The organism is Marinobacter sp., assembly GCF_033722735.1.
Taxonomy (GTDB): Bacteria; Pseudomonadota; Gammaproteobacteria; order Pseudomonadales; family Oleiphilaceae; genus Marinobacter.
This window is the reverse complement of sequence record NZ_JAWVYN010000017.1, coordinates 1-86605: the sequence shown is the minus strand read 5'-3', so window position 1 is coordinate 86605 and position 86605 is coordinate 1. Positions and strand designations below refer to the sequence as shown.

The window sequence follows — 86605 nt, the reverse complement described above, 5'->3', positions numbered from 1 at the left end:
TCCCTCGGAGCCGGTGGCCAGGGCCAGCAGGTCCATGCCACACACATCCAGGCCGTCGCTGCCCAGCACCACCCGCTCGCCCTCGACGGTGATCATCTCCACACTCAGCAGGTTGTGGACGGTCAGGCCGTATTTCAGACAGTGCACCCCGCCGGAATTCTCGGCCACGTTGCCACCGATGGTGCAGGCAATCTGGGAGGAGGGATCGGGGCCGTAATACAGGCCGTGCTCGGCCGCCGCCTCGCTGATGGCGAGGTTGCGTACCCCCGGCTGCAATCGGGCGGTGCGGGCCAGCGGATCGATATCCAGGATGCGGTTGAACTTGGCCAGCGACAGTACCACCCCTTCGGCGTGGGGCATGGCGCCGGCACTGAGTCCGGTGCCCGCGCCCCGGGCCACCACGGGCACCTTGTGGCGATGACAGATCCGCATCACCTCCTGCACCTGGGCCACCGTTTCCGGCAGCACCACCAGCAGGGGCATCTCGCAGTACATGGACATGCCATCACACTCATAGGGTTTCATGGTTTCTGCATCGGAAATCACGAAATCGGGATCGATGAATTTCCGAAAGAGCGCGGCCAGCTGCTGCGGGCTCACCTTTTGATGATCGGTCATAACGCGTGTCTCATCAGGTCGGTTGTTTTTGACGGTGCGGGTGCCGAAGTTTCACTGTCAACATAAACCACTCCGAAGGATCGTGCCCGGTGCCAGCACCAAAGCGGTTCAACTGATCTAGATGATCGGCGGCGCGGGATGGCAAAGTCCAGCAGAATCCTTACTGGTCAGACCAGTTTTTGGAAGGCCCAATGCTTGCCTGACACGCATCGCCTAGGCCATAGTGATGGCATCAGCAGGCCAGCACCCGCGGCCGTTCAGCGAAGAGAGACTGGTCTGACCAGCAAAACAACATGCCCAAAAACACCCCTTCCCTCGCCCAGGAAATCAGCGACCGAATTGAACGCCAGATCGTTGAAGGCAGCCTGTTGCCGGAAGAAAAGATCCCCTCCGAACGGCAGTTGTCAGAGCGGTTTGGCGCCTCCCGGGCAGTCATCCGGGAAGCTTTGCGGGAACTGCAGGGACGCGGACTCATCGAAACCCAACACGGACGCGGTTCGTTCGTTGCCCGGATGGTGCCGGAACCGGAGTCGGACAGCCGGCTACTGCAGCTGCTCGCCGGCCATCCCAGCACACTCTACGACCTGCTCGAGGTGCGGGAACAGCTCGAGGGCCAGGCCGCCTTCCTCGCGGCGGAACGGGCCAACCAGCGGGACCGCTATTTCATCACCAAAGCCTTCGAGCAGATGAATGCCGCCGACCCCATGTCCAACGCCCGACTTGATCATGCCTTCCACCTGGCCATTGTGGAGGCCTCCCACAACCCGGTGCTGGTACACGTACTTAGTAGCCTGAAAAACCTGATGCTGATGACGGTGAAGGCGTCGGTGGCCAACCTCAATCCCCGCGACTCGTTCCGCCAGCAGATCGCCAAACAGCACCAGCGGATCTACCGAACGGTATTGGCGGGCCAGCCCAAGGCCGCCAAACGGGCCGCCATGGCCCACGTTCGGTTTGTCGATGAATCGATCCGGCAACTCGAGGCCGAGGGCCAGGGCATCATCTGGATTGACCCCACCCCATCCCCCACCGACTGACCGCTCGCGCCATTCCTGCCAGGCAGGTTGTCCCCGATAGCCGCCCCCACGTCCCGTTACGCCAACCCCCGGATACCAGGCCGCTGGTACGCTGGTCTGATCTACTGACAACGTTGAATCAAAGACAAGCGTTAATTCATAGACAACAACATTCATTAAAAGACAACAACGGCGCGGGCCTGGCCACCACGGTATATGACCTGACGCCCGATGCACGCACTACGGAGTTCCTTCATGAAAAGAACCACCCCGGTTACCAACGGCAGCGTTCGCCTGAACGTGGTCACTTATGGCGATGCCAGGAAAGTCCCCATCGTCCTGGTCCACGGCTACCCGGATAATCACACCGTGTGGCAGGGTGTCGCCGAACGGCTGGCTCGCAAGCACTTTGTCGTCACCTACGATGTGCGCGGTGCTGGCGAATCCACTGCCCCGGACAAGCAGTCCGACTACCGCATATCCCTGCTGGCGTCCGACCTTCAGGCGGTGGTGGACGCGACCATTCCCGGCCAGGCCTTCCACCTGGCCGGGCACGACTGGGGTTCCATCCAGAGCTGGGAATCGGTCACCGTGGGGCCGCTGAAGGAACGCATCCTGTCCTATACCACCATTTCCGGCCCCTGCCTGGACCACATGGGCTACTGGCTGCGCAACAAGACCCTGAACCTGTCGCCGACGGCCAAGGCGAAGCTCATTCGCCAGGTGATCAGCTCCTGGTACGTGGGCTTTTTCCACCTGCCGATATTGGCCCCGAGCGCCTGGCAGAACGGTCTGGGCAAGCTGTGGCCACAATACCTCAAGCACCGTGAGCAGGTTACCGACCCGGAGTTCAACCCGAGCCAGAGCAAGGATGGCAAGTACGGGGTGCAGCTGTACCGCGCCAACTTCCGCAACAAGTTGTTCAACCCCGAGGCCCGGCCCGCCGACTGCCCGGTACAACTGATTGTGCCGACCCGGGACAACTACGTGGGCACCCAGCTGTTCGACGAGTTGCACGAATGGGTGCCAGAGCTGTACCGGCGCGACATCAATGCCAACCACTGGGTCCCCCTGAGTCATCCCGACCAGATCGCCAACTGGATTGGCGAGTTTGTTGCCGGCGTTGAGACCGGCACCATGAGTCCGGCGCTGCAACACGCCCGGGTCCGCCCGCAACGACTGGGATTACCGTTGACCGGCAAGACTGCGGTGATTACCGGGGCAGGTTCCGGCTTCGGTCGTGCCACCTCCCTGAAATTCGCTCAGGCGGGTGCGGATATCGTCTGCGTCGACATCAATGAGGAAGCCGCCGAGCAGACGGCGGAACAGGTTCGGCAACTGGGCGCCTCGGCCTGGGCCAGCAAGGTGGACGTGGGCTCTGCGTCGGCCATGCAGAAGCTGGCCAGGTGGGTGGGCAAGGAACTCGGCGGCGCCGACATCCTGGTTAACAACGCTGGTATCGGCATGGCTGGCGGCGTGCTGGAGACCTCCACCGCCGACTGGGATCGTATCCTCAAGGTCAATCTTTGGGGCGTGATTCACGGCAGCCGACTGTTCGGTCAGCAGATGGTGGACGCCCACCGTGGCGGCCACATCATCAACGTGGCCTCCGCCGCCTCCTTTGCCCCCAACCGCAAGCTGGCCGCCTATTCCACCACCAAGGCCGCGGTCTACATGCTCAGTGAGTGCCTGCGAGCGGAAATGGCGGAATACGATATCGGCGTTAGCACCGTTTGCCCCGGCTTCGTCGCCACCGGCATTGCCAAGAACACCGTCTACGCCGGCCTCAGTGCCGATGAGCAGGAACAGATGCGGGCCAAGGCAGACGCCCTGTACCAGCGCGCCAGTCTGGTGACCCCGGACGACGTGGCGGACCGCATCCTGGATGCGGTGCTCAATAACCCGGCCCTGTCCCTGGTGGGTCCGGAAGCCCGCGCCACCCGTTTCTTCAGTCGCTTTGCCCCCAGCGTTTCCCGCCTGGTGGCCCGTTTGGATATTACCCCCTGATCGGAGCGTGACCGTTATGACAACTACCGAACGTCACCAATTGAAAGCCCGTCGGGTTCAGTTCAATTTCGACGACACCCCGCTGTACTGGTTGCGGGACGACCCCTTCTCCACCCATATGATCAACGGCATCCACTTGTTGCTGCCGGAAGGCGAACTGTGGTTCTGCCGGGTCTACAACCAGGCCCTGCCGCTGATCACCGATGAGCAGTTGCGCGCCGACGTGGAGGGCTTCATCCGGCAGGAGGCGGTCCACTCCCGCGCCCACAGCAAGGCCCAGATTTACCTGCAGCGCCACGGCCTGGAACTGGACGAGTATCTGGACAAGGTGAACTGGCTGTTCAAGACGTTTCTGGGTGAGCAGCCGTTTGGCGTCAAGGCTCTGGAGCGTAAGGCCTTCAGGAAACAGTGGTTGGTCCTGCGGGTGGGACTGATTGCCGCCATCGAGCACTTCACCGGCGTCCTCGGCCAGTGGGCGATGGACAACACCAGTTGGGAAGAGACCGGCGACCCCGCCATGGTGGACCTGTTCAAATGGCACCTGGCAGAAGAAGTGGAACACCGTACGGTGGCGTATGATCTGTTCGAGCACCTGTGCCGGACCCAGCTCGGCTTCTACGCCGGCCGCCAGGCCCTGATGGCGATTGTGTTCCCGCTGTTCATCTATTTTCTGGCCGAGGGCGGACGCACCCTGTATCGCCAGGATGCGGACCCGGCCGTCCAGAAGCTGGCCAAGCTTCCCATGCCCCGCCTGTTGCAGGAGCTGGAGCGGGTGGGCAACACCACCCGGAACGTGCCGACCTTCACCTTCCTGGTCAAGGCCACCCTGCGTTGGCTGTCCCCGTCCTTCCATCCGATTGATGAGGGCGACACCCAGCAGGCGCTTGACTACCTGGCGCGATCTCCCGCCGCACGGGCGGCGTCCGTGCACTGAGCCTCGGCCGAGCTAGCGCGCGCCGGAATCTCGGCGCGCGGATCACACCCACTCAAGGCTGACAGGGTTCATCCAGCAAGCGACTCGGCGGGCAGAGTCACCCTGCGCGGAAACCGGCACGATCAGGCGTGATCGGAGGGGGAGACCATCTCCAGAAATTGCACGGCCTCGCCATAGGACACAAACGACTTCAGTACTTCCTGACCCGCAATGCAAACATCGTAGGCTCTATCGACATTCGCCAGAGTTGGCTCACCCGATCGTAACTTGCGGACAATAATCTGGAGCAAGCCTCGCTCCAACAGCACTTCACGGGACGTCATCTCGACTGCTCCCCCAATTTATTTTTATAAGAAACCCATAGCTGTCAGTTAGTGTACGTACCACATTGCTCGCATCCATACCGCCATTAACAAAGTGTGACCCAGTTCATGGCAACCTACAATTTTACAATATTGCACACTTTAACACTAAAGTAAGTAGAACCCCCTAGTTCTGAGCCGCTTCCAACAAATCGGTTGATTTCCACCGCGCCAGTCCGTAAAACATGCCCCTTTTTAGACTTGGGCCCCCTTCCCCGGGCAACACCGAGCCCTGCAACCACCGTTGCCAGATTCGGGCTCCAGGGATGGCACACTCATTGGATGACCAAATTCGTGTACTGGCCGATTTGCAACTATTCTTAATGGGTTAGCGAGAGCATAGCGGTGTGTTCGCCCCCAGTAAGCGGCCGTACACAACAGATTACCGACAGCATCAGGAGTCATTCATGGCGGAACAAGCGCCTCTGGTCTGCAAGGACATCCACAAGACGTTCGACCAGTTGGAAGTACTCAAGGGCATCTCCCTGGAAACCCGTAAGGGCGATGTGGTGTCGCTGATTGGCAGCTCCGGTTCCGGCAAGAGTACCTTCCTGCGCTGCATCAACCTGCTGGAAACGCCCACCTCCGGCGACATCATCGTGCACGGTGACCCGATCCGCTTCACCACCAATCGCAAAGGCGTCCGCAAACCGGCCGACAACCGCCAGGTGGAGCTCATTCGCGCCAAGCTGTCCATGGTGTTCCAGAGCTTCAACCTCTGGTCCCACATGACCGTGCTAGAGAACATCATCGAGGCGCCGGTGCACGTGCTCGGCATCCCCAAGAAGGAAGCCATCGAGCGGGCCGAAGCCTACCTGCAGAAAGTCGGTATCTACGAACGCAAGGATTACTACCCGGCACAGATGTCCGGCGGCCAACAGCAGCGGGCCGCCATCGCCCGGGCCCTGGCCATGGAGCCGGAGGTGATGCTGTTTGATGAACCCACCTCGGCGCTGGACCCGGAGTTGGTGGGGGAAGTGCTGAGAGTGATGCAGGGATTGGCCGAGGAGGGCCGTACCATGATTGTGGTGACTCATGAAATGAGCTTTGCCCGGGACGTCTCCAGCCAGGTGCTGTTCCTGCATCAGGGCGTGATCGAGGAGCAGGGCACCCCGGAAAAGGTGTTCGATCACCCGGACTCGGAACGGATGAAGCAGTTCCTGTCGCCCAAGTTCTAAACCGGGGTAGCATGGGCGACGGCTTTTGCAACCGGTGCTATCTTGAGTTCAGGTTCTGCCGGTCCGTGGCCTACCATCGGCCGCCATGATGGCCGGCAGGCTTCTAAAAAGAAGGCGACTCATCGCCAACAATAAAACCAAGCAGGCAACTCATTGGAGAAGTGAGACATGAAAAAACTGATTGTTGCAGCAAGCTGCGTCCTCGCCCTGGTGGCGGGCAGCGTTCAGGCCAAGGACTGGAAGGAGATCCGCATCGCCTTCGACGTGCCCTATGAGCCGTTCGAATACAAGACCCCGGATGGCGAGCTGACCGGCTTCGAAGTGGAACTGGCCGAAGCCATGTGTGAGGAGCTGAACGCCGAGTGCGAATTTGTCATCCAGGCCTGGGATGGCATGATTCCCGGCCTGCTGGCACGCAAGTTCGACGCCATCATGTCGTCCATGTCCATCACCCCGGAGCGGGCGGAGCGAGTACTGTTCTCCGAGCCGTACTACAACACCCCCGGCGGCTGGTTCGCCCGCAACGACTTCAGCGCCGATGTCACCGATATGAGCCAGATGGAGGGGCTGACCGTGGGGGTTCAGCGCGGCACCACCATGGACACCTACGTCACCAACGAGATGAGCGGCGTGGTCACCGTCAAGCGTTACACCACCGCCGACGACATGGTGCTGGACCTGGAAGGCCAGCGGCTGGACGTGGTCTTCGTGGACTACCCGGTGGGCGAGCAGACCATCCTGTCCAAGGAAGGCTTCAAGGAAGTGGGTGAGCCGGTGAAGCTGGGCGAGGGCGTCGGCGTGGCCATGCGTCAGCGCGACCGCGACCTGGCGGGCAAGATCAACGCCGCGCTGCGCAAGCTGAAGAACGACGGCACCTACGATGCCATCATGAACAAATACTTCACTTACGACATCAAGATGTAAAACCCGACGGGGTGGCTGTCATGCGGCCACCCCGCCAACCTGGACCCCCCGCATGATTGATCTGAAAGGTTACGGCCCTCAACTGATGGAGGGCGCCTTAGTCACCATCGAGCTGGCACTGATGTCGCTTACCCTGGCCGTGACCCTGGGGTTGCTGGGCGCCTCTGCCAAGCTGTCGAACAACCGCTTCCTGTATGGCGTCGCCGCCACCTACACCACGGTGATTCGCGGAGTACCGGACCTGGTGATGATGCTGCTGTTCTATTACGGTGGCCAGGTTCTGGTAAACAACCTTTCCGATTACCTTTACTACGCGTACGACGTCGACTGGTTTTTCCAGTTCGACCCGTTCATTTCCGGCGTGCTCACCATCGGACTGATTTTTGGCGCCTACATGACCGAGACCTTCCGCGGAGCCTTCCTGGCGGTCCCCATCGGCCAGATTGAGGCCGCCAAGGCCTACGGCTTTTCCCGCTGGCACACCTTCCGCCGGATCATGTTCCCGCAGATGCTGCGTCACGCCCTGCCCGGCATCGGCAACAATTGGCAGGTGCTGCTGAAAACCACGGCGCTGGTGTCCATCATCGGCCTCACCGACATGGTGCGGGTGGCCGAGGAAGCCTCCAAGGCGGAGCGAGCCCCCTTCCTGTTCTTCATCCCGGTGGCCTTTGTGTACCTGGCCCTCACCGCCGGCTCGGAAGGGTTTATCAAGTGGCTCGACAAACGCGCCAATGTGGGCGTCGCACACGGAGACTGAGCCATGCCTGAATTTCTTGCCGAATGGCTGAACCAGAACGAGATCTTTACCGCCACCACCGTCATCCATTACTGGGACGGCCTGGTGACCACCGTGCAACTGGTGTTCCTGTCCCTGTTGCTCGGGTTGATTCTGGCGGTTCCGCTGGCCATCATGCGCACCGCCAAACCACTCTGGATCTCCGGCCCGGTCTGGTTATACACCTACCTGTTCCGCGGCACCCCGCTGCTGATCCAGCTGTACATCATCTACTACGGCATTGCCCAGATCGAGGGCATCCAGGAAACCTTCTGGTGGACCATCTTCAAGGAGCCGTTCTACCCGGCCCTGCTGGCCTTCACCCTCAACACCGCCGCCTACACCACGGAGATTATCCGCGGTGCCATCGTGGCCACCCCCTACGGCGAAATCGAGGCGGCCAAGGCCTACGGCATGAGCTGGGCCCTCCGCCTACGGCGCATCGTGCTGCCCAGCGCCGCACGCCGGGCGGTACAGGCCTACTCCAACGAGGTGATCTTCATGCTGCACGCCAGTGCCATCGCCAGCGTGGTCACCATCGTCGATCTCACCGGCGCGGCCCGCAACATCTACTCGCGCTTCTATGCGCCGTTCGATGCGTTCATAGCGGTGGCCGTGCTCTACATGATTCTTACGTTTATACTGGTATATACATTCCGCAAACTGGAACAGCACCTGCTGCGACACCAGCGGCCCATAGGCAGTTGATCCGACAAGGGGCCGTTGAACCAAGCGGTAGCTGATCCGGGGGACAGACCCATGACGCCACGTCAGCAGTTGTTCGGCACGAGCAAAGACTGGCTGGCCCACACGCTGGACCACGCCACCGAGCGCACCGCCGAGGTGTCCGCCAACCTGCCCGACGGCGGCACCGCCACGCTACTGGACACCGGCATCCTCAGGCTGGTGCCCGCCGCCCCAGGCGATGACGAAACGACCCGCCTGATTGTCTCCGCTGGTATTCACGGCAATGAGACCGCCCCCATTGAGGTGCTCAACCAGCTGGTCAACGAACAACTGGACGGCCAGTGGGCGCCGGCCCTGCCCTGCCTGCTGATCTTCGGCAATCCGCCGGCCATGGCCCGGGGCGAACGGTACATCGACTTCAACCTCAACCGGCTGTTCGCCGGTGCCCACGCAAAGCGCCCCTATCACGACACCCCGGAAGCCCACCGGGCCTACGAACTGGAACGGTGCTGCCAGGCGTTCAAGGGCACCGGCCAGTCGCTGCTGCACTACGACCTGCATACCGCCATCCGCCCGTCCATGCGGGAGAAGTTCGCCCTCTATCCCTTCTTCCCGGAGCGCCAGGTTCCGGACGAACAGCGCGACTTCCTGCTGGAGGCGGGCGTGGACACCTTGCTGCACCAGCACAAGACCAGCACCACCTTCTCGTCCTATTCGTCGGTGGACCTGCGGGGGGAGAGCTTTACCATCGAGCTGGGCCAGGCGCAGCCGTTTGGCCAGAACGACCTGCAGCGGTTTGAGGGCATCCAGCAGGCCCTGCGTCGACTGATGAAAGGGGAGCCGCCCCCGCCCCCCTCAGGCCAGGCAATGACCGAGTTCGAAGTGGTGCATGAGATCATCAACACCGGGGACCTGTTCCGTTTCCATGTGCCGGATGACATTCCCAACTTCACCACCTACGAACCCGGCACCCTGATCTGGGAGGACGACCGCAACCGCTACAGCGTTGGCGACGTGGCGGAAGCGATCGTGTTTCCCAACCGCCAGGTACCGATCGGTCAACGGGTGGGCCTGATGGTCCGGCCCAAACCGACATCCTGACCCACACGCCCCCGATCAGGCGGGGGCGTTTTCCAGCTCCTTCACCGGCTCCCGGATCACCATGGCGCAAACCGAGGGAATCACCAGCAGGGTGAGCACGGTGGAGGCCAGCAGGCCCGAGATGATCGCCCAGGCCATGGGGGGCCACAGGGTGGAACTGGAGAAGGCCAGCGGCAGCAGGCCGGCCACGGTGGTCGCAGTGGTCAGCAGGATGGGGCGGGTGCGCTGTTCCACCGCCTGGCGCACCGCCTGGCGGATCTGCTGCCCCTGTTCCAGGCAGCGGTCCATCACGTCCAGCAGGACGATGGCGTTGTTCACCACCACCCCCACCAGGGCAATGATCCCCAGCAGCGACTGGAAGCCGAAGGGCGAGCCGGACAGCACCAGCCCCGGGAAGATGCCCACCGTAGCCAGGGGCACCGTCAACAGGATGATGCCCACCCGCCGGAACGAGTTGAACTGCAGGATCAGGAAGAACAGCAACAGCAGGATGCCGATGGGCGCGGTGGTCAGCAGGGCGTTGTTGGCCTTGCCGGAGCCTTCGGCATCGCCGCCGAATTCCATCCGGGTGCCGGCCGGCAGCGGCTGCTCGGCCAGCGATTGCTGCAATCCGTCCAGCGCCTGACTGAAACTGTAGCCCGGCAGCAGGTTGGCGGTCACCGTGCCCACCCGCACGCCGTTACGCTGGTAGCGGGCAGCCGGTTCCCAGGAGGTATCCACCGTGGCGATGGCAGACAACGGCACGGCGTGGCCCTGGGTGTTGTAGATGTTGGTGGACAACAACCGGGACAGGGGCAGCTGGGTGCCCTCCCGGGAACGCAGCACCAGGGGAATCGGGTCGTCCTCCTGGCGGTACTGTTCGGCCACCACCCCGAAACTCTGACCATAGAGGCTCTGGGCTACATCGGATCGATTCAGGCCATGGCGGGCGGCACTGGCATCGTCCACCTGAATGGCAATGCTGGGCACCCCCAGGTCCAGGTCATGGCGGACATCCACCGTACCCGGCGCCGACCGCAGAGCCTGGAAGACCCGCTTGACGGCCTGCTCCCGGGTACCGTCATCGGCATGGAACACCCGCACTTCCACCGGCGCCGCTCGCGGCGGCCCCTGTCCCAGCACACCCACGGTGACATCCAGCTCCGGCAGCTGCTCGGCCACGTGGGCCCGGATCCAGCGCATCAACGGCGCGGTATCCGCCAGGCTCGGGGTCTTGATGACCAGTCGCCCCCGGTTTGGCGCCTGGGGCGCCCGCAACAGGTTGTAGTAGAAACTCGGCCCGGAGAAGCCAACAAAGCGGTGCACCTGCAGCGCCTCCGGCTGGGCGCGGATGGCCTGCTCCAGGCGGGCGGCGACTTCGGCAGTACGGCCCTGGTCGGTGCCTTCGGGCATGAACATCTCCACCACCACCCGGGGTCGGTCGGCGTTGGGGAAGAACTGCAGTTTCATGAACGGCGTCATCGACAGGCTCACCACCACCAGCAGCGCGCCGGCACCGATCAACCGCAGCGGCCGCCGGGCCACCAGGTCACCGAGCACGCTCGCCAGACCGGCCAACGGATCCCGGCGCACCTGGGCGCGAGCCTTGAGGAAACGGGCGGCCAGCAGGGGCACGGCCGAGATGGCCAGCAGGTAGCTCACGGAGAGGGTGAGCATGATCATCACCGGAATCCCGCGGGTGAAGTCGGCGGTGCCGCCCTTGGACAGCAACAGCGGGGCGAAGGCGGCCAGGGTGGTACCGGTGGAGGCGCCCAACGGGCCAGCCAGCTCCCGCACCGACTGGGTCAGGGCTTCCATCCGGCGCAAGCCCTGGTCCAGGTTGGCCTGGATGTTCTCGACAATGACGATGGCGTTGTCGATCAGGATGCCCAGCGAGATCACCATGCCAATTACCGCAATCTGGTGCAGCACGCCGCCGCCCAGGTCGTACAGACCGATGCTGATCAGCGCCACCATGGGCAGGATTGACGCCACCAGCAGCCCCATCCGCAGGCCCATCCCGGTAAACACCACCGCCACGATGATCAGCACCGACAGCACCAGGCTCCAGGCCAGGTTGTCGAGGCGCTCCTCCACCTTGTCGGGCTGGAAGAACATTTCCCGGATGCTGTAGGGGGCAAATTCAGGCCGCAGCTGGGCCAGTCGCTGCCGCACATCCCGGCCGAAGCGGATGGCGTCGGTGCTCTCCTCTTCCATGTACAGCGCCAGCAGAACCACCCGCTCGCCGTCGAACCAGGTCTCCGGTTGCCTGGGCTCCTGCGGCCCCCGCCAGACCTCCGCCGCAGCCGCCAGTGGCACCTGGGAACCGTCCGGCAGCTGGATCGGCGTGGCCCGGATGGCCTCGATGTCGGCAAATTCGCTGTTGGGCAGTACCGACAGGCGCCGGCCATGGCTGACCACAAACCCACCGGGGATGGTCTGGTTACGCTGGGCCAGGGTGTCCATCACCCGGGCCGGCGAGATGCCCAGCCGGTACAGGGCGGCATCATCGAGCGCCAGGGTGATCTGCTCGTCCACCTCGCCGTCCATCGAGATGCGGGACAGGCCCGGCAGATCCAACAGGTTGTTCTTCAGCCGTTCGGCGACATCTGACAACTCGGTGACCGAGGGTGCTCCGCCGACGGCCAGGATCACCGTGGGGGTGCTGATGAGCCGGTCGTCCAGCGACATCCGGCCCACGTCTTTCGGGAAATCCTGACGCGCCCGGTCCATGGCCTGGCGTACCCGGTCCCAGGCGGCGTCGGTGTCGTAGATGGTCTGGTTCAGCCGAATGTTGACGATGGCCACGCCGGTTCGGGCGGTGCCCTTGGTGTAATCCACTTCCTCCACCTGGCGCAGCTCGTCGGACAGCGGCTGCAGGATCAACCGCTCCACAGCCTCCGCACTGGCGCCTGGGTAGGACACGGTCAGCAGGCCCGCCCGCGCCGGGAACGTCGGGTCTTCCTGTCGGGGCATGGTGCTGTAGGCGGCCAGTCCCAGCAGGCAGAGCATGGTCACCACCACGCCCAGCAGGCGCTGGCAGCGCAACAGCCGGGCGGTCATGGCAGCACCTCCACGACGTCGCCTTCGGTGAGTCGGGTAAGACCGGCGTAGACCACCTGGTCACCATCGGTGAGTTCATTCGATTCCACCACCACCTGCTCGCCAACGATCCGTTTGATGGCTACCGCGACCCGTTCGGCCTGGCCATCACGAATGCGGAACACACCGGCACCGTCGGCGCTTCGTGTGACCGACAGTAACGGGACGGTGGTGGCCGATGGCAGCTTTGGCGTGATGCCCACCTCCACCGGCTGGCCAGCATCCAGGGTGTCGTTGGGCAGGCGTACCAGCACGGGGTGCAGCTCACCCCGAACCGCCCCGGCCTGGGCGATTTCCAGCACACTGCCCTCGACGGCCGGCAGGTCACGGTTCTGCACCGACCACACCGGTAATGGCTGCCCCACCCCCAGGTGCCCCAGCAGGTAGGCCGGCACGCGAACTTCCACCTCCCGGCCCCGGGGTGAGGACAGCCGCATGACCGGTTGTCCCGCCGCCACAAATTCATCCTGCTCCACCAGTAAGGCTTCCACCTTGCCGTTGAAGGGGGCGACCAGCTGACTTTCCTGCAGCAGGCGGGCGGCCTCGGCCAATGCGGCCCGTGCAGTCCTTACACTGGCCTGCAGGCCATCACGGCGCGCTGCCAACTGTTCCAGGGTCTGTTCCGAGACCACCCCCCGCTCGAACAGTCGCCGGGAACGCTCCCACTCACGGTTGGCCTGCTCCAGCTGCGTTTCCAACTCCTCCAGCCGGGCGGCGGCAGAATCCCGTGCCGGCTCCAGTGCCGGGTTGTAGACCCGGGCCAGGACGTCACCTCGCGCCACTTCCTGCCCCAGCTCCACATGTTGGTTCTTCAGGGTACCGCTGACCTGGAACGTCAGGGTGGCCCGCTGGCTGGCCTGGACGATGCCAGAGAACCGCAGAGGATGGGCCACCTGTTCCGCCGCCTGCACGCTGGCCGTGCGGACCGAAACGGCCTGGGGTTGGTCAGCGGCCTGGGTGGAATCGACGGCCTTGCAGCCGACCAGAAGGGCAACCGGTAGCACCAGCGCCCACAACCGTCGTTGATTGCTTGTTGTCATTGGGTGTCTCCTTGTCGATCCGGCTTATTCGCTCCATCCCATGGAAAACAGCTTGTCACTTTCAGACATCATGTCATTCTTTGACAGTTTGTCAACGAGAAAGTATTGAGTGATAATCAAACAATCTGGAGAGCAATACCGGGCAACGATTTGAGTCATAACAGACCAACGCCGAGGGTATGACTTTCGAGTTCACGCTTGAGGCGTATACTCTGCGGCTCCACCATCCGCTGTAACACGGAACCATCCATGACCGACAAGCTAAAAACCCGCAGGGAACGCGAGAAGCAAGCCAGATACGACGCCATTCTGGATGCCGCCGAGAAGGTGTTTTCCGAGAAGGGTTACGAGCGCACGTCAATGGACGACATTGCCCGCCGGGCCAGTCTCAGCCGGGCCCTGCTGTATGTCTATTTCAAGGACAAGGCCGCCATTCAGCGCGGCATCGTGCTACGGGCGGGGGAAAGCCTGCGGCGGCGGTTCGAGGACGCCCGCAAAACCGCCGACACCGGGCTGGGCCAGCTCAGCGCCATTGGCCGGGCCTATTATCGCTTTTGCCAGGAAGAGCCGGACTACTTCGCGGCCCTGACCCAGGCCGCGTCGGGTCTGCAACATGCCGATGACAGCCAGGCCGAACAGATCCACTGCTCCGAGTCCGCCACCATGCAGTTGATGGTGGACACCATCGAGCTGGGCCTGCAAGACGGCACCCTGAGCCGCGAGCGCATCCGCACCCCCCTGGAAACCGCCTTGTACCTTCGTGGCGCCCTGCATGGCGTGATCATGGGCTGCCGGCAGGACATGGGCCAATCCGGGGCCTTTGCCGAGTACCCCCGGGACGCGTTGATCGAACACACCATGATGATGCTGATGTCCTCCATTGCCGCCGGGCCGCGGGCCTGATCCCCCCTTATTCGGCGCTCAGTGCTGAAAATCGTAGATCATCCCCAGCCCGAGGATGCCGGTCAGCTCGTCCAGGGCGTGACGGGTTTCCTGAACAAGCATGGGGTCGGCCAGATCCTCCTGGCTCAGCCGGTCCCGGTAGTGGCCCTGCACCCAGGCGGTCAGGTGGCCATAGAGCTCGTCGGTCAGCACCACGCCGTGGTTCATCGCCTTCAACTCATCGTCCCGCAGCACCACCCGTAGCCGCAGGCAGGCCGGCCCGCCGCCGTTACGCATGGACTGCTTGACATCGAACACCTCCACCGCGGTGATGGGTCCACCGGAGGCCAACAATTCATCCAGGTAGTGGCTCACCGAGGGGGTTTCGCGACATTCCGCCGGTACCGCCAGCAACATGCCATCCGGCGTATTGAGCAATTGGCTGTTGAACAGGTAGGACGCCACGGCATCGGCCAGAGGCACCTGCGACTCACGCACCCGGACCGGCTCCAGCTCCGCCCCCTTCAGGCGGCCGCTGATATCCGCCAACACCCGGTCCTCATTGAGGAAGGCCTGCTCGTGGTAAAACAGCACGTTGCCGTTGCCCACCGCAATAACGTCATTGTGGAACACGCCGGCGTCGATGGCGGCCGGGTTCTGCTGGGCGAACACCGCATGACGGTCATCCAGCCCATGGAGCCGGGCGATGGCCTGGGACGCCTCCAACGTCTGGCGGGCAGGGAAGGTCTTCGGCCCCGGAGCATCGTCATCAAACGCCACGGCACCGTAGACGAACAGCTCCACCCCGGGCTCACCATGGCTGGCGCACAATCGGGTGTGATTGGCCGCGCCTTCGTCGCCAAACTGACTCACCGGCGGCAGGGCAGGATGATGGGCGAAGTAGGCCTCGTCGGAGAAGATGGATCGCAACACCCGACCGGTCACCACGTGCTCGATGGAGCGGTGAAACTTGGCGTTCAGGTTGGCCGGGGTAAAGTGCACCCGATGATCGCGGGTATCGGCACTGGCGGAGACGGTCGCCGCGTTGGCGGTCCACATGCTGGAGGCCGAGGCCACCGCCGACAGCAACACCGGGTTGTCCCGCGCCACGGCGGCCAGGATCTGCTCATCGCTGCCACGGTACCCCAACGCCTTCAGCGTGGGGATGTGGGGACGCTCATGGGGCGGCAACACGCCCTGGACATAGCCCCGGTCCGCCAGGTGCTTCATCTTGGCCAGCCCCTGCAACGCCGCCTCCCTGGGATTGGCGACGGCGTTCACGTTCGCCTTCGACGCCACATTGCCCCAGGACAGGCCGGCGTAGTTGTGGGTTGGCCCCACCAGCCCGTCGAAATTTGCCTCGATTGCGTGTTTCGGCATGGTATAGGTCCCGCCCTGCTCAGTTGAAGTTCAGGCCCGGCGCCAGGTTTTCTGGCAGCTCACTCCGCTCAGCCTCCAGCGAGGCCATCGGCCAGGCGCAGTAATCCGCGGCGTAGTAGGCGCTGGGGCGATGGTTGCCACTGGCGCCCACGCCCCCGAACGGCGCCGCACTGCTGGCACCGGTCAATGGCCGGTTCCAGTTCACGATGCCGGCCCGGGCCTCCTCCAGGAGGCGCTCATACAGCGCCCGGTCATCGGTCAGGATGCCCGCCGACAGACCGTAGCGGGTGTCGTTGGCGATGCGCAGGGCCTCATCGAAGTCGTCGTAGCGGTAGACCGTCAGCAGGGGACCGAAGAACTCCTCGTCCACGGTGTCCACCCCGGTGACATCGAGGATGCCCGGCGACAACAGGGCGGTGCCCTCTTCCACCCGTTTCATTTCCAGCATTGGCGTCGCCCCCTTGCCCACCAGGCTGCGCTGGGCGTCCAGCAATTTGTCCGCCGCCGCCACCGAAATCACCGCCCCCATGAAGGGCTGCGGGTCGGCATCGAAGTCGCCGGGGACGATGCGTCCGGCCACCTCCGTCAGCCGGGCCAGGAAGGCATCGCCGGCGTCGCCCCGCGGCACCAGCAAGCGCCGGGAGCAGGTGCAGCGCTGGCCGGCGGACAGGAAGGCAGACTGCAGGGCATGATGGACGGCCCCGTCGAGATCGGAGATGTCCTGCACGATCAGCGGGTTGTTGCCGCCCATCTCCAGCGCCAGGATCTTCTCCGGCTGTCCGCCGAACTGCTGATGGAGGAGATGCCCCACGGTGGAACTGCCGGTGAAGAACAGCCCGTCAATGCCAGGATGCCCTGCCAGGGCCTTACCGGTGTCCGAGCCCCCCTGCAGCAGGTTGATCACGCCATCGGGCAGACCCGCCGCCTGCCACAACCGAACGGTCGCCTCCCCCACACCGGGGGTCAGTTCACTGGGTTTGAACACCACCGTGTTGCCGGCCAGCAGGGCGGGGACGATATGGCCATTGGGCAGGTGCCCCGGAAAGTTGTAGGGACCGAACACCGCCACCACCCCGTGGGGGCGATGACGCAGCACTGCATGGCCGGCCGGCGTGTCCGCCGCCTTCACGCCGGTGCGTTCGTCGTAGGCCTGGTTGGAGATGCCGATCTTGCCGATCATGGCGGCCACTTCGGTCCGGGATTCCCACAGCGGCTTGCCGGTTTCCAGGCCAATCTGCCGGGCCAGGTCCTCCTTGTGTTCCTCCAGCAGACGCCCGAACTCCGCCACAACCCGTTGCCGCTCTTCCCTGGTCATCCGCCGCCAGGCCGGGAACGCCTCGCGGGCCGCCCGTACCGCGGCGTCGACATCGTCCACGCTGGCGCCGTCGCCGTCCCAGACCGTATCACCGGTCACCGGCTGGGTAGACTGGAACGTCGAGCCATGGCCCTCCAGCCAGAGCCCGTTGATGTACAGTTCACCTGTCAGATTCGCCATCCTGACTACTCCTCCCAACGTTGCCGACCCCAGGATTCCCGACAGTGACAGGCCAGGGTCCGACGGTTCGTGTTATTGGCCGCCCGCACCGTGAATGGGGGCGGGCCCGGCATCCTTCAGCGGCGCCAGTCGCACCAGCTCGCCGGATTCCACCTCCAGGGCCTCTGCCACCGCCGGAGGCAGGCTGACGGTGTCGGCGCTGATACAGCGGGTGGGCACGGTGGCCACCCGAAAATCCCGGAATGACCGATTGGACACCATGACCCGCTCGGTGGCCGGCACTTTCATATCGAGCGGCTTGTGGCGAACCAGCACATGCCGGTCGACGCTCTCCCGCACCGTACGAATGTTATGGATGAACGCCTCCACCACCGGGCCGCCATCGAAGATGTCCACCAGCCCGTTAAAGTTGAACCCCTCGGCCTGCAGCATTTTCAGGGCCGGGGCAGTGTTGCGGTGGACCTTGCCAACCACCTCCCGGGCCGGCTCCGGCAGCAGGGACATGTAGATGGGATACTTGGGCATCAGCTCGGCAATGAACGACTTGCGACCGATTCCCGACAGGTAGTCGGCCTCACTGAAGGCCATGTCGAAGAACCGGCTGCCGAGGGCATCCCACAACGGACTGCGGCCCTGGTCGTCGGAGACGCCCCGCATCTCGGCAAACACTTTCTCGGAAAAGTGCCGCCGGAAGTCGTCGAGGAACATGAACCGGCAGCGGGACAGCAGCAGGCCGTTGCCGCCCTTGCGATGACTGTCCGACAACAGCAGCGAGCAGATTTCGGTGGTGTCGGTCATGTCGTTGGTCAGGTGCAGGGTGGGCGTTCGCACATGCACCCCCAGCTCCCGGGAGGCATTGACCGTGGTGCTGACCCGGTAGTTGTAGAACACCTCATCCAGTCCCACCCGGGCCTGGATGCCACTGATACCGACACAGCGGTCGAGCTGGAGGTCCTCGAGGGCAAACAGGAACAGCCCCGCCTCCGGCGCACAGCGCTGGTTAAAGCTGTCCCGGGACTGGTCGATCTTGCGCTGCAACAGCTCCCGGTCGGCGGGCAGCGTGGTCAGCCCCTTGCCAGCGGCTTCGGCCATGGTCATCAGGTCGTCCAGGTCGCGTTCCTGTAACGGTCGAATCACCAGCATGATGCACCTCCGCTCTCCTGCGCTGCCAACCTCATAACGGCGCCACCCTGACCGTATCACCGGACGAACACTCCAGCAGTTTGAGCGCCTTCAGCGGTGCCTTGACGCCCTCGTCGAGGGTTTCCGAGATACTGGTGACCGTGCAGCGAAAGGCTTCGCGTTCGCCACTGGCCAGCAGGCAGGTTTCGCCGGATTCGTCCTCGGTGGAGTGCAGCCGCTTGCAATGGCTGGTCACGATGGTCTTGAGCGTGCTGATTCGGGCTTCCAGCACCGGTCCGCCATCGAAGATATCCACGTAGCAGCCGGTATGAAAGCCTTCCCGCTTGAGCAACTCGACAGTATCGCGGGTGGCCGGATGAGGACGCCCCAGGGCCTGCTGGGCCGCCTCGGTCAATAGGGTGACGTAGATCGGATTGGGGGGCATCAGCTCGGCGATGAAGGTCTTGCTCAGCATGCCCGAATACCGGTCGGCGGTATCGAAATCCATGTTGAAAAAGTGTCGCCCGAGGCTGTCCCAGAAAGGAACCTCACCGGTGTCGGATTTTACCCCCTGGATTTCCACCACCATGTCCTTGGTAAACCAGTCCTGATGGCCCGCGATGAACATCAGCCGCGCCCGGGACAGCAGCTCCAAGGCGTCGCTGCCCCGAAGCCTGGGGGCGATCATAAAAGCGCCGAGCAAGGTCCGGTCGGTCAGGGCGTGGGAGGGATACAACACTTCGACGCGGCGGGAGATCCCCAACTCGTGCGAGGCATGGATCAGGGCATCACGGCGGTAATTGTAGAACGGCTGGCCGCTGCCGGAGCGTCCTTCAATGCCAGCCACGCCGACAATCTCGCCGCCGCTGCAGTCTTCCAGCACAAACAGGAAGCGCTGGTAGGCCTCTGGCCGTACCTGCCCGGAGAAGGAGCGCCCGGACAGCTCAATCGTGGCGGCGAGTCCTTCCTCGGTTCGGGGCAGGGTGGTCGACAACTGGCCCTCCAGGTTGGAGGCCAGGGCCTGAATCCCCTCCTGATCACTCGGTTGTGCAGGTCGAACAAGCCACATCAGTCAGGCTCCTGCGCCGCGATTGATGACTGGCAGGACTGGCATGGCGGAGCCAGCCTCCGGTTCAACTACATGGATTTCAATTCCCTGAATATTAACTACACAGGGTTTCAACAGCCTTCTCGAAGCGTGCCAGCGCCTCATCAATATCCGTTTCCGGAATGATCAGCGACGGCGCCAGGCGCACCGTATTCCCGCCGGCGATCAGCACCATGACCCCTTGCTCCAGGCCGGCGTTGAGGAAGTCCCTGGCCCGCCCCTGCCATTGTTTGGTCAGCGCGCAGCCCAACAGCAGCCCCTCGCCACGTACCTCACTGAAAACGCCAAAACGCTCACCGATGGCCGCCATCCCCTTTTTCAGGTGCTCAGAACGCGCCTTGACGCCCTTGAGGATCTCCGGCTGACTGACGGTGTCGATTACCTTCTGCGCCACGGCACAGGCCAACGGGTTGCCACCGTAGGTACTGCCGTGGGTACCGACACCCAGGCTGGCCGCAATCTTGGCGGTGGTCAGCATGGCCGCCACGGGGAAGCCACCGCCCAGGGACTTGGCGCTGGAGAGGATATCGGGGGTAACGCCATACATCTGGTAGGCGTACAAATGGCCGGTCCGCCCCACCCCGGTCTGCACTTCGTCAAACACCAACAGTGCTTCATGGTCGTCGCACAGTTCCCGTAGCCCCTGGAGGAATTCCGGGTCCGCCGGCTGCACGCCGCTTTCACCCTGGATCGGCTCTACCACCACCGCGCAGGTCTTCTCCCGGGAAATCAGTTTCTTCACCGACTCGAGATCGTTGAAGTCGGCGTGGTGAATCCCGCCAGGTGCCGGCTCGAAGCCCTCCAGATACTTGGCCTGGCCACCAACGCTGACGGTGAACAGGGTACGTCCGTGAAAGGCATTCTTGAACGAGATGATCTCATGTTTCTCCGGCCCATAGTGCTCCCAGGCATAACGCCGGGCCAGCTTGAACGCCGCCTCATTGGCCTCACCACCGGAGTTGGCGAAGAACACCCGCTCGGCAAAGGTCAGATCACACAGGGTCTTGGCCAGTCGGAGCGCCGGCTCGTTGGTCATCACGTTGGACAGGTGCCACAGTTTCTCGGCCTGCTCCATCAACGCCCCCACCAGGCCGGGATGGGCATGCCCCAAAGAGGTGACCGCAATGCCCCCTGCCAGGTCGACAAATTCCCGCCCTTCCTGGTCCCAGATGCGCGAGCCCTGGCCCTTCACAGGAATGACACTGCCGGGCGCATAGTTGGGCACCATCACTTCATCAAACAGTTCACGGCTGACTGGTTCTTTGTTCATCAAATCCTCGCAAGCGTTGGCAACTTAAGACCCCTTCCCGATGGCATTCCCGCCAGCGGTAACGCGTCATTTTATTACTGTTATCATACGCCCACTCAGGGCATTAGCACATCCGGCAGGCCAAGAGTGGGTAATTCGATCACCGGTTTTCGCTGTCCCGCCGGCCCCATCAGAGCCTTTACCACCAGCCGATAGGAGTCCAGGTCAAAGGCCACCGTCCCTGACAGGGCCAGGTCCGCCAGCTCCTCCTCCCGATGCACCGTTGCAACATGCATCCAGTTGTAGATCACCAGGATATCGGTGCGCTGGCCGTCGGGTCCGCGCTCCACAATCCCCACCGCTCCGGGCCAGGGCCAGGTGGCCAGACGCAGGTTGTGAAATCCGATCTGCATACGAAGATTGTAGCGAACCACGTCCTCTTCGCCATTGCAGGCGCCCTTGCATCGCCCCAACGCCCGCTGGAAACAGGGGCCGTCATCCCCGGCCTCCAGCCCCAGCAGCCGGTTGCACAGGCCGTTCTTGCTGGCAATGCCCTGTAACGCCCGCTCTGCCTCGCGCTTGCTGCGGAACAGGCCGTAGTGGTTACCCAGCTGGGCCGGATCAATATCCCGTACCAGCCGGGCCTGCAGGTAGCCCAGATGGTTTTTGGTCAGCTCAATGCTGACCAGCCGTTTGGCCGCGCGGGAGCGTCGGTTAAACAGCGGCTGAAGGGTCTTGATCTGTTTCAGCTCCAGCAACAAGGCGCCAAGTTCGCCGGCCGTCTCGGTCCACTCCACCCGCCGCAGGCTCTCCGACAGCCTCACCCCGCGGCTGCTGTTGTGGTCGCCGGAGAAATGCGCGGCCACCCGCTGCTGAAGGTTGGTGCTCTTGCCCACGTACAACAGCACGTCGTTCTCGCCGTAGAACCGGTAGACACCGGGCCTGGGTGGAATGTCCTGGAGAACGTCGGTGGGCAGGTGGGAAGGAATGCTGGGCCGCTGCAGCAGAGTCTGGATGGTGTCTCCAACGGCATCCTCGCCCTTTTCCGCCAGGGCATGCTGGAAGAACGCCAGCATGGCGGTCACGTCACCCATGGCCCGGTGCCGCTGGACCTTGGACAGGTTGTGGCGGGCGATCAGGGCGTCCATGTTATGGCGACGAAACTCCGGGTACAGCTTGCGGGACAGCTTGACCGTGCACAGCACCTTGGCCGAGAACGCCTGCCCCAACCGCCGGTATTCGGACTTGATGAAGCCATAATCGAAGCGGGCGTTGTGGGCCACGAAGATCGCCCCAGCCAGCTGCGCCCGCAAATCGTCGGCAATCTCCGCAAAGACCGGCGCGTCGGCCACCAGTGCGTTGTTGATACCGGTGAGCGATTCGATGAACGGTGAAATCCGGGTTTGGGGATTGACCAGGGTCTGCCACTCCCGCACCACGTCACCGGCCCGCCAGAGGCGGATACCCACCTCGGTAATGCGGTCAAAGGAAGCGTTGCCACCGGTGGTTTCGATATCGAGGAAAGCAAACGTGGCGGTATCGAGAATCGTTGTGTTCTTGGCCATAACCCATTCTACGCCAAAAGGCCCGGGGCGGGCTTAGACCCTTGGTCCCGGCACACCCGTCTAGACATTAGTCTAATTTTTGATCGTTTCTCTTTGAACTGTCTGGAATTTGTAACTACTTTGAAACAGACCCAACAACAAAAACGCTTGGAGACAACAATAATGCAAGGCAAAACACTGAGAATGGCAATTCGGGCAGCAGCATGCGCTTCAATCGTCGGGGTGGCAGGCCAGGCTGGTGCGGTCGAACTGAGTGCCGGCGACTACAGCGCCGAGCTCTATGGTTACGCGCGTTTAAACGCCGTGTATGACATCGACGAGGATATCTCGCTCTCCACCCGGTCCGGTTCGTTCGGCGCCATCAACGTTGGCTCAGCTGAAGACGACGAGGTCACCGGTCACTTCTCCGCCGATGCGGTCCAGACCCGCCTGGGGGTACGCACCACCACTCCGGAAGGCGTCAAGGTCGTTGTTGAAGGCGACTTCCGCCCGGGCACCCTGCGCCTGCGTCACGGTTATGGCGAGTACAAGGGCGTCCTGCTAGGCCAGACCTGGTCCAACTTCGGCAGCTTTGTCGGCAACACCACAGTGCTCGACTTCGACGCCCAGCCTGGCGTGGCCGGGCTTCAGGGTCGAATCAGTCAGGCACGTTATACCACCGGACCGTTGTCTGTGTCGTTGGAGGAGCCAATCACCAGCTTCATTGCCGGCGGCGCAACGGTTGACGGAAAGCAGTCACTGCCTACCTTCACCGCGCGAGTTGAAGACTCCGCCGGTGGCCTGTCCTACGCTGCCGCCGTATTGGCCCAGCAGGTCGAGTTTGACGACGGAACCGACGATGAAAGCACCGTTGGCTTCGCCACTTTCGTCGCCGGCCAGATGGCAGTGACCGACACCCTCACCATCCAGGGCACGGTATCTTATACCGATGGCGCCAATGCCTATCTGTATCGCTCCGGTGAGGATTTCGGCGCTGAGGACGCCTATGTGGATGCAAGCGGTGATCTGGAGAGCATCGCCGGTTACGGCGGCTCTCTGGGTGCCGGCTTCGACCTGGGCGGTGGCCGTAGCGTCAATGTGGCTTACGGCATTGTGACCGTTGACTGGGACGATGCCGAGGATGACGGTATCGCTGTGGCCGATAAGAGCGAAACCAACCAGGCCATCATGGCCAACTACCTTTGGACTCCGGTTAAGAACGTGATGATGGGCGTGGAATACGCCTACCTGGAGCGTGAAAACGTCAGTGGTGACGACGGCGATGCCAGCCGCATCATGTTCGCCGGCCAATACAATTTCTAATAACCCTCCGCAATAGCAACATCATGTGAGCGTGTTGCCCCGGTTCGTCAGAGCCGGGGCCTTTGTTTATTTAGCGAGCAAGCGCCCCATCCTGGGGCACCCCAAACCCGGTTGCGACGACTCCCCTCGCACACCGGACCCTGGGCAACATCAGAAATCTTTCAGCTTTTCAGACACCTGAGCTGGAGCAAGAGGATTGGCACAGCGAATGCAAAAAGCTTAATCAGTAGTGACGGAATCACCCGCCACTGTCTCAACGACAAGACACTATGAGGTGACACTATGAAAGAAGCCAAAAGCCACAGCCTGCTGTTCGAACTGACCCACCCCTTCGAAGCCACCGCGATGCAGGACCTGCACGACTATTTTGACTGGATGTACTTCGCCAACTAGGTATGGTCACTGACAGGCGCCGTTGACCTTCCGCACACCAACGGCCCCCTTCACTCCAAACAACCTTCGATCGATGCGGACGGGAGTTACTCTCCCGCCCGCAACCTGGTCCAGACACTGCGCCCGGTCATCACCGCCAGCACTTCCAGCAGCGACAGCACGCCGCGGTCGTGTTGCCGGGGCGCCTTGCCCTTGCCCATTCGGCCCAGTTGCCGGGTGTACCAGCTTACTTCCATCAACGCTAGATCGTCGACAAATCGGATACCGGTCTTGATCGGCTTGACGGCACTGACCACCGGCTCGCCAGCCAGGATACGCGCCGGCATTGCCGGCTCCACCGCGAGTGGTCGGGCAATGCCCACCAGGTCCGTGGCACCAGATTCGATGCCCTTCGCCATCCCTTCGCTGGTGCGGAACCCGCCAGTCACCATCAGCGGTACGTCCACCTGCTGCCGCACCTTCTCGGCGAACTCCAGGAAGTAGGCTTCCCGCGCCACGGTGCTGGCCTTGGTCCCTTTTGCCATGGCCGGGCTCTCATAACTGCCGCCGGAAATCTCCACCAGGTCGATGCCCAGCTCCGCCAGGCGCTCAATTACCGCCAGCGACTCCTCTTCGGTGAACCCTCCCCGCTGGAAGTCGGCAGAGTTGAGTTTGATGCCCACACAGAACCGCTCGGAGGTTGCCGCGCGGATGGCCTGGTACACCTCCACCACAAACCGCATCCGGTTCTCCGGGGTGCCGCCCCAGCGGTCATTGCGGCGGTTGTGGTGGGGCGACAGGAACTGGCTCACCAGATAACCGTGAGCACCGTGAATCTGCACACCCTGGAAGCCAGCCTGCTCTGCCAGGGCCGCGCTGCGGGCAAACCGATCGATGATGTCCTGGATCTCCGGCTCCGTCAGCGCCCGCGGCGTGGCGAACATGCCGCGCATGTCTTTGCGAAATGGCACCGCACTGGGAGACACCGGGTCTTTGTTGAGCATGCGCGGGCTCTGCTTGCCGGGATGGTTGAGCTGCATCCAGATGTGGTTGCCGTTGCGACTGCCGGCCTGGGCCCATTGCTTGAGGCGGTCCATGTCCCGATCATCCTCCAGCACCACATTCTGCGGTTCACCGATGTGGCGACGGTCGATCATCACATTGCCGGTGATCAGCAGGCCGGTACCACCATCCGACCAGGTGCCGTACAGCGTGGCCAGGTCCTTGGTCACCCGGTTGTCGACGGTACCCAGGGTCTCGCTCATGGCGGACTTGGCAAATCGGTTCGGCAGGACTGCGCCATTGGTTAGTTGCAGGGTCTGCCCCAGCAGTTGTGCTGCGCTCATATTGACTCCGTGGCTCACTTTCAGTTCGACAATCATCAAACTATTTCATGTTTCGATAGTTGTCAAACTTTAATACAATACCAGGAATATGGACACCAACAGACTGGGACACTTCATGGTCAAAGCACGCCAAGATGAGCGATTGAGCCGGGCCTTCAAGGCGCTATCCAACCCGACCCGTCTGCGCATCTATCAGCAGGTCAAGAACAAACCAGCGGATGAGCTGACCGACACCGGCTGCAAACTGGTGGATTTCATCAACTCGCTGAAAGTGGGGGCGCCGACGGTCTCTCACCACATCAAGGAGTTGGTGAATGCCGGTCTGATTCGGGTGGAGCGGCAGGGGAAGTTTATGACCTGCTATCTGGAAGAAGAGATGCGGGAGGAGTTGCGGCGGTTTTTGGAGTGACCAGGGACTTTCTGCATAAAGACTTGTAGCCTGTTAGAACGTGCCTGCGGTTGGCGAAGGGGCTTTTCCGCCGGCCTCTAAGGTACATCCATGTACCTGTCGGCCACCGCGACGTCCTGTCGCTGCTACAAAGCCCCTTCGCCAACCGCTCACGAACCATTACGATATATCCAACTGACTCGTTGTAATTCCTGCCCTGACTGCTCAATCAATGGCAGAAATCGCCCTGAGATATCACCGATGCCAAGTTGGGGCTGGTGGGGGGTGTTCTGGAGCAGCGGCATGGATGCCGCGGAGGCCGACAGGTACAGGACGCACCTTAGAGGCCGGCGGAAGAACACCCTCCACCAGCCCCCGGCACCACACAATCAGGCTACAACAGCCAGAAATCAAAGCAGCAAGTGCCGAATATCCCCCAACAACTCACTCAACCGAGTTGTAAACCGGGCCGCATCCGCCCCATTCACCGCCCGGTGATCGTAGGACAGGGACAGCGGCAGCATCAGCCGAGGCTGGAAGGCACTGCCATCCCACACTGGCTTCATCGCCGCCTTGGACACCCCAAGGATCGCCACCTCCGGCGAATTCACGATTGGCGTAAACGCCGTGCCGCCGATACCGCCCAGGCTGGTGATGGTAAAGCAGGCGCCCTGCATTTCCGCCGGCTTCAGCTGCTTGTCCCGGGCCTTCGCGGCCAGCTCCGCCGCCTCCTCGGCCAGCTCCCACAGGCCCTTCTTATCGACGTCCCGGATCACCGGCACCATCAACCCAGCCGGCGTGTCCACCGCAATCCCGATGTGGATGTACCGCTTGCGAACCAGCTCTTTCTTCTCCAGATCCAGTGACACATTGAACTGGGGCAGGTCCGCCAGCGCACGGGCACAGGCCTTGAGCATGAACGGCAACGGCGTCATCTTCACCCCGCGTTTCTCGCCTTCGGCCTTCAGCCCCTTGCGGTAGCTTTCCAGGTCGGTGATGTCGGCATCATCAAACTGGGTGACGTGGGGCACGTTCAACCAACTGCGCTGCATGTTGTTGGCGGTGGCCAGGTGCAGCCGGGACATCGGCTCCCGCTCAATCTCGCCAAACTGGCTGAAGTCCGGCAGCTTGATGCCGGGAATACCCGCGCCAGCGGAAACCGCGCCGCCTTCCTGCACCTGCTTGAGCTGCTGCTTGATGTAGGCTTCCACGTCTTCCTTGAGGATACGGCTCTTGGGCCCGCTACCCTTGACCCGGGTGAGGTCCGCGCCCAGTTCCCGGGCCAGCTTGCGCACCGCCGGTCCGGCGTGCACTCGGGTGCCCGGTGCCGGCAACTCGCTGCTGGTCTGCACCGGTGCTTCTGCCGACCCGGAGTCGGCGGCAGGCTTTGTTTCGGCCGGTGCGACCTTTTCTTCTTTCGCTGCCGGCGCTGGCTCGGTCTCAGGCTCTGCTTCGGTGTCACCCCCCTCAGAGACCGTCATTTCCGCCAGACTGTCTCCCTCAGAGAGCGTATCGCCTTCGCTCACCAGGACCTTGTCCACTTTGCCGGCAAACGGCGACGGGATTTCCATGGTGGCCTTGTCGGATTCCACCGTCACCAGCGGATCGTCCACCTCAACGGTGTCACCCTCACTGACGTTGATCTCGATCACCGGTACATTATCGAAACCGTCCAGGGCAGGCACCTTGACGGTTTCCGTGCGGGAGCCCCCGGCCTTGGGCGCCGGCTTGTTCTCCGCCTTGGGCGGTTCCGGTTCCGCCGCCTGCGGTTCGGGCTCCGCCTCGGCGGACTCGGACGCCGACTCGCCTGCGGCAGCCAGCGTGCCAATCACGTCACCCTCGCGGACCTTGTCGCCCACCTTGACCGAGATCCCGGTGATCTTGCCCGCCGCCGGTGACGGCAACTCCACGGTGGCCTTATCGGATTCCACCGTCAGGATCGGGTCCTCCTCCTCGACCGAGTCCCCGTTACTGACATTGATTTCGATCACCTCAACCTCATCCGCGCCGCCGAGGTCGGGCACCTTGATTTCCTGTTCACTCATGACGACCTCCTCAGCTCTGCACCGGATTCGATTTGTTGCGATCAATACCGTACTTGCGCATCGCTTCCAGCACGACGTCTCCTTTCACTTCGCCATCAGTGGCCAGGGCCGACAACGCGGCAACCACGACATGGTAACGGTCCACTTCGAAGAAACTCCGCAGCTTCTGGCGGGTGTCACTGCGCCCGAACCCGTCGGTGCCCAGGGTGACGTAGGTCTTTGGGATGTAAGCCCGCAGTTGCTCGGAGTGCAGCTTGATGTAGTCGGTGGAGGAGACCACCGGTCCCTGTTGCTTCTCCAGGCACTGGGTGATGTAGGGCTGCTTCGCGGTATCGTCCGGGTGGTAACGGTTCCAGCGATCAATGTGTTGGCCGTCCCGCGCCAGCTCGTTGTAGCTGGTGACACTCCAGACATCACTGGCCACGCCAAAGTCGTCCCGCAGCATTTCTGCCGCCGCCCGGACCTCGTTCAGGATGGCGCCGGAACCCAGCAGCTGTACCCTGGATGCCTTTTTCTTGCCCTTGAGCTCAACGGATTCGAGCAGATACATCCCCTTGATGATGCCATCTTCAACCCCCTCGGGCATGGCCGGCTGCTCGTAGTTCTCGTTCTCGATGGTGAGGTAGTAGAAGACGTTCCTGTTGTCCTCGAACATCTCCTTCATGCCGTGGTGCACCACCACCGCCATCTCGTAGCCATAGGCCGGATCGTAGGCCTTACAGGTGGGAATGGTGTTGGCCAGGATATGGCTGTGGCCGTCCTGGTGCTGGAGCCCCTCCCCGTTCAGGGTCGTGCGCCCGGCAGTACCGCCGATCAGGAACCCTCGGGCCTGGATGTCACCGGAGGCCCAGGCCAGATCGCCCACCCGCTGGAAGCCGAACATCGAATAGAAGATGTAGAAGGGGATCAGCGGGAAATCGTTGGTGCTGTAGGAGGTGGCGCAGGCCATCCAGGCGGCCATGGAGCCGTCCTCGTTGATGCCCTCCTCCAGGATCTGGCCCTTCTTGTCCTCCTTGTAGTACATGATCTGGTCCCGGTCCTGGGGCACGTACTTCTGGCCTTCGGAAGTGTAGATCCCCAGTTGCCGGAACATGCCTTCCATGCCGAAGGTCCGCGCCTCATCCGGCACGATGGGTACGACCCGCTTGCCGACGCGCTTGTCCTTGGTCAGCGCGGTGAGCAGGCGGACGAAGGTCATGGTGGTGGACACTTCGCGGCCACCGGAGCCTTCCAGCACGTTCTTGAAGATGTTCAGCTCGGGAATCTGCAACGGCTGGCTGTCCTTGCGACGCTTGGGATAGAAGCCCCCCAGGTCCTGCCGGCGCTTGCGCATGTAGACCATTTCCGGGCTGTCCGGCGCCGGGCGATAGTAGGGAACATCTTTCAGTTCCTCATCCTTCAGGGGCACGGCAAACCGGTCACGGAAGCTCTTCAGCGTATCGATGTCCAGCTTCTTCAGGGAATGGGTGGTGTTCTGGGCCTCCCCGGCGGCTCCAAAGCCATAACCCTTGATGGTGTGAGCCAGGATCACCGTCGGCCGGCCACCGTGGTTGTTCACCGCATGGTGATAGGCGGCGTAGACCTTGTAGGGGTCGTGACCACCGCGGTTCAGGCGTGCGATGTCGTCATCCGAGAGGCCTTCCACCAGCTTGGCCAGCTCCGGGTACTTGCCGAAGAAGTTCTTGCGGGTGTATGCGGCGCCGTTGCTCTTGTAGTTCTGCAAGTCGCCGTCGCAGACCTCATCCATGGCGCGCTGCATGACGCCGTCCTTGTCTTTCTCGAACAACGGGTCCCACATCCGGCCCCAGACCACCTTGAGCACGTTCCAGCCGGCACCGCGGAAGACCCCTTCCAGCTCCTGGATGATCTTGCCGTTGCCCCGCACCGGCCCGTCCAGACGCTGCAGATTGCAATTCACCACGAAAATCAGGTTGTCCAGCTTCTCGCGACCCGCCAGGGAAATGGAGCCCAGGGTCTCCGGTTCGTCGCACTCACCGTCGCCGATGAAGCACCAGACCTTGCGGTCCCCCATATCGATCAGCTCACGGCTGTGCAGGTACTTCATGACATGCGCCTGGTAGATGGCCTGGATCGGCCCCAGCCCCATGGAGACGGTGGGGAACTGCCAGTAGTCCGGCATCAGCCAGGGGTGGGGATAGGAGGAGAGGCCGTTGCCGTCCACCTCTTCACGGTACTTGTCCAGGTGCTCCTCGTCGAACCGCCCCTCCAGGTAAGACCGGGCGTAGATGCCTGGTGCCGAGTGGCCCTGAAAATACACCAGGTCGGATTCGCGTTTCTCGTCACCGCCGTGGAAGAAGTAATTGAAGCCAACGTCGTAGAGGGTGGCTGCGGAGGAGAACGAAGAGATATGACCACCGAGTTCACCCGGCCGCTGGTTGGCCCGCATCACCATGGCCATGGCGTTCCAGCGGATCAGCGACCGGATCCGCCGCTCCATGAACAGGTCACCGGGCATGCGGGCTTCCTGGGTGAGTGGAATGGTGTTACGGAACGGCGTGGTGATGGAATAAGGCAACTCGGTGCCATCACGACTGGCGCGCTCGGATAGTCTCTCGAGAATGTACTTGGCACGGTCTACGCCTTCCTGCTCAATCAGAGACTCCAGCGCATCCAGCCATTCGCCGGTTTCTACGGGATCTTCGTCCTGGTACATCCAACCCTCCCCTCGATAATTAGGAATACTGCGCACAACGGCGCTGAACATCAGTTGTTATTCACCTAAAGAGCATGACTGTGATTTTGCGGCCCTTGTGGGATGTGGCATGGGGCGACACCTGCATACAGCATAGATCAGTCTCCCCAGGTTGCCCCGCAGCGGCGGTATTGGGTGCGATGCGGGCGCTCGCAGGGCCAACCCGCAGATGTTGTTTTATTACTACCCAAGTCGCAGGATAGTTCCTGACATTTGTCATTGAGCGGCAATAAAACCGAGAAGTTCGCCATATTTTTTACGAGAATGACGTATTTTTATTAAACTCACAAGACCATTCAGACCAATGTCGTACCTCCTTCGCCCCCATTACTTAAAGCACTAAACGAATTTCCGGCCGCCCTACAGGAAGCCCGGGAACCCGGCGGCCCATCAGCCCAGCCACAAAGGGCCCATGTTCGCCAGACAGATCATCCACTTACCGAAAATCATTCATTAGACCTGAAAATATTTTGGGTTTTCTGTATACTCGTCTGCCCGTTTTTTAATCAGCGGCCTCGGTGGGCTCTCCACCAGCCTTTTCCATTTTCTTCTTCTTTTAATTCAGAGGGCGATCTATGAATTCCATCGTCACCTTTCCGAACCGCATTCCCACCGTCGAGTTCGAAGAGCGGCGCTTTCAGGTCTATACGGACCGCCAACTCGACAAGATCGAGGCCATCCAGCAACTGCCGGAGGAAACCCTGTTCGAGATGCGGGTTGTCGCCAGCGTGCTGCCATTCCGGGTCAACGAATACGTCATCAACGAACTGATCAACTGGGACAAGGTTCCCAACGACCCGATCTACCAACTGGTCTTCCCGCAAAAGGGCATGCTGAAGGATGAGCACTACGAGCGCATGGCCAAGCTGCACCGCGAGGGGGCTGACAAGAAGCTGATCCAGTCCGTCGCCAAGGAAATCCGTGACGAACTGAACCCGCACCCCGCCGGCCAGATGCAGATGAACATGCCGGAACTGGATGGCGAGGTACTGGATGGCGTCCAGCACAAGTATCGCGAGACGGTGCTGTTCTTCCCGGCCCAGGGGCAGACCTGCCATTCCTATTGCACCTTCTGTTTCCGCTGGGCGCAGTTCGTCGGTGACAAGGACCTGAAAATGGCCAGCACCGAGGCAGAAAAGCTGCACGGCTACCTGAAACAGCACACGGAAGTAACCGACCTGCTGGTTACCGGTGGCGACCCGATGGTGATGAAAACCAAGAACCTGGTTCAATACCTGGAGCCGCTGCTGGCGCCGGAGTTCGATCACATCCAGACCATCCGTATCGGCACCAAGGCGCTCACCTTCTGGCCGTACCGCTTCGTCACCGACAAAGACGCCGATGAGCTGATCGACCTGTTCGCCCGTTTGGTGGATGCCGGCAAGCACGTGGCCATCATGGCCCACTACAACCATTGGCAGGAGATCACCACCGACATAGCGGAAGAGGCAATCCGCCGCATCCGCTCCACCGGCGCCGAGATCCGCGCCCAGGGCCCGTTGATCAAGCATGTGAACGACAATGCCGACGACTGGGCCAAGATGTGGAAGAAGCAGGTCAAGCTGGGCATCATCCCCTACTACATGTTTGTGGAGCGGGACACCGGCGCCAAGGCCTACTTCGAGCTGCCGCTGGCGGAGGCCTACCAGATCTACCGTGAGGCCATGAAGCAGGTCTCCGGCCTGAGCCGCACCGCCCGCGGCCCGTCCATGAGCGCCGGCCCGGGCAAGGTGGAAGTCCAGGGCATCACCGAGATCAACGGCGAGAAGGTGTTCGTGCTGCGCTTCCTGCAGGGCCGCAACCCGGACTGGGTTCAGCGTCCGTTCTTCGCCAAGTACAGCGACACCGCCACCTGGCTGCACGAGCTGGAGCCGGCCTTCGGGGAAGAGAAGTTCTTCTTCGAGGACGAGTACGATGAGATGCGCAAGGGGAACGGCTAAGCCATAGCCACCTTCTGCACCCTAGAAAAACCGGGCTTTCGAGCCCGGTTTTTTTTGCTTTCAGGGGGCTGCCTTAAAATAGCGTTCAAGCAGGAAAGGGTCGTCAAAATGGCGGCGTCCGGTGAAGGCCACCGCATGGCGCCCCCACTGACGCATGGCACCGGCGGAGGGAATGCCCGCGGGCCACAGCAGCCAGCGCTCGGCACGCTCGGAACCCGGGACCATGCCACCGCTGTCGAACAACCTGCCTCCGGCGTAGCTTTGGCCGCGCAACGCCTGGTAAGGCTCCAGGCGGTAGGGCTCGCCGGCATCACGGCGATCATCGCCCCCCACGTCGACCAGGTGGTGCTCCCGGCTGCTCAGGTACAGGATGGGAAGCCCCTGCCGCCGGCCAGTGGTGCCGACCACCCACAGCGGCTCCCCATTGACGGGGTTTTTGGTGTCGCCCGCCCCCTTCACTTCCAGCCCCCCGTCCACCAGCAGCCACTGGTGGTAACAGCCGCAGGCGTGCATGTAGTCGTAAACCAGCGGCTGCCCTTCCGCCCCCAGCGTCACCCGCCAGACAAAGCCGTCCAGGGCCCCGGCGTAGATATCGAGACGGCCTTCTTTGGGACGGGCGGGAAACCAGACGGTATACACCAGCTGCGGCAGCACCTGACCGTGCCTGCGGGTGTAGGCCAGCAGGGTGTAGACCACGGGCTCGGACAACATCCTCAGCTCACCCGCCAACCCGCGGCCGGGACGACCGGGCAGGTCATTCAAGTCATGGGTTTCGACGGCAAACGTGGGGGCGAACCGCTGAAACAGCGCCCGCAATTCCTCGGCGGCAAAATCCGGAACCCCCAGGGCACTGCGCCGCCTTGCCGACGCGACCAGTGCACCAACGTCGATGCCCGGGGAACCGGCAGCAGGCCGGTAATACTGCCACGGCGCGCTGGACCGGTAGTTGCCGAAGGACTCCCGCAAGTCGCCCATAATGGCCGAGGCCCGCCAGTTCATTACTGGGGCTACCAGCGGATATAGCCCAAACACCCTGGCGGCGGTGCTGTAGCTGTCGGGAACGGCCTTGGCTGCCTCCAATTCAGGCCAAAGCCCCGGGCTGGCCTGTAACCGATCGATGGCTTGTTCGCCACAGGCCCTCAGCCCCTCGATTCGCTGCCGGATGGAATCTGCCTGCCCTTCCGCTTCCTGCTGCCAGGCTTCGACGGCCTTCTGGTGGGCGCGTTGCAGCCATTCCCGCTGCTGTTCCCGGGACAGTGCCGTAAACTCAAAACTGGCGAGGAAGCGGTCGACTCTCAGGTAGGGAAAGCCGGGGGGAGACCAGGCTTGGGCGTCGAAGGTGCCAGTCTGCTCGATATGGGCTTGCCACCCACGGAACTGAGCTTCGCATTCTGGCGTGGTTGCCTCGCTGGGAGCGGCGTCGTAGCGATAGGTCGCGCAGCCAGAAATAACCAGCAGGAGGCAGCATACCAGGATCAGGATAGCGGCTCGCCAGTTCATTGCGGTGCGTCCGTTGCTGGGGGCGTTTGCGGGTTAGAGCCTCGGGGGGTGCAGTTTGTTCCTTTGGCAGCCTGCTGAGTTCAGTGCAGAACCTCGATGGGCCACCGGGCTTCAGTGGTTATGGTGATATCGACGCTCGGCAACGATCTGCCGGACGCAATCAAGAACCAACCAATCAATATCTGGAGGCACCGTGAGAGGCTTGCAGGGAATTCGGGGAGTCGGGGTAGCGGGCCTTTCGGAACAGGGACAGGGAAGTCCCGATAGCGAAGCCGGCACAAGGACGTGCCGTCTTCGCGGTGGAGAAAGGCCCACCACCCCGGCGACCTTTCCCCAAACCAGAAATTCAGTGCATCAAGGTATAAAGTTTCCGTCGATAAGTCCGAACATCGGGATTCCCGTTCCCCAACTTATCGAACAACTCAATCAACGTGGTCTTGGCAACCCCATCCTTGTAGCCGGCATCCGCCTGCATCAGGCGAATCAACAATTCCATCGCCTGGGCATTCTCTTCCTTCAACACATGCTGCAACGCCAACTGGTGCAAGGCCGCCGGATCCTTGGGGTTCACCTCCAGGGTTTTCTCCAACTCCGCCACCGGCGGCAACTCCCCCGCTTGCTTGATGAACTTGATCCGCGCCGCCAGCTGTTTGGCCTGGGTTTGCATCTTCTCTTCCGGAGGCAGGCTTTCCAGCACCTGCTCTGCCGTCTCAATGTCCCCCAACTCGGCCTTCAACTGGGCGATATCGATAAGCACCTTCAGGTTATCCGGGTCCTTCTGGTTCATTTCGGAGAGGAGGGCCAGCGCGCCTTCCACATCGCCCTGCCCCCAGAGCCGATGCGCCTTCTCGTAGGGATCCTCCGCCGGCGCTTCCACGTGCTTGGCCAGCACCGCACGGATCTCACTTTCCGGCAGGGCACCGTTGAAGCCGTCCACGGCCTGGCCGTCCTTCACCAGAATCACCGTGGGCAGGCTGCGTACGCCCAGGCTGGCAGTCAGTTGCTGCTGCTCATCGGCGTTGACCTTGGCAAGCTGGAACTGCCCCTGGTATTCATCGGCCAGCTTTTCCAGAATCGGCATCAACTGCTTGCAGGGGGCACACCAATCCGCCCAGACATCGATCAGGATGGGCGTCTGGGATGAAGCCGTCATCACCTTGTCCTGGAAGTTTTCCATGGTGGCTTCAAAAATGTGGGGCGAATTGCTCATGGTCTGCACCTGATCCGTCTGACAAAGAAAAAAGATACCCCTAGAGTGATGGCATTGGCGGGAATTTCAAGGCCTCCAGGCCCCTGTCGTTGACAATTTCCCCAACCATTTCCTTGAAATACCTCCAGGAGACGTTACATAGCAAGGAAAGAGCCGCCAACGACACCTGGCTGCGGACTGTAACTCGTATTCAACGGACAGAAGCCAACACCTGATGAGTAACGACAACAGTAATGACGTTCTTGAGGATGTGACCGAATACATCGGCAAAGAAGAGAACAGCAAGGGCCTGGCCCTGCCCCAACAGCTGATGCCCCGGCGCATGTACATTCTCCCGGTCTCCAACCGTCCCTTCCTGCCGGCCCAGGTACAGCCGGTCATGGTCAACCGGGACCCGTGGGAAGAAACCCTCAAGCGAGTCGGCGAAACCGACCATCAAGTGCTGGGCATCTGCTACGTCGACAACCCCACCGCTGAGAATGCCATTCCCGACAGCGGCGAGTTGGAAACCATGGGTTGTGCGGTGCGGATTCACCACGTCCAACGGGAGGACCAGCGCATCCAGTTCATTGCCCAGGGTCTGCAGCGGGTTCGCATTGTCCAGTGGCTCCGTCGCAAGCCACCCTACCTGGTGGAGGTGGAGTACCCCGATCCTCCAGAGGAGGCACCCGACGAGCTCAAGGCCTACACCCTGGCCATCATCACTGCCATCAAGGAATTGCTGCGCACCAATCCGCTCTATGGCGAGGAGGTTAAGCAATACCTGTCCCGCTTCGGCCCGGACGACAGCTCGCCCCTGGCGGATTTTGGCGCCTCCATGACCGGCGCCCCCGGCTCGGAGCTGCAGGATGTGCTGAATACCGTGCCCCTGCTCCGGCGCATGGAGAAAGTGTTGCTACTGATGCGCAAGGAGCTGGAAGTCGCCCGGCTGCAGGCGGAAATCAGCGAAGAGGTGAACGACAAGGTGCAGAAGCACCAGCGGGAGTTCTTCCTCAAGGAACAGCTCAAGGTGATCCAGCGGGAGCTGGGCATTGCCAAGGATGACAAGACCGCCGATGCCGAGCGCTTCGAGCAGCGCATGGCCGAGCTGGATCCGCCGGAACATGTGCGCGGCCAGTTCGACGAGGAACTGCAGAAACTGCAGATGCTGGAGCAGGGCTCCCCGGAATACGGCGTCACCCGTAATTACCTGGACTGGCTGACCCAGGTTCCCTGGGGCAAGCATTCCCAGGACCACTTCGATCTGGCCCAGGCCCGGAAAATCCTCGACCGTGACCACGATGGGCTCGACGACATTAAGGAACGGATCGCCGAGTTCCTCGCCGAGGGGACCTTCAAGGGCGAGGTATCCGGTTCAATCTTGCTGCTGGTAGGCCCGCCGGGGGTGGGCAAGACCTCCATTGGCCATTCCATTGCCGATGCCCTGGGCCGGGAATTCTACCGCTTCAGTGTCGGCGGCATGCGGGATGAGGCCGAGATCAAGGGGCACCGACGCACCTACATTGGCGCCATGCCGGGCAAGTTTGTGCAGGCGCTGAAGGATACCAAGGTGTCCAACCCGGTGATCATGCTGGATGAGATCGACAAGATCGGCGCGTCCTACCAGGGCGATCCGGCCTCGGCGCTGCTGGAGACCCTGGACCCGGAGCAAAACCGGGAGTTCCTGGATCATTATCTGGATGTGCGAATGGACCTGTCCAAGGTGCTGTTCATCTGTACCGCCAACCAGCTGGACACCATACCCCGGCCGCTGCTGGACCGGATGGATGTGATCCGCCTGTCCGGTTACATCACGGAAGAGAAACTCGCCATTGCCAAGCACTACCTGTTGCCACGACGGCTCAAACAGGCCGGGTTGTTGAAGAAACAACTCAACATCACCGATGCCGCCCTGAAACAGGTGATCGATGGTTATGCCCGGGAAGCCGGGGTCCGCAACCTCGACAAACTGATTCACAAGATCATCCGCAAGGGCATCGTGAAACTGCTGGATGCCCCGGACACCCCGGTCAAGGTGGGCGTGTCTGACCTGGCCAGCTACCTGGGACAACCGTTGTTCAAGAAGGAACGGGGGCTGAAAGGTGTTGGCGTGGTCACTGGCCTGGCCTGGACCGCCATGGGCGGGGCCACCCTGAGTATCGAGGCCTCCCGCATCCACACCAACCACCGCGGCTTCAAGCTCACAGGCCAGCTGGGGGATGTGATGAAGGAGTCGGCGGAGATTGCCTACAGCTACATTGCCTCCAACCTCAAGCGTTACCGTGGCGATGCGGCGTTCTTCGACAAGTCCTTCGTGCACCTGCACGTTCCGGCCGGGGCCACGCCCAAGGACGGTCCCAGCGCTGGCATTACGATTGCCACGGCACTGCTGTCCATCGCCCGCAATGAGCCACCGCGTCAGAACGTGGCGATGACCGGCGAGCTGACCCTGACCGGTCAGGTGCTTCCCGTGGGCGGCATTCGCGAGAAGGTGATTGCCGCCCGGCGCCAGAAGATCAGCACCCTGGTGTTGCCAGAGGCCAACCGGGGGGACTACGACGAGCTACCGGATTACCTGAAGGAAGGGCTGGAAGTGCACTTTGCCAAAAACTTCGGGGAGGTGTTTCAGGTTTGTTTTGAGGACAAGCCTCGGAAGAGGGCCAGCGTTCATTAATGGACTTTGGTTGGGGGGAGGTCTTCGAGGAGGCGGGGCTTCTTCCACCGCTTAGACGGTACGTCCCTTTACCGGCTAAGCTACCGGGACATCCTTGTCCCTGTTACAGAACCCCCGCCTCCTCGAAGCCCCAGACACTGAGTTAACTGGAACCACTTGATGGCCACGCCAGGCTCTGGGCCTTCGGGGGCGGGTAGCCTTGCGAAACAGAGACAGCGGTGGAGCAAGGCCAGCCGCCCCGAAGGCTCTCTCCCAAGCAGTAGGCCCGATAAGAAAATCAGGGAGTTACTTCTTACCGTTCCCGGATTCCTTCCAGCCATCCTCCCGCAGCACCGATCCCACATCGAGCACCGGCGACGCGTCGATCTTGTCGGCATCCATCATGTTCGCCACCCGCTGCAGCGACGAGATGATCATGGTCTGCTCCCACTCCTGCAGGCTCTGGAACTTCTCGATGAACTCCTCCTGCAGGGGCTGGGGCGCACGCGCGAGAATGTCCGCGCCCTCCTCGGTCAAGTGAGCATGAACCTTGCGCTTATCCTGGGTACTGCGCACCCGGTACACCAGTTTGCGGTGCTCCAGCCGGTCCAGGATGGTGGTGACGGTGGCCTGGCTCAGGCTGACCTGTTCGGCAATGGTACCGATGGTCACCTCACCCAGGTCGCGGATGGTCCGCATGATCAGCAGCTGCGGGCCCGTCAGGCCGGCATGTTTGCTCAGCCGCTTGGAATGCAGATCCGTTGCCCGGATGACCCGTCTCAGGGCCACCAGGACCTGTTCGTAATTGTTCACGGTACTTCCCCAATCCGCCCCGTCAAAAGGGCTCGAATTATAGGCGTTGAACTTTTCCGAGTACAAAGCCTTTTGACCCGACACGTCGCTACACTCTCCTTCCAGCTCATCGGCAGCACGGCCCGCCAGAAACCCGCCTTTCTGGATCGGAAGCCATCTACGATGGAAGCTCCGGCTGCATTGTTTGCACAGCCAACAATATTTACACCACTAACTATTAGAGGTCTTTATTCCAGCGATTGCAAGCGATGAAATCACCGCCTGACGGGACACACTGCAGCCGCCATTTCGGCCGCGACTGTGCTAAGGTCTGCAGGCATCTGATCCCCAACCAATAAATGGAACGGCTCATGACAGAGAAAACACCCGCTGCCAACCTTCCGACCACCCCGATCACCGTGTTTGGCCTGCTGGTGTTTCTGCTGACGGTGTTGACGGTCCGTCCCGTACTGGCGCAAGACAGCGAACCTGAGAAAGCCGACGCCAGTGACGTGGCGGAGCGCATCGAGACCCTGGAAGAGCCCCTGTACAACCCGTTTGTCGAGCGCTACCTGCTGGATGAGGTGAAAAGCCTCCGCAGCGACCTGCAAAACACCCGGGCAGAGCTGATCGAGAAAGTGGTCGACAAGGAGCTGTCGGTGGCCGACAAGACCATGTCCTATGCCACTGACACCGTCACCTACTTCTTCTACCTCATTGCCGGCGCCACCTCGATCTTGGTGGTGATTGGCTGGAACTCCATCCGGGACATGCGACACCAGCTCACCACCCTGGCGGAAAAACGGGTCAACGAGCTGGTGATCGAATACGAGAAGCGGTTGAAAGCCATTGAAGAGCAACTGCAACAGAAATCCGACATCATTCAGCAGAACCAGGACGAGATTGAGCGCACAAACGAAGTGCACTCGCTCTGGCTTAAGGCCAGCCAGGAAACCTCCCAGCAGAACAAGATTGCCGCCTATGACCAGATTCTGGACCTGCGCCCGGACGACGTCGAAGCGCTCAGCTACAAGGCCGACGCGGTGCTGGAACTGCAGGAGCCACTGTGGGCCATCAGCCTCTGCCTGCGGGCCCTCAAACTGGCGCCGGACAATGGCCACGCTCACTACCAGCTGGCCTGCGCCTACGCCGAGATCGGGCGCTGGGAAGATGCCGTCAATACCCTGGCCCGCGCCATCGACATCTCCGAGGCCTACCGTGATGACGCCTCGGTGGACCCCAGCTTCTCGCGGTTACGGGATTACGAGAACTTCCGGGCCCTGGTATTCCCGGAGCAGGCAGACAGCGACTGACATCGTGGTACAGCCCGTGCGGCCGGCTTCCCTAGCCAGAGGTCGTGTTTTACCGAGGCCCGGACGTACTGACTTCCAACGCCCAAACCGCTCTCTGGCTGGCTTGACAACTCAGAGGCCGTAGTGTTTGTTTAAATCGTTGAGAACAAAAGGGAGTCTCCGAAAACGCCTGTATTGCCCCACCGGGCGCAGGAGCGTTTCGGTGAGGCCCGATAATAAACCTGACCCAACGTAGGACAGAACCAATGAGAACTCCTGTTAAAAAAATCGTAACCGCTGTGGGAACATCCATCGCGCTGATGGCAGCCGGTCACGCTTCGGCAGAGATCAAGATCGGGATTGCCGGCCCCATGACCGGTCCGGTTGCCCAATACGGTGACATGCAATTCTCTGGCGCCCGCATGGCCATTGAGCAAATCAACAGCAATGGCGGCGTGATGGGCGAAATGCTGGAAGCCGTGGAAGTGGACGACGTCTGCGACCCGAAACAGGCGGTGACCGTTGCGAACCGGCTGGTCAACGAAGGCGTTCGGTTCGTGATTGGCCACCTGTGTTCCAGCTCCACCCAGCCGGCTTCCGACATCTATGAGGATGAAGGCATCCTGATGGTTACCCCGGCCTCCACCAGCCCGGACATCACCGAGCGCGGCTACGAACTGGTCTTCCGCACCATCGGCCTGGACAGCATGCAAGGCCCGGTGGCCGCTCGCCACCTGATCAGCCAGAACCCGGAACGGGTCGCCATCGTCCACGACAAGCAGCAGTACGGTGAGGGCATCGCCAGTGCCGTCCGCGACACCTTGGAGGAAGCCGGCGTGGAAGTGGCGATGTTCGAAGGCATCACCGCCGGCGACAAGGACTTTTCCTCACTGATCACCAAACTCAAGCAGGCCGATGTGGACTATGTCTATTACGGCGGTTACCACCCGGAACTGGGCCTGATACTGCGCCAGGCACGCCAGGCTGACCTGGATGCCGTCTTCATGGGCCCCGAAGGGGTGGGCAACAAGGACATCAACACCATCGCCGGCGATGCCGCCGAGGGCCTGCTGGTGACCCTGCCGCCGAGCTTCGATGAGAAAGAGGAGAACCAGGCTCTGGTTCAGGCCTTTGCCGAAAAGGGTGAAGACCCCTCCGGTCCGTTCGTACTGACCTCCTACGCCGCCGTCCAACTGGTGGCCGAAGGCATCGAGCAGGCCGATTCCTCCGATCCATTCGACGTGGCCGAGGCCCTGCGTTCCGGCAGCTTCGACACCCCCATCGGTACCGTTCAGTATGACGACAAGGGGGACCTGCAGTCGTTCGAGTTCGTCGTCTACGAATGGCATTCAGATGGCAGCAAAACTCCGGTAAACTAAGCCGCTATCGTTAACAAACGGTAATGAAAATGAGAACACCTTCTCACCGCGATCCGGGAGAAGGTGTTTTTCTAGGGTCCTCACAAATTCCTGGGCACGGTTGCCGGCACCCTGGCAGGTTGTGCCCGGAATAGGTCGGGAGCGGGTAGTCGGAGTCCCTCTAACATGCAAGATCTCCTGTATTTCTTACAGCAGCTAATCAACGGGCTGACGATAGGAAGCGCTTACGCCCTCATCGCCATCGGCTACACGATGGTGTACGGCATCATTGGAATGATTAACTTCGCCCACGGCGAAATCTACATGATCGGCGCCTACACCGCCCTGATCACGATTACCGGCCTGGCCAGCCTGGGCATCGCCTGGCTGCCACTGGTGCTGTTGGTGGCGCTGATTTGTGCCATGCTGGTCTCCAGCTCCATGGGCTGGGCCGTCGAACGGGTTGCCTATCGCCCGGTACGGGGACGGCATCGCCTGATCCCACTGATCTCCGCCATCGGGATGTCGATTTTCCTGCAGAACTACGTTCACCTGGCCCAGGGCTCCCGCAACATCGGTTTTCCCGCACTCATCGATGGCGGCTTCACCTTCGGCGCGCCGGATTCCTTCCAGACCTCGATTTCCTACATGCAGATCACCATCTTCATCACCACCCTGATCTGCATGACCCTGCTGTCGTTGTTCATCTCCCGCTCCCGCATCGGCCGGGCCTGCCGGGCGGTGTCCCAGGACCTGGGCATGGCCAGCCTGCTGGGCATCGACACCAACCGCATCATCTCCGCCACCTTCGTGATCGGTGCCGCCCTGGCGGCGGTCGCCGGGCTGCTACTGGGCATGTACTACGGCTCCATTGACCCGCTGTTCGGCTTCATTGCGGGCCTGAAAGCGTTCACCGCGGCAGTGCTCGGCGGCATCGGCAGCATTCCCGGCGCCATGCTGGGCGGCCTGATTCTGGGCGTGTCGGAAAGCATGACCTCCGGCTACCTCAGCGGTGAGTACAAAGACGTGGTGTCCTTCGGACTGCTGATCCTCATCCTCCTGTTCAAGCCCACCGGGCTCCTGGGCAAACCGGAAGTGGAGAAGATCTGATGGCTGCGCATAACCTCAAACACGCGCTGTTTTGCGCCATGGTCACCCTTGTCATCGCCTACCCGATCCTCGGCCTGAACCTCGAAGCCGAGGGCACCCAAGTCATCCTGGAGGGCGCCGATACCCTCACCGTCGTCTCGGTATTGGTTGCCGCCCTGGCGGTCTTCCTGTTCCAACTGTTCCGTGACACGATCATGGGCTCCCTGGGCAAACTGCCCGCCATCAACCCGTTTGCCCATCGCGAGCCGATGGAGCAGAACAAGCGTCAGCGACTGGAAACCATCGCCCTGCTGATCCTGGTGGCGGTGGCCCTGGTCTGGCCCTTCTTCGTGTCCCGGGGGTCGGTCGACCTGGCCACCCTGGTACTGATCTACATCATGCTGGCCCTGGGCCTGAACGTGGTGGTGGGGCTCGCGGGCCTGCTCGACCTGGGTTACGTGGCCTTCTACGCGGTGGGCGCCTACACCTTTGCCCTGCTGCACCAGTATTTCGGGGTATCGTTCTGGGTCGCCCTGCCCATTGGCGCCCTGCTGGCGGCCACCTTTGGCTTCCTGCTGGGCTTCCCGGTGCTGCGGTTACGGGGCGACTACCTGGCCATCGTCACCCTGGGTTTCGGTGAGATCATCCGCATCCTGCTCAACAACATGACCTGGCTCACCGGCGGCCCCAACGGCATCGGCGGCATTCCCGACCCCACCGTGTTCGGCATGGAATTCGGCCGCCGGGTCAAGGAAGAGGGCAATGTCTCCTTCCATGAGATGTTCGATGTGGCCTACAGCGGCAGTCACAAGATCATCGTGCTGTACCTGATCGCCCTGGTGCTGGCGCTGTTTACCGCCCTGGTGATTCGCCGGTTCACCAAGATGCCGGTCGGGCGTTCCTGGGAAGCGCTGCGGGAAGACGAGATTGCCGCCCGCTCCCTCGGCCTGAGCCGGACCGCGGTCAAACTGTCCGCCTTCACCATCGGCGCCTTCTTTGCCGGCTTCGCCGGTACCGTGTTCGCGTCCAAGCAGGGCTTCATCAGCCCCGAGTCCTTCGTCTTCCTGGAGTCCGCCATCATCCTGGCGATTGTGGTTCTGGGGGGCATGGGGTCCCAGCTTGGCGTCATCCTGGCGGCCGTGGCCGTCATCATCCTGCCGGAACTGGCCCGTGAGTTCTCCGAATACCGGATGCTCATCTTCGGCGCCGCCATGGTCCTGATGATGGTCTGGCGTCCACAGGGGTTGCTGCCCATGCGCCGGATCCACATCGAACTCAACAAGCAGGAGTGACGCAGAATGCTTGAAGTACGCAATCTGTCCATGCGGTTCGGCGGACTCCTGGCGGTGGACCAGGTCTCGCTGGACGTCCAGGAACACGAAATCGTCTCCATCATCGGCCCCAACGGTGCCGGCAAGACCACGGTTTTCAACTGCATGAGCGGGTTCTACCGCCCCACCGGCGGGCAGATCCTGTTCGAAGGGCGGGAAATCCAGGGCAAGCCCGACTACAAGATCTCCCGCCTGGGCCTGGTCCGGACGTTCCAGCACGTGCGGCTGTTCAGCAAGATGACGGTGGTGGAGAACCTGCTGGTGGCCCAGCACCGTCACCTCAACACCAACCTGATTGCCGGCCTGATCAAGACCCCCAGCTACCGCCATCGGGAGCAGCAGTCCCTGGACCGGGCCGCCTACTGGCTGGACCGGGTCGGGCTGCTGGACATGGCCAACCGGGAAGCCGGCAACCTGGCCTACGGCCAGCAGCGGCGGCTGGAAATTGCCCGCTGCATGGTGACCGAACCCAAACTGCTGATGCTGGACGAACCGGCCGCCGGCCTGAACCCGGCGGAAACCCGGGATCTCAACCAGCTCATCATCAGCCTGAAGGAAGACTACAACGTCTCAGTGGTGCTGATTGAGCATGACATGAGCCTGGTGATGGAAATCTCCGACCGTATCAATGTCATCAACCAGGGCCGCCCCCTGGCCAGCGGCACGCCGGACGAAGTCCGCCAGAACGACGACGTTATCAAAGCCTATCTGGGTGAGGCCTGAACCATGTCCATGCTAGTACTCGAAGATGTCCATACCCACTACGGCAAGATTGAGGCCTTGCACGGCGTGTCCGTAGAGGTGAACAAGGGCGAGATCGTCTCGCTGATTGGCGCCAATGGCGCCGGCAAGACCACGCTGCTGATGACCATCTGCGGCAACCCCCGGGCCACCTCCGGCCGGGTCATCCTGGAAGGCCAGGACATTAGCCGGCAGGCCACCGCCAACACCATGCGATCGGGCATTGCCATCGTTCCGGAGGGCCGACGTATCTTCTCCGGCCTGACCGTTGAGGAGAACCTGCACATGGGCGGGTTCTTCAATACCAAGGCGGAGATCCGCAAGAGCCAGGAACATGTCTACGAGTTGTTTCCGCGGCTCAAGGAACGCCAGCATCAACGGGCCGGTACCATGTCCGGTGGCGAGCAGCAGATGCTTGCGATCGGGCGGGCCCTGATGAGCAAGCCCAAGATGATTCTGCTCGATGAACCCTCCCTGGGCCTGGCGCCCCTGGTCATCAAGCAGATCTTTGAGATTGTCGGGCAGTTGCGGGATGAAGGGATCACGGTCTTCCTGGTGGAGCAGAACGCCCACCAGGCGCTCAACCTGGCCGACCGGGGCTACGTGCTGGAAACCGGCCGCATTCGTCTGCACGATACCGGCGCCAATCTGCTGGCCAACCCTGATGTGCGCAACGCCTACCTCGGAGGCTGAAGCGGTTGGGCACAAAAAAACCGGGTGCCAGGACCCGGTTTTTCATTGGCCTGGTGGCAGCACCACCGGACGCCATCACTGCACGCTACGAACCGTGCCCTTGTAACCTTCCACGGTCACTTCGATGGTGCCATAGACCAGGTAGTCGTTCTTCTTGACGACGTAGCGTGGCGCCACGATGACGTCAGCACCGGACTCGGAAATGGCATTGTAAGCCGCAGCGGACTTGACCGCAGAGACCGGATCCAGGCCGCCCAGGCTCAGGGCGCTGCCGCCGCCGTTGCCGTAGGTCATGCCGTCGGCGTACTCGCTGTCGTCACTCATGGTGAAGAACAGGATCTTGGTGGCAGAGGAACTGCCGGTGATTTTCTCGCCAACTTCAATGTCAGCGGTCAGGTTGGTGTCAACGGAGCCGTTCAGGGGCACCGGTGACGAGCTCACGTTCATTGAGCTACAGCCGGACAGGGCACCGGCCAGCAGAAGGCTGGAAGCAATAAGCGCTTTTTTCACTGATAAATCTCCATGTGTTGTGGTCAGACCTTCATGGTCGTCGCGCACTATACACAAGGAGTCCCGCCGCCACAATAATGAACCGCGCTTTTTCTCTTTAAATACAATTATATACACGTGTTCACATTTAATCCGCCGCGTCATCATTCTATAGTACTTTTTGGCATAGCCGGTGTTGGTCTTTCGAATATCTCGACTATACTCTGGTGAACGGTCATCCTGGTCGAACGCAGGATGTCAGGGCCGTTAACGTACTGAATTTGAAATGAAGTACATTCGTAACGAATGCGACGACAGCTAAACCACAACAAGGAGTGGATAATGAAAAAACTGATCGTAGGCGCAATGCTTCTGGGTGCCTCCACCCTCACCTTCGCCCAGCCAGGCTGTGGCGTCGGAGCCATGATCTGGAAAGGACAGTCCGGTGCAGCGCCGCACATTCTGGCCGCGACCACCAACGGCACCTTCGGTAACCAGACGTTCGGGATGACCACCGGCACCCTGGGCTGTAACACCAACGAATCCGTGCAGTCCATGGCCATGTACATGAACAGCAACGCCGACAAGATTGCCCGCGACATGTCCCGCGGCAGCGGCGAAAACCTGGAAACCCTGGCGGTGCTGCTGGGCGTGGAACAGGCCGATCGAGACGCGTTTCGTTCCCTGCTCAAGGACAACTTCGCAGCCATTTTCCCGACATCCGATACCACCTCCGGTGAGGCGGTTGATGCCATCGTGGCCCTGCTGGAACAGCACGAAACCCTGAGCAAGTACGTCGCGGCCTGATCGCCGCCTCTCAAGGACACAGCCACAGACTGCGCCAGGGACGGCGCTATCCTGAACGCCCATTGGTAAACCATTATTCATGCGCGCACTTCCCTGTCTTGCGCTGGCCGCGCTCGGTCTGGCGATCCACACAACGGCCCCGGCGGCGCCCACTTCAAACACCGCACAACTGGCACTGGACCCCGGCTGGCTGACCCTCGGCCACTACCAGCCCGACCGGTTTGGCACCGGCCACACCAGCCAGGCGGACGACCCGGACTTCTTCCTCAGCCCCGAGGGCAAGCATTCCCCCCGGGCCGAACTGCAAGCCACCCTGGCCGCCATCCAGCAACCGGGCGCCGGCGATGGCCATGCCCGCTGCCGCTTCCCCGCCCGCGACCGCTGGCTCCGCAGCCGCCTGGACCTGCCGGAGACGCCGATAGAGTGCCCGGCCTTCGAACAGTGGCAACGCACCCTGAACACCGACACCGTGACCCTGGTCTTCGCGGCCTCCTACCTGAACAGTCCATCCTCCATGTTCGGTCACACCTTCCTGCGACTGGACCCGCCCAGTGACGATGAGACCACCGACCTGCTGCTGGCCAACACCATATCCTATGCCGCTGACGCGGCCGCCCATGACAGCGAGCTGCTGTTCGCCTACAAGGGCATATTCGGCGGCTACCCCGGCATCACCACGGTCCAGCCCTACTACGACAAGATTCGGCTCTATACCGACATCGAGAATCGCGACCTGTGGGAGTACACGCTGAACCTGGGGCCGGATGAAGTGGCGCAACTCCTGGCCCACGCCTGGGAGATCCGCGACCGCAATTTTGACTACTACTTCTTTGACGAGAACTGTGCCTACCGTCTGTTGGCCCTGATCGATGTCGCCCGGCCGGGGACGAACCTGCTCGGCGAGGTCTCCACCCACGCCATCCCTTCCGATACGGTTCGCTGGGTCGTCGACAAGGAGCTGGTGGCCGGCATCCACTACCGCCCCTCCGCCGCCACCTCGGTCAGCTACGCCCTCGATCGGTTGCCGGAGGCCCAGCGCGAGCTGGCCGCCGACCTGGCCAACGGCCGCGCCCCGGTCACTGCGCCAGTACTGGCCGAGCTGGATGATCGCAGCCGGGCTCGCCTGCTGGACGCCACCTACGATTATGTCCGTTACCAGAGCGAGGCCGAGGGTTGGCCCCGGGACTATGCCGCCCCGCTCTCCCACAACCTGCTGCGGGCCCGCAGCGAAATCGACGGCACCACTGAGCCCCTCCATCCCCCCACCCCCGGTATCCGGGACGACCAGGGGCACGACACCTTCCGGATCAGCCTGGCCGGCGGACGCTGGCACGACCGCAACTTCAGCCAACTGACCCTGCGCCCGGCCTACCACGACCTGCTCGATCCGCCGGCGGGCTACCGTGGCGGGGCGCAGCTCCAGTTTCTCCGGCTCGATGCCCGCCTCTACACCGACAACGACGAGCTGCAGCTGGAGCGCCTGGTCGGTGTGGAGATCCGCTCGCTCTCGCCTCGCAACGAGTTCTTTTCGCCGTTGTCCTGGCAGGTGGGCTTTGGCGGCCGCCGCACCGACTTGGGCGACGACCGGGTGTTCACCCCCTACCTGGAGGGCGGCGCAGGCGGCAGCTGGCGGCTCTCCCCGGCCAGCCAGGTCTTTGCCCTTGCCACCGCGGACCTGGAGATCGATGATGATATCCGTCGGGGCTACGACTTCGCACCGGGCGCAGATCTGGGCCTGCTGTACCAGAGTCACCGGACAAGCCTGCTGAGCGGAATACGCAGCAAGGCCTGGATCGTCAGCAACCAGCACCGGCAGGATCAGTGGTACCTCAAAGGCGGCCTCCACCTGGGCCGTCGGGCCAGCCTATTCGCTGAGTTCGCCCGTGACAAACACTACGATCGGTATCAAAATTTATGGCAACTGGGATTACACGGCTATTTCTGAACACCGCCGCCCTCGCCTGCAGCGTGCTTCTGTCCGGCTGCAGCGGGCTGTTTTTCTATCCGGACCGACAGGTCTACCTGACCCCCGACCGCCTCAACCTGGCCTATCGTGACGTCTACCTGAAGACAGGCGATGGTGAGACATTACACGGCTGGTGGTTACCCGCCGAAGCCCGGGCCAGCCAGGGCACCGTGTACTTCCTCCATGGCAATGCCCAGAACATCAGCAGCCACATCCTCAACGTGGCCTGGCTCCCGGACGCCGGCTACAACGTGTTCCTGATCGACTACCGGGGTTACGGCCAATCCACCGGTGAGCCGGACCTGGAAGGCGCCCTGCACGACGCCGAAACCGGACTACGGTGGCTGGCCAACCACCAGCTTGCACCGGAACAACCCCTGATCCTGCTGGGCCAGAGCCTGGGGGGCGCCCTCGGAATCGCCCTCGCCAGCGAGTGGAGCAAGCGCAACGAGCAGCCAGCACTGGCGGCGGTGGTACTGGATGCCAGCTTCACCGGTTTCCGCGCGATTGCCCGGGAAAAGCTGGGGGAGTTCTGGCTGACCTGGCCGTTGCAGGTGCCCCTGAGCTGGACCATTCCCGGCGAGTATGAGGGTATCGACCTCATTGCCGGGATTGCCCCCACCCCCGTCATGATCATCCACAGCCGCAGCGATGGCATCATCCCCTTTCACCATGGGCCGCAACTCTTCGAGGCCGCCGAACAACCAAAACGGTTCCTGGCCACCGACACGCCCCACGCCGCGACGTTTGTGGTGCCGGAGTATCGACGGGCGGTGACCGACTTCCTGGCGTCCGGGCTGCTCCAGGCCGCTCAGAACCAGCGCTGACCCCGGGCCCAGCGCCATCCCCGGTCGGACAACCCTGGCGGATCGCCCGACGCCGGACACAAAAAAACCCGCCGTCCATTACCGGAGGCGGGTTTTTCGTCCTTACTGGAAGCGTTGGGACTGGCTTAGAACTCGGTCGGTTGCTCGCCTTCCTTAACTTCCTTCATGGACAGCTTCACGCGGCCACGGTTGTCCACATCCAACACCTTGACCAGCACCTGCTGGCCTTCGCTCAGCTCGTCGGTGACGTTCTCGATGCGACGCTCGGAGATCTGGGAAATGTGCACCAGACCGTCCTTGCCCGGCAGGATGTTGACGAAGGCACCGAAGTCCACAATCCGCTCGACACGGCCACTGTAGATGGCGCCCACCTCGATTTCCGCGGTGATTTCCTGAACCCGCTTCATCGCCGCCTGGGCGGCGGCCTGGTCTTCGGCGTAGATCTTCACGTTGCCGTCGTCGTCCAGATCGATGGATGCGCCGGTTTCGTCGCAGATACCACGAATGGTGGCACCGCCCTTACCGATCACGTCACGGATCTTGTCCGGATGGATCTTCAGGGTGGTGATGCTCGGCGCACGGGCGGACAGCTCGGCACGGGGGGCAGAGATGACCTTGGCCATTTCACCCAGAATGTGCTGACGGGCGTCGTAGGCCTGCTGCAGGGCAATTTCCATGATCTCGTCGGTGATGCCGTTGATCTTGATATCCATCTGCAGGGCGGTGACGCCTTCGGCGGTCCCGGCCACCTTGAAGTCCATGTCGCCGAGGTGGTCCTCGTCACCCAGGATATCGGTCAGCACGGCGAACTTGTCGCCTTCCTTGACCAGCCCCATGGCGATACCGGCAACCGGCGCCTTGATGGGGACACCGGCGTCCATCAGCGCGAGGCTGGAGCCACAGACGGAGGCCATGGAACTGGAGCCGTTGGACTCGGTGATCTCGGACACCGCACGGATGGTGTACGGGAACTCTTCCACCGTCGGCATGACGGCGGCCACGCCCCGCTTGGCCAGGCGGCCGTGACCGATCTCACGACGGCCCGGGCTGCCCATGCGGCCAGCTTCGCCGACGGAGTACGGCGGGAAGTTGTAGTGGAACAGGAACGGGTCCTTGCGCTCGCCTTCCAGGGCATCGATGATCTGGGTATCTCGCGCCGTGCCCAGGGTGGTGGTTACGATGGCCTGGGTTTCACCACGGGTGAACAGGGCGGAACCGTGTGTGCTGGGCAGCACGCCTACCTCGATCTGGATCGGACGCACGGTCTTGGTGTCACGGCCGTCAATCCGCGGCTTGCCGTCGATGACGGACTGACGCACGATGGCCTTCTCCACCTTGCCGAAGTACTTCTTCACTTCCTCTTCGGACGGCTGGCCTTCCTCTTCACCGGCGAGCTTCTCGACGGCTTCGGTTTTCAGCTCACCCAAACGGGCATAGCGATCCATCTTGTCACGGATGGTGTAGGCTTCTTCGATACCGGTCGCGAAATCGGCGCGAATGGCCTCCAGCAGCTCGGTGTTCTCCGCTTCCGGGGTCCACTCCCAGCGAGGCTTGCCGTTTTCAGCCGCGAACTCCTTGATCGCCTGAATGGCAACCTGCATCTCCTGATGCGCGTACAGGACACCGCCCAGCATCTGGTCTTCGGTCAGCCCCTTGGCTTCGGACTCCACCATCAGCACCGCATCTTCGGTACCGGCGACCACCATGTCCAGCAGGGACGTTTCCAGCTCCTCAAACGTCGGGTTCAGGAAGTAGCCACGGTCGTTGGTGAAACCCACCCGGGAGGCGCCAATCGGGCCATCAAACGGGATACCGGAGATCGCCAGCGCGGCAGAGGCCGCCAGCATGGCCGCAATGTCCGGGTCCTGGGTCTTGTTGGCCGACATCACCGTCAGCACGACCTGGACCTCGTTCATGTAGCCATTCGGGAACAGCGGACGAATCGGCCGGTCGATCAGGCGGGAGGTCAGGGTTTCCTTCTCGGAGGGACGACCCTCACGCTTGAAGAAACCTCCGGGGATCTTGCCGACCGCGTAGGTCTTTTCCTGGTAGTTCACGGTCAGCGGGAAAAAGCCCTGACCCGGCTTGGGCTCCTTGGCACCGACCACGGTACCCAGAACGGATACGTCGTCGATGGAGACCAGCACGGCGCCGGTGGCCTGACGGGCAATACGACCGGTTTCGAGGGTGACGGTCTTGCCACCCAGTTCAAATGTCTTCTTTACCGGATTCACGGTAACTCCTTGTTCATCTTCAGTTCACAGTCCACCGATCGACGACCATCGTCGACCGGTCCAACGTGCCTTCAAGTCACGACCCGATGAACGAAGGGCAACCCGTCTGAAAGCTAACAGGCTGTTGTAAAACCCCGGCAAGGGCGCGGTCCGGGCCTTTCAACAACCTGCTATCAATTTCGGCTTTCGGTTACGACAGGGAGTCCTTCACAATCACCGGACTGGCCGGAAGGCAGCACTTCGTGCGGAGCACGTCCGGGCCAGGCTAGTGGCCAGTGACGATACCGCGGGAGAGAGGTACAAGGGCGGGTAAGCCCGCCACCTGCAGGCCGGAGCCCAAACGGCCCCAGCCGGCAATCGTCGAATCCAGACGGATTAGCGACGCAGACCCAGACGCTTGATCAGGTCGAGATAACGATCAGCGTTTTTGTTCTTCAGGTAGTCAAGCAGCTTACGACGCTGGTTAACCATCCGAATCAGGCCACGGCGGGAATGGTGATCCTGCTTGTTGGCCTTGAAGTGGCTCTGCAGCTTGTCGATGTTGGCGCTCAGCAGTGCCACCTGAACCTCAGGGGAACCGGTATCGCCTTCACCTTGCTGGAAATCCTTAACGATCTGTGCCTTCTCATTGGCAGAAAGTGCCATAACTCACCTCTTGGTTTGCGATGCTCAAAAATACAGCCGAACCGCGCATCTCTACAGCCCGGCTAGTTCAGCCAGCGCGTTCCCATGGGGACGCGTCAGCCGTTTTGCACCAGACGGCGGGGCACGATCTTGCAGCCCTCGCCCTCGGCAAAACTCTCACCCAAACCGACAAACCGGTCAGGCCCATACAGCCGTACCAGCCCGGACCTGGGGTGACCCGGTATTCTAACCGGTTGTCCGTTCAATATCGATACCAACTGACGCCCTTCCAGCGACAGTTTCGGAAACATGGTCAAGGCCGCATCCGGGGCCACCAACAGGCCGTCCAGGCTTTCGCCCTGTTCGCGCAGGGATTCGAGCCGCGCTACGGAATTGACGTCTGCCAGGGTGAAACCGGCGGCCAGGGTCCGACGAAGCGCTATCACATGGGCGCCACAGCCCAACGCCTCGCCAATATCCTCAACCAGGGAACGGATGTAGGTGCCTTTGGAGCACTTTACCGCCAGGTCGATTTCATCGTCACGCACGGCCAGCAACGTCAGCTCGTAGATGGTCACCGGGCGGGCGGGGCGTTCCACCTCGATGCCTTCGCGGGCGTACTCATAGAGTGGACGCCCCTTGTGCTTCAACGCCGAGTACATGGAGGGCACCTGCTCGATGTCGCCCCGAAACTGCGCCAGTACCGCCTCCACGGCAGCCTCGCCGAGGCCCTCTGGAAGCGGACGCTGATCCACCACGGCACCCTCGCTGTCACCGGTTTCCGTGCGTACCCCCAGGCGGGCGGTGGTGATGTAGGCCTTGTCACTGTCGAGCATGACCTGGGAGAACTTGGTGGCCTCGCCAAAGCACAGCGGCAGCACGCCGGTGGCCAGGGGGTCGAGCGCACCGGTGTGGCCGGCCTTGGCCGCCCCCATCAGACCCTTGACCTGCTGAAGGACACCGTTGGAGGTCAACCCCTGGGGCTTGTCGATAACCAGAATGCCGTTGACGTTACGGCCCTTGCGGCGTCGGCTCAATCCTCTGACTCCGAATCGTCGTCCCGGGACACCGCCGGCTTCTGGCCGACCGCCTGGTTGATCAGGGCATCCATGCGCCGGCTCTGGCCCAGCAGGGTATCGAAGTGGAATCGCAGGTGGGGCACCACCCGAAGCTTCATCGCCCGGCCCAGTTGGCCGCGCAGGAAACCGGCCGCCTTGTTCAGGATGGCCAGGGACTCCTTCACTTCAGGCGAGGTTGCGGTCAACTCCTCGGTGGTCAGCAGCGAGACAAAGATATCGGCATAACCGAGGTCCCGGCTCACCTTCACCGCATTCACCGTGACCATCCCCAGGCGCGGGTCCTTGATCTCCCGCTGGATCAGCTGGGCCAGCTCACGCTGAATCTGATCGCCGATGCGATCGAGACGGCTAAATTCTCTTGGCATGATTCCGCCTGTCAGTCACACAGCCAGTTAACGGGAAACGCCCCCTTCGGGGACGCTTCCACATCGCGTAGAAAGGGGGGGACGCGCCGGTTATCCGCCCTGGGATTCCAGCTGACGCTCCACCTTGACCCGATCGAACACCTCGATCTGGTCGCCCACTTTCACGTCGTAACCCTTAACGCCGATACCACATTCCATGCCGTTGCGGACGTCCTGAACGTCATCCTTGAAGCGGCGCAGGGATTCCAGCTCGCCCTCAAAGATCACCACGTTGTCGCGCAGGACGCGGATCGGCTTGTTCCGGTGTACGGTACCCTCGGTCACCATACAGCCGGCCACCTGGCCGAATTTGGGTGAGCGGAAGGTATCGCGAACCTCGGCGATGCCAATGATCTCTTCCCGGAACTCCGGCGCCAGCATGCCGGTCAGGGCGGCCTTCACATCGTCGATCAGGTTGTAGATGATGCTGTAATAGCGCAGGTCCAGGCCTTCCTGTTCCACCAGACGCTTGGCGGCGCCATCGGCCCGGACGTTGAAGCCGAAGATGACCGAGCCGGTGGCCAGGGCCAGGCTGACGTCGGTTTCGGCAATACCACCGACCCCGGAGGAGACGATCTTGACTTGCACCTCGTCGTTGCCCAGGTCCTGCAGGGCCTTGGTGATGGCCTCCAGCGAGCCGCGCACGTCGGTCTTGAGCACGACGTTGAGGGTTTTGACCTCGTCCTTGCCCATGTTCTCGAACATGTTCTCCAGCTTGGCGGCCTGCTGCCGCTGCAGACGCTGCTCCCGCTCGCGGGCCTGACGGAACTCAGCCAGCTCCTTGGCCTTGCGCTCGTCGGCCACGGCGTAGAACTCATCACCGGCATCCGGTGTACCGTTCAGGCCGAGGATTTCCACCGGGATTGACGGGCCGGCCTCGTTCACCTGGGAACCGGTCTCGTCCATCATCGCCCGCACCTTGCCGAAGAAGCCGCCGGCCACGACCATGTCGCCCTTCTTCAGGGTACCGTTCTGGACCAGCACGGTGGCGACGGAGCCACGCCCACGTTCAAGGCTGGACTCGACCACCACACCCTTGGCGGGTGCATCGGGGGCCGCTTCCAGCTCCAGGATTTCCGCCTGCAGCAGAACCGCTTCCAGCAGGTCGTCGATGCCCAGGCCGCTGTGCGCGGACACCGGCACAAACTGGACGTCGCCGCCCCAATCCTCGGGAATGACTTCCAGCGCGGACAACTCATTCTTGATACGGTCCGGGTCGGCTTCTTCCTTATCCATCTTGTTGATGGCCACCACCAGTGGTACCCCGGCGGACCGGGCGTGCTGTACCGCTTCCTTGGTCTGCGGCATCACGCCGTCGTCGGCCGCCACCACTAGGATAACGATGTCGGTGCACTGGGCACCCCGCGCCCGCATCGCAGTAAAGGCGGCGTGGCCCGGGGTATCCAGGAAGGACACCATGCCGTGATCGGTATCCACGTGGTAGGCCCCGATGTGCTGGGTAATGCCGCCGGACTCGCCGGACGCCACCTTGGTACGGCGGATGTAGTCCAGCAGGGAGGTCTTGCCGTGGTCCACGTGCCCCATGACACTGACCACCGGCGCCCGCTTCTGCTTTTCACCAGTGTCAGTCTGGATCTCGCTCAGGACTTCTTCCTCGAACGCATCCTCGCTGACGGTTTTCGCCTTGTGGCCCAGCTCTTCGGTGACCAGCACCGCAGTTTCCTGGTCCAGGGCCTGGTTGATGGTCGCCATCACGCCCATGCCCATCAGCGTCTTGATCACATCCGCCGCCTTGACCGCCATTCGCTGGGCAAGATCGCCCACGGAAATGGTCTCGGGGATTTCAACTTCTCTAACCATTGGCTTGGTTGGCCTCTCGAAGCCATGACGCTTCTCTTTGGGTTTCTTTTTGGCCCGCAGCGGCTTGCGCAGAGTGGTCTCTTCCTCGTCCTCGGACAGGACGACCGGCTCTTCGACAGGGCGACTCCGCGGACCGCGATGGCCGGCCGACTTCTTCTTGGGCTTGCCATCTTCGCTTTCATCGGCCCGTTCCCGCGCCTTGTCCTTTTTCTTCTTGGCCTTGCGCTTTTCGGACTCGGCATCCAAAGGCGGTACCGGCACCTCGTCCTGAGCCGGAACTTCCGCCTCGGCAGCCGCGGCTTCAACCTCCGGAGTCTCCGGAGCCGGCGCAGCCTCTTCGGCCGGTGTCGCGGTCTCGGCTTCCGGAGCCGGCGGCGGTGTCGGCTCGGCTTTCGGCGCCTCCTCGGCCTGAGCGGCTGTCGGCGACTGAACTTCCGGCTCTTCCGGTTTCTTGACTTCCGGCTCCGGCTGCAGTTCCGCCCGCTTGACATAGGTGCGACGCTTGCGGACTTCCACATTCACCGTTTTGGCGCGCCCTGCCGCCCCACCCGTTTTGAGCGTGGTGGTCGTTTTGCGTTTCAGGGTAATTTTGCGCGGCTCGGCATCCGACTCGCCATGCGTCTTTCGTAAAAAGGCCAACAGCTGCTGCTTCTCATCGCTGGACACTGAATCGTCTTCCGAACGGGCCTTCAGGCCCGCCTCAACGATCTGCCGCAGCAAACGATCCACGGGAGCGCCTACGTCCTCGGCCAGTTGTTTTACCGTTACTTCTGACATACTGGTCCTCCTCCCGATTAAGCCTGGTCCTGGAACCAGGGCGCACGTGCGGTCATGATCAACTGACCGGCACGCTCTTCATCCATACCGTCAATTTCGAGCAGGTCGTCCACGGACTGCTCGGCGAGATCTTCCATTGTGCGGACCCCTATGCCCGCCAACTTGAACGCCAGGGCACGATCCATACCGTCCATCGTAAGCAGGTCCTCCGCCGGTTCGGCCCCTTCCAGGGCCTCTTCGTCGGCCAGGGCCTGGTTCAACAGGACGTCCTTGGCCCGACGACGCAGCTCCGTCACCGTGTCTTCGTCGAAGCCTTCGATCGCCAGCATCTCTTCCATCGGCACATAGGCCACTTCCTCGATGGATGTGAAGCCTTCCTCGATCAGCACGCCGGCAAATTCATCGTCGACATCCAGGTTGGAGGTGAAGTGCTCCAGCAGGCGGTCGTATTCCTGCTGCTGACGCTCCCCCGCCTCTTCCTCAGTCATCACGTTGAGGGTCCAGCCGGTCAGGTCGCTGGCCAGCCGCACGTTCTGGCCATTACGGCCGATGGCCTGGGCCAGGTTGTCCTCGGCCACAGCCACCTCCATGGTGTTGCGGTCCTCGTCCATGACGATGGAGGCCACTTCCGCCGGCGCCATGGCATTGATCACCAACTGGGCGGGGTTGTCGTCCCAAAGCACAATGTCGACACGCTCGCCACCGAGCTCGTTGGACACCGCCTGAACACGGGAACCCCGCATCCCGACACAGGCACCCACCGGATCGATGCGACGGTCATTGGTCTTGACCGCAATCTTGGCCCGAGAGCCCGGGTCGCGGGCGGCGCCACGAATCTCAATCAGGTCTTCGGCAATCTCCGGCACCTCGATGCGGAACAGCTCCACCAGCATGGCGGGGTCGGTCCGACTGAGAATGAGCTGAGGGCCGCGGTGGTCGGTGCGGATGTCCTGGAGCAGGGACCGCACCCGGTCACCCATGCGGAAGGTCTCACGGGGAATCAGCTGATCCCGGGGCAACAGCGCCTCGGCGTTGCCGCCCAGGTCAACGATGACGTTATCACGGGTGACCTTCTTGACGGTGCCGGACACCAGTTCGCCGACCCGGTCACGGTAGCTGTCCACAATCTTGGAACGTTCCGCCTCCCGCACCTTCTGGAAAATGATCTGCTTGGCAGCCTGGGCCCCGATACGTCCGAAGGCGACGGATTCCACTTTCTCTTCGTGGGTATCCCCCGGTTTGAGCGCCGGATCGATTTCCTCGGCCTCTTCCAGGGTCAGTTCGGTACCGAGGGCAGGCACAGCGTCGTTATCCACCACCAGCCACCGGCGAAAGGTTTCATACTCCCCGGTACGACGATCGATGGCGACCCGAATGTCGGCCTCTTCATCTTCATAGCGCTTTTTAGCAGCGGTTGCGAGTGCCAGCTCAATTGCCTCAAAGATGACTTCCTTTTCAACACCCTTCTCGTTTGAGACGGTTTCAACAACCAGCAAGATCTCTTTACTCATTGAATTACCCTGCCCTTAACCTAATAGAGTCGCAGTCAGACGAAATTATTCGAATACCGGAACGATGTTGGCCCGCTCAATGGCATCAAACGGCAGCAGGTATTCGTGGTCGTCAACGATCACCACGACATCCTGCCCCTCAATCCCCTTGAGCAAACCCTGGAACTTACGGCGCCCCTCGAACGCCATGCGAAGCCGCAGCTGCACTTGATGGCCGGCAAACGCCTCATACTGCTCCAGGCGGAACAGTGGCCGGTCCATGCCCGGCGACGACACCTCGAGGGTATACTCGGTCTGGATGGGGTCCTCCACATCCAGCACACCACTGACCTGGCGACTGACTTTCTCGCAGTCGTCCACACTGATGCCGTGCTCGGAATCGATGAAGACCCTGAGCTTGGAATGGTGCCCCTGGGAGCGGAATTCCAACCCCCAGAACTCGTACCCCAACCCCTCAACCACCGGCTGGAGCATCTCCTCAAGTTTGTTTAGCTTCGCTGACAAGGTAATTACCTTCTCCGTTACCATTTTCCGTTGCCGGAAATAAAAAAAGGGCTGTCAGTCAGCCCTTTTTACGCACCAGGGCCCTAGCGCCAGGCCCCTAATCAAAAAGCCCCTATCAATGAGACTGCGTGAACCATTGCGCTCCGGGCGCCTTCACGCGGCCTCACAGGGGCCTTTTGTTGCAAGAACTTACGGGGAAAACCGCGTCTCAACGCTCCCCGTAGACAGACACCTGGCCTGTCACTCGGCCGGGACATCCACGGCAACACCAGCTACCACAGAAACCCGCCACGATAGTCGCCGGAGTATAAATATCCGGACGCAAGTGGTCAAGGACTGACCAAAAAAAACGGCTTGGAACCCCAAGCCGTTTTTTAATAATGGTGCCGAAGGCCGGACTTGAACCGGCACGGCTTACGCCACTACCCCCTCAAGATAGCGTGTCTACCAATTCCACCACTTCGGCAATAAAAACGTTACTCAAGTTCCGGCAGCGCATCGCCCGCCGGCTCATCCTGCTCCGCTGCGTCGCCTTCCAGCGCAGGCACCTGATCCGCTGACGCCGGGACTTCCTCAACCACCGGAATACCCGCATCGGCAGAAACATCCGCGCGCTGCTTGGCAAAAATCGCCAGAGAAAAACTGGTCACAAAGAAAACAATGGCCAGGAAGGTGGTGGCACGGGTCAGAAAGCTGCCACTGCCCTGACTGCCAAACACCGTCTGGGAGGCACCGCCACCAAACGCCGCGCCGGCATCAGCACCCTTGCCCTGCTGGATCAGCACCAGACCCACCAGCGCCACCGCGATCACCACGTGCACAACGACAACCAGTGTTTCCAACCAATCCATAACGACTCTCTGTAAACCTTGTATTCGTTTCCGGCGAAACCGGGCGCCCTAAACCGCGCCGCAAATCCGGACGAAGTCGTCCGCCTTCAGGGACGCTCCACCTATCAGCCCGCCATCGATATCCGGCTGCGCAAACAGCTCGGCCGCATTATCAGGCTTTACGCTGCCCCCGTAAAGCAGGGACACCTCGTCGGCAGGCGCACCGAGCTCCGCCAACAAACCACGCATGGCCGCGTGCATATCCTGAGCGTCCGCCGCGGTCGCGGTCTGCCCGGTGCCTATGGCCCAAACCGGCTCATAGGCGATCACAACCCGCTCCCACTGGGAACCGGACACACCGGCCAGCGCCGCTCGAATCTGCCGCGCCACCACAGCTTCCGCCTCTCCGGCTTCCCGCTGCGCCAGCGTTTCTCCCACACACAGCACCACGGTCAAGCCGGACTCGAGCCCCCGCTGGAGCTTGTCGGCAACGGCCGCATCGTCTTCTCCAAAGAGCTGACGGCGCTCGGAATGGCCGACCAGCACATACTGACAACCGATGTCGGCCAGCATATCGGCAGAAACTTCGCCGGTATAGGCGCCGGACTGCCAGCGGGCCACATTCTGACCACCCAACTTGACCCCGGCTCCATCCAACTGCTGCTGGACGTCGCGCAGATAGAGTGCGGGAGGAATAATAACAACCTCTGCACCTTTATCAAGCTCGGAAAGCCCTGATTTAACACCACCAATCAGCGAACCGACCATTTCGGTCGAACCGTTCATCTTCCAGTTGGCAGCTACAATGTTACGGCGCATATCAGCCCCCTGACACAAGGGAGGCCGCACTATACAGCAGTCCGGTGACACAGACAACCGCCAAAGTTCGCGCAGTTAGCCGCGAGATTGGCGCACCACCTCCGCCAACTGCTCCGCAATCCGGCCGATGCGGTCACCGTCCTGGCCTTCCGCCATGACCCGGATCAGCGGTTCCGTGCCCGAAGCGCGAAGCAGCACCCGCCCGGTCGCGCCCAGCTCGGCCTCGGCCTGGCCGACCGCCGCCGCGATATCCTGGCGGCTCAGCGGATCGAAGCGCTCGGCCACCGCGACATTGATCATCGTCTGGGGCAACTTGCTCATACCGGCGCGCAACTCGGACAACGGGCGGCCGGCCCGCCACGCCGCCACCAGTACCTGCAGCGCCGACACGATGCCGTCGCCGGTGGTGGTGCGATCACGGATAACCAGATGACCCGACCCTTCGCCGCCCAGCACCCAGTCGTTCCGGACCAGACGTTCCATCACGTACCGGTCGCCCACCTTGGCCCGCTCGAAGGGAATACCCTGCTCCTTCAGCGCCAGCTCGGCCCCCAGGTTGGTCATCAGGGTACCGACCACCCCGCCCTTCAGCTTGCCGGATTTCTGGCGCTCGGCTGCGATAATGTACAGCAGTTCGTCGCCATCCACCTCGGAGCCGTCCCGGTCTACCATCAGCACCCGGTCACCGTCACCGTCAAAGGCGATCCCCAGGTCAGCTGACCGCTCCACCACCGCTCGCTGCAGCGCCTCCAGGTGAGTCGACCCGACCCCCAGGTTGATATTCAGTCCATCGGGCTCGGTTCCGATCACCGAAACCCGAGCGCCCAGTTCACGGAACACCTTGGGAGCAACGTGGTAGGTGGCACCGTGGGCACAATCCAGCACGATATGCATCCCCTCCAGGGTGAACTCATTGGGCACGGTACTCTTGCAGAATTCCACGTATCGGCCCGGAGCGTCGTCAACGCGGCTCGCCTTGCCCAGCTCGCTGGAATCGGCCACTTCAAGCGGGCGTTCCAACCAGCGCTCAATCTCAGCTTCCAACCCATCGTCCAGCTTGGTGCCAGCGGCGGAGAAAAACTTGATACCGTTGTCATGATGGGGGTTGTGGGAGGCACTGATCACAATGCCCGCCGAGGCGCGGAAGGTCCGGGTCAGATAAGCGATGGCTGGCGTCGGCATGGGCCCGAGCAATTTGACATCGACCCCTGCGGCGGACAGTCCGGCCTCCAGTGCCGATTCAAACATGTAACCGGAGAGGCGGGTATCCTTGCCGATCAGCACGCTGTTGCGCTGCCCTTCTCGCTTGAACGCCTGGCCCGCAGCCCAACCAAGTCGCAACATGAACTCCGGGGTGATCGGGGCCTCCCCAACCCGCCCGCGAATGCCGTCCGTGCCAAAATACTTTCGGTCTGTCATTGACCCGCCTCCTCCATGGCCGACACCACCTTGACGGCATCGACCGTTTCTTTCACATCGTGCACCCGGATGATGGATGCGCCCTTCAGAGCGGATATTGTCGCCACTGCCAGACTTGCCGGCAACCTTTCCGAAACGTCACGGCCGGTGATCTGGCCCAACATGCTCTTCCGGGACAACCCCACCAACAAGGGATACCCCAACACCTGCAGCCGGTCCAGGGCATCGAGCAACTCCAGATTGTGCGCCAGGCTCTTGCCAAAGCCGAAGCCAGGGTCCAGCAGGATCTGATCCGCCCCGACCCCCGCCCGCTCGACTTCCCGCACCCGATCCATCAGGAATGCGCTCACCTCCCGTAGGACACTCTGGTAGCTGGGCCGCGCCTGCATATCCGCCGGCCGCCCCTGCATATGCATCAGGCACACCGGCAGCCCCGTCTCCCGGGCCGCCGCCACCGCACCTTCTCGCTGCAAGGCCCGCACATCATTGAGCAGCCCCGCTCCCAGGCGCGCGGTCTCCCGGAACACCTCCGGTGAGCTGCTGTCCACCGAGACCACCACATCCAGCTCGCGGGCAAGGGCCTCCACCACCGGGCAAACCCGATCCAGCTCCTCCTGCACGGAGACCGGCGCGGCGCCGGGGCGGGTGGACTCACCGCCGACATCGATGAACGCGGCGCCCTGCTCCACCATGCTCCTGGCCTGCTGCACCGCGGCCTCCCTCGAAGTGAATCGACCGCCATCGGAGAACGAGTCCGGCGTCACATTAAGAATCCCCATGACATGGCACCGGGCCATGTCCAGCTCTCGTCCAGCGAAGTTCATCAACATCACCATGCTCCTGCGATTGATTTGTCACTCAAGTTGGAGTCCCCCCAAAAAGAAACGCCGCCCATGGGGGCGGCGCCTTGTTCTGCCTTACTGGAGCGCGTTCCGGGAGGTCAGTGCTCGCCCGCCGGGCGCCCCACACCTCCGGGCTTGCGACCGTCGTCGCTGACCTTGTCGCCGGCCGGCTCTTCCACGGTGACACCGCCACTGGGTCCACTGTCCCCCCAGCCTTTCGGCGGCCGCGGCGTGCGCCCTTCCATGATGTCATCAATCTGGTGACGGTCGATGGTTTCGTACTTCATCAACGCGTCCGCCATCATGTCGAGCTTCTCCCGGTTGTCGATCAGCAGCTGCCGGGCCTTCTCGTAGCATTCATCGATGATATTACGCACTTCCTCGTCAATCCGCTGGGCGGTCTCCGGCGAGTATACCGTGTGGGTCTGACTGGCCGCCCGCCCCAGGAAGGGCTCCTCGCTGTCGGTGTCGTACTGCAGCGGCCCCAGCTTCTCGGAGAGCCCCCAACGGGTCACCATGTTTCGCGCCAGGCTGGTGGCCCGCTCGATGTCGTTGGACGCACCGGTAGTGACGCCCTCAAACCCCAGGGTCAGCTCCTCGGCAATGCGGCCACCGAACAGGCTGCAGATGGAGCTGATCAGGTAACGCTTGGAGTGGCTGTACTTGTCCTCTTCCGGCAGGAACATGGTCACCCCCAGTGCCCGTCCGCGGGGGATGATGCTGACCTTGTAAACCGGATCATGCTCGGGCATCAGACGCCCGACGATGGCGTGACCGGCCTCGTGATAGGCGGTATTCCGCTTCTCCTTCTCGCTCATCACCATGGACTTGCGCTCGGCCCCCATCATGATCTTGTCCTTGGCCAGCTCCAGCTCCTCCATGGACACCAGACGCTGGTTTCGGCGAGCCGCAAACAGCGCGGCCTCGTTGATCAGGTTGGCCAGGTCGGCGCCGGAGAAGCCCGGGGTACCGCGAGCGATGACCGCCGGGTCGATACCGTCCGCCAGCGGCACTTTCTTCATGTGCACCTTGAGGATCTGCTCACGGCCGATGATGTCGGGCAGGCTCACCACCACCTGACGATCGAACCGGCCGGGTCGCAGCAACGCCGGGTCGAGCACGTCCGGACGGTTGGTCGCGGCGATGACGATGACACCTTCATTGCCCTCGAAACCGTCCATTTCCACCAGCAACTGGTTCAGGGTCTGCTCGCGCTCGTCGTGACCGCCGCCCATGCCGGCGCCCCGGTGGCGACCGACCGCATCGATCTCGTCGATGAAGATGATGCAGGGGCTCTGTTTTTTGGCCTGTTCGAACAGGTCGCGGACCCGGGATGCCCCCACACCCACGAACATCTCGACGAAGTCGGAACCGGAGATGGAGAAGAACGGCACCTTTGCCTCCCCGGCAATGGCTTTGGCCAGCAGGGTCTTACCGGTGCCCGGCGGACCAACCATCAACACGCCCTTGGGAATTCGGCCACCCAGGCGCTGGAACTTGCTCGGATCCCGCAGGAAATCGACGATCTCCTTGACGTCTTCCTTGGCCTCATCGACCCCGGCGACGTCCGAGAAGGTGGTCTTGATCTGGTCCTCGCTCATCAGGCGGGCCTTGCTCTTGCCGAAGGACATGGGGCCCTTGCCGCCACCACCGCCCTGCATCTGCCGCATGAAGAACACGAACAGCGCGATGATGATGAGGATCGGGAACGCGGCCACCAGTAGCTGAGTCCAGAGACTCTGCTGCTCCGGTTCCTTGCCGACGATTTCAACCTGGTTCGCCAGCAGGTCATCCATCAGCTTGTTGTCGGGCACCTGCGGGCGGATCGTCTGGAAACGCGAGCCATCGCCCCGGGTACCCTGAATTTCCAGGCCATCAATCGTGACCTGACGCACCTGTCCCTGCTGCACCATCTGTACAAACTGGGAATAATTAACCTGCTGACCAGTGGTTGTTGGTGAGAAATTCTGAAACACCATCAACAGCACGGCGGCTATGATCAGCCAAAGAACCAGATTTTTTGCCATATCGTTCAAGGATCGTCACCTGTGAATTGAAAGACCACACCGCCAGCCTTACCGGAAGAACGGCCTCTATCGACACCTTACACCAATTCTACGTCCATCCACCATGTTCGGCCCATCCGTATCGACCGAGGAAGGGCAAGATTGGCGGACACTTTCGTTAACCTTTGTTCAGATCGGTCAGCCTTTGAAGCCTTTGCACACCTGATAGATTTCCCGTGAGCGCGCCCGTGATGAGTCCGGCTTTCGGCTCACCACGGAGGCGAACGACTGGCGCATATCGGCCAGCAGGGCATCGAAGCCCTCCCCCTGAAAGACCTTGGCGACAAACACGCCGCCGGGCTTCAACACCTGGCGGGCCATGTCCAGGGCCAGCTCGACCAGCCCCATGGCACTGGGAATATCCACCGCAGCCATACCACTCATATTGGGTGCCATATCGGAAATTACAATGTCTGCGCGCCGGTCACCGAGCTTTTCCATCAGTTCATCGAACACCGACTGCTCGGTAAAATCCCCCTGTACGAAGGTAACGCCGGCGATGGGGTCCATCGGCAGGATATCGCTGGCCAGCACCACCCCGCTGTCGCCCACTCGCTCCATGGCCACCTGGGACCAGCCCCCCGGCGCCGCGCCCAGATCAACCACCAACTGCCCCGGCCGGAACAGCCGATCTTTGCGGTCCAGCTCGATGAGCTTGTAGCTGGCGCGTGAGCGGTAGCCTTCGGCCTGGGACTTCTTGACCCAGGTGTCATCGAAATGTTCCTTGAGCCAGCGTCCGCTGGATTTTGAACGCGCCAACGTGTACCTCCCGGTGTGTCCAGGGTAGGTGGATTCGGCGATTTCACCACCTACCGGATCTGTTACAATCGCCCGATTATAAGGGTTTGGCGGCCAACATGCCGCTGACGATTTTCTATGATACCGATTAAAGGACTCCATCAATGAGCCTGTCGCCTGAACAGCGCCGCCAGTACCGGGCCATCGCCCACAACCTCAAGCCGGTGATCATCATCGGCGACAAGGGCCTGACCGAGGGTCTGCAGCAGGAGCTGGACCGCGCCCTCAACGACCATGAGCTGATCAAGGTCAAGGTGGCCCACCCGGACCGCGAGGCCCGCCGCGAGGCCATCGATGCCCTGTGCGCGGAATCCGGCGCCCAACTGGTGCAAACCATCGGCAAGATCGCCGTCATCCTGCGTCGGGCCAAGAAGCCCAACCCCAAGCTGTCCAACCTGTTGCGCAACCAGTCGTAGCAGCCGCGGCAACGACTCGGGCAGGCGTCAGCCCGCACAAAAAAACCGGCATCGGGGAAACCTGATGCCGGTTTTTTGTGCCCCGTCACCGGGACGGGGCGATTGGGCACATCAGATGTGCTCCACTTCCTCGATCTCATACTCCACGGTCCCGGACGGTACCCGGATGGCCACCACATCCCCTTCGTTCTTGCCGATCAGGGCCCGGGCGATGGGGGACGAGATGGAGATCTTGCCAGCCTTGATGTCGGCTTCGTCTTCACCGCAGATCTGGTACTTCACCTGCTCCTCGGTGTCGACGTTCAGCAGGTGTACGGTCACCCCGAACACCACCTTGCCGGTATTCTCCATGGTGGTGACATCGATCACCTGGGCCGAGGACAGCTTGCCCTCGATCTCCTGGATACGCCCCTCAATGAAGCTCTGCTGCTCACGGGCGGCGTGGTATTCGGCGTTCTCCTTAAGATCGCCATGCTCACGAGCCTCGGCGATGGCCTCAATGACCCGGGGCCGTTCGACGGATTTCAGCTGCTGGAGCTCCTCACGGAGGCGGACCTCACCAGCTTTGGTCATGGGTACACGAGTAGTCATAACTTACTTTCCTGCATGCAGGTCCTGAAGACGGCGAACTGTCCGCTCAGGGCCAAAATTAATGGCGCGACAGAGGGCGTCACCACCTGCCAGCGTCGTCGTATAGGTCACCTTGGACTGCAGGGCGGACTGGCGAATCTGCGCCGAATCCGAGATGGCCTTGCGCCCTTCGGTGGTATTGATGATCAGTTGGACCTGACCGTTCTTGATGGCATCGACGATGTGGGGCCGACCTTCGCGGACCTTGTTGACCCGCTCCACCTCTATGCCCGCCTCACGCAACGCCTTGGCGGTACCATTGGTGGCAATCAGCTTGAACCCGGCGGCAATCAGGTCGCGCGCCACCTCGGCGGCGCCCCCCTTGTCGACATCCCGTACCGAGATAAAGGCGGTGCCCTGCTCCGGCAACCGCTCACCCACCGCCAGGGCCGCCTTGGCGAAGGCCTCGTCGAAGGTGTCGCCGAGCCCCATGACCTCGCCGGTGGACTTCATCTCCGGCCCCAGGATCGGGTCGACCGCCGGGAACTTGTTGAACGGGAACACCGATTCCTTCACCGCGTAGTAGGACGGCACGATTTCCTGGGTGAACCCCTGGTCCACCAGGGACTTGCCCGCCATGCAACGCGCCGCGACCTTGGCCAGGGAGACACCGATCGCCTTGGACACGAACGGCACGGTACGCGAGGCCCGCGGATTCACCTCGATTACGTAGATCTGGTCATCCTGCCAGGCCAGCTGGACGTTCATCAGACCGACCACTTCCAGCTCCAGGGCCATCTTGCGCACGGCGTCGCGCATTTGGTCCTGGACGGCCTGGGGCAAGGTGTACGGCGGCAGGGAACAGGCGGAATCGCCGGAGTGAACGCCGGCCTGCTCGATGTGCTGCATGATGCCGCCAATCACCACGTCCCGGCCGTCGCAGATGGCGTCAATGTCCACCTCGATGGCGGCGTTGAGGAAGTGGTCCAGCAGCACCGGGCTGTCGTTGGACACCAGCACCGCGTTGCGCATGTAGCGCACCAGCTCTTCCTCGTTGTAGACGATCTCCATCGCCCGTCCGCCGAGCACGTAGGACGGCCGAACCACCAGCGGGTAGCCGATCTCCCGCGCCACCAGCACGCCTTCCTCGTGACTGCGGACGGTGGCGTTCTCGGGCTGCAGCAGTCCCAGGCGGGAAATCATCTGCTGGAAACGCTCGCGGTCCTCGGCGCGGTCGATGGCGTCGGGACTGGTGCCGATGATGGGCACGCCCGCCGCTTCCAGGCCCCGGGCCAGCTTCAGCGGCGTCTGACCGCCGTACTGGACGATCACGCCCTTGGGCCGCTCCACCCGGATAATCTCCAGCACATCCTCCAGGGTGATCGGCTCGAAATAGAGGCGGTCGGAGGTGTCGTAGTCGGTGGAGACAGTTTCCGGGTTGCAATTGATCATGATGGTCTCGTAACCATCTTCGCGCATCGCCAGGGCGGCGTGTACGCAGCAGTAGTCGAACTCGATACCCTGGCCGATCCGGTTGGGGCCACCGCCGATGACCACGATCTTCTCACGATCGGACGGGGCGGCCTCGCACTCCTCCTCGTAGGTGGAGTACATATAGGCGGTGCTGGAGGCAAACTCGGCGGCGCAGGTATCCACCCGCTTGTACACCGGGTGGACACCCAGGTCATCCCGCAGTTTGCGCACACTGTCCTCAGAGATCGACAGCAGCTTGGCCATACGGGCGTCGGAGAAGCCCTTGCGCTTGAGGCGGAACAGGGTGTCGCGGTCAATATCCGCCTTGCCCGCGGATTTCAGCGCCTGCTCTTCGCGGATGATGTCCTCGATTTGCACCAGGTACCAGGGGTCCACCTTGGTGTGCTGGAACACCTCGTCCACGGTCATGCCCTTGCGGAAGGCATCGCCGATGTACCAGATACGCTCGGCGCCCGGCTGGTTCAGCTCGCGGATCAGCGTTTCCACGCCATCCTCAGTGGTCAAGTCCACCTTCGGCTCGAACCCTTCGGAGCCAACTTCCAGGCCCCGCAGCGCCTTGTGCATGGATTCCTGGAAGGTCCGGCCAATGGCCATCACCTCACCCACGGATTTCATCTGGGTGGTCAGGCGGGCGTCGGCCTGGGGAAATTTCTCGAAAGTGAAGCGGGGAATCTTGGTGACCACGTAATCGATGCTGGGCTCGAAGGAGGCCGGGGTGACGCCGCCGGTAATCTCGTTGCGCAGCTCGTCAAGGGTGTAGCCGATGGCCAGTTTCGCCGCCACCTTGGCAATCGGGAAGCCGGTGGCCTTGGAAGCCAGCGCCGAGGAACGGGACACCCGCGGGTTCATCTCGATCACCACCATGCGCCCGGTGTCGGGATGGATGCCGAACTGGACGTTGGAGCCGCCGGTTTCCACACCAATCTCACGCAGCACCGCCAGCGAGGCGTTCCGCATGATCTGGTATTCCTTGTCGGTCAGCGTCTGGGCCGGGGCCACAGTGATGGAGTCACCGGTGTGCACACCCATGGCGTCGAAGTTCTCGATGGAACAGACGATGATGCAGTTGTCGTTCCGGTCGCGAACGACCTCCATCTCGTATTCCTTCCAGCCAATCAACGACTCGTCAATCAGCAGCTCATTGGTGGGCGAGAGGTCCAGCCCGCGCTGGCAGATCTCCTCGAACTCATCCTTGTTGTAGGCAATGCCACCGCCGGAGCCACCCATGGTGAACGAGGGCCGGATGATGCAGGGGAAGCCGATACGCTCAGCAACCTGCCAGGCCTCATCCATGCTGTGGGCGATCTCTGCCCGGGGACATTCCAGGCCGATGGCCTTCATCGCCTTATCGAAGCGGTCCCGGTCCTCGGCCTTGTCGATGGTATCGGCGTTGGCGCCGATCATCTCCACCCCGTGTTCGTCGAGGACGCCGTGTTTCTCCAGATCCAGCGCGCAGTTCAGCGCGGTCTGCCCCCCCATGGTGGGCAACAGTGCGTCCGGCTTCTCTTTCTCGATGATCTTGGCGACGGTCTTCCAGGTGATCGGCTCGATGTAGGTGGCGTCGGCCATGGCCGGGTCGGTCATGATGGTCGCCGGATTGGAGTTCACCAGGATGACCCGGTAACCCTCTTCGCGCAGCGCCTTGCAGGCCTGGGCGCCGGAGTAGTCGAACTCGCACGCCTGCCCGATCACGATGGGGCCCGCGCCCAGGATCAGAATGCTTTGTATGTCGGTACGTTTTGGCATGTCTTGGTAAACCTGTCAGCAACGTTTAATGTCTTGCAGCGCAAAACGCGGCGTTAATGTTTTCAATTCGGTCGTGGTACCCGGCTCAGGCCTTGGCGGCCTCCATCAACCGGATAAACTCGTCGAACAGTGGCGCCACGTCGTGAGGGCCCGGGCTTGCTTCCGGGTGCCCCTGGAAGCTGTAGGCCGGCTTGTCGGTACGGCGAATGCCCTGCAGGGTGCCGTCGAACAGCGACTTGTGGGTGGCCTCGATATTGCTTGGCAGAGACGCCTCATCCACCGCAAAGCCGTGGTTCTGACTGGTGATCATCACCGTGCCGTCCTTCAGGTCCTGCACCGGATGGTTGGCCCCGTGGTGACCGTGCCCCATCTTCAGGGTTCTGGCACCACTGGCCAGGGCCAGCAGCTGGTGCCCCAGACAGATACCAAACACCGGGGTGTCCGTTTCCAGCACCTCCCGGATGGCCTGGATCGCATAGTCGCAGGGCTCCGGATCACCGGGACCGTTGGACAGGAAGATGCCGTCCGGATTCATCGCCAGCACGTCGGAGGCCGGCGTGGTGGCCGGCACCACGGTGATGTCGCAACCACGGGCCGCCAGCATGCGCAGAATGTTCAGTTTGACGCCATAATCCCAGGCCACCACCTTGAAGCGGGCCTCGGAGCGCTCGCCGTAGCCATCCGCCAGGTCCCACTCGGTCTGGCTCCACTGCCAGGTTTTCTCGGACGTCACTTCCTTGGCCAGATCCATGCCCTTGAGACCCGGGAACGCCTTCGCCAGCTCCAGGGCGCGCTCCGGTGTGGCGCCGGCGCCGGCAACCACCGCGCCGTTCTGAGAGCCCTTGTCGCGCAGGATGCGGGTCAGGCGGCGGGTATCGATTCCGGCAATACCAACAATGTTGTTGGACGTCAGGTATTCATCCAGTGAGCCCTGGCTGCGCCAGTTGCTCGCCAGCAGCGGCAGGTCGCGGATGATCAAGCCCGCCGCCTGGACGCGATCGGATTCCACGTCTTCTTCGTTGACACCGGTATTGCCGATATGAGGATAGGTCAGGGTTACGATCTGGCGCGCATAGGACGGATCCGTCAGGATTTCCTGGTAACCGGTCATGGCGGTGTTGAACACCACCTCGCCGCTGGTTTCTCCATCGGCGCCGATGGCGTAACCGTGGAACAGGCTTCCGTCTGCGAGAGCCAGGATTGCTGGGGTTCTCATGGTGTGAGTACTCAAGGCTTGTATCCTCATCGAGTGGCGTATCGTCAGTTCCGAATCGGGCCGGGCCGCATCGCTTGTCGGCGCGATGACAAGAGCCGGCCCCAACGTCACGAACAGGAGCGCAAGCGCAAATTCAGGTCGCAAAAAAGCGAGAGGGAGCCCGTGGCCCCGTCCCGCTTTCTTGTTGCTAGCAATGTTCAGCTACGCTTGGTGCAGTTAAATCGCCCCATTATAAAAATTCAGGCGCAAACTGTCCACGACAAATGCCGCCGCCCTACTTCAATGACAGCACATCCTGCATGTCGTACAGCCCCGCGGACTTGCCCTGGAGCCACTTGGCCGCGCGTACCGCGCCCTTGGCGAAGGTCATGCGGCTGCTGGCCTTGTGGGTCACCTCGATGCGCTCACCGATGCCGGCAAACAGCACGGTGTGATCCCCCACCACGTCACCGGCACGGATGGTCTCGAAGCCAATCTCCTTCTGGGAGCGCTCACCGGTGAAGCCCTCGCGGCCGTAGACCGCGCATTCCTGCAGGTCCCGCCCCAGGGCCTCGGCAACCACTTCCCCCATTCGCAGCGCGGTACCGGAGGGCGCGTCCTTCTTGTGGCGGTGATGGGCCTCGATGATCTCCACGTCGTAGTCATCCCCCAACACCTCGGCGGCGGTGCGCAGCAGGTTGAGCACCACGTTGACCCCCACGCTCATGTTGGGCGCGAACATCACCGGAATGGCCTCCGCCGCCAGCGCCAACTGCTCCTTCTCGGCCGCCGTCATGCCCGTGGTGCCAATCACCATGGCCTTGCCGTGGGCCTTGCAGAACTCGGCGTTCTCCAGGGTCAGATCCGGAAAGGTGAAGTCGACGAGCACATCGAAGGCGTCCTTGACCGCCGACAGCGAGTCGGCCAGCCTGACCCCCACCCGACCGATGCCGGCGACCTCACCGGCGTCGCTACCGACCAGACTGCTGCCCGGCTCGACAATGGCGGCGCCCAGGTCCAGGCCCTCGGCGTCGTCCACCGCTTCGATCAACACCTTACCCATGCGCCCCGCGGCGCCGATGATTGCTACCCGCATCCGTTCTGCCCTCAGAATTTCATTTCGTCAAAAAAGCTCTTCACCCCTTCAAACCAGGAGGTCTTCTTCGGAGCATGATGGGTGCCGTTGCTGCCGTCCAGCGTTTGCTGGAACTCCTCAAGCAACTCCTTCTGGCGCTTGGTCAGGTTGACCGGCGTCTCCAGGATGACACGGCACAGCAGGTCCCCGGCAGGGCCACCGCGCACCGGACTGACGCCCTTGTTGCGCAACCGGAACAGCTTGCCGGTCTGGGTCTCGGGGGGAATCTTCAACTTGACCCGACCGTCCAGGGTCGGCACCTCCAACTCACCGCCGAGAGCGGCGTCCACGATGCTGATGGGCACCTCGCAGTAGAGGTTACGGCCATCGCGGGTAAAAATGGCGTGATCACGTACCGCAATCTGGACATACAGGTCGCCGGGAGGGCCGCCATCCACCCCCATCTCGCCCTCGCCGGAGAGACGGATGCGATCACCGGTATCCACGCCCGGCGGCACTTTCACCGACAGGGTCTTTTCTTCCTGGACCCGACCGGCACCGTGACAGACTTTGCAGGGATTCTTGATCACCTTGCCCGAGCCACGACAGATGGGGCAGGCCTGCTGCACGGTGAAGAAGCCCTGCTGCATGCGAACCTGCCCCATGCCCTGGCAGGTACCGCAGGTTTCCGGCGCAGAGCCTTTTTCGGCACCGGATCCGTCACAGGCGCCACACTCCACATGGCCCGGCACCCGAATCTTGACGGTCTTACCCTTAACCGCTTCTTCCAGATCCAGCTCCAGGGTATAACGCAGGTCGGCACCACGGGTGGTTCGACCGCCACGGCCACCGCCGCCAAAGATATCACCGAACACATCCCCGAAAATATCGGAGAAGCTGGCACCGCCACCGCCAAAGCCACCGGCTCCGGCCTGGCCATCCACACCGGCGTGGCCAAACTGATCGTAGGCGCTGCGCTTCTGGGGATCGGCAAGCACCTCGTAGGCTTCGCTGGCCTCCTTGAACTTGTTCTCAGCTTCCGCGTCGTCCGGGTTACGGTCGGGATGATACTTCATGGCGAGCTTTCGGTACGCCCGCTTGATTTCCTTCTCGTCCGCCTCTCGGGACACACCGAGAACTTCGTAGTAATCGCGTTTGGCCATGCTAACAACCCTAGTAATGCCCCGGACCAGCTGCCGGGGCCTTTGACTTCCAAATTCCGCTTGTACAGTCGGAGCCGCGCGGCATTCTAACGCAACCCCTTAAACGAGGAAAAACGCGGGAAGCACCCCCCCGCGTTTTCCAGACGTCAACGGCGCCGAAACTTAGCGCTTGTCGTCGTCCTTCACTTCCTCGAACTCGGCATCCACCGCATCGTCGGCGGCTTCGGACTGGGTGGCACCCGCGTCCTGCGCAGCGCCCTGCTGCGCTTGCTCGGCCTGCTCGGCGTACATCTTCTGGGCCAGCTCGGAGGATACCTCGGTCAGCTTCTGGGTCTTGGCCTCGATGTCCTCCTTATCGGAACCGGCCAGCGCCTCTTCCAACTCCTTGATGGCCGCCTCGATGGACTCCTTCTCGCCGTCGCTGACCTTATCGCCAGCGTCGTCCAGGGTCTTGCGCACGGTGTGCACCATGGCGTCGCCCTGGTTGCGGGCCTGCACCAGCTCTTCGAACTTGCGATCGTCCTCGGCATGGGCCTCGGCGTCGGAGACCATCTTCTCGATCTCATCCTCGCTCAGACCGGAGGAGGCCTTGATCACAATGGACTGTTCCTTGCCGGTGGCCTTGTCCTTGGCGGACACGTGCAGGATACCGTTGGCATCGATGTCGAAGGTCACCTCGATCTGCGGCACCCCGCGCGGCGCCGGCGGAATGTCCGCCAAATCGAACCGCCCCAGGGACTTGTTCTGGGCCGCCTGCTTACGCTCACCCTGGACCACGTGGATGGTCACGGCGGTCTGGTTGTCGTCCGCGGTGGAGAAGATCTGCGACTTCTTGGTCGGGATGGTGGTGTTCTTCTCGATCAGCGAGGTAGCCACACCGCCCATGGTCTCGATGCCCAGGGTCAGCGGGGTCACATCCAGCAGCAGCACGTCTTTGACGTCGCCGGACAGCACCGCGGCCTGAATCGCCGCACCCATGGCAACGGCTTCGTCCGGGTTAACGTCCTTCCGCGCATCCTTACCGAAGAAGTTTTTCACCTTCTCCTGGACCTGCGGCATGCGGGTCTGGCCACCCACGAGGATGACTTCGTCGATCTCGGACGCATCGACACCGGAATCCTTCAGGGCCACCTTGCACGGTTCCAGGCTTCGGTCGACCAGGTCTTCCACCAGCGCTTCCAGCTTGGCCCGGGTCAGCTTGAGGTTGAGGTGTTTCGGGCCACTGGCGTCCGCCGTGATGTACGGCAGGTTGACGTCGGTCTGCTGACTGCTGGAGAGCTCGATCTTGGCCTTCTCCGCAGCCTCCTTCAGGCGCTGCATCGCCAGGGAGTCGCCTCGCAGGTCGATGCCGCTGTCTTTCTTGAACTGGTCGGCCAGGTACTCGATAACCTTCAGGTCAAAGTCCTCACCGCCCAGGAAGGTGTCACCGTTGGTGGCCAGCACCTCAAACTGGTGCTCACCGTCAACGTCGGCGATCTCGATAATGGAGATATCGAAGGTACCACCACCCAGGTCGTAAACCGCGACGGTGCGATCGCCGCTCTTCTTGTCCAAACCGTAGGCCAGGGCGGCGGCGGTCGGTTCGTTGATGATCCGCTTGACTTCAAGACCGGCGATCTTGCCAGCGTCCTTGGTCGCCTGACGCTGGCTGTCGTTAAAGTAGGCCGGAACGGTAATGACCGCTTCGGTGACCTTCTCACCGAGGTAATCCTCGGCGGTCTTCTTCATCTTCTTCAGCACTTCCGCGGACACCTGCGGCGGCGCCATCTTCTTGCCCTTCACCTCGACCCAGGCGTCACCGTTGTCAGCCTTGGCGATCTTGTAGGGCACCATCTTGATATCTTTCTGGACCACACTGTCCTCGAAGCGGCGACCGATGAGCCGCTTGATGGCGTACAGGGTGTTGTCCGGGTTGGTAACCGCCTGCCGCTTCGCGGACTGGCCCACCAGGGTTTCGCCGTCTTCGGTGTAGGCGATAATGGACGGGGTGGTGCGATCGCCTTCGGCGTTCTCGATTACCTTGACCTTGTCACCATCCATGATGGCGACGCAGGAGTTGGTCGTACCCAGGTCGATACCGATAATTTTGCTCATTGATTCACTCCAATTCGTTTTCTGATTCGGTTCCGGCACTTAGCTTGCTGCTGATCCGGGAGTAAGCACCCGGGGCGCCACCCGTTTACTGCCTATATTGGCGCCTATTCAGACTTTTCAAGCCTGCTCATCGATTTTTGGCGCGTCCTCAGCCTTGGCGACCACCACCATGGCTGGACGAACCAGGCGCTCGTTCAGGGTGTAACCTTTCTGGATCACTGCCACCACGCTGTTGGGCTCGGCATCCGGCGCCGGCACCATGGACAAGGCTACATGGCGCTGGGGATCAAACGGCTCGCCCACCGGGTTGAGCTGCTCGACCTTGAACTTCTTCATTCCCCCCAGCAGCAGATTGAGGGTCATTTCCACGCCTTCTCGGATGGAGGCCACCACCTGGCCCTCCGCTTCCTGCCCCTCGGTGCTCTCGACCGCCTTCTCCAGGCTGTCGACCACCGGAAGCAACTCCTTCACAAACTTCTCCAGGGCGAACTTGTGGGCTTTCTCCACATCGATCTCGGCGCGCCGACGCACGTTCTGCATCTCCGCCTGGGTGCGCAGCACCTGGTCCTTCAGCTCCTGCACCTGCGCCTGCAACGCCCCGGCTTCGTCCTGAGGAGCTTTGCCATCTTCGGCGGCCTCTTCCGCCTGCTCCGCCTCATCAGGCTCGGAGACCGACTCCTCCGCGGCTTGCTTCAGCTCTTCTTCAACCTGTTCGTTGCGGTTCTCGTCAGCGCTCATTGGCCACTCCTGCTCTGTTTTCCTCAGCCCTGGCATGGGCCTTCTATCAATTGGCGACCCGACAATGATGCGCCGGGCTCTTGGACTTGCGTTTCGATATGGGGCCCGATTTCCAGGTTTCAACCGCCCCAGGTTCGCAAAATCAACATTTGCAAACGACCAAATCCCTGTATATATTCACAGCACCTGTATACATCCACAGTATTGGAAACGTTCCCGTCCAGGAGGAGAGACCATGCTGACCCAACTGACCGTCACCAATTACGCCATTGCCGAGCGAGTGGAACTGCAATTCCGGGGCGGTATGACCGCCCTCACCGGTGAAACTGGCGCCGGCAAATCCATTGTGTTGGACGCCCTCGGCCTGGCAATGGGCGGTCGCGCGGATGCCGGCGCCGTCCGGCACGGCGCCAAGCGGGCGGACATCACTGCCTCCTTCGACGTCTCCCGCATCCAGGAGGCGCAGCACTGGCTGCAGGAACACGAACTGGACGACGACAACGACTGCATCCTGCGCCGCACGGTCAGCAAGGACGGCCGCTCCCGCGCCTACATCAACGGCCAGCCCTGCCCGCTGGGTCACCTGAAGGACCTTGGCGCATTGCTGATGGACATCCACAGCCAGCATCAACACCAGTCCCTGCTGCGCAAGGACACCCACCGCAAACTGGTGGACGAGTTTGCCGGCGCCCTGGAGCTGGCCGATCGCACCCGAGCCGCCTGGCGCAGCTGGCACCAGACCCGGGAGCGGCTGAGCGAGCGCCGGCAGAATGCCGATGAGGCCGAGGCCCGCCTGCAGCTGCTGCGCTACCAGGTGGAGGAGCTCGACCGGCTGGGCCTGACGGAGGGGGAGCAGGCCCAGCTGGAAGCCGAACAGGAGCAGCTCAGCAACGCCGATACCGTGCGCCACGCCGGCCATCAGGCCGCCCTGCTGTGCAGTGAGGATGACACCAGCGCCGCAAGCCTGCTGCGCCTGGCGCTGAACCAGCTGGAACAGCTGCCCACCGAGGTACCGGCCCTGGCCGACACCCTCCAGATGCTCAACGACGCCCAGATCCAGGCCGCAGAGGCCGGCGACAACCTGCGCCGCTTCGTCGAGGACTACGACGCCGACCCAGCCCGCCTGGCCGAGGTGGAGGAGCGCCTGAGCGCCATCTATCAACTGGCCCGCAAACACCGGATAGCCCCCGAAGAGTTACCGGAGCTGCACCAGAGCCTGAGCCGGGAACTGGCCGCCCTGGACGGCGGCGAGGGCAGCCTGGAACAGCTGGAAACGGAGCTGGCCCAACAGCGGGAGGCGTACCTGGCCCTGGCCGGCGAGCTGTCCCGGGCTCGCCAGAGCGCCGCGGAACAGCTGGACCTGCGCATCGCCGAGGAACTGAAGCAACTCAGCATGCCGTCGGTGCAGTTTGTTACCCGGCTCAGCCCCAGCGCGGACGGCGAACCCGCGCCCCAGGGCCTGGAAGACGTGGAGTTTCTGGTCAGCGCCAATCCCGGCCAACCGGCCCGCCCGCTGGCCAAGGTGGCCTCCGGCGGCGAGCTGTCACGGATCAGCCTGGCCATCCAGGTGGTGGTGGCACAGACCTCCACCACGCCGACCCTGGTGTTCGACGAAGTGGACGTAGGCATCGGCGGCGGCACTGCCGAGGTGGTCGGCCGTCTGCTGAGGTCGCTGGGCGAGAACGGTCAAGTGCTGTGCGTTACCCACCTGCCCCAGGTGGCGGCGCAATGTCACCAGCACCTGCTTGTGAGCAAATTCACTGAGCAGGATGCAACCTACTCACGCATTGAGACGTTGGGGGACCAGGAACGGGTGACCGAAGTGGCAAGAATGCTGGGCGGCGTGGACATGACGGAACAGACCCTCGCCCATGCCCGGGAAATGGTGAGCAAGGGCCAGGCCGTTCACCACTGAGGGGCTGACGCGACGGCAGCCCGAATTGAAAGACACTTTCCCCTCTCGACCCTGAGAGCTACCTGGGCGGGCAACACCCGCCCCTTTTTTTAACCTCACGCCGCCCACCGGATTTTTGACGGCCGCCGTCAGGCAAGCCCTCGTCAGGATTTGATGGGCTTAACATACAGGGTCAGGCTGTGATCGACGATTTCATAGCCATGTTCTTCGGCGATCTTCTTCTGCCGCTCCTCGATCACCGGATCACAGAATTCGATCACTTCACCGGTCTGGGTGCACACCATGTGGTCATGGTGCTCGTCGGTGGCCATCTCGAACACCGCATGTCCACCCTCGAAGTTGTGCCGCAGCACCAGGCCGGCGGTCTCAAACTGGGTCAACACCCGGTACACCGTCGCCAGCCCCACATCGTCACCCTGGTCCAGCAGTTTCTTGTAGACATCCTCTGCACTGAGATGATGCTCCTCCGAGCTCTCGAGGATGTTGAGGATTTTCACCCGCGGCAACGTAACTTTCAGACCGACCTTGCGCAATTCGGTATTTTCAGATGACATCTTGCTATTCACTCTTTGGTGTACTTCCGGCTTCCGGTATGATGAAGCCGCATTCAATCGATTGACCCGCGTCACCCCTGCCCGGCAGGCGCTTCACGATAGAGGAATTCCCCCACCGATGCAAAAGCTCGCGGCACTTGTCCTGGCACTCCTACTGACATCCGCTTTGGCCGGATGCGTGTTCCCTGGCGTTTACAAAATCAACGTCCAACAGGGCAGCATCCTGTCCCAGGAAGAACTCGACCAGCTCAGTCCGGGCATGACCCGACGCCAGGTCCATTCCATCCTCGGCTCGCCGTCGGTTATCAATCCCACCGACAATAGCCGCGAATATTACATCTATACCTTCCAGCATCGCGGGGAGGAGATCGAACAGCAACAGGTAACCGTGTTCTACGACAATGGCCAATACAGCCATTACCAAGCGGACCTGCTCCCCGAAACCCCGGCTTATTAAACGTCTGCGACGCTACTTTTTCTTGGCCCGGTTCAGGCGGGCCTGCTTGGGATCTATCTTGAGGGGGCGGTAAAGCTCAATGCGATCCCCCTCGCGAACCACTTCCGTCTTCGGGGATTTGATCACCTTGCCGAAGATCCCCATATCGGTTGCCTCCGGGTCAATTTCCGGAAACAGCTCAATAATCCCGGAGCGTAACACCGCATCGAACGCCGTCGTATCCGGCGGAACCGAGACGGTGACAATTTCCTGCTTCTCCGGTGTGGCGTAGGCCACTTCCACCTCAATCATACCAACTGCTCCCGATAGACCTCGTCGGCCCGACGACAGAACGCATCCACCATGGTATTGGCCGCCTGACTGAAGACGGTTCCGAACGTCATCCTGGCCAAGGAGCCGGAAAACTCGAATTCCAATCGAAGGATCACCTTGCAGGCATTGACGTCCAGGCTCAGGAACTGCCAGTGGCCACGCAGGTTGCGGAACGGGCCGTCCACCAGGGACATCTCGATGGTCTCCGGGGCCACCAGTTGATTACGGGTGGTCAGGCGGTGTTGCATGCCCCCCTTGGCCACGTCCAGCGACGCCATGAGCTGCGACTGCGACTGCTCATGAATCTCAGCGCCCGCGCACCAGGGCAAAAAGTCCGGATAACGCGCCACATCGTTGACGAGGTGAAACATCCGCTCGGCGGAGTGCATAACCAGCGCGGTTTTTTCAATCTGGTGCGACATGGGGACGGGACTTCCTGATACACAACGAGGGTTCAACAGATCTGCGACGACTCCACCAGCGCCGGCGGTGGTGGCCGCAGGTTTAGCGAAAAAGTTCAGACACTATGATAAAGGATTTCCCGATCACTTTGCTTATCTTTCTCATCGGGCGCTCCCTCGGCCGGGACATCCTCGGGGCCGGGGATCCGCGTTTCGGCGTCATTTGCCGCTGGAGCACCGGAACCGGCGGGGGCGCCCGCTGGCGACTCCGGGGGCTGGACGTCCCCCTGCGCATCAGCCGGCTCGGATTGGCGGTCTCTTTCAGACAACGGCAGCACCTGGATGGGGCGGCACAGATCCGCATCCCGATCCTCCCCACACAGATCCTGCAGGGAGGCAATGCTGTAATGAACCCCGATGTACGCCACCACCGCCGGCAACACCAGGCGCATGACCCAAAACCAGATCTGGCCGACCAACCAGGGCGTCTTGCCGATCAACCCGAACGCCACCGACCGACTCAGCTTCCAGCCCACAAACAGTGCCAGCAACACGCTGACCAAGGGGATCAGCAGACCACTGACCGTGAGCTCCAGCCAACGGAACACCGAGCCTCCGATCGCCGTGTGATCGGCCCAGATGTTAAAGGAAAACAGCGACGCCAGACCCGCCAACCAGACCAGAGCGCCGATCACCACCACCGAACCGGCCCGGGGCGCTCCGGTCCACTCCTGGAACCAGCCCACCACCGACTCCAGCAAGGCCACCGACGTGGTCCAGGCCACCAGCACCACCACCAGGAACATCGCGGCGATCAGGAACTGACTACCCGGCAGCTCCGACAGACTGAGCGGCAAGGCCATGAACAGCAGACCGAACCCCTGGTCGCCGACGCCGGGTGCGTGGGCCAGCACCAGGGAGTAGATGAGCAACCCGGCAATAATCGCGAACAGGGTATCCATCAGCACCACCCCGAACACCGACCGCTTCAGGGGCGTAAACTGCGGCATGTAGGCGCCAAACACCACCCACACCCCCATACCCAGCCCGAGCGTGAAGAACGCGTGGAACAGGGCCGCCAGCAGACTGTCCCAGCTCAGTTCCTCCGCGCGAACAACCAACAGGTAATCCACCGCCCGTCCGAGCTGCCCCTGGTCCGAGCTGTAGATCAGCAACCCGAGCAGCAGCACAAACAGTCCCGGCACCACCCGCCGGAAGCCCCGCTCGAGGCCCACCACCACGCCCTGAACCGAGATGCCCAGCACCAGCAGCAGGAAGAACGCATGCCAGCCCATGAACCGGCGATAGTTGTTTTGATCAGCCACCAGGCTAAACAGCAGCTCCGCCGCCCGGGCTTCGTCGGCCCCACTGAAACGCCCCAGGGCACCATAAAAGACATAGGCCAGAGCGATCCCGCCGATGACCGCGGTAAAAGACAGCACCACAAATGCCGACACAACGCTCAACCGGCCCAGCCAGATCCAATGCCGGGACAGTCGGCCCTGGCGCACGAAACCGTCCATGGCCAGCACGATGCCGTGACGGGAGTGGCGGCCAATGGCCGATTCGGTGAGCATTAAGGGCAAGGTCACCAGCAACAGGCAGGCCAGATACAGCAGAATGAACAGCCCCCCGCCATGCTGACCGGCCAGATAAGGGAACTGCCACAGGTTACTGAGCCCTACCGTGGCACCGGTAGCGGCCCAGAAGAAGGTGGATCGACGGGTCCACGAACCGATGGCCGTTTCGTATGGAGTAGGCATTCCTTACCCTGTCTGACATTGGACCGACATTGTAACCAATCCAACGGCAAACACACCTCCCCGGTTCCACCGGGAGGGCCGATTTCGTGACCGATCTGGCACTACTGGGCTACAATGCGCGCTTAATCCGTGAACCGGCCCGCCCGGTCGCCATTTCCACATCCGGACTTAAGGCATACATGAGCAAGAGCAAGAAAAAGACCGGCAACACCAGCAGCACCATTGCCCTCAACAAGAAAGCCAAGCACGAGTATCACATTGAGGAACGGTTCGAAGCAGGCCTGGCCCTGCTCGGTTGGGAGGTCAAGGCACTGCGCGCCGGCAAGGGCCAGCTCACCGACGCCTACGTGCTGCTCAAAGACGGCGAAGCCTGGCTGCTTGGCGCCCACATCATGCCGCTGAACACCGCCTCCACCCATGTGGTGGCCGACCCAACCCGAACCCGCAAGCTGCTGCTGCATGCCAAGGAAATTGCCCGCCTGGTGGGCAAGGTCAACCAGACCGGCCATACCTGCATTCCGCTGGCGCTGTATTGGAAGAAGAACAGGGTCAAGTGCGAGATCGCGCTGGTGAAAGGCAAGAAGCTGTTCGACAAGCGGGCCACCGAGAAGGAGCGGGATTGGAACCGGCAAAAACAACGGATTATGAGAGACGCACAGGGCGCCTAACAAAAGTTAATAAATGTCGCACCTGCACCTACTTTCATCCTGCCAATTCCCGTCCTATACTCCAATGCTCACCGGGTGGTAGCGCGATTTTTCGTCGTACCCAAAAAGGACAAACCGTCGCTTCACCTCTGACTCACGGATACGAGGGAGGGATGCATGAAACCTTCAACCACGCCGATGTCGGCCGTCGACCGCTCCTGGCTAAGGATGGAGAGCGTCGAGAACCCCATGATGATTTCGGCGGTGCTGAGTTTTGACCAGCCGATCCCCATCAAACGCCTCAAGCGGGTACTCTCGGATCGCTTCCTGTGTTTTCGTCGCTTCCGGCAGCGGGTCGCCCACCGGGGCGAACGCATCTTCTGGCAAGACGACCCCCTGTTCGACCTGGACAACCACATCCACCCCATCGCCCTGCCAGGCAAGGGCACCCTGGAAGACCTGCAGGCCCTGGTCAGCGACCTGAACAGCACCCCGCTGGATTTCAATCGACCGCTTTGGCAGATTCACTACATCGACCACTACAACGGCGGCTGCGCCCTGCTGGTGCGCATCCACCATTGCATTGCCGACGGCATATCGCTGGTTCGAGTCCTCCTGTCGCTGACCGACAGCACCCCGGACGCCAAGGTTCACACCATCTCACCGCTGCGTCCCCGCCAGGACGTCCGGCCATCGCCGCTGGCCCGGTTGTGGCAGCGGGTTCGCAACAGCGGCGTAACCGCCATCGAGCAGTCACGACTGTTCCTGCACTCGTTGCGTGAAGAACAGGGCTACCCGCTGAAGCTGGCCAGAACCGCCAGCAACGTCGCCATCGACTGCCTGAAAGTTGGGCTGGCGCCGAACGAGCCGGCCACCAGTCTCAAGCAGCCGCTCAGTGGCCGTAAACGGGTGGCCTGGGCCGAACCGCTGGATCTGACCGAGGTCAAGCACTGCGCCAAGGCCCTGGGGGGAACCATCAACGACGTCCTGCTCAGTGTCGCCACCGGCGCCATCCACCAGCACTTTATCGAGGCCCACGAGCAGATACCGGACTGCGGCATCCGGGTGGCGGTGCCGTTCAACCTCCGCCCGCTCAACCAGCCCATCGAGGACCTGGGTAACAAGTTCGGCCTGGTACTGGTCAATCTGCCGGTGGACGTGGACTGTCCGCTGATGTGCTTCCGCCAGACCCAGGAGAACATGAACCGGCTCAAGCGCTCCTACCAGGCCCAGGTCACCTACAGCCTGCTGGACCTGTTCGGTCGCGGCCCCGACATGCTCGAGCGCCGTGCGTTGAGCATGCTCAGCCACAAGGCCTCCGCGGTGCTCACCAACGTCCCCGGCCCCAAGGACCCGGTGTACCTCGCCGGCGCCAAGCTGGCGCAACCCATGTTCTGGGTCCCCCAGAGCGGCGACATCGGCATCGGCATGAGCATCTTCAGCTACGCCGGCACCGTGCAGTTTGGCATCAGTGTAGACAAGGGCATCCAGGCAGATCCCCAGGCGATCATGGGCTATTTCCGCGAGAACTTTGAAAAACTCGCCGCCCTCGCCAGCCAGGAAGAGAAGCCCCAAACCAACCTGGCCGCCAGCTGACCTGCAGCCAGGTACGTAAATACACAGTTTCCCCCTTGAAGTTCGCCGCAGTGGCCACATATACTGCAGTCAAAGGGGGACGACATGGCTTCGACGCTGGTTGCGAACCCTTGGGTGCATGTCGAGATGGCAGCCAATCTCGTAAATCCAAAGCTGCATTTAAATAGTCGCAAACGACGAAAACTACGCACTGGCGGCGTAAGCCGTTCCAGTCGTCCTGACTGGGGTTCCTGTTACCCAGAAGCAACATCTCAGGACGTCATCGCTAACAGGACGCCCCGTTACCCAGAGCTCACTGGTTAACGGTTAAGCTTTAAAGAGCTCGCCTCTTACACCCTGACCTTCGGGTCGTTTGAGGTTAAATCAATAGAAGGATGCTAAGCATGTAGAGCTCAAGGCAGAGTGCTGGCGGACGCGGGTTCGATCCCCGCCGTCTCCACCAAACTCCTAGAGAAAAGCCCCTGATTTCAGGGGCTTTTTTCGTTTCTGAGTTGTCATTTCTTCCCTTGGTGTCAACCAAGTGTCAACAAACCTAATAACCCTTAACCATTAGCACCGTATTCGCATGCTTAGAAGCCCCATTCAAATCAGGGAAAAGCGAAAGATGATTGATATTCATTCTGTTCAAATTTTTAAGAGCAATCTCAAATTCTGAAGTTGGCACCAAAATCCTAAGCAAAACTGCCCCACCATCATTACCGCGTTCCTCAAAATGGGAATGCACCCAATCCATCACGCATTCGCCATCCTGACACCGCGTAAACAACCCTTGCTGGCTAATCAATCGAGAATTATCGTCCGATAAAGGACTTACAAACCTCAACATTTCATCGTTTCGATTTTGATCATATAGGTCATCAGACTTCCCTATTACAGCACTCCTATGGAGCGCGTAAATCGCACAATATTCGGAGTCGACATTTCCCGCTCCCTCAAATGCAAAAAAGGCAGCTACATAAGGTGAAAAAGTCCAGTCAAGAAGTGGTGTTGCTAAACCATAATGCTGGCCCAATGCCCACCAATCATCTTCAGAATCCAACTTTGGAGGGTTCGGTCCTCGCCTCCCGCGAATAGAGTACTTAAAACGCTCCAAATGATCCTGCCTCACACTCTCATCATCTGGACTCGCCCAGCTTTTTTCACCTTCGAGAATTCGATCCAATAGAGGGAGAAGCTCCCAATCAACAGACGCATGGCCACGATACACATAATCGGTGAATTCAAAGAGATGCGAATTTACAAATTCCGTGAACCCTAACCAGGAGCTACAAACAGCATCCATTATTCCATGAGCGGGCTCTCTCAGCTCCCAGCTTTCTGGCCCTTTGGCTCGTCTCCCAAACATAATATCGCCCCACCATTCTTAGCCTGATTCGCCAAAGGATTGAGTTTAACAGCCTCCTCAAGAAAATTTGGAGCTAGATGGGCGTATCTCATTGTCATATTGATTGAGGCATGTCCCAAAATCTTCCGCAAGGTCAGTATGTTGCCGCCGTTCATCATGAAATGGCTAGCGAAGGTGTGCCTGAGTATGTGGGCGCACTGCCCTTGTGGTAGAAGCACGCCAGATCGTTCAACCGCACGACGAAATGCAGATATTGTGGAAGTTCCGAAAGAGCCGTGTTCCTGCAGGTGGCGGTACAGTTCGGTATAGAACCCCTTCGAGACCGGAACAGCTCTCTTCTTACCGGACTTGGTTTGATCAAACGTCACCAGATAAGGCTTGAGCCGCTGCAGAGTTAATCCTTCCGCTTCCGACCATCTAGCACCAGTTTCCAGGGACAGCCTAGCAACGAGGAACACATGGGGATTGACTGTTCTTTCTCTCAGCTCAGTAAATATTGCCTGGATCTCGTCGTGATCCAGATAACCCATTTCCCGCTCTGGAATCGGTATTGGTTTTACCTTAATCAGTGGGCTCGGGTAACTGATTTCACCAGTCTGGTGCAGTTCATTGAAAACCGCATTGAGATACCCGAGTTCGTTGTTGCAGGTCTTCGGCGACCGGCCTTCCTCGATGCGCAGTGAGCGGTAGACGGCATAGGGCTTTGCGGTCATCTTCGCAGCTACCGGATCTCGGAGGGCAACAGCCATTCTCTTCAGGTGACGATAGCGACGTTCACCGTCCCGCAGATATTTTCCGTGCGCCAGATACCACGCCTCGATCAATTCCGAGAGCTTCCGCTTATCCTTTTTTAAAGCCGGGCCGAGAGTTCCGCTGTCATGTTGTAACAATGCCCAACGTTCGAAGCGCTGCGCTTCGGCCTTGGAAGGGAACGATTTCCTGATGCGCTTCTGCCCACGCCCTCCAGGCTGAATGTCTACCTGCCAACGACCAGAAGGAAGCTTCTTAATCATGCGGCCACCTTGCTTAACAGCCGCCGTTTAACCAGCCCATCCTCGACGAGCTGGTAGAGCTCGTTTTCCTTGATGTCCCTGCGCCGGTAGTAGTTACACAAGTCTTCCCAGAGACCACTTCTTTTGAGGCAATCCCACGCCTGGCGGGTGTTGAACCGGTTGCGCGCATAGATGCTTAAGAGATTGCCGAAGGCGAGGGAAACGTTCTTTTCGTTGCCGCAACCGGGTTCCTTTTTTACGCGTTTGTAGGTCAGGCTGGGGGCCGGATGACCGAAGCTGATGTCGTCCCTTAATTTGGTCCAGATGGGGTGTACCCACTCGCGCTTGTGCTCGTAACGGTTGCCGTTCAGGGCGTATTGCCACAGGCCGGTGAGGTGCTTCACCGCATCGGCGAAGGTGTAGATGGACTTCATGCCGGGGGTGCCCTGGGAGATCTCGTTGACGATGCGGTGATGGAAGCGAACCTCAAGGCGCCAGACGGGTAGATCCGGGTTGTAGCAGGTGTCCGGGAAGCTGTTTTCGTTCACGGCGCATTCCCAGATCCCTTCCATGAAGGCCCGTTTGTCGGAGACATCGATTTCCTTGGTCTTGTCGTAAAGACAGGTCTGCAGGCTGTTGGCCTTGCCGAAGGTGTAGGTTTCGCCCCGGCCGTTGACCGTAGAGCCTGTGATGCCGTCGAAACTCAGGTCCGACAGGCCGTTGTGGACACTGACCGTTCTGGCGCGGGTGACGAAGTGCTGCGGCAGATCCTGGGGTGGTTCCCAGCCCTGGAAATCCACGGCCAGATGCAGGGCGATACCCACCGGTTTGATGCCTTTCAGGAAGAACAGGCCCCACTCGGTCAGCTCGTCGTTGATCTGGTCGCTGGAACGCTCATAGAGCCAACGGGGCGAGGTTTCGATCTTGACGTGGGTGCCCTGGGAATCGCTTTCGGCGTAGAAGTTCTGCAGCAGGATGGTCAGGCCGTATTCCCGGTTCTGCAGGATGTACTTGAAGCCCCCTCGCCTACCAGAATGGACACTGAAC

70 protein-coding genes, 1 tRNA gene and 1 other RNA gene are annotated in these 86605 nt (G+C 61.7%); 28 read left to right on the top strand and 44 right to left on the bottom strand.

Annotation, left to right across the window (positions count from 1 at the left end; translation table 11 throughout):
- Window positions 1-618: FAD-binding protein (locus R3175_RS13290; RefSeq protein WP_318944803.1), on the bottom strand; the 618-nt coding region annotated here is incomplete at its 3' end.
- Between the two features lie 293 nt (window positions 619-911).
- On the opposite strand from R3175_RS13290, the gene R3175_RS13285 reads away from it, so the two are divergent.
- The 8 genes from R3175_RS13285 (at window position 912) to astE (ending at window position 9602) form a co-directional block, all read left to right on the top strand.
- Window positions 912-1655 (top strand): FCD domain-containing protein, encoded by a 744-nt coding sequence (locus R3175_RS13285; RefSeq protein WP_318944802.1) that lies wholly within the window; start codon window positions 912-914, stop codon window positions 1653-1655.
- 234 nt (window positions 1656-1889) lie between these two features.
- Complete coding sequence (locus tag R3175_RS13280; protein ID WP_318944801.1) at window positions 1890-3641, top strand: SDR family oxidoreductase; 1752 nt, start codon at window positions 1890-1892, stop codon at window positions 3639-3641.
- A 16-nt stretch (window positions 3642-3657) separates the two neighbouring features.
- Window positions 3658-4575, top strand: coding sequence for a metal-dependent hydrolase (locus tag R3175_RS13275; protein WP_318944800.1), 918 nt, complete (start codon window positions 3658-3660; stop codon window positions 4573-4575).
- Between the two features lie 769 nt (window positions 4576-5344).
- Window positions 5345-6115 carry an ABC transporter ATP-binding protein gene (locus R3175_RS13270; RefSeq protein WP_318944799.1) on the top strand — a complete coding sequence of 257 codons (771 nt, stop codon included), beginning with the start codon at window positions 5345-5347 and terminating at the stop codon, window positions 6113-6115.
- Window positions 6116-6283: 168 nt separating this feature from the next.
- Window positions 6284-7039, top strand: a complete 756-nt coding sequence (locus R3175_RS13265; protein WP_318944798.1) for a transporter substrate-binding domain-containing protein — start codon at window positions 6284-6286, stop codon at window positions 7037-7039.
- Window positions 7040-7091: 52 nt separating this feature from the next.
- Complete coding sequence (locus R3175_RS13260; RefSeq protein WP_318944797.1) at window positions 7092-7796, top strand: ABC transporter permease; 705 nt, start codon at window positions 7092-7094, stop codon at window positions 7794-7796.
- A 3-nt stretch (window positions 7797-7799) separates the two neighbouring features.
- Window positions 7800-8522, top strand: coding sequence for an ABC transporter permease subunit (locus tag R3175_RS13255; protein WP_318944796.1), 723 nt, complete (start codon window positions 7800-7802; stop codon window positions 8520-8522).
- 51 nt (window positions 8523-8573) lie between these two features.
- Window positions 8574-9602, top strand: a complete 1029-nt coding sequence (gene astE, locus R3175_RS13250) for a succinylglutamate desuccinylase (RefSeq protein ID WP_318944795.1) — start codon at window positions 8574-8576, stop codon at window positions 9600-9602.
- Window positions 9603-9617: 15 nt separating this feature from the next.
- On the opposite strand, the gene R3175_RS13245 is transcribed toward astE, so the two are convergent.
- Together R3175_RS13245 and R3175_RS13240 are read right to left on the bottom strand one after the other, a co-directional pair.
- The gene (locus tag R3175_RS13245) at window positions 9618-12644 is read right to left on the bottom strand and encodes an efflux RND transporter permease subunit (protein ID WP_318944794.1); all 3027 of its coding nucleotides are present in this window, start codon (window positions 12642-12644) and stop codon (window positions 9618-9620) included.
- Window positions 12641-13723 carry an efflux RND transporter periplasmic adaptor subunit gene (locus R3175_RS13240; protein ID WP_318944793.1) on the bottom strand — a complete coding sequence of 361 codons (1083 nt, stop codon included), beginning with the start codon at window positions 13721-13723 and terminating at the stop codon, window positions 12641-12643. The genes R3175_RS13245 and R3175_RS13240 overlap by 4 nt, the downstream gene beginning before the upstream one ends.
- 249 nt (window positions 13724-13972) lie before the next feature.
- Between R3175_RS13240 and R3175_RS13235 the strand changes: the two genes are divergently transcribed.
- Complete coding sequence (locus R3175_RS13235; RefSeq protein ID WP_318944792.1) at window positions 13973-14626, top strand: helix-turn-helix domain-containing protein; 654 nt, start codon at window positions 13973-13975, stop codon at window positions 14624-14626.
- Window positions 14627-14644: 18 nt separating this feature from the next.
- Here the strand turns inward: R3175_RS13235 and astB are convergent, their stop codons facing one another.
- The 6 genes from astB to R3175_RS13205 all read right to left on the bottom strand — a co-directional run bounded on the left by astB (window position 14645) and on the right by R3175_RS13205 (window position 22524).
- The gene (gene astB / locus R3175_RS13230) at window positions 14645-15985 is read right to left on the bottom strand and encodes an N-succinylarginine dihydrolase (protein WP_318944791.1); all 1341 of its coding nucleotides are present in this window, start codon (window positions 15983-15985) and stop codon (window positions 14645-14647) included.
- A 19-nt stretch (window positions 15986-16004) separates the two neighbouring features.
- Window positions 16005-17480, bottom strand: a complete 1476-nt coding sequence (astD, locus tag R3175_RS13225; protein WP_318944790.1) for a succinylglutamate-semialdehyde dehydrogenase — start codon at window positions 17478-17480, stop codon at window positions 16005-16007.
- Between the two features lie 72 nt (window positions 17481-17552).
- Window positions 17553-18623, bottom strand: a complete 1071-nt coding sequence (gene astA / locus R3175_RS13220; protein WP_318944789.1) for an arginine N-succinyltransferase — start codon at window positions 18621-18623, stop codon at window positions 17553-17555.
- Window positions 18624-18654: 31 nt separating this feature from the next.
- Window positions 18655-19671 carry an arginine N-succinyltransferase gene (locus R3175_RS13215; protein WP_318944788.1) on the bottom strand — a complete coding sequence of 339 codons (1017 nt, stop codon included), beginning with the start codon at window positions 19669-19671 and terminating at the stop codon, window positions 18655-18657.
- Between the two features lie 94 nt (window positions 19672-19765).
- Window positions 19766-20980 carry an aspartate aminotransferase family protein gene (locus R3175_RS13210; RefSeq protein WP_318944787.1) on the bottom strand — a complete coding sequence of 405 codons (1215 nt, stop codon included), beginning with the start codon at window positions 20978-20980 and terminating at the stop codon, window positions 19766-19768.
- Between the two features lie 95 nt (window positions 20981-21075).
- A complete protein-coding gene (locus R3175_RS13205) occupies window positions 21076-22524 on the bottom strand; it encodes an exonuclease domain-containing protein (protein WP_318944786.1) in 1449 nt (482 codons plus the stop codon).
- 162 nt (window positions 22525-22686) lie between these two features.
- On the opposite strand from R3175_RS13205, the gene R3175_RS13200 reads away from it, so the two are divergent.
- Window positions 22687-23826, top strand: a complete 1140-nt coding sequence (locus R3175_RS13200) for a DcaP family trimeric outer membrane transporter (protein WP_318944785.1) — start codon at window positions 22687-22689, stop codon at window positions 23824-23826.
- Window positions 23827-24305: 479 nt separating this feature from the next.
- Here the strand turns inward: R3175_RS13200 and R3175_RS13195 are convergent, their stop codons facing one another.
- Window positions 24306-25544, bottom strand: a complete 1239-nt coding sequence (locus R3175_RS13195) for an NADH:flavin oxidoreductase/NADH oxidase family protein (protein ID WP_318944784.1) — start codon at window positions 25542-25544, stop codon at window positions 24306-24308.
- Window positions 25545-25659: 115 nt separating this feature from the next.
- Between R3175_RS13195 and R3175_RS13190 the strand changes: the two genes are divergently transcribed.
- A complete protein-coding gene (locus R3175_RS13190) occupies window positions 25660-25953 on the top strand; it encodes a metalloregulator ArsR/SmtB family transcription factor (RefSeq protein ID WP_318944783.1) in 294 nt (97 codons plus the stop codon).
- A 389-nt stretch (window positions 25954-26342) separates the two neighbouring features.
- On the opposite strand, the gene aceF is transcribed toward R3175_RS13190, so the two are convergent.
- Window positions 26343-27977 carry a dihydrolipoyllysine-residue acetyltransferase gene (aceF, locus tag R3175_RS13185; protein WP_318944782.1) on the bottom strand — a complete coding sequence of 545 codons (1635 nt, stop codon included), beginning with the start codon at window positions 27975-27977 and terminating at the stop codon, window positions 26343-26345.
- A 10-nt stretch (window positions 27978-27987) separates the two neighbouring features.
- Window positions 27988-30651: a pyruvate dehydrogenase (acetyl-transferring), homodimeric type gene (gene aceE, locus R3175_RS13180; protein WP_318944781.1), complete on the bottom strand. Its 2664-nt coding sequence runs from the start codon at window positions 30649-30651 to the stop codon at window positions 27988-27990.
- Between the two features lie 614 nt (window positions 30652-31265).
- On the opposite strand from aceE, the gene R3175_RS13175 reads away from it, so the two are divergent.
- Window positions 31266-32630: a lysine 2,3-aminomutase gene (locus R3175_RS13175; protein WP_318944780.1), complete on the top strand. Its 1365-nt coding sequence runs from the start codon at window positions 31266-31268 to the stop codon at window positions 32628-32630.
- A 60-nt stretch (window positions 32631-32690) separates the two neighbouring features.
- Here the strand turns inward: R3175_RS13175 and R3175_RS13170 are convergent, their stop codons facing one another.
- Together R3175_RS13170 and trxA are read right to left on the bottom strand one after the other, a co-directional pair.
- Window positions 32691-34130 carry a hypothetical protein gene (locus tag R3175_RS13170; protein WP_318944779.1) on the bottom strand — a complete coding sequence of 480 codons (1440 nt, stop codon included), beginning with the start codon at window positions 34128-34130 and terminating at the stop codon, window positions 32691-32693.
- A 346-nt stretch (window positions 34131-34476) separates the two neighbouring features.
- The gene (gene trxA / locus R3175_RS13165) at window positions 34477-35340 is read right to left on the bottom strand and encodes a thioredoxin (protein WP_318944778.1); all 864 of its coding nucleotides are present in this window, start codon (window positions 35338-35340) and stop codon (window positions 34477-34479) included.
- A 214-nt stretch (window positions 35341-35554) separates the two neighbouring features.
- Here trxA and lon point away from each other — a divergent pair, with 214 nt between their 5' ends.
- A complete protein-coding gene (lon, locus tag R3175_RS13160; RefSeq protein ID WP_318944777.1) occupies window positions 35555-37993 on the top strand; it encodes an endopeptidase La in 2439 nt (812 codons plus the stop codon).
- 285 nt (window positions 37994-38278) lie between these two features.
- Here lon and R3175_RS13155 read toward each other — a convergent pair whose 3' ends face one another.
- Window positions 38279-38785 (bottom strand): MarR family transcriptional regulator, encoded by a 507-nt coding sequence (locus R3175_RS13155; protein ID WP_318944776.1) that lies wholly within the window; start codon window positions 38783-38785, stop codon window positions 38279-38281.
- A 350-nt stretch (window positions 38786-39135) separates the two neighbouring features.
- On the opposite strand from R3175_RS13155, the gene R3175_RS13150 reads away from it, so the two are divergent.
- The 6 genes from R3175_RS13150 (at window position 39136) to R3175_RS13125 (ending at window position 45268) form a co-directional block, all read left to right on the top strand.
- On the top strand, window positions 39136-40077 hold the full coding sequence (locus R3175_RS13150; RefSeq protein WP_318944775.1) for a tetratricopeptide repeat protein: 942 nt from the start codon (window positions 39136-39138) through the stop codon (window positions 40075-40077).
- 245 nt (window positions 40078-40322) lie between these two features.
- Window positions 40323-41435 carry a branched-chain amino acid ABC transporter substrate-binding protein gene (locus R3175_RS13145; RefSeq protein WP_318944774.1) on the top strand — a complete coding sequence of 371 codons (1113 nt, stop codon included), beginning with the start codon at window positions 40323-40325 and terminating at the stop codon, window positions 41433-41435.
- 165 nt (window positions 41436-41600) lie between these two features.
- Window positions 41601-42524 carry a high-affinity branched-chain amino acid ABC transporter permease LivH gene (gene livH, locus R3175_RS13140; protein WP_318944773.1) on the top strand — a complete coding sequence of 308 codons (924 nt, stop codon included), beginning with the start codon at window positions 41601-41603 and terminating at the stop codon, window positions 42522-42524.
- Window positions 42524-43795, top strand: a complete 1272-nt coding sequence (locus tag R3175_RS13135; RefSeq protein WP_318944772.1) for a high-affinity branched-chain amino acid ABC transporter permease LivM — start codon at window positions 42524-42526, stop codon at window positions 43793-43795. The genes livH and R3175_RS13135 overlap by 1 nt, the downstream gene beginning before the upstream one ends.
- Window positions 43796-43801: 6 nt before the next feature.
- Window positions 43802-44557, top strand: a complete 756-nt coding sequence (gene livG, locus R3175_RS13130; RefSeq protein ID WP_318944771.1) for a high-affinity branched-chain amino acid ABC transporter ATP-binding protein LivG — start codon at window positions 43802-43804, stop codon at window positions 44555-44557.
- Window positions 44558-44566: 9 nt separating this feature from the next.
- A complete protein-coding gene (locus tag R3175_RS13125) occupies window positions 44567-45268 on the top strand; it encodes an ABC transporter ATP-binding protein (protein WP_318944805.1) in 702 nt (233 codons plus the stop codon).
- Window positions 45269-45343: 75 nt separating this feature from the next.
- Here the strand turns inward: R3175_RS13125 and R3175_RS13120 are convergent, their stop codons facing one another.
- On the bottom strand, window positions 45344-45778 hold the full coding sequence (locus R3175_RS13120) for a hypothetical protein (RefSeq protein WP_318944770.1): 435 nt from the start codon (window positions 45776-45778) through the stop codon (window positions 45344-45346).
- 321 nt (window positions 45779-46099) lie between these two features.
- Here R3175_RS13120 and R3175_RS13115 point away from each other — a divergent pair, with 321 nt between their 5' ends.
- The 3 genes from R3175_RS13115 to R3175_RS13105 all read left to right on the top strand — a co-directional run bounded on the left by R3175_RS13115 (window position 46100) and on the right by R3175_RS13105 (window position 49357).
- Window positions 46100-46564, top strand: coding sequence for a DUF3015 domain-containing protein (locus tag R3175_RS13115; RefSeq protein ID WP_318944769.1), 465 nt, complete (start codon window positions 46100-46102; stop codon window positions 46562-46564).
- Window positions 46565-46643: 79 nt separating this feature from the next.
- The gene (locus R3175_RS13110) at window positions 46644-48509 is read left to right on the top strand and encodes a DUF4105 domain-containing protein (RefSeq protein ID WP_318944768.1); all 1866 of its coding nucleotides are present in this window, start codon (window positions 46644-46646) and stop codon (window positions 48507-48509) included.
- On the top strand, window positions 48479-49357 hold the full coding sequence (locus R3175_RS13105) for an alpha/beta hydrolase (protein ID WP_318944767.1): 879 nt from the start codon (window positions 48479-48481) through the stop codon (window positions 49355-49357). Before R3175_RS13110 ends, R3175_RS13105 begins: the two co-directional genes overlap by 31 nt.
- Window positions 49358-49482: 125 nt before the next feature.
- On the opposite strand, the gene pnp is transcribed toward R3175_RS13105, so the two are convergent.
- From pnp to rlmE, 14 genes are all read right to left on the bottom strand, one after another.
- The gene (pnp, locus tag R3175_RS13100; protein WP_318944766.1) at window positions 49483-51591 is read right to left on the bottom strand and encodes a polyribonucleotide nucleotidyltransferase; all 2109 of its coding nucleotides are present in this window, start codon (window positions 51589-51591) and stop codon (window positions 49483-49485) included.
- Window positions 51592-51966: 375 nt separating this feature from the next.
- Window positions 51967-52236 (bottom strand): 30S ribosomal protein S15, encoded by a 270-nt coding sequence (gene rpsO, locus R3175_RS13095; RefSeq protein WP_318944765.1) that lies wholly within the window; start codon window positions 52234-52236, stop codon window positions 51967-51969.
- A 95-nt stretch (window positions 52237-52331) separates the two neighbouring features.
- Window positions 52332-53252, bottom strand: coding sequence for a tRNA pseudouridine(55) synthase TruB (truB, locus tag R3175_RS13090; RefSeq protein ID WP_318944764.1), 921 nt, complete (start codon window positions 53250-53252; stop codon window positions 52332-52334).
- Window positions 53249-53659, bottom strand: coding sequence for a 30S ribosome-binding factor RbfA (gene rbfA, locus R3175_RS13085; protein WP_318944763.1), 411 nt, complete (start codon window positions 53657-53659; stop codon window positions 53249-53251). The genes truB and rbfA overlap by 4 nt, the downstream gene beginning before the upstream one ends.
- Window positions 53660-53749: 90 nt before the next feature.
- The gene (gene infB / locus R3175_RS13080) at window positions 53750-56296 is read right to left on the bottom strand and encodes a translation initiation factor IF-2 (RefSeq protein ID WP_318944762.1); all 2547 of its coding nucleotides are present in this window, start codon (window positions 56294-56296) and stop codon (window positions 53750-53752) included.
- 17 nt (window positions 56297-56313) lie between these two features.
- A complete protein-coding gene (gene nusA, locus R3175_RS13075) occupies window positions 56314-57807 on the bottom strand; it encodes a transcription termination factor NusA (protein WP_318944761.1) in 1494 nt (497 codons plus the stop codon).
- A gap of 45 nt (window positions 57808-57852) precedes the next feature.
- On the bottom strand, window positions 57853-58311 hold the full coding sequence (gene rimP / locus R3175_RS13070) for a ribosome maturation factor RimP (protein ID WP_318944760.1): 459 nt from the start codon (window positions 58309-58311) through the stop codon (window positions 57853-57855).
- Window positions 58312-58692: 381 nt separating this feature from the next.
- A tRNA-Leu gene (locus tag R3175_RS13065) sits at window positions 58693-58777 on the bottom strand.
- A gap of 10 nt (window positions 58778-58787) precedes the next feature.
- Window positions 58788-59162, bottom strand: a complete 375-nt coding sequence (gene secG, locus R3175_RS13060; protein ID WP_318944759.1) for a preprotein translocase subunit SecG — start codon at window positions 59160-59162, stop codon at window positions 58788-58790.
- Window positions 59163-59210: 48 nt separating this feature from the next.
- A complete protein-coding gene (gene tpiA / locus R3175_RS13055; protein ID WP_318944758.1) occupies window positions 59211-59960 on the bottom strand; it encodes a triose-phosphate isomerase in 750 nt (249 codons plus the stop codon).
- Between the two features lie 75 nt (window positions 59961-60035).
- Window positions 60036-61379, bottom strand: coding sequence for a phosphoglucosamine mutase (gene glmM / locus R3175_RS13050; RefSeq protein WP_318944757.1), 1344 nt, complete (start codon window positions 61377-61379; stop codon window positions 60036-60038).
- Window positions 61376-62209 carry a dihydropteroate synthase gene (gene folP / locus R3175_RS13045; RefSeq protein WP_318944756.1) on the bottom strand — a complete coding sequence of 278 codons (834 nt, stop codon included), beginning with the start codon at window positions 62207-62209 and terminating at the stop codon, window positions 61376-61378. The genes glmM and folP overlap by 4 nt, the downstream gene beginning before the upstream one ends.
- Window positions 62210-62319: 110 nt before the next feature.
- Complete coding sequence (gene ftsH / locus R3175_RS13040) at window positions 62320-64257, bottom strand: ATP-dependent zinc metalloprotease FtsH (protein ID WP_318944755.1); 1938 nt, start codon at window positions 64255-64257, stop codon at window positions 62320-62322.
- A gap of 168 nt (window positions 64258-64425) precedes the next feature.
- Window positions 64426-65046, bottom strand: coding sequence for a 23S rRNA (uridine(2552)-2'-O)-methyltransferase RlmE (gene rlmE / locus R3175_RS13035; RefSeq protein ID WP_318944754.1), 621 nt, complete (start codon window positions 65044-65046; stop codon window positions 64426-64428).
- Window positions 65047-65189: 143 nt separating this feature from the next.
- Between rlmE and yhbY the strand changes: the two genes are divergently transcribed.
- Entirely contained in the window at window positions 65190-65501 is a 312-nt protein-coding gene (gene yhbY / locus R3175_RS13030; RefSeq protein WP_318944753.1) for a ribosome assembly RNA-binding protein YhbY, read from the top strand.
- Between the two features lie 111 nt (window positions 65502-65612).
- Here yhbY and greA read toward each other — a convergent pair whose 3' ends face one another.
- The 7 genes from greA to grpE form a co-directional block, all read right to left on the bottom strand.
- Window positions 65613-66092: a transcription elongation factor GreA gene (gene greA, locus R3175_RS13025; protein ID WP_318944752.1), complete on the bottom strand. Its 480-nt coding sequence runs from the start codon at window positions 66090-66092 to the stop codon at window positions 65613-65615.
- A 3-nt stretch (window positions 66093-66095) separates the two neighbouring features.
- The gene (gene carB, locus R3175_RS13020; RefSeq protein ID WP_318944751.1) at window positions 66096-69311 is read right to left on the bottom strand and encodes a carbamoyl-phosphate synthase large subunit; all 3216 of its coding nucleotides are present in this window, start codon (window positions 69309-69311) and stop codon (window positions 66096-66098) included.
- An 85-nt stretch (window positions 69312-69396) separates the two neighbouring features.
- A complete protein-coding gene (gene carA, locus R3175_RS13015) occupies window positions 69397-70527 on the bottom strand; it encodes a glutamine-hydrolyzing carbamoyl-phosphate synthase small subunit (RefSeq protein ID WP_318944750.1) in 1131 nt (376 codons plus the stop codon).
- Window positions 70528-70801: 274 nt separating this feature from the next.
- Window positions 70802-71602, bottom strand: coding sequence for a 4-hydroxy-tetrahydrodipicolinate reductase (gene dapB / locus R3175_RS13010; RefSeq protein ID WP_318944749.1), 801 nt, complete (start codon window positions 71600-71602; stop codon window positions 70802-70804).
- 11 nt (window positions 71603-71613) lie between these two features.
- Window positions 71614-72744 carry a molecular chaperone DnaJ gene (gene dnaJ, locus R3175_RS13005; protein ID WP_318944748.1) on the bottom strand — a complete coding sequence of 377 codons (1131 nt, stop codon included), beginning with the start codon at window positions 72742-72744 and terminating at the stop codon, window positions 71614-71616.
- A 162-nt stretch (window positions 72745-72906) separates the two neighbouring features.
- Window positions 72907-74877: a molecular chaperone DnaK gene (gene dnaK, locus R3175_RS13000; RefSeq protein ID WP_318944747.1), complete on the bottom strand. Its 1971-nt coding sequence runs from the start codon at window positions 74875-74877 to the stop codon at window positions 72907-72909.
- Between the two features lie 78 nt (window positions 74878-74955).
- Window positions 74956-75576 (bottom strand): nucleotide exchange factor GrpE, encoded by a 621-nt coding sequence (gene grpE, locus R3175_RS12995; RefSeq protein ID WP_318944746.1) that lies wholly within the window; start codon window positions 75574-75576, stop codon window positions 74956-74958.
- Window positions 75577-75811: 235 nt separating this feature from the next.
- Between grpE and recN the strand changes: the two genes are divergently transcribed.
- Window positions 75812-77491: a DNA repair protein RecN gene (gene recN, locus R3175_RS12990; protein WP_318944745.1), complete on the top strand. Its 1680-nt coding sequence runs from the start codon at window positions 75812-75814 to the stop codon at window positions 77489-77491.
- A gap of 143 nt (window positions 77492-77634) precedes the next feature.
- On the opposite strand, the gene fur is transcribed toward recN, so the two are convergent.
- Window positions 77635-78045, bottom strand: coding sequence for a ferric iron uptake transcriptional regulator (gene fur, locus R3175_RS12985; RefSeq protein ID WP_318944744.1), 411 nt, complete (start codon window positions 78043-78045; stop codon window positions 77635-77637).
- 118 nt (window positions 78046-78163) lie between these two features.
- Between fur and R3175_RS12980 the strand changes: the two genes are divergently transcribed.
- Window positions 78164-78502, top strand: a complete 339-nt coding sequence (locus R3175_RS12980; RefSeq protein WP_318944743.1) for an outer membrane protein assembly factor BamE — start codon at window positions 78164-78166, stop codon at window positions 78500-78502.
- A 12-nt stretch (window positions 78503-78514) separates the two neighbouring features.
- Here the strand turns inward: R3175_RS12980 and R3175_RS12975 are convergent, their stop codons facing one another.
- From R3175_RS12975 to R3175_RS12965, 3 genes are all read right to left on the bottom strand, one after another.
- Window positions 78515-78793, bottom strand: a complete 279-nt coding sequence (locus R3175_RS12975; protein ID WP_318944742.1) for an RnfH family protein — start codon at window positions 78791-78793, stop codon at window positions 78515-78517.
- A complete protein-coding gene (locus R3175_RS12970; RefSeq protein WP_318944741.1) occupies window positions 78790-79236 on the bottom strand; it encodes a type II toxin-antitoxin system RatA family toxin in 447 nt (148 codons plus the stop codon). Before R3175_RS12970 ends, R3175_RS12975 begins: the two co-directional genes overlap by 4 nt.
- 95 nt (window positions 79237-79331) lie before the next feature.
- Entirely contained in the window at window positions 79332-80978 is a 1647-nt protein-coding gene (locus tag R3175_RS12965) for a sodium-dependent transporter (protein WP_318944740.1), read from the bottom strand.
- A gap of 179 nt (window positions 80979-81157) precedes the next feature.
- On the opposite strand from R3175_RS12965, the gene smpB reads away from it, so the two are divergent.
- From smpB to ssrA, 3 genes are all read left to right on the top strand, one after another.
- Window positions 81158-81646 (top strand): SsrA-binding protein SmpB, encoded by a 489-nt coding sequence (gene smpB / locus R3175_RS12960; RefSeq protein ID WP_318944804.1) that lies wholly within the window; start codon window positions 81158-81160, stop codon window positions 81644-81646.
- 156 nt (window positions 81647-81802) lie between these two features.
- Entirely contained in the window at window positions 81803-83221 is a 1419-nt protein-coding gene (locus R3175_RS12955) for a wax ester/triacylglycerol synthase family O-acyltransferase (protein WP_318944739.1), read from the top strand.
- A gap of 75 nt (window positions 83222-83296) precedes the next feature.
- Window positions 83297-83663, top strand: a transfer-messenger RNA (tmRNA) gene (gene ssrA, locus R3175_RS12950).
- A 90-nt stretch (window positions 83664-83753) separates the two neighbouring features.
- Here ssrA and R3175_RS12945 read toward each other — a convergent pair.
- From R3175_RS12945 to R3175_RS12935, 3 genes are all read right to left on the bottom strand, one after another.
- A complete protein-coding gene (locus R3175_RS12945) occupies window positions 83754-84503 on the bottom strand; it encodes an FRG domain-containing protein (RefSeq protein ID WP_318944738.1) in 750 nt (249 codons plus the stop codon).
- 20 nt (window positions 84504-84523) lie between these two features.
- On the bottom strand, window positions 84524-85579 hold the full coding sequence (locus R3175_RS12940) for a tyrosine-type recombinase/integrase (RefSeq protein ID WP_318944737.1): 1056 nt from the start codon (window positions 85577-85579) through the stop codon (window positions 84524-84526).
- On the bottom strand, window positions 85576-86605 hold a 1030-nt coding region (locus R3175_RS12935), incomplete at its 5' end, for a hypothetical protein (protein ID WP_318944736.1). The genes R3175_RS12940 and R3175_RS12935, both read right to left, overlap by 4 nt.

What these genes read in the sequence shown, in the direction of transcription:
- livH (WP_318944773.1), top strand. Translation starts at nt 41,601, where the DNA reads ATGCAAGATCTCCTGTATTTCTTACAGCAGCTAATCAACGGGCTGACG.
- R3175_RS13150 (WP_318944775.1), top strand. Translation starts at nt 39,136, where the DNA reads ATGACAGAGAAAACACCCGCTGCCAACCTTCCGACCACCCCGATCACC.
- R3175_RS13175 (WP_318944780.1), top strand. Translation starts at nt 31,266, where the DNA reads ATGAATTCCATCGTCACCTTTCCGAACCGCATTCCCACCGTCGAGTTC.
- fur (WP_318944744.1), bottom strand. Translation starts at nt 78,045, where the DNA reads ATGTCATCTGAAAATACCGAATTGCGCAAGGTCGGTCTGAAAGTTACG.
- R3175_RS13190 (WP_318944783.1), top strand. Translation starts at nt 25,660, where the DNA reads ATGGTCAAAGCACGCCAAGATGAGCGATTGAGCCGGGCCTTCAAGGCG.
- tpiA (WP_318944758.1), bottom strand. Translation starts at nt 59,960, where the DNA reads ATGCGCCGTAACATTGTAGCTGCCAACTGGAAGATGAACGGTTCGACC.
- R3175_RS13105 (WP_318944767.1), top strand. Translation starts at nt 48,479, where the DNA reads ATGGCAACTGGGATTACACGGCTATTTCTGAACACCGCCGCCCTCGCC.
- R3175_RS12940 (WP_318944737.1), bottom strand. Translation starts at nt 85,579, where the DNA reads ATGATTAAGAAGCTTCCTTCTGGTCGTTGGCAGGTAGACATTCAGCCT.
- R3175_RS13200 (WP_318944785.1), top strand. Translation starts at nt 22,687, where the DNA reads ATGCAAGGCAAAACACTGAGAATGGCAATTCGGGCAGCAGCATGCGCT.
- dapB (WP_318944749.1), bottom strand. Translation starts at nt 71,602, where the DNA reads ATGCGGGTAGCAATCATCGGCGCCGCGGGGCGCATGGGTAAGGTGTTG.
- dnaJ (WP_318944748.1), bottom strand. Translation starts at nt 72,744, where the DNA reads ATGGCCAAACGCGATTACTACGAAGTTCTCGGTGTGTCCCGAGAGGCG.
- R3175_RS13280 (WP_318944801.1), top strand. Translation starts at nt 1,890, where the DNA reads ATGAAAAGAACCACCCCGGTTACCAACGGCAGCGTTCGCCTGAACGTG.
- grpE (WP_318944746.1), bottom strand. Translation starts at nt 75,576, where the DNA reads ATGAGCGCTGACGAGAACCGCAACGAACAGGTTGAAGAAGAGCTGAAG.
- aceE (WP_318944781.1), bottom strand. Translation starts at nt 30,651, where the DNA reads ATGTACCAGGACGAAGATCCCGTAGAAACCGGCGAATGGCTGGATGCG.
- R3175_RS13265 (WP_318944798.1), top strand. Translation starts at nt 6,284, where the DNA reads ATGAAAAAACTGATTGTTGCAGCAAGCTGCGTCCTCGCCCTGGTGGCG.
- astD (WP_318944790.1), bottom strand. Translation starts at nt 17,480, where the DNA reads ATGGCGAATCTGACAGGTGAACTGTACATCAACGGGCTCTGGCTGGAG.
- R3175_RS13235 (WP_318944792.1), top strand. Translation starts at nt 13,973, where the DNA reads ATGACCGACAAGCTAAAAACCCGCAGGGAACGCGAGAAGCAAGCCAGA.
- infB (WP_318944762.1), bottom strand. Translation starts at nt 56,296, where the DNA reads ATGTCAGAAGTAACGGTAAAACAACTGGCCGAGGACGTAGGCGCTCCC.
- R3175_RS12945 (WP_318944738.1), bottom strand. Translation starts at nt 84,503, where the DNA reads ATGGATGCTGTTTGTAGCTCCTGGTTAGGGTTCACGGAATTTGTAAAT.
- R3175_RS13115 (WP_318944769.1), top strand. Translation starts at nt 46,100, where the DNA reads ATGAAAAAACTGATCGTAGGCGCAATGCTTCTGGGTGCCTCCACCCTC.
- recN (WP_318944745.1), top strand. Translation starts at nt 75,812, where the DNA reads ATGCTGACCCAACTGACCGTCACCAATTACGCCATTGCCGAGCGAGTG.
- astB (WP_318944791.1), bottom strand. Translation starts at nt 15,985, where the DNA reads ATGCCGAAACACGCAATCGAGGCAAATTTCGACGGGCTGGTGGGGCCA.
- R3175_RS13135 (WP_318944772.1), top strand. Translation starts at nt 42,524, where the DNA reads ATGGCTGCGCATAACCTCAAACACGCGCTGTTTTGCGCCATGGTCACC.
- R3175_RS13170 (WP_318944779.1), bottom strand. Translation starts at nt 34,130, where the DNA reads ATGAACTGGCGAGCCGCTATCCTGATCCTGGTATGCTGCCTCCTGCTG.
- smpB (WP_318944804.1), top strand. Translation starts at nt 81,158, where the DNA reads ATGAGCAAGAGCAAGAAAAAGACCGGCAACACCAGCAGCACCATTGCC.
- R3175_RS13285 (WP_318944802.1), top strand. Translation starts at nt 912, where the DNA reads ATGCCCAAAAACACCCCTTCCCTCGCCCAGGAAATCAGCGACCGAATT.
- R3175_RS13195 (WP_318944784.1), bottom strand. Translation starts at nt 25,544, where the DNA reads ATGAGCGCAGCACAACTGCTGGGGCAGACCCTGCAACTAACCAATGGC.
- trxA (WP_318944778.1), bottom strand. Translation starts at nt 35,340, where the DNA reads ATGAGCAATTCGCCCCACATTTTTGAAGCCACCATGGAAAACTTCCAG.
- folP (WP_318944756.1), bottom strand. Translation starts at nt 62,209, where the DNA reads ATGTTGATGAACTTCGCTGGACGAGAGCTGGACATGGCCCGGTGCCAT.
- nusA (WP_318944761.1), bottom strand. Translation starts at nt 57,807, where the DNA reads ATGAGTAAAGAGATCTTGCTGGTTGTTGAAACCGTCTCAAACGAGAAG.
- R3175_RS13270 (WP_318944799.1), top strand. Translation starts at nt 5,345, where the DNA reads ATGGCGGAACAAGCGCCTCTGGTCTGCAAGGACATCCACAAGACGTTC.
- rpsO (WP_318944765.1), bottom strand. Translation starts at nt 52,236, where the DNA reads ATGGCACTTTCTGCCAATGAGAAGGCACAGATCGTTAAGGATTTCCAG.
- R3175_RS13240 (WP_318944793.1), bottom strand. Translation starts at nt 13,723, where the DNA reads ATGACAACAAGCAATCAACGACGGTTGTGGGCGCTGGTGCTACCGGTT.
- R3175_RS13145 (WP_318944774.1), top strand. Translation starts at nt 40,323, where the DNA reads ATGAGAACTCCTGTTAAAAAAATCGTAACCGCTGTGGGAACATCCATC.
- R3175_RS12955 (WP_318944739.1), top strand. Translation starts at nt 81,803, where the DNA reads ATGAAACCTTCAACCACGCCGATGTCGGCCGTCGACCGCTCCTGGCTA.
- R3175_RS13210 (WP_318944787.1), bottom strand. Translation starts at nt 20,980, where the DNA reads ATGAACAAAGAACCAGTCAGCCGTGAACTGTTTGATGAAGTGATGGTG.
- R3175_RS13275 (WP_318944800.1), top strand. Translation starts at nt 3,658, where the DNA reads ATGACAACTACCGAACGTCACCAATTGAAAGCCCGTCGGGTTCAGTTC.
- aceF (WP_318944782.1), bottom strand. Translation starts at nt 27,977, where the DNA reads ATGAGTGAACAGGAAATCAAGGTGCCCGACCTCGGCGGCGCGGATGAG.
- astA (WP_318944789.1), bottom strand. Translation starts at nt 18,623, where the DNA reads ATGCTGGTGATTCGACCGTTACAGGAACGCGACCTGGACGACCTGATG.
- R3175_RS13205 (WP_318944786.1), bottom strand. Translation starts at nt 22,524, where the DNA reads ATGGCCAAGAACACAACGATTCTCGATACCGCCACGTTTGCTTTCCTC.
- R3175_RS13245 (WP_318944794.1), bottom strand. Translation starts at nt 12,644, where the DNA reads ATGACCGCCCGGCTGTTGCGCTGCCAGCGCCTGCTGGGCGTGGTGGTG.
- glmM (WP_318944757.1), bottom strand. Translation starts at nt 61,379, where the DNA reads ATGACAGACCGAAAGTATTTTGGCACGGACGGCATTCGCGGGCGGGTT.
- carA (WP_318944750.1), bottom strand. Translation starts at nt 70,527, where the DNA reads ATGAGAACCCCAGCAATCCTGGCTCTCGCAGACGGAAGCCTGTTCCAC.
- rbfA (WP_318944763.1), bottom strand. Translation starts at nt 53,659, where the DNA reads ATGCCAAGAGAATTTAGCCGTCTCGATCGCATCGGCGATCAGATTCAG.
- secG (WP_318944759.1), bottom strand. Translation starts at nt 59,162, where the DNA reads ATGGATTGGTTGGAAACACTGGTTGTCGTTGTGCACGTGGTGATCGCG.
- R3175_RS13260 (WP_318944797.1), top strand. Translation starts at nt 7,092, where the DNA reads ATGATTGATCTGAAAGGTTACGGCCCTCAACTGATGGAGGGCGCCTTA.
- carB (WP_318944751.1), bottom strand. Translation starts at nt 69,311, where the DNA reads ATGCCAAAACGTACCGACATACAAAGCATTCTGATCCTGGGCGCGGGC.
- R3175_RS13215 (WP_318944788.1), bottom strand. Translation starts at nt 19,671, where the DNA reads ATGTGGCTTGTTCGACCTGCACAACCGAGTGATCAGGAGGGGATTCAG.
- livG (WP_318944771.1), top strand. Translation starts at nt 43,802, where the DNA reads ATGCTTGAAGTACGCAATCTGTCCATGCGGTTCGGCGGACTCCTGGCG.
- R3175_RS13255 (WP_318944796.1), top strand. Translation starts at nt 7,800, where the DNA reads ATGCCTGAATTTCTTGCCGAATGGCTGAACCAGAACGAGATCTTTACC.
- R3175_RS12970 (WP_318944741.1), bottom strand. Translation starts at nt 79,236, where the DNA reads ATGTCGCACCAGATTGAAAAAACCGCGCTGGTTATGCACTCCGCCGAG.
- R3175_RS12975 (WP_318944742.1), bottom strand. Translation starts at nt 78,793, where the DNA reads ATGATTGAGGTGGAAGTGGCCTACGCCACACCGGAGAAGCAGGAAATT.
- R3175_RS13110 (WP_318944768.1), top strand. Translation starts at nt 46,644, where the DNA reads ATGCGCGCACTTCCCTGTCTTGCGCTGGCCGCGCTCGGTCTGGCGATC.
- lon (WP_318944777.1), top strand. Translation starts at nt 35,555, where the DNA reads ATGAGTAACGACAACAGTAATGACGTTCTTGAGGATGTGACCGAATAC.
- astE (WP_318944795.1), top strand. Translation starts at nt 8,574, where the DNA reads ATGACGCCACGTCAGCAGTTGTTCGGCACGAGCAAAGACTGGCTGGCC.
- yhbY (WP_318944753.1), top strand. Translation starts at nt 65,190, where the DNA reads ATGAGCCTGTCGCCTGAACAGCGCCGCCAGTACCGGGCCATCGCCCAC.
- R3175_RS12965 (WP_318944740.1), bottom strand. Translation starts at nt 80,978, where the DNA reads ATGCCTACTCCATACGAAACGGCCATCGGTTCGTGGACCCGTCGATCC.
- R3175_RS12980 (WP_318944743.1), top strand. Translation starts at nt 78,164, where the DNA reads ATGCAAAAGCTCGCGGCACTTGTCCTGGCACTCCTACTGACATCCGCT.
- R3175_RS13125 (WP_318944805.1), top strand. Translation starts at nt 44,567, where the DNA reads ATGCTAGTACTCGAAGATGTCCATACCCACTACGGCAAGATTGAGGCC.
- greA (WP_318944752.1), bottom strand. Translation starts at nt 66,092, where the DNA reads ATGACTACTCGTGTACCCATGACCAAAGCTGGTGAGGTCCGCCTCCGT.